Genomic DNA, 115343 nt, shown 5'->3' on the forward strand with positions numbered 1-115343 from the left:
ACCAACAGGAGCAAGCTCCTATTGATTCGCTCGACTTGCATGTATTAGGCACGCCGCCAGCGTTCGTCCTGAGCCAGGATCAAACTCTCCAAGAAGATTGATTAGCTCATTTGTTACGTTGGCTTCATTTCATAAGAAATGAATATTATTGTTTGTTGATGTTTTTGTTTGTTTAGTTTTCAAAGAACTATCCGTCACCCAGAAGCGACTTTATTAATATACCACCGTTGTTTATTTGGGTCAACATATTTTTAATATTTTATTAAATTTTTTTTGGTTTAATTATCTAGATATAAAAAAGAGAAGCAAAGTTTGCTAAAGGGTGAGGGTCGGCTCTTTATCGTTTGGGGGGCGGGTTAAGCACTGGGTTTGATAAATAAGCGGAGAAATTTCTCTTAATTAGAAAATAGTATAGAAAATAACTTAAATAGACGGAGAGATTCCGGCTATTTACACGAAAAACGTAAAAATGGGTAATTTCGCCTTCCGTTAATCGGAAAAACTCCGCTTATATACCCTGAACCGAGCTCTATTCTGCAATCTAACCGGAAAATGTCCGCTTATTTTCCACCCTATGGCTTTACACCAATAAAAAATGAGTGTCAATTTCCATATGAAATCGACACTCATTTTAACTTACATTCCTAATGTTTGTGATAGGAAAAGGAAACCGTTAAAGGTTTGCTCCTTTTTTGTATTACTCTTCGCCATCCGGTTGGTCATTATTTGGACCTTCATTAGTGATTTCCTCATTGTTATCCTCGGAATCACCTTCTAATGCTTCTTCTTGCTCATCTTCCTTTTCTACCTTAGCGACCGTTGCAACAAACTCATTTTCGCTTTCTTTTAAACTAATCAGTTTAACACCTTGTGTATTTCTGCCCATCTGCGAAATCCCGGCAACATCAATTCGAATGAGAACACCGCCAGTGGTAATCAACATCAAGTCTTCTTCACCTGTTACAGCTCTCATTGACACGAGATCACCATTTTTCTCAGTTACATGGCAGGTTTTTATCCCTTTACCGCCACGGCCTTGAAGACGATATTCTGATGACGGTGTACGTTTCCCATAACCATTTTTAGTTACGATTAGGACATCATTATCTTCTTCAAGTACTTCCATTCCAACTACTTCATCATCTTGGTCAAGGGTAATTCCTTTTACTCCCGTTGCCGTACGTCCCATTGATCGAACATCTGTCTCAGGGAAGTGGATGAGCATTCCTTTCTTTGTACCAATAATAATATGTTTGTTTCCATCAGTCAGACGGACAGAGATTAATTCATCTCCTTCACGTAGACTAAGAGCAATCAAACCATTATTTCTGATATTAGCAAAGGAAGACAATGGTGAACGCTTTGAGACCCCTTCTTTTGTCGTAAAGAACAAGTACCAATCGTCAACAAATTCTTCTACTGGAATAATAGCGTTAATCCATTCACCTTTTTCAATACCAAGAAGGTTAATAATTGGGATACCTTTAGCTGTTCGGCTGAACTCAGGTACCTCATAGCCTTTTGAACGATAGACTTTCCCTTTGTTGGTAAAGAAAAGAATCGTATCATGGGTAGAAGTAGTGATTAACTGTTCAACAAAATCATCTTCATTTGTACCCATTCCTTGTATACCGCGTCCGCCTCGTCTTTGCGCACGATATGTGGACACCGGGAGACGTTTAATATAGCCATTATGGGTTAACGAAATAACAATATTTTCACGAGGTATAAGATCCTCATCCTCGATATTCTCAATCCCGCCCATAACAATTTCTGTCCGGCGTTTGTCATTAAAACGTTCTTTAATTTCTAGTAGCTCTTCACGGATAATATCAAGAATCTTCTCTTCGTCTGCTAAAATGGCTTTTAACTCAGCAATTAGCTTCATCAAGCTTTGGAATTCTTCTTCAATCTTTTCTCTTTCCAATCCTGTTAAACGTTGCAGGCGCATATCCAAAATTGCCTGGGCTTGTTTTTCAGAAAGATTAAACTGGGTCATTAAACCTTCACGGGCAATATCGGTTGTGCGGGAGCTGCGAATTAGGGTAATCACGGCATCTAAATTATCTAATGCAATTCTTAACCCCTCTAAAATATGTGCACGTGCTTCAGCTTTGTTTAATTCAAACAATGTTCTGCGGCGAATGACTACTTTTTGATGATCTAGATAGTAGACTAAGCACTGTTTTAGGCTTAATACCTTTGGCTGTCCACCTACAAGAGCCAAGGTGTTAATACCAAAGCTGGTTTGCAGTGCTGTTTGTTTATATAAATTATTTAAAAGGACATTGGCATTGGCATCTTTTCGCACCTCAATGACAATCCGCATACCACGGCGGTCAGATTCATCTCTTAGGTCAGTGATGCCGTCTATCTTTTTATCGCGCGCTAATTCAGCAATTTTTTCAATCAATTTTGCTTTATTTACTTGATATGGTAATTCATTAACAATGATAACTTCTTTACCATTGACTTTTTGTTCAATCTCAACTTTAGCTCGAATGGTAATGGAGCCTCGGCCAGTTTCATATGCTTTTCTGATTCCGCTCCGTCCAATAATGATTCCGCCTGTTGGAAAATCAGGTCCTGGGATAATTTCCATTAATTCTTGGGTAGTGATCTCTGGGTCTCGGCTTACCGCTAAAACCCCATCAATGACTTCGCCCAGTTGGTGAGGCGGGATATTGGTCGCCATCCCTACCGCAATCCCGGTTGTTCCATTAACCAAAAGGTTTGGGAAACGCGCCGGTAAAACAACTGGCTCTCTTTCCTCGCCATCATAGTTATCCTGATAATCAATGGTATCTTTATTAATATCCCTTAATAACTCCATCGAAATTTTGGACATTCTTGATTCTGTGTAACGCATTGCTGCTGCGGCATCTCCGTCAACAGAACCGAAGTTTCCGTGACCATCCACAAGCATATAACGATAGTTGAAGTCCTGTGCCATCCTAACCATTGTCTCATAAACGGCAGAATCACCATGCGGGTGATACTTACCGATTACATCCCCTACGATACGGGCAGACTTTTTATATGGTTTGTCCGCATGGATGCCAAGGTCATGCATTGCGTATAAAATACGACGATGAACTGGTTTTAAGCCATCCCGAACATCTGGGAGGGCACGAGAAACAATAACACTCATTGCATAGTCAAGGAACGAAGATTTCATCTCCTGACTAATATTAATCTCTTGTACTTTAGAACTAGGTGTTTCAGCCATAATTGGTACCTCCTATTGGATCACCCGAAAATCTAGGTAAAAAGAAAAAGGAGGATAGCGGTCAATCCTCTACCCCTTATTCCATGCTAGTTATATATCTAGATTTTTTACATACTGTGCATTTTCTTCAATAAAGTTACGACGTGGTTCTACTTTCTCACCCATTAACATATCAAACGTTTCATCGGCTTCAATGGCGTCTTCTAGACTAACCTGAAGCATGGTTCGAGATGCTGGGTCCATAGTTGTTTCCCATAATTGCTCAGGATTCATTTCTCCTAAACCTTTATAACGCTGAATATTTGGCTTTGGAGCAGCTGGCAGCTCTGCAAAAATCTTCTCAAGTTCTTTATCATTATAGGCATATTCAATCCGTTTTCCTTGTTGAACCTTATAAAGAGGCGGCTGAGCGATATAAATATAACCCGCTTCTAAAATCTTGCGCATATAACGGTAAAAGAAGGTCAAGATAAGTGTTCGAATATGAGCACCGTCAACGTCAGCATCTGTCATGATCACTACTTTGTGGTATCTAGCTTTAGCGATATCAAAATCTTCTCCAATACCTGTTCCAATAGCGGTAATCATTGCCCGAACTTCATTGTTAGATAGGATTTTATCGAGCCTAGCCTTTTCAACGTTAAGAATTTTACCTCTAAGCGGTAAAATTGCTTGGAAATGGCGGTCGCGGCCCTGCTTTGCTGAACCACCCGCAGAGTCACCCTCTACGATGTACAATTCACTTTCTGCAGGATCTTTTGATGAACAATCAGCTAGTTTACCTGGTAAGCTTGACACTTCAAGCGCGCTTTTACGGCGAGTTAACTCCCGAGCTTTTTTAGCCGCGAGTCTTGCCCTTGCTGCCATTAGCCCTTTATCGACGATTTTTCTAGCAACAGTTGGATTTTCCATCATAAATTTATCAAAACTAGAGGCAAAAACAGTATCTGTTATCGCCCGAACCTCTGAGTTACCAAGCTTTGTCTTGGTTTGCCCCTCAAATTGTGGATCTGGATGCTTGATAGATACTATCGCCGTCAATCCTTCACGAACATCCTCACCTGAAAGATTCGTATCATTCTCTTTAATAATACTATTTTTTCTGGCGTAATCATTTATCACCCTTGTTAAGGCCGTTTTGAAGCCTGATTCATGAGTTCCACCCTCATAGGTATGGATATTATTAGCGAAAGAGTAAATGTTATCAGTATAGCCTTCGTTATATTGAAGGGCTACTTCAACACTGATTCCATCACGTTCTCCCTCCATGTAAATGGGCTCTTCGTGAATGACTTCTTTTGTCCGGTTTAAATGTTCAACATATGATTTGATACCACCTTCATAGTGGTATTCATTCTTTTTATTTTCAACTCGTTTATCTTCAATCGTAATCTTTATTCCACGGTTCAGGAAGGCTAGTTCACGTAAACGGGTCGCAAGAATATCATATTCATACACTAATGTTTCTGTAAAAATTTCTCCATCAGGTTTAAAGTGTGTGGTTGTTCCTGTTCGGTCAGTAGTTCCAATCTCAGCTAGTTCTGAGACAACCTGGCCACGCTCAAATTTAATGGAGTAAATTTTACCATCCCGATGAACATATACTTCTAGCTCCGTTGATAGGGCATTTACAACAGAAGCCCCTACACCATGAAGTCCGCCGGAAACCTTATAACCTCCGCCGCCAAACTTACCGCCCGCATGAAGAACGGTCATAATAACTTCAACAGCAGGTCTGCCCATTTTTTCCTGTATATCAACTGGAATTCCACGTCCATTATCTTGTACTGTGATACTGTTATCTTCTTCAATGAAAACATTGATCTCGTCACAGTAGCCTGCGAGTGCTTCGTCGATACTATTATCAACAATCTCCCAAACAAGATGATGGAGGCCTTTTCCACTTGTTGAACCAATGTACATACCAGGTCTTTTTCGAACTGCCTCTAGGCCCTCCAAAACCTGAATTTGATCTGCGCCATATGAACCTTCTACTACTGATTTTTGTTCTAAAGTCATCCTTGTTCACCTGCACCTTCTGACAAAAATATCTCTATATAACCTAAAAAATTTATATTAATATTCGTGTATAATCATTTGATTTGAACGTTTTTTTAAAGTTCCTGAAGCAATAGGGGATAAATAAACCTTTTCTTTTGTAATTATGATTGATTTATAGGGGTTTTTAGACAAGTTAATGACTCGTTCGTTTTGTTGTTTCAAGAATTCTTCCACCAATGGTGAGTGGTTGGCACTTTCTTTATCTAATATAGAAATAATATCTTTTGCCCTAATATTTAAATCTTCCCCGATGTGAATATACATAACCCACCTCAATTAACCTTCTTTAATCGCGCCTGCCTGCACAATATAGGTTGATGCATCTTTTAATGTTTGATGATCGATTCCTTCTACACTTGTCGTGGTTACAAATGTCTGCACTCTCCCTTGAATGGTATTGAGTAAATGGGATTGCCTATAATCATCTAATTCGGATAAAACATCATCAAGTAAAAGAATTGGGTATTCACCAATTTCATTATAAATTAATTCTATCTCGGCAAGTTTAACCGAAAGAGCCGTGGTTCGCTGCTGTCCTTGAGAACCAAAGGTTTGGACGTCTCTACCATTAACGGAAAACAATAAGTCGTCACGATGGGGACCGAACAAGGTGGTACCCCGTTCTATTTCCCTTGCTCTCACCTTAGCAAATTTCTCCTGAAAGCTATCTATCATTTTCGACAAATCTTGTTCTTCTAATACCTCTACTGAAGGTTTATACATAATTTCAAGTGTTTCCAAGCCTCGTGATATTCCTTGATGAATGGGTTTAGCCCAATTTTCGAGTAATCGCAAGAACTCAAATCTCTTCTTCACTACTTTCACAGCCATGTCGATAAATTGCTCGGTTAGAACTTCAAGCATGGTGGGATCGTTTTGTTTTTTGATTTGCATCATTTTCAAATAATGATTGCGTTGTTGAAGTATTTTTTGATACTGACTCATATCATGTAAATAAATTGGCGAAACCTGACCAATTTCCATATCAATAAACCGTCTTCTCACCTGAGGACTGCCTTTGACAATATTCAAATCCTCCGGTGCAAACATAACAACGTTCATATTACCAACATATTGACTTAGCTTCTGCTGTTCAATATGGTTGCTCTTTGCCTTTTTACCCTTTTTTGAAATGACTAGCTCAAGGGGCAGTGAGCTGTGTTGTTTTTGAACCCTACCTTCTATTTTAGCATACTCCTGGTCCCAGCGAATAAGTTCTTTATCATTAGATGTCCGGTGGGACTTAGCCATAGCTAAAACATAAATGGATTCCATGACATTTGTTTTTCCTTGGGCATTTTCGCCTAGAATAACATTTACTTTATTTTCAAACTCAACGAATAACTCGTCATAGTTACGGTAATTTTTAAGAGCTAATTTTTCAATATACATGGTAACAACATCCTTTAGCTATTCGCTAATCACAAATTCGCCAAAGCCGGGTATTCGGATTTTGTCACCCACGCGCAATTTTCTCCCACGTCTTTGGTCTTGCTCTCCATTGATAAAAATCTCATGCTCACTTAAAAACCATTTCGCCATACCGCCTGTTTGAATCACATCGGCAAGCTTTAAAAATTGCCCTAATGTAATATACTCGGTATCCAATTTAATCTTTTCAGGCATTTTTTCATCCTCATTTCTAAAAATGGTCCCAATACTTTATTTTACTAAAAAAATTTGCTGGACACAAAGGAAACTCGAAAAAAAGCAAAAACATTAAGAAAAGCGTAAGCGCCTTGGTCAGCCCCGACAAGCATAAGACGCTCTTTGCCTTCATTTTTGGAGTGGCTGTAGACCATCGAGGGGCTAGGCGCTGGAGCTAGACATCATAAAGAAAAGCCACCAGAAATTTGGTGGCATATAGGAATTTAACTGTGTGATCTAATATGTCCTTACTGGCAGAATAAGCTGCAAAATGGTTTCATCATGATGCGGACGGATGACGAATGGGCGCATCGCACCGGTAAAACTCACTTGAATATCTGTTCCCTCTAATGCTTTGAGCGCATCCATCATATACTTGGCACTAAAGGAGATTTTTAACTCTTCTCCTTCAATAGACTGGCTTTGGATTTCCTCGACTACCTTTCCAATCTCCGGAGTATTGGATGATATTTCAATGGTTCCACCCTCGATAGTGGACAATTTAACGACATTGTTTCTTCCTTCACGTGCTAATAGTGATGCACGATCAATTGCATGGAGGAATTCTTTTGTATTCACCGTTACATCTGTTTTACTCTCGTTTGGAATTAATCTAGACGTATCAGGGTAGTTACCTTCTAATAATCTGGAGAAGAACAATAAATGTTTGGCTTTAAAAAGAATTTGATTCTCCGTAATGACAATTGCCACTAATTCGTTAGAATCATCAATGATTTTATTTAATTCATTTAAGCTCTTACCAGGAATAACCACATTATAAGTTTCTTGGTTTTCCGTTTCAATTTGTGCTTTTCTTAAGGCCAGACGATGGCTATCTGTTGCAATACAGGTTAATTCACCATTTTCGATCTTCCAGTTTACACCTGTCAAGATGGGGCGTGTTTCTGAGGTGGACACTGCAAAATGAGTTTGACGAATCATCGCTTTTAAAAGATCTGTTGCTATATGGAATTTATTATTTTCTTCAATTTGCGGAAGATGTGGATATTCTTCTGCATCAAGACCGTTTAAGTTGAATTCTGATTTTCCAGAGCGAATGACCGTTTGTAATGAACCAAGAACCTCAATTTCAACTGTATCGGTAGGAAGCTTTTTAACAATTTCACTAAAGAATTTTGCTTGGAGGACAATTGCACCAGGTTGTTTGATTTCGACAATTTCATCTCCAGCTTCTTCTTTAGGAATAAAAGATTCAATGGATATATCTGAATCACTTCCGGTTAAGGTAACTCCCTCAGTTGTTGCCACTATTTTGATTCCCGTTAAGATAGGTATAGTCGTTCTGGATGTGACAGCTTTCATTACATCTTGAACACTTTGAACTAATCGGTCCCGCTGGATGATAAATTTCATCGCACTAAATCCTCCGTTTTATGCATATTTTTATGGCTGTTACATATAATAATATTTTTTAAAAAAATAGTAGAAGTACTAGTAGGGCTTGTTAGTATGTGGATAACTCGTATTTTTAATAGAAACACAGCCTATCCACATGTGGACAGACTGTGTATAGCTTCTAAGAAGTTATTCACATTTTAAACAAAAAAAATTTATATTTTTAGAAGTTCGTGCAGTTCCTTCATTTGTTTTTGCAGGGTTGAATCTGTTTGAAGAAGCTTTGAGATTTTTTCATGTGCATGAATAACGGTAGTATGGTCTCTGCCGCCGAATTCCTCTCCTATTTTCGGCAAAGAATAATCGGTTAATTCACGAGATAAGTACATCGCAATTTGCCGAGGAAAAGCAACAGACTTTGTCCGTTTTTTTGCTTTAAAATCTTCTAATTTAATACTAAAATGCTCCCCAACTATCTTTTGAATCTCATGGATCGTAATTACTTTAGGCTTCGAACTTGGGATAATATCCTTTAATGCCTCTGCTGCAAGATCAGCATTTATATCTTTATTAATTAAAGAAGAATAAGCCACCACTCGGATAAGCGCTCCTTCGAGCTCACGAATATTGGAATCAATTTGATTGGCAATATAAAGCATGACTTCATTAGGAATATCTAAACCTTCTGCCTTCGCTTTTTTACGGAGAATCGCAATCCTGGTCTCCAAGTCAGGCGGAGTAATATCGGTAATCAGCCCCCACTCAAACCGTGAACGAAGCCGGTCCTCAAGTGTTGGAATTTCTCTTGGCGGGCGATCACTTGAGATAATAATTTGCTTACTTTCCTCATGAAGAGCATTAAAAGTATGGAAAAATTCTTCCTGGGTTGATTCTTTTCCTGCTAAAAACTGAATATCATCAATAAGTAAGATATCGACATTTCGATATTTATTGCGAAAACTTTCAGCCTTATTGTCGCGGATTGAGTTTATGAACTCGTTCGTGAACTTTTCAGATGATAGATAAACTACCTTTGCAGCAGGATTATGATCTAAAACATAATGACCAATGGCGTGCATTAAGTGCGTTTTTCCGAGTCCAACACCACCATAGATAAATAAGGGATTATAAGCCTTAGCTGGTGCTTCTGCTACCGCAAGCGAAGCGGCGTGGGCAAAGCGGTTGCCTGAGCCAATAACAAACGTATCAAATGTATACTTTTGGTTTAAGATGCCCTGGGGAAATTCAGCATGGTCATCTTCCTTTTTTACCTTTTTAGGCGGCAGCTGCACGTCATTGTCATCTTCATTTTGATTTTGCGGAATGATGAACTTAACAGATAGCTCTTCACCGGTTATTTCATAAAGAATACCCGCGATTAGCTGAGAGTAGCGTTCTTCAAGCCAGTCCCGTGCAAACTCATTTGGAGCTGTAATAACCAGCAGATTACCTTGAAGGGAATGGGCCTTTGTCGATTTAAGCCAGGTATCAAAGCTAGGTTTACTTATCTTTTTCTCGATATTACCCAGCGCTGCATTCCAAAGATCCGCAATATTTTCCAACAAATATCCCTCCTTTTTAGTTTTAATTAAACTATTTATCTTAACTGACACTCACTAATTACTGTCTAACTCCGCACTCATTCTCATAGATGTTCGATGAAAAATGAAATTGTACCGGCAGTACAACCTATTAATTTATAAATATACAAAACAGTGATTGTGGAAAAATATATAATAAGGAAGTAAAGTGGAGTTTCGACAATATCCACCGCTTGTGGACAAGTTTTTACAGAATGCTAGGATAAACTATCCACATGTTATCCACAATTTGTGGATAACGTTAATTTATGATGAAGTTATTCAGAGTGAAAACACAAATATAATAACAAATAATTGCAAGAGGTGCAATGCTTTTTCGTGATTTATCCACAAGTGTAACATTATGTGCATAAAAATTGTCCACAAGCCAATAGTTTGTGTAAAAGCTGTCAATATCGTGTGTGGATAATAAAAAATATGTCGAAAAATTATCCACAACCCAGAAAAGCGGAGGTACCCGGTTAGCGGCGTATGGCCAGGGGCCCGCTTTGACTGAGATAAAGGAAACACAGAGAGCGTCAGCTTTTCCGTGTTGACTTATCGTAGGGAGAAGTGGGATGGCTATTAGCCGCTGGGTACCGGAGCTAGCCAACCCAGAAAAGCGGAGGCGACCGTTAATTAGACGACACCAAAAGCGAAAGATCCTGAACCTATGTTAGAAAATTTTTTAGTAGTATGTGCAAGAATTAAAAGTCCTATTAGTGAAAGATTGCTTAACCGAAAAATATTGGAAATAGGGAATAATCTGTAGAGAGTTGTTGACAATTGCAAGTAGAGGTCTTTATAATAAGTAGGACTGTCAATTAAGTTTAAATTGAGAGCTATTCCTCAGGGAGGTGTCATATATGAAAAGAACATATCAACCAAATAAACGTAAACACAGTAAAGTTCACGGATTCCGCAGTCGCATGAGCTCAGCAAATGGCCGTAAGGTTCTTGCTCGCCGTCGTCAAAAAGGAAGAAAAGTATTATCAGCTTAGACCACTGAAACGTCTCAGTGGTCTTTTTTCTCATTATACTGGAAGCGCTATTAGAAAAGCGGAAGCGCCTTGCCCAGGGGCGCAAGGCTACAGACGAGCAGGCGAGAAGGCTGCACTTTGGCCTTCTTGACGGATTGGCTTAGACCTAAGAGCCCCTAGGTGCTGTACTAGACAATTCTTAAAGAATAAACAAAGATAAAGGAGTTTTTTTTATGAAAAAAGAATTCCGAATAAAGAAAAATAACGATTTTCAAGCTGCCTTTAAGAAGGGCCGATCGTTTGCGAACCGGCAATTTGTGGTCTATTCATTAGAAAAAGGGGATCAAGATTTTTTTAGAATCGGCTTGTCTGTAAGCAAGAAGCTTGGCAATGCTGTTGCCAGAAACAGAATTAAACGGTATGTCCGCCAATCCATCTTTGAATTACAGGACAACCTCACATCCGGAAATGATTATGTCATTATTGCCAGGAAGCCTGTCGCTGAAATGGACTTTTTTGAAGTAAAAAAGAGCCTTACGCATGTCTTAAAGGTTGGAAAAGTACTGAAAAAAAGCTAACTTTTAAAAAAATAGTTAAAATCAACCAGAATAATAAAGACATTCACTCAAAAAAAATGCTAAAATGTTAGCAAAGTGACATGAAACAAACTATTTAGAAAAATGATTATCCTGATACCTATAGAAAAGAAATAATTACATATCAAATAGATTCACATATATAGTAGGGAGGAATTATTGGTTGAAGAAACGAATTCTACTTTCGTTCAGCTTATTATCTGTTTTCTTATTTTTAACGGGATGCAGTGAAATTAAAAAGCCGATTACATCAGAAAGTACAGGTTTATGGAATGAATACATCGTCTATCCTTTATCTTTGCTAATCAAAGAAGGAGCCCATTTACTTGGTGGAAGCTATGGATTATCCCTCATTGTGGTCACAATCGTAGTTCGATTAGCGATTCTGCCGCTTATGATCAAGCAAACGCGGAGTTCTAAAGCGATGCAGGCTTTGCAGCCAGAAATGAAGGCCCTTCGTGAAAAATATAGCTCTAAAGACCAAAAGACACAGCAAAAGCTTCAGCAGGAAACGATGGCACTTTTCCAAAAGCATGGTGTCAATCCAATGGCCGGATGTTTTCCTTTAATTATACAGATGCCGATTTTAATAGGTTTTTATCATGCCATCTCAAGAACGAGTGAAATTGCCTCAGATAGTTTCTTATGGTTCGACCTTGGTGAAAAAGACCCTTATTATATCTTGCCGATTCTTGCTGGGATTACAACCTTTATCCAACAAAAGTTAATGATGGCAGGACAAGAGCAAAACCCACAAATGGCAATGATGCTATGGATGATGCCGATTATGATCGTATTCTTTGCGTTTAATTTCCCTGCAGCTCTTTCATTGTATTGGGTTGTCGGAAATATATTTATGATAGTTCAAACCTATTTTATTAAAGGACCGGATCTCAAAGCGCAAGCTACCGGTAATGCGGGAGGAGCAAAAAAGTGAAACAGGTAACTGCTACAGGACAAACTGTCGAAGAAGCAGTAGAATCAGCTTTAGCTCAATTAAATACCACCAAAGACCGCACAGATGTGGATATAATCGATGAAGGCAAAAAAGGGATATTCGGTATTTTTGGATCAAGGCCTGCCGTTGTCAAAGTAACAGTAATTATCGACCCGCTTGAAGAAGCAAAGAAATTTTTAACACAAGTAAGTGAACAAATGGGAGCACCCGCGGATATTGAAATTAAACGTGACGGTAAACAGGTGACGTTTGTGATGACTGGTGCAAAAATAGCTCTGTTAATTGGAAAAAGAGGCCAAACGCTAAATTCACTGCAATATCTGACCCAGCTTGTCATTAACCGTCATGCTAATCAGTATTTAAATGTGATTTTGGATGCCGAGGATTACCGGAACCGGAGAAATGAAACGTTAATTCAGTTGGCCCACCGGCTAGCAGGCAAGGCCATTAAGACAGGAAAAGATGTGGCCTTAGAGCCAATGCCTTCGTATGAGCGTAAAATTATTCATACTGCTTTATCTGAAAACAGACGCGTTAAAACACTTTCAGACGGATCTGAACCACACCGATTTATCGTCATCACACCAGTGAAGAGATAAACCATAATGATATCAAGACATTCTACTTTTTAGTAGAGTGTCTTTTTTTGTCTTATTTTGTTGATTGAAGTGAGCGCCTGGAGCGTAAATTAACAATTAGTTGAACAGAACCTTTTAAAAGTTAGGCTGTTGATAACTTTCCATTGTGGTCAAAATAAAGGAGGAACTTCATCTTATTGTTATTCACATGTTGATAAGTTAAAATAATAAAAGGACATTATAGATTGTGGATAAGTAGATTATTGAAGTTTGTTCTCTTTTTTAACCGAAAATGATGTGGTATTCTATTTTTTTGGAGATAAATCTGAAAGATATAAAATAGATTCATTTTTTTATTTGTGAGGTGAAGTACATGGAATACGATACAATTGCCGCGATCTCGACACCGATGGGAGAAGGTGCGATTGCGATTGTGCGCCTGAGCGGGGATGAAGCCATCCCAATCGCGGACAAGTTGTTTAAAGGTGTTGGCGGGAAAAGGCTAAAAGAGGCTGCAAGTCATACCATTCACTATGGACACTTATTGGATCCTAAAAAAGGTGAAGTAATTGAAGAAGTAATGGTTTCGGTGATGAAGGGACCAAAGACTTTTACCAAAGAGGATGTAGTGGAGATTAACTGCCATGGTGGAATTGTGTCAGTCAATCGAGTGCTGCAGCATGTCCTAAAGTATGGGGCAAGGCTGGCTGAACCAGGAGAGTTTACAAAACGAGCCTTTTTAAATGGGCGTATAGACTTATCCCAGGCAGAGGCGGTAATGGATTTAATCCGTGCTAAAACTGACCGGGCAATGAATGTAGCCCTTGGTCAAATGGAAGGACGCCTCTCTAACCTGATACGAAGACTACGTCAGGAGATTCTAGAGGTACTGGCCCATGTCGAAGTAAATATTGATTATCCGGAATATGATGATGTTGAAGAAATGACTCACAACCTGCTATTGGAAAAAGCCCATCTAGTACGCGAAGAGATTCAAAAGCTGCTTCAGACGTCTGAGCAGGGGAAAATTTTACGGGAAGGCTTGTCGACGGTCATTGTCGGACGGCCGAATGTGGGGAAATCTTCACTATTAAACAGTCTCGTTCATGAAAATAAAGCAATTGTTACAGATATTCCAGGAACGACTCGAGATGTCATTGAGGAATATGTGAATGTACGTGGCGTTCCGCTTCGATTATTAGATACGGCAGGTATTCGTGAAACTGAGGATATTGTGGAACGGATTGGTGTGGAACGTTCTCGGCAAGTATTAAAAGAAGCCGATTTGATTTTATTAGTCTTGAATTATTCTGATCAGCTGACACATGAGGATGAGAACTTGTTTGAAGTGGTCAAAGGCATGGATGTCATTGTGATTGTAAACAAAACGGACTTACCGCAGCAAATCGATATGGAACGGGTCCAGGAACTGGCTAAAGAACATAAATTGGTTACTACCTCATTATTAGAGGACCAAGGTGTCGATGCTCTTGAGGAAGCTATCTCTTCCTTATTTTTCGCAGGTGCAATTGAAGCAGGTGATATGACCTATGTTTCAAACACAAGACATATTGCCCTTTTAAATCAAAGTCTTCAAACGATTGAAGAGGCGATTGAAGGCGTGGAAATGGGAGTTCCAATTGATATTGTTCAAATTGATATGACCCGGACATGGGAGCTTCTAGGTGAAATTATCGGTGATAGTGTCCATGAGAGTCTAATTGATCAGCTGTTCTCACAATTTTGCTTAGGTAAATAGAAATCTAAGGCAGGCATTCGTTTTACTAATGCCTATTTTCGGATACGATAAATAAAAAGCGTTCTTTTCATTCGAAGTTTGAAGAATGGAGTTAGGAGAAGCAAGATTTCCGCACTGAGTACGGAAAAGGAGGAAACACATGCAATACGAAGCAGGAAATTTTGACGTCGTTGTTGTTGGCGCAGGTCATGCCGGTTGTGAGGCTGGACTTGCAGCGGCAAGACTTGGCGCAAAAACATTAATGATAACAATTAATTTAGATATGGTGGCTTTTATGCCATGTAACCCATCTGTTGGCGGACCAGCAAAGGGGATCGTTGTACGGGAAATCGACGCACTTGGCGGCGAAATGGGTAAGAATATTGATAAAACTTACATCCAGATGAGAATGTTAAATACCGGCAAAGGACCTGCAGTCAGAGCGTTACGGGCGCAAGCAGATAAATTTGCCTATCAGCATGAAATGAAAAAAACACTCGAAGAAGAACCGAATTTAACCTTGCTTCAGGGAATGGTTGAACAATTGATCGTTGAAGACGGAGTTGTCCAAGGGGTCATGACCAAAACGGGTGCCATTTACCGTTCTAAAACCGTTGTTATTACTACCGGTACCTACCTGCGAGGGGAAATTATTTTAGGAGAATTAAAATACTCAAGCGGTCCGAACAATCAACAGCCGTCCATCAAGCTATCTGAACACTTGGAAGAGCTTGGATTTGAATTAATCCGCTTTAAAACCGGAACACCACCTAGGGTAAACAGCAATACGATTGATTACAGCAAGACAGAAATCCAGCCAGGCGATGATGTTCCTAGAGCTTTTTCATATGAAACAACCAAATACATTACCGATCAGCTTCCATGCTGGTTAACCTATACAAATGATCAAACACATCAAATCATTGATAACAATCTGCATCGTTCACCGATGTTTTCCGGCATGATTAAAGGAACTGGTCCAAGGTACTGTCCATCGATTGAAGATAAGGTGGTTCGTTTCAATGACAAGCCGCGCCATCAAATCTTCTTAGAGCCGGAGGGCAGAAATACACAAGAGGTTTATGTGCAGGGAATGTCAACCAGTTTACCTGAAGATGTACAGCTGAAAATGCTTAAATCAGTGCCTGGATTAGAAAATGCCCAAATGATGAGAGCGGGATATGCCATCGAATATGATGCGATTGTTCCGACACAGTTATGGCCTACTTTAGAGACAAAGGTTATTAAAAATCTCTATACGGCCGGACAAATTAATGGAACAAGCGGTTATGAAGAAGCCGCTGGGCAGGGAGTCATGGCTGGAATCAATGCAGGGTTAAATGCATTAGGCAGAGAAGAATTAATTTTGAGCCGTTCAGATGCTTATATTGGTGTATTAATCGATGATTTGATTACAAAAGGAACGAATGAGCCCTACCGCCTGCTAACTTCACGTGCGGAATATCGTCTGCTGCTGCGTCATGATAATGCCGACCTTCGTTTAACTGAGATCGGACACAAAATTGGTCTCATCCGTGATGACCGCTATGAAGCGTTTGTAGTAAAAAAGGCAGCCATTGAAGCAGAAAAGGAACGATTGCAGTCGATTATCTTAAAACCATCTGCAGAAGTGCAAGCATTAATCCGCAGCATCGGCGGCAGTGAACTGAAAGATGGTATTCGTGCCTCTGATTTATTAAAAAGACCGGAAATGACGTATGAGTTATTAGAAAAACTAACCAAGAGCGATATTCCTTTGGAAGATGACATGAAGGAGCAGGTGGAAATCCAAATCAAATATGAGGGTTATATTGATAAATCCTTACAACAAGTAGAGCGTCTTAAGAAAATGGAAAACAAACGGATTCCTGAAAATATTGATTATGATGCGATTAACGGGCTGGCAACAGAAGCCAAGCAAAAGCTTAAGAAAATTAAACCGGTATCGCTTGCCCAAGCTTCAAGGATTTCCGGAGTTAACCCGGCTGATATTTCCATACTACTTGTCTATCTTGAACAAGGAAGAATTGCTAAAGTTTCGAATGAATAAGAAAAGCGTAAGCGCCTTGGGAAGCCCCGACTAGCACAAGACAAGCCGGCCGAAAGGTTGTTCTTTACCTTTTGGACGGATTGATCTAAATGTGGAGGCGACTGTTCTGGGACTCTAGGCTAAGACGACCACTGTAAGAAGGCGCTTTTTGCCTTCTTCAGGGGGTGGCTTAGACTTCGAGTCCCAAAGAGCCGCAACTGGATAAGCTTGTGACCTCGAGGAGCTAGGCGCTGAAGCTGGACAATTCTCAAAGACTAATGAAAATTTTTAAATTAAATGAATAGCTAGCCGCGGGGCTCTAATAAAAGAGTACCACCGCGGCCATGCTGGATAGTTAGCGAGGAAGATTTGTTAATGAATATCGAACAATTTACGGCGAACCTTCAGGAAAAGGGGATTACTCTTTCCGAAAAACAGCTTGACCAATTTGAAACATATTTTACCACCTTGGTTGAGTGGAACGAAAAAATGAACTTAACGGCAATTACAGAAAAAACAGAAGTATATTTAAAGCATTTTTATGACTCAATTACAGCATCCTTTTATTTTGATTTTTCGAATCCTTTCCATTTATGTGATGTTGGTGCCGGGGCTGGTTTCCCAAGTATTCCATTAAAAATTGTCTTCCCGCATATAGAAGTGACGATTGTAGATTCATTAAACAAACGAATTTCCTTTTTAAATCATCTAACCAATGTCCTAAATTTGGAGCATGTCCATTTGGTTCATGACCGTGCCGAAACCTTTGGTATAAACCCTGCCTATCGAGAAAATTTTGATGTGGTGACAGCACGAGCAGTAGCCAGAATGTCTGTTTTGAGTGAATTTTGTTTGCCATTAGCTAGAGTGGGCGGACATTTTCTTGCCATGAAAGCTTTGCATGCAAAGGATGAATTAGAGGCGGCCCAAAAGGCGATTACAACTCTTGGTGGCAAGTTAGAACAGGTCCATACATTTACGCTGCCAATGGAAGATAGTGAAAGATCAATCTTAATTATTAAAAAAGAAAAGCATACGCCAAAGAAGTATCCGCGAAAGCCTGGTACACCGGCCAAATCGCCCATTGAGTAATGCAGGAGGCTATAGGACTAAAGCTTTCTGATGTTTAAAAAGCGGTACATTTTTACAAAAATAGTCTCCTTAGCAGGAAGAAATTATTTGAATCTAGAATAAATAAAAGGGAGTTTCGTAAAGGTGGTGTTGGGGATGAAGAGTTCATTTACACGCTTTTTTGGCCTCGGCGAAAAGGGAGAGCAAGAGGTTGAGCAAGAGATTGAGCAGGATATAGAACGAGGCGAAGAAATCAAGAAGATACCAATAAATCAAATTATTCCGAACCGATTCCAGCCACGGACGGTATTTGATGAAGACAAGATTGAAGAACTATCTCGTACGATTCATATACATGGAATTATTCAGCCCATTGTCGTTCGGGAGTTTGCTGCCGATAAATTCGAAATAATTGCTGGAGAACGGCGCTGGCGGGCGATGAAAAAGCTTGGCTGGGCAGAAGCACCGGCCATTGTGAAAAACCTTTCGGATACAGAAACCGCATCTGTTGCGCTTATTGAGAATTTACAACGGGAGGAATTATCTCCGATTGAGGAAGCCCTTGCTTATGGAAAGTTGCTTGAACTTCATAATTTGACGCAAGAGGCATTAGCACAGCGTCTGGGAAAAGGTCAGTCAACTGTCGCAAACAAGCTGCGTCTTCTTAAACTGCCTCAACCCGTTCAGGATGCCTTATTAAACAAGGTAATTACGGAGCGTCATGCGCGTGCTCTCATTCCGCTTAAGGATCCAGAAAAACAAGTGGCCTTATTAGCTGAAGTGCTGGAACGTAATTTAAATGTGAAGCAAACGGAAGAACGAGTGGTCCGGCTGCTTGAACAAAAGAATCCACAGCCAAAACCAAAGCGTAAAGCTTTTAGTAAAGATATGCGAATTGCTGTCAATACCATTCGTCAATCCCTTTCCATGGTATCGGACAGTGGGATCAACTTGGATGCAGAAGAAGAAGAATTTGACGAATTTTATCAATTCACCATTCGGATTCCAAAGAAAAAATAATAGTTGAAATGTAGAACCAGACATTTGATGATGTTTGGTTCTTTTTTTGCTAGATTACCAATTTACTTTAACTATCTAGAAAAAATAATCTTAAAGCCATGATGGAAATTTTTTAGAAATAAAGCAACTGCAATTAAAATCATGGTAAAATAAAGGAATGGAAATTTTACTTCCTTTTCCTTATAAGAGATAATTAACATATTTGATAGAATGTAAGATTACTATTTTTAAATTTTTAGGGTAGGTGACAACGTGGGGAAAATCCTTTCAATCGCAAATCAAAAAGGTGGAGTCGGAAAAACGACAACCTCTGTCAACCTAGGTGCCTGCTTAGCTTACATTGGAAAACGGGTCTTACTAGTCGATATTGATCCGCAGGGAAATGCAACAAGCGGAGTTGGTATTGAAAAGGCTGAAGTTGAACAGTGTATATATGATGTGTTAGTAGATGATGTGGAAGCAAAGGATGTTATCAAAACAACATCTGTTGAAAATTTGTATGCTTTGCCAGCTACTATTCAATTAGCAGGAGCCGAAATTGAATTGGTTCCAACGATTTCTAGAGAAGTTCGCTTAAAACGCGCTCTGGGAGAAGTGAAGGATCAGTTTGATTATATAATAATTGATTGTCCGCCTTCATTAGGACTGTTAACATTAAACGCATTAACCGCATCAGACGCGGTATTAATTCCCGTACAATGTGAGTACTATGCATTAGAAGGACTTAGTCAATTATTAAATACAGTCCGACTTGTCCAAAAACATTTAAATCAAGATTTAAAAATTGAAGGCGTATTATTAACCATGCTTGATGCAAGGACTAATTTAGGTCTTCAAGTCATTGAAGAAGTAAAAAAATACTTCCAAGATAAAGTATATAAAACCATTATCCCAAGAAATGTCCGTCTAAGTGAAGCACCAAGCCACGGGGAGCCGATTATTACGTATGATGCCAAATCCCGCGGTGCCGAAGTTTATTTAGATTTAGCGAAGGAAGTGGTCTCAAATGGCTAAAGGTTTAGGAAAAGGACTGAATGCTTTTTTTAATGAAGCAAGTAAGGAAGAAACAGTCCAGGAAATTAAGCTAAAGGAACTTCGTCCAAACCCGTATCAGCCACGAAAAACCTTCCAGCAAGAAACCATTGATGAATTAAGAGATTCCATTATAGAGCATGGAATTCTCCAGCCGATAGTTGTTCGCAAAAGTATCAAAGGTTATGAAATTGTGGTCGGTGAACGCCGTTTCCGTGCTGCTAAAGAGGCAAAGCTTGAAACGATACCGGCTGTTGTGCGTGAGCTGACGGAACAGCAAATGATGGAATTAGCTGTACTAGAAAACTTGCAAAGGGAAGATTTAAACCCAATTGAAGAGGGACAAGCCTATCAAACCTTAATTGAAAAGTTGAAGCTTACTCAGGAAGAGGTTGCCAAGCGGTTAGGTAAAAGTCGTCCGCATATTACGAACCATATCCGCCTCCTTTCTCTCCCTCCTAAAATTCAAGAGTTTATTTCCAACGGGAGTATTTCAATGGGGCACGGTCGTGCATTGCTTGGATTGAGACAAAAAGCAAAGTTGACCGTTCTTGTAGAAAAGGTCATAAATGAAGGTCTAAATGTCCGCCAATTAGAAAAGGTAATTCAGCAGCTAAATGAGAATGTTTCACGTGAAACCAAGAAACCAGAAAAGAAAAAAGATGTATTCCTGCAGCAGCACGAGTATTCTCTTCGTGAACGTTTCGGAACCACTGTAAATATCGTTCAGAATAAGAATAAAGGGAAAATCGAAATCGAATTTTTCTCCCAAGAAGACCTAGAGCGGATTTTAGAAATGCTTGATCACGAAAAAGCTAACTTATAACAGACTCGCCTCCATGGCGAGTTTTTTTATGGTAAGGATATGTTAAACAACATTTTCGTTTTTAAATTCTGTTGATTGAAGCGTAAGGCACTCGCTTCCCGGCACGCCCGCGGAAAGCGAGCGCCTGGAGCGAGAATTATAACATAGCTTAATGAAAAATTCTTTTCATCCATTAGGAAACGTGATAGGTTATATCTATTGTTATTTCGTAAGGCGAATAAAGGAGATAAAAACATGTTTTTACTAGGAACACTTGTTAACGGACTGTTAATCATCATCGGTACTCTCCTTGGCAAACTGTTAAATCGAATACCTGAGGGAATGAAAGTAACCGTCATGCATGCCATTGGACTAGCTGTTATGGTATTAGGTCTACAAATGGGCTTAAAGAGTGATAATTTCCTGATTGTGATTCTCAGTTTAGTATTCGGTGCGATTACCGGAGAAATGCTGAAATTAGAGGATAAATTAAATGATTTAGGTGGTTGGCTAGAGCGGAAAGTTGGCTCGAATGGGAAAGGGAGTATTTCTGAAGGGTTTGTCACCGCGACATTAATATTTGTCATTGGTGCAATGGCCATCATTGGTGCACTTGATAGCGGAATTCGTGGCGACCATTCTGTATTGTATACGAAATCAATCATTGATGGATTTACGGCGTTAATCTTAACAACTACCCTTGGAATAGGTGTTATTTTTTCAGCTGTCCCTGTTGTTCTTTATGAAGGGTTGATTGCTTTATTTGCTACGCAAATTGACCAATTTGTTCCCAAAGAATTAATGAACCAGTTTATTGCAGAAATGACAGCTACTGGCGGTGTGATGATTTTTGCGATTGGTTTAAATCTGACAGGGATCATTAAAATTAAAGTCGCTAACCTCCTGCCAGGAATTGTAGTCACAGGGATGATTGTCACCATTCTCTATTACTATCATCATATGAACTAAGTCAAATTCAAAGAGCAATCAACATGATTGCTCTTAATTTGTTTTTTCATTCTCTGCCCAATCCAACTCAGTCCAATTTCCTCTTTGATAGAGCTGGTTTGCTTGGTAAATTCCTAAGGCAATCGTTTTAGCCATTTTCATGACAAGATTTAATCTGGTATTTTGCAAAACAAAGAATTCCATAAATCCGCTGACATTGACGATTCCTGTAATATGGATGTCACCGACAGCAGGAAGATCCTTGTTTACCCCTGCACCAGGTTTAACGGGCCCATTCCCCACTTGAATTATGCCAACACTTTTCACACGTCCTAAGCAAGCATCGATCCCAATAACATATGGATTGGCGTGAATAGCGTTAATTTCCCGCAGCTTGTCAGCAAGATTAACAGCATGGATAGGCTCATCTAACGTTCCGTAGACGAAAAACGAGTGGAGCTTCTTCTCTTCAAGAAGACTGCCGACTAGCGGACCTAATGAATCCCCTGTAGAGCGGTCTGTCCCAATACAAACAAAGACAATTGGGCGCATTGTTACAAAAGGAATATTCAGGAGTAATTCTCTTGCAAGCCGTTCAGCTGCATTCGAATCATCATGAACAATGCTTACCTTCCCCCTCCTGTCAAAAAGGCTAGTCTTCAAATTCATTTACGTCCACTCCCTAAACCATAATCAGTGTATTATAAAAAACGCTAATGGATTGTTTGCAGCTACTTTTTAAATAGTATACGGAAAATTCCGAAAATCTATACATCCTAGTGGTAAAAAATGAAAATTCATAATGCTATTATCTAAGTAGAAAAATTGTTAAAATAGAGTGGGTAATGACGGTTGAGGAAGGTGTTTTATGAGTATTACTCAAAAAGGAATACAGAAATTGATTGAAAAATACCAAAATGAAGATACATGGTTAAGCATGGGCGAAGGCTTGCTTAAAATTATAGTCATTATGGCCATTGCGAATATTTTGATTCGTATCGGCAAAATGGCGATCCATAACGTTTTTAAAATTAGAAACCTCTCTCCATTGAATACATCCGAACGAAGAGAAGCAACGCTCTCAAAACTGCTTGATAATATCCTAACCTATGTCGTTTATTTTATTGCTTTTATGATGGTTCTTTCCGTACTAGGAATTGATGTGAAAGCACTTATTGCTGGAGCTGGGGTGGTTGGCTTGGCAGTTGGTTTTGGTGCCCAGAGCCTGGTAAAAGACGTCATTTCTGGTTTCTTCATTATTTTTGAGGATCAGTTTTCCGTCGGTGACCATGTTCGAATCGGACAGTTTGAAGGGGACGTTCAAGCGATAGGATTACGAACGACTAAACTAAAAAGCGGGACTGGTGAAGTTCATATTTTACCTAACGGAACGATTCAAGAAGTAACGAATTTTTCACTTAATAACAGTTTAGCGATTATAGATGTGGGCATCTCATATGAAGAAGATATTGAAAAGGCTGAGAGGGTAATTAGGGATTTACTTGAAAAAATGCCAGAAAAATATGAGGAATTGGTTCGAGAACCTGATTTTTTAGGGATTCAAAACTTTGGGCCTTCTGAGGTAATATTAAGAATAGTTGCAGAAACGCTGCCAATGCAGCATAATGCGGTATCTAGAAAAATACGTAAGGATATCAAACTTTCATTAGATGAGCATGGAATTGAAATCCCATATCCACGGATGGTTATGTATTCGAAGGATAATGGAAACATAAAAGAATCAAGTGTTTAAGGGGGACAAACAGATGGAAGAAAAAGAATTTGCCCTAAACGACGTTGTGGAAATGAAGAAACAGCATCCATGCGGGACGAACCGCTGGAAAATTATTCGGATGGGAATGGATGTCCGTATTAAATGTGAAGGATGCGGTCATAGCGTCTTAATCCCAAGAAAAGAGTTTTCAAGAAAAATGAAGAAGATTTTAGTTAAGCATGAAGGATAATGTTTCATGCTTCTTTTTTTTAAAAGCAGTGGCTATATGGTCTAATGGGGGTGGACAATTTGGCAGAAATACGAAAGACAGCATGTCCGTTGAATTGCTGGGACAGCTGCGGTTTTAAGGTAACCGTAGAAGATGGTAAGGTAATTAGAGTTGAGGGTGACGAGACACATCCGATTACAAGGGGAAAAATCTGTGGCCGAGGTCGTATGCTCGAGAAAAGGGCTAATTCAAAGCAAAGGTTACTGCATCCGCTGAAAAAGATTAATGAGGAATTTATTCAAATCTCTTGGGAGCAGGCGCTCGATGAAATAGCTGAAAGGTTTCGTGGAATTAAAGAAAAGTACGGATCAACGGCCGTTTTGCATAGCCATGATTATGCCAATAATGGGATCCTCAAAAACTTAGACCAGCGCTTCTTTAATGGTTATGGCGGTGTCACACAAGTTTACGGTTCGCTCTGCTGGGGTGCAGGGATTGAGGCCCAAAAGTGGGACTTTGGCAATGCCTACAGCCATGAACCAGATGATCTTATCAACAGTAAAAATATTATTATCTGGGGACGAAATGTTGCTCGGACCAATATGCATTTATTTGAAAGATTGCTAGAGGCAAAAAGACAAGGGGCAGCCATTTATGTCATTGACCCCTTATATAACCCCATTGCCAAACATGCGGATGAATTCATAACGGTTAAGCCAGGGATGGACGGAATTTTAGCAGCTGGAATTATGAAGGAGATTCTCCGTCTTGGTTTAGAGGATCGGGAGTTTATTGAACATTCCACACATGGCTTTAAAGATTTAGTCGATCTCCTTGAAGGTATTTCCTTGGAAAAGGTTAGTGAAATGACAGAGGTTTCCTGTGAAACTATTACTCACTTAGCTTATGTATACAGCAGCAAACCTACCGCTACCTATATGGGGCTAGGAATGCAACGATATAAAAATGGCGGCAATACCATTCGCCTAATTGATGCTCTAGTGGCGATTAGTGGCAATATTGGGATACCTGGCGGCGGTGCGAACTATGCAAATCTCCAGGTCGGCCAAAGCTTTGCCTTTGCTGAGTTAACTAATGCAGATCGAAAACGGGAAAACCGTCAATTTTCCATGATGAAGCAAGCGGAGGAGATTTTAACAGCCGCGAATCCCGCAATCCAAATGATTGTCGTGACATGTGGTAATCCGCTTACCCAAGTACCGGATACCAACATAGTGAGAAAGGCTTTTTCTTCTGTTCCAACAGTAGTGGTTTTTGAGCAATTTATGACGGATAGTGCATTATTAGCTGATTATGTCCTTCCAATCACCACTGTTTTTGAGGAAGAAGATTTCTATTATTCATCCATGTATCACCATTATATCAACTATGGTCCCCAACTTGTGGATGCACCTGGGGAAGCTCAATCAGACCTTTGGGTTTGGACACAGCTCGCAGAAAGACTTGGCTTTGGCGAAGATTTTGCTTTTACAAGAGATGAATGGTTAAAAATGACCCTAAAACCACTTGAAAGTGCAGGCATAACATTAGAAAAATTAAAAGACCAGCATACGCTTGAACTGCCGGTAGACAAAGTCCCATGGTCTGACCATAAATTTCAAACACCTACAGGTAAATTTGAATTTACTTCCCTGCAAGGGCAGATAAAGGGTTTAAACGGATCATTAACATTAGCTGTGCCAGATGAATCGAAATGGAATAATCCTTCGCTTTTTAAGGAATATCCCTATCAGTTATTGACCATTCATCCGCTGCGGTCAAACCATTCACAGAATTACCATCTATTAGGCGAGCATCTCAAACTAAAAATAGAAATTGCACCAAACATTGCCGAAGAACATGGATTTTCTAATGGTGACTATGTGAGAGTTTGGAATGAACGCGGTGAAGTAAAAGGATATATTTCTGTTTTAGTGAAGGCACATCCTAACACCATTAATATCGATGAAGGGGTTTGGAAGAGATTCGGTGGTTCCGTCAATCAACTGACCCCGAGCGGTGAATCCGATAATGGCCTGGGCAGTACACTTTATGATTGTCTTGTAAACCTTGAAAAAATAATAACAAACTAAATCTCCGTTAGAAAAGCGGCAGTTGTAATTTTTATTATAGTTGCCTTATAATTGTGAGAGGCTTTTGAATATAATTTGATCTAATATTATTAATGATGTCTAGCTCCAGCGTCCAGCGGCTAGTGTACTAGCCCTCTCCTCCTCTACGATAAGTCAACATCGGATCGCTTCCGCTCTCCGTGTTTCCTTTATCTCAGTCGGAGAGTTCTAGTCCATACGCCGCTAAACGGACGCTTGCGCTTTTCTTGATAGGAGTGAACGTGAATGGCTTTAACAGCTGGTATTGTCGGTTTGCCGAACGTTGGTAAATCTACATTATTTAATGCAATTACACAGGCAGGAGCGGAATCAGCGAATTATCCCTTCTGTACAATTGACCCGAACGTAGGGATTGTAGAAGTACCGGACCATCGCCTGCAAAAACTAACTGAACTTGTCCAACCTAAAAAGACAGTTCCAACAGCATTTGAATTTACGGATATTGCTGGGATTGTAAAGGGTGCAAGTAAAGGTGAAGGACTTGGAAACAAGTTTCTATCACATATTCGTCAAGTAGATGCCATTTGTCAGGTTGTCCGCTGTTTTGCAGATGAAAACATTACCCACGTATCAGGTAAGGTCGACCCAATTGATGATATTGAAACCATCAACCTTGAGTTAATTCTGGCTGATATGGAATCAGTCGAAAAGCGTATTAGCCGTGTGGAAAAATTGGCTAAGCAAAAAGATAAAGATGCGGCTGCTGAGTTCGAAGTACTTTCAATGCTTCGCGATGCTTTTGAAGCAGAGAAACCAGCTCGTACAGTTGATTTCACCGACGAACAGATGAAATTAGTTAAGGGGCTGCATCTTTTAACAATTAAGCCAGTTCTTTATGTAGCAAATGTTAGTGAAGATGATGTTGCAGATCCATCAGATAATGAATATGTTCAAAAGGTACGTGAATTCGCTGCCCAGGATAATGCTGAAGTGATTGTGATCTGTGCAAAAATTGAAGAGGAAATCGCTGAACTCGAAGGCGAAGAAAAGGCAATGTTCCTTTCAGAGCTAGGGATTGAAGAGTCAGGTTTGGACCAATTAATTCGTGCAGCATACAGCTTGCTTGGTTTAGCTACTTACTTCACAGCAGGTGTACAGGAAGTTCGTGCTTGGACATTCAGAAAAGGAATGAAAGCCCCGCAATGTGCTGGAGTCATTCACTCTGATTTTGAACGTGGATTTATCCGAGCGGAAACAGTTTCATTTGATGACCTGTTAGCAGCTGGAAGCCACAATGCTGCAAAAGAAGCAGGAAAAGTCCGCCTAGAAGGTAAGGAATACGAAGTAAAAGACGGCGACGTCATCCACTTCCGCTTTAACGTTTAATAACAAAAAAGCTCTGCATACTGCAGAGTTTTATTTATTTTGGTAATTTTAGTTAATTAATTTAGGTGATTGTAGCGGAAATCAACTCAACGATTTCATTATTTCAAAAAGCAAATCAATGAATAAAAATGGCTTTCCTGTGAAGCTCGTTGCATTTTCATTTTGAGTGTGCTATAATTTCAACTTGTGAGTAATTAAATAATTGCTCCTTGCCCATTCGGGCCGTTTAGACCAAAAGGAGGTGACTGTGATGAATAAGTACGAAATCATGTACATCATCCGCCCAAATATTGAAGATGAAGCTAAGAAGGCTCTTGTAGAGCGTTTTAACACAATTCTTCTTGAAAACGGTGCGGAAACTGCTGAAACAAAAGATTGGGGTAAGCGCCGTCTAGCATACGAAATCAACGATTTCCGTGACGGATACTACGAAATCGCTAAAACTACATCTTCAGCTGCTGCAGTACAAGAATTTTCTCGTCTTGCAAAGATCAGCGAAGATATCATTCGCCATATCGTAATTAAAGAAGAAGCTTAAGATTTATATATATTTCTTGGTCAAGTTGTTCCACGTGGAACATATTGCCAAAATAAAAGGAGTTGATTCTGATGATGAATCGTGTCGTTCTTGTTGGCCGATTAACAAAAGATCCAGATTTGCGTTATACACCAAATGGGGTTCCTGTTGCTACTTTTACTCTAGCTGTTAACCGTCCATTTTCTAGCCAGTCAGGTGAGCGTGAAGCAGACTTTATTAACTGTGTTGTTTGGCGTAAACCAGCTGAAAATGTGGCCAATTTCTTGAAAAAAGGTAGTCTAGCAGGTGTTGATGGCCGGATTCAAACGCGCAACTATGAAGGACAAGATGGTAAACGTGTATACGTTACAGAGGTTCAAGCGGAAAGTGTTCAATTTCTAGAGCCTAAGTCGTCTTCTGGTGGTGGCGGTAGAAGCAACAACGATTATTATGGTGCTCCTCCTATGGAACCACAAGGTAACCCATACGGCAGCAGCAATCAGAATCAACGTCCAAACCAAAATCAAAATCAAAATAAAGGTTTTACTCGTATGGATGATGATCCATTTGCCGGATCTGGTCAAATTGACATCTCTGATGATGATCTCCCATTCTAAGATAAAACCTTATGAAATTTACTTTTAACAATAAAGGAGGGAATTTTCATGGCAGGAGGACGTAAAGGCGGTCGCGCAAAGCGTCGTAAAGTGTGCTATTTCACAGCAAATGGCATTACTCGCATCGATTATAAAGATGTAGATTTACTTAAAAAATTCATCTCTGAGCGTGGAAAGATTTTACCACGTCGTGTAACTGGTACTAGCGCTAAATACCAACGTAAACTAACAGTTGCAATCAAACGTGCACGTCAAATGGCATTACTACCATTCGTGGCTGGTGAATAATAAATATGTCTAAAAAGACAGTAAGGACACTCCTTACTGTCTTTTTTCTTACTCCATAAGTTGTATCAAAACAAGTTAGTGGCTAAAATAAAGAGATAGATTTAATTTATGAGGTGTTGAAGTGAAAAATGTCCGCAGTCTAACGGAAGGTGCTATTCTTTTAGCAGCCTTTGCTGTCTTTTTATTAATAACGATCTACATCCCCCCTTTGAGTGTGATTAGTGTCTTTTTCCTGCCGCTCCCATTTATAATGTATTCAGCTAAATACAGCCTGAAAAATATTGCTGTTTTTTTTATTGCAGCCATCATTATTTCATTTATTACTAGTTCCTTGCAGGGACTGGGTTTAATGGCACTTTTTGGAGCTGCTGGTGCAGTTATGGGTTATATGACGCAAAAAACAAAAAGTCGATCTGCTATTTTAATGGGTGGTACGCTCATTTTTATAGCAGGTTTAGTCATTTCATATGTCGTACTCGTGACGTTTATGAACATTAACTTTATTCAAGAATTTAAAACGATGATGGACCAATCAATGCAGCAATCTCAGGATATGTTAAAGGTAATAGGAAACAAAGAGCAGATGAAACTCTTGCAGGAGCAAAATGCCAATTTAATTAAAAACATTCAAGAGCTAGCACCAGCTTATTTAATAACGGTGGCAGTTGTTTATGCTTTAATTACCCAGTGGATTTGTTTTCCAATTGTTAAAAGGTTTGGTATTGGGGTTCCATCTTGGGGGAAGTTTAGAAATCTTAGCTTGCCTAAAAGCCTATTATGGTTCTATTTAGCGGCATTAGGCGGATACTTATTATTTAGACCTGAAGAAGGAACCTATTTATACTTAGTCATCGTTAATGCCAGATTTATTTTAGAATTGTTATTATTGCTTCAGGGATTAGCTTGTTTACTTTATATTCTTCATCAACGCTCGATTGGCAAAGGAGTTGCGGTGTTCGTTGTAATTCTATCTTTCATCCTACCAATTGTTCATTATATAATAAGTGTATTGGGCATAGCAGATTTAGGTTTTGATTTTAGAAAACGGTTTGAAAAAAAAGAGTAAAACGTCAAGGAGCTGAAGACTTTGCCTGCATTTTTTGAAAAGCGGTCAATTCGTTACCCTTTTTATGGGCTAATTGGCGTTACTATGATCCTGCTTGTCATCCTGTATTTGTACAATTGGATATTAAGTGTAGCCGGTCTTTTATTAATGTTAGTACCCCTCTACTTTATGTTTGTCATTGATCGTCGCGAGCGAAAAGAAATGGAGGAGTACATCTCGACACTGTCATACAGGGTCAAGAAGGTGGGCGAAGAAGCCCTGATGGAAATGCCAATCGGGATTATGCTCATCAATGAAGAATATTATATTGAGTGGACCAATCCCTATCTTACTTCTTGTTTTGATGAAGTTAAGTTGGTAGGCCGATCACTTTATGATGTTGCTGATGCGATGATTCCTTTAATTAAACAAGAAGTAGAAACAGAAATTGTCACCCTTCATGGACGGAAGTTTAAGGTAGTTCATAAACGAGAGGAACGGCTGTTATATTTCTTTGATGTAACCGAGCAAACCGAAATCGAGAAAAAGTATCAGGATGATCGAACCGCTATTGCGACTATTTTCCTTGATAATTATGATGATCTTACACAGGGTATGGATGACCAAATGCGCGGGAGCATTAATAATTTAGTGACTTCAATCCTAAATAAATGGGCCCAAGATAATGGAATTTATTTGAAACGGGTTTCCTCAGAGCGCTTTATTGCCGTATTTAGTGAAAGAATCCTTCGTATTTTGGAAAATGGGAAGTTTACTATTCTTGATGAAGTGAGGGAAATGACCCCAAAACAAAATGTTAGCTTTACTTTGAGCATTGGCGTCGGTACAGGTGTATCCTCCCTGCCCGAATTAGGTGCCTTAGCTCAATCTAGCCTTGACCTAGCATTGGGTAGGGGCGGTGATCAGGTAGCAATTAAACTGCCAAACGGGAAAGTAAAATTTTATGGCGGTAAAACGAATCCTGTTGAGAAACGGACCAGAGTAAGAGCCCGGGTCATCTCCCATGCACTAAGGGATTTAATTATAGCCAGTGATAAGGTCATTATTATGGGGCATAAGAACCCTGATATGGATTCAATTGGATCAAGTATTGGTATCTATAAAGTCGCTCAAATGAACCAGAAGGAAGCCTATATTGTCGTTAATATGCAGGGGATAGACAGCGGCGTCAAACGGTTAATGGAGGAAATCAAGCATCAAGAAACCTTGTATTCTTATTTTATTGATCCGGAGCTCGCCCTTGAAATTGCTACAGATAAAACATTATTGGTGATTGTTGACACACATAAGCCTTCAATGGTGATTGAGGAGCGATTATTAAATAAAATAGACCATGTAGTCGTCATTGACCATCACCGCCGTGGAGAAGAATTTATTGCAAGCCCTCTACTTGTCTATATGGAGCCATATGCCTCCTCAACGGCAGAGCTGGTAACAGAATTTTTGGAATATCAGCCTAAACGGAGTAAAATTGAAATGATTGAGGCGACTGCTCTTCTAGCTGGTATCATTGTCGATACAAAAAGCTTTACCTTAAGAACCGGTTCACGGACCTTTGATGCTGCATCTTATTTACGTGCACATGGAGCTGATACCATTCTTGTTCAAAAATTCTTGAAAGAAGACATCGATACCTATATCAAACGGTCCAAGTTAATTGAATCGGTTTCCTTTTACCGTGAAGGGATTGCGATTGGTAAAGGATCAGAACAGGAATTATATGATCAAGTTATTATCGCTCAGGCTGCGGACACCTTATTAGCCATGGATCGGGTCGTAGGTTCCTTTGTTATCGCTAAAAGAGAAGAAGGCGTTATTGCCATTAGTGCTAGGTCACTGGGGAATATCAATGTACAAGTGATTATGGAAAGTTTGAAGGGCGGCGGTCATTTAACAAATGCAGCAACCCAACTGACGGGACTGTCAATTGACGAAACAGAGGTTCAATTGAGGCTTGCCATTGATGAATATTTTGAAGGAGTGAAAAAAGAATGAAAGTTATTTTTTTGAAGGATGTTAAAGGGAAAGGTAAAAAAGGTGAAGTTAAAAATGTAGCCGATGGCTATGCACATAACTTTTTAATTAAACAAGGATTAGCAATTGAAGCTAATAATGCAAACGTGAGTACCCTTGATGCACAAAAGAAAAAGGAAGAAAAATTAGCTGCACAAGAGCTTGAGGAAGCTAAGAAGCTGAAAGAAGTAGTAGATAAAACAACAGTTGAACTAACTGCTAAGGCCGGTGAAGGCGGCAGATTATTTGGTTCCATTACAACAAAGCAAATTGCCGAGGAACTACAAAAGAAACATGGCATTAAAATTGATAAACGTAAAATGGAATTAGCTGATGCCATTCGGACATTAGGGCATACAAAGGTACCAGTAAAACTTCATCATGATGTGACTGCAACGTTAACGGTTTCAGTTACGGAAATTAAATAAGGTGAAAATTTGCCAGTACGAAAGTAACAACAAACATGATAAAATGATTGAGTAGTAATTCATGGTGATCGGTTAAGGCTGGTCACTTTTTTCTTTTAGCGATATGATATTTTTATATAGCTTTTAACTAATCCTTCTAGGCTAGGAGGTTTTTTATAAATGGATAATGTATTAGCGGATCGAATGCCGCCACAAAATATTGAAGCTGAACAAGCCGTACTTGGGGCCATCTTTTTAGAGCCCTCTGCTTTGACTCTAGCATCAGAAATGTTGATTCCCGAAGACTTTTACCGTGCCTCTCACCAGAAAATTTTCAATGTAATGCTGGAGTTAAATGATCAAGGGAAAGCTGTTGACGTTGTGACTGTTACAGCTGAACTTGCAGCTGCTAAATTGATTGAGGATATCGGCGGTGTCAGCTATTTAAATGAATTGTCTAACTCTGCACCGACAGCCGCCAATATAGAGTATTATGCTAAAATAGTAGAAGAAAAGTCCTTACTGAGACGATTAATACGGACCGCCACAAATATCGCGTCAGATGGCTATTCTCGTGAAGATGAAGTAGATGCTCTTTTAAGTGAAGCGGAAAAAAGTATTATGGAAGTGGCACAAAGGAAAAATGCAGGTGCTTTCCATGATATAAAAGATGTCCTTGTCCGTACGTATGACAATATTGAGGAAATGCATAAGCGCGTAGGCGAAATCACAGGAATATCGACAGGATTTGCGGAATTGGATAGAATGACTGCCGGGTTCCAGCGCAATGACTTAATTATTGTTGGTGCACGTCCATCTGTAGGTAAAACAGCCTTTGCCTTAAACATCGCTTCCAATGTTGCGATTAAAACGGGTGAAAATGTTGCGATCTTCAGTCTTGAGATGGGTGCGGAACAACTTGTTATGCGTATGCTCTGTTCGGAGGGGAATATTGATGCTCAAAGGCTTCGTACCGGGAGCTTGACGGATGAAGACTGGGGCAAACTAACAATGGCAATGGGTGCCCTTTCGAATTCAGGTATCTTTATTGACGATACACCTGGGGTAAGAATCAGTGATATTCGTTCAAAATGCCGCCGGCTTCAGCAGGAGCATGGTTTAGGCATGATTCTAATTGATTACTTGCAGCTGATTTTAGGAAGCGGACGTTCAGGTGAAAACCGTCAGCAGGAAGTTTCCGAAATTTCACGTTCCCTTAAACAATTAGCACGTGAATTGAAAGTCCCTGTAATTGCTCTTTCACAGCTTTCCCGTGGTGTGGAGCAGCGTCAAGATAAGCGTCCAATGATGTCAGATATTCGTGAATCGGGTAGTATTGAGCAGGATGCTGATATCGTGGCGTTCTTATATCGTGATGACTACTATGACAAGGAATCAGAGAATAAAAATATTATCGAAATCATTATTGCTAAGCAGCGTAACGGTCCAACCGGTACCGTAGCATTAGCTTTTGTAAAGGAATATAATAAGTTCGTCAACCTTGAGACCCGTTATGAGCCTCCAGGTGCGTAGTTTGTAAAAGGATTAGCCTTATTTGGCTAATCCTTTTACTATTTTAGTAGATTAATATATATACGAACGTATTTTTCTAACATTCTTAGAAATGTTCGTGTTTTATTGACTTTAGTGGGCTAAAATTGATAAACTATGTATAGATTAAATAAGAACCAGAATTTTCGGAGGTGCCATTCATGTCATCAGTAGTGGTTGTTGGAACACAATGGGGAGACGAAGGAAAAGGGAAAATTACCGATTTCCTTTCTGAGAATGCAGAAGTAATTGCCCGTTATCAAGGTGGAAACAATGCTGGACACACCATCAAATTTAACGGAGAAACGTACAAGTTACATTTGATTCCGTCTGGAATTTTTAATAAAGATAAAATTAGTGTTATCGGTAATGGGATGGTTGTTGATCCAAAAGCACTTGTAGCAGAGCTTGCTTATTTACATGAAAAGGGTGTAACTACGGATAATCTCAGGATCAGTAACCGTGCTCATGTCATTCTCCCTTACCATTTAAAATTAGATGAAGTAGAAGAGTTACGTAAGGGTGATAATAAAATTGGTACAACGAAGAAGGGAATCGGCCCAGCCTATATGGATAAAGCTGCCCGCGTAGGTATTCGGATTGCCGATTTGCTTGATCGTGAAATTTTTGAAGAAAAATTAGAACAGAATCTTGCTGAGAAAAATCGCTTATTTGAACGTATTTATGAAACAGAAGGCTTCAAAAAGGAAGATATTCTAGACGAATACTTTGAATACGGACAACAAATTGAGAAATATGTTTGTGATACATCTGTTGTTTTAAATGATGCTCTTGATGAAGGCAAACGTGTCTTATTTGAAGGTGCACAAGGGGTTATGCTTGATATTGACCAAGGTACATATCCATTTGTTACCTCTTCAAACCCTGTTGCAGGCGGAGTAACAATTGGTTCTGGTGTGGGTCCTTCTAAAATTACGCATGTAGTAGGTGTTTGTAAAGCATATACCTCTCGTGTAGGAGATGGTCCATTCCCAACGGAATTAAATAATGAAATTGGAAATCGCATTCGTGAAGTGGGCCGTGAGTACGGTACAACAACAGGCCGTCCTCGTCGTGTAGGCTGGTTTGACAGTGTTGTTGTGCGCCATGCTCGTCGTGTCAGCGGATTAACGGATTTGTCTCTTAACTCAATTGATGTGTTAACAGGGATTGAAACGTTAAAAATTTGTACAGCATATCGTTATAACGATAAAGTTATTACGGAATATCCAGCGAATTTACGAATTTTATCACAGTGTGAGCCAATTTATGAGGAACTTCCTGGCTGGACTGAGGATATTACTGGCGTGAAATCATTGGATGAACTTCCGGTTAATGCCCGTCATTATGTAGAGCGTGTTACACAGCTGACAGGAGTTCCATTAACCACCTTCTCCGTCGGACCAGACCGCGTGCAAACAAATGTTGTCCGCAGCCCTTGGAGACAAATCTAAAGAGTAATTAGAGTCCTCTTTTGAGGGCTCTAAATTTTTTTGAAAAAACTTTTTAAAAAAGTATTGCATTTAAGATTACATCCATGCTATTATAAAAAGCGTCGTCACAATATGACAAAAAAATTGTAAGAAAAATACGAGCCATTAGCTCAGTTGGTAGAGCACGATCGAATAAGCTTCACTGAAACAGCATCAGGGCACACGCCGAGCTGTTGCTTGAATAAGCTTACTGAGGCGTGGGCATCCGGCGAAACGCAAAGTTTAGGGAACATTATTTTTACGAGCCATTAGCTCAGTTGGTAGAGCATCTGACTTTTAATCAGAGGGTCGAAGGTTCGAGTCCTTCATGGCTCACCAAAGTTTTTTGCATCAGCAAAATAACTTTCAATAATATGGCCCCTTGGTCAAGCGGTTAAGACACCTCCCTTTCACGGAGGTAACACGGGTTCGAGTCCCGTAGGGGTCATGGCTTTTGATTGTCAGCAAGTGACTGGCAAGGACGGTTTCCTTGCTGATGATCAATTTAATCTGGTCTGGTAGTTCAGTTGGTTAGAATGCCTGCCTGTCACGCAGGAGGTCGCGGGTTCGAGTCCCGTCCAGACCGCCACTAAGTTGGCTCAGTAGCTCAGTCGGTAGAGCAAAGGACTGAAAATCCTTGTGTCGGCGGTTCGATTCCGTCCTGAGCCATTCAAAAAGAAGCTTGCACATGCAGCTTCTTTTTTTCTTTTTAACACAATAATCAATCCTCGGAGCCACTTCTTATACTACTACCTCCGCCCTAGCGATTCCTTATAAAATAAGGAAGTTTCCCCCATCAAGGCAAAAAATTCGACAAATAGCATATGAAAATATAACCAGTATATGTCGTAAAAATGTAAAAAGTGTCAACCTTTATACATTTATGTTACAGTCTTAAGACTATTAAACTATTTAAATAAAACTATGTTAAATTAGTAGAGGTTTAAAAATAAAGAATACTTTACTAGACATACATACAGCACAAACAGGGTTTACCGGGGGTTAGGAGGAAATAATGTTATTTACAAAGAAAAGCTCTAAGTCAAATAAATTCTTGTTGTTAAAAACAACCGTTATCACGGCGATGGCTGCATCGGTTATAGCCTTTAGTAATGGTCCAATTGCCTTTGCTTTTACACCATCCAAAATCTATCATGTTTATTTAAATGGCACCTATATAGGCAACGTCACAGATAAGACCGTAGTAAATAAGCTAATTGCTGAAAAAGTAGACATGGCTAAGAAATCGTTTACAAATTTAAATTTGAAGATTGAGCCGCAAGTACAGTACATAGCTGAACAGGCTTTTAATTCAACAGCGAATAATAATGAAACAGTGCAAAACTTTAATCAAATCTTCCAGCTAGAAGCGGAATCTACAGCGATCGTCATTGCTGGGTCACCAGTCGTTTATCTGGATAATAAAGACTCTGCCAAGGAAGTTATAAAAAAGCTCAAGCTTCAATATGTATCTGAAGCACAACTAAATGAGCTCGAGGCTAGAAAAGCGCAAAAGGATGCAGCGCTGCCGCCTCTACAAGAAAATCAAACTCGTCTTTTAGATGTACGTTTATCAAAAGACATTTCCATCGAGGAGGAAAATGTAACACCTGAGAAAATAATGACCGCTGATGCCGCTGTAGCTTTTTTACAAAAGGGTACTTTAGAAGAAAAAAAATATAGAGTCGCAGCTGGCGATGCACTTGAAACGATTGCCCACAACTATGGTTTGAAAGAGAATGAGCTAGAAGCCATAAACCCTGGTTTAACAGCTAATAGTGTATTAAATGTTGGTCAAGAAATAAATGTCACGGTACCAAAACCGTTCATTGAGGTAATAGTGGATAAAGAGGTTAAGCAAGAGGAAGTAATTCCTTTTACGAATCAAATTGAGGAAGACTCCTCTCTACCTAAGGATGAAACAAAAGAAAAGCAAGCTGGCAAAAATGGATCTCGTTCCGTTACCTATCAAATTTCCGAACAAAATGGCGTAACCGTTAAAAAAGAACAGTCCAATGAGCAAATCTTATCACAGCCCGTTAATCATATTGTGGTTAAAGGAACAAAGGTAATTCCTTCCCGCGGCGATGGAAGTTTTGCCTGGCCAACAGTCGGAGGCTATATATCTTCCAAACTAGGCATGCGCTGGGGCAAAATGCATAAAGGAATTGATATTGCCAGACCTAGCAATAAGACCATAAAGGCAGCTGATAATGGAGTAGTGGTTTTTGCTGGGTGGAGCAACAGTTATGGAAATAAAATTATCATTGACCACCAAAATGGTTTCCAGACCCTTTACGGTCATATGTCTTCCTTAAATGTCAAAGTAGGACAAACTGTATCAAAAGGTACAGCTATCGGCATTATGGGAGCAACTGGTGATGCTACTGGAGTCCATCTTCATTTCGAAGTATATAAAAATGGAAGTCTGGTCAACCCACTGGATTATATACACCAATAATACTTTGAGTCTCTAGTATACAACTAGAGGCTCTTCTGTTTTGGATTAATTTATAATTATTGTAAAAGAATGTTATACCAAACTTACCAATTGCTGCTTTTAGATGAATTTCCACTGATAAAATGGTAAAGTAAAATAGATTAGGTATGACTTCTAAAGCCTTTTAATTGAATCATTCAATTGAATGAAAAGGAGTAATAATATGGATAATAAGAAAATTCTTGTAGTAGATGATGAAAAACCAATTGCCGATATTTTACAATTTAACTTAAAAAAAGAAGGTTACGCTGTTTATTGTGCCTATGATGGCAACGAGGCACTTCAGTTAGTTGAAGAAATCCAACCGGATTTAATTCTCTTAGATATTATGCTTCCATTACGTGACGGAATGGAAGTGTGCCGGGAAGTCCGTAAGAAATATGAAATGCCAATCATCATGTTAACAGCCAAGGACTCTGAAATTGATAAAGTGTTAGGTCTTGAATTAGGTGCAGATGATTATGTTACCAAGCCTTTTAGTACAAGAGAATTAATAGCACGAGTAAAGGCAAATTTACGCCGTCATAATCAGATTTTGGCACAGTCAGATACGGAAGATGATACCAATGAAATTGAGATTGGATCACTTGTGATACATCCAGATGCCTATGTGGTTTCTAAACGAGGTGAAACAATTGAACTGACACATCGCGAATTTGAATTACTTTATTATTTAGCACAGCATATTGGTCAAGTAATGACAAGAGAACATTTGCTGCAGACCGTATGGGGCTATGATTACTATGGCGACGTTCGGACTGTTGATGTGACGGTAAGACGTCTGCGTGAAAAAATTGAGGATAGCCCAAGTCATCCAACATGGATTGTCACGCGCCGCGGGGTTGGATACTATTTGCGAAATCCTGAACAGGAGTAATTAATTGATGAAAAAGGTTGGTTTCTTTCGCTCGATACATGTAAAGTTTGTTCTAATCTACGTCCTCCTTATCTTGGTAGCGATGCAAATTATCGGCGTTTATTTTGTCAAACAGCTTGAACAAACATTGCGGACAAATTTTCAAACTTCGATTAAGCAGCGAGTAGATTTACTAGCTTATAACGTGGTCGAGGAAATGACAAAGGAAAGAAAGGCAGACGACCCAACACTTGAATCAGATTTAAAGAAAATACTTAAGGACTTTGATGCCGGTGACAGTGATATCACAGAGGTTCAAGTAATTGAAAATCGTTCCTTAAAAATACTCGGTACCTCTCAATCCAGTAACCAGGGACTTGTTGGTCAAAGGACAACCGTCCTACAGGTAAAACAATCTATGGTTTTGGAAGAGGATCAAAGTTCCATTAAGATCGAACAGAAAACCGGACATCGAATCTGGGTCCTCTCTACGCCTATTAAATCAGGAAAAAAAGTAATTGGCGCCATTTATCTTGTTGCAAAAATTGAAAATGTGTTTGAACAAATGAAAACCATTAATAACATTTTTGCTACGGGTACCGCGATTGCTTTATCAATTACAGCTATATTAGGAATCTTGTTAGCCCAGACCATTACCAGACCGATTGCCGATATGAAAAAACAAGCACTTGCGATGGCGAAAGGGAACTTTTCCCGTAAGGTTAAAGTGTATGGTCAGGATGAAATCGGTACGCTGGCGATGACTTTCAACCACTTAACGAAAAAATTGCAGGAAGCCCAGGCGATGACGGAAGGAGAACGAAGAAAGCTATCCTCCGTCCTTTCCTATATGACCGATGGGGTAATTGCGACAGACCGAAAAGGTCGAGTTATTTTAATTAATGATCCGGCAGCAGAAATGCTGAATGTTTCACGTGAAACGGTTTTATCTCAGCCAATTGTTGAGTTATTGGACTTGGATGATACGAACACCTTTGAAGACCTTCTGGAGGAAAATGATTCCTTAATATTAGACTATAGTACAAAAAAAGAGCGCTATATATTAAGAGCTAATTTCTCTATTATTCAAAAAGAAACAGGTTTTGTTAATGGTTTAATTGCCGTTTTACATGATATCACAGACCAAGAAAAGATCGATGCGGAAAGAAGAGAGTTCGTGGCTAATGTTTCACATGAATTAAGGACACCTCTCACTACGATGCGCAGTTATTTAGAGGCACTTGCAGATGGTGCATGGCAAGATCCGGAAATTGCCCCTAACTTCTTAGAGGTAACACGAACCGAGACGGAAAGAATGATCCGTCTTGTTAATGACCTGCTTCAATTATCAAAAATGGATAGCACAGATTACAAGCTGACTAAGGAATGGGTAAACTTTGTTGACTTCTACAACAACATTATTGATCGGTTTGAAATGTCAAAGGAGCAGAATGTTACATTTAAACGTAAGCTTCCGAAGCAGGCCATTTTTGTGGAAGTTGATGAGGATAAAATGACCCAGGTTCTATACAATATTATTTCTAACGCCTTAAAGTATTCACCTGAAGGTGGACAGGTTACTTTTTCTTTAAAAGAAAAAGAGGATAAGATTATTGTAAGTGTATCTGACCAAGGGGTTGGAATTCCAAAAGAGAATATTGGGAAAATATTTGACCGGTTTTACCGCGTCGATAAAGCTAGAACCCGTAAATTAGGCGGTACAGGTTTAGGACTTGCCATTGCGCAGGAAATGGTTAAGGCACATGGCGGGACAATTTGGGCTACAAGTGAGGAAGGGAAAGGAACCAAGATCTCCTTTTCACTGCCCTATGAGCGTTCTGAAGAGGATGAATGGTCATGAGATACGAGAATATTAAGTCAGCAATTTTAACCATATTAGTCTTATTGAGTCTTCTGTTAACTTGGAATCTTTGGACCTATCAGCCCAACTATGACACGATGGAAAATAACAAAACGGTGGCGGAAGTCACCGTTAGTGAAAAACAAGAAGTAAAAAAAATTGTAAGACCTGATTCGGCCATTTTCCATGTGAAAGGATCTCACTATGGAACCAATAACCCGAATGAATTAGACAAGATGATGAAGGAAATGAGCAGTTGGACCATTTCGGATGTTAAAAACTACTCTGATAAAGTGGAAAATGTTGATGATTTAGCACGTGGCAACGGTTATGTTGAATTCATCTTCCCTGGCGATGTTCCAATTGAACTGTATCGCAGTGTGTTAAACATTGAAGGAAAAAAGATACCGGCCTTTAATTTTAACCGCATGATTATTAATGCTAACCAATTGGAAAAAGGCAGTGGAATGGTTTATTTTGCCTCTACTGATACACAGCAGGTCTATATCAGTCATATTTCCGCTGCAAATGTGAGTGAGTTTAACCGTGATTATTATAAAAATGCAGCCCATTATCCAAAGTATTTTGCTTTTAAGGCATCCGAAAAGCGGACCTTTTATCTGCCAGAGGCAAAAACAGAGATGACAACATATAACTATTTGCCTGTTACACTTAACTCTGATGAGTTCAAAGATGCACTTTTTGATGACCCTAGTTTTGTACAAAAAAGCACAGTTCCACATGGCGAGGAATTTACGAATGATTCTAGTAAAATGACAGTTAACTATGATAGTAATATTTTGCAATACATCAATCCGACCGCAACAGATGATAATTATGTTGCCAGTTCCTACGATCTAGTCAAAAGAAGTATTGATTTTGTGAATGAGCATGGCGGCTGGACGGATCCATTTCGTTATGTTTCTAATAGTGAGAACGAACGATCTGTCACCTTCCGTCTGTATAGTACAGAAGGTTTTCCTATTTTTAATGATAATGGCTTATCGCAAATTACTGAAGTATGGGGCAGTGACCAGATTGGTAAATATGTCCGCCCGAATATAACCTTAGATCTTCCGTTAATCACAGAAATGCAAAAAGTGACGTCGCCATCTGGACATGAAGTGTTAGCTCTTTTCCAAAGTACTAAGAACTTTAAGCCTGAGCTTCTCGAGGAACTAGTTCTTGGCTATCAAATGGAGAAGGGGTCAGATGCCAATAAACTGCTTGTCTTAAAACCTGCCTGGTTTTATCGGTATAATAAATCGTGGGGGCAGATTACGTCTGAGGACCTAGAAGGAGGTCTTGTGCATGGATTGGAGTAAAATTAAAACGATCTTTATTATTACGTTTTTAATTTTAGATGTGTATCTCCTCTTTCAATTCATGAAAATGCGTGATGCCAATAAATACGAAGTCATAACGGAAACTTCCTTTCAGGATAAATTAAAGGCTGATGAGATTAAGTATGTGGAGCTTCCAAAGACCCCCATTAAAGACCAGTATCTGAGCGCCAAGCCTAAGACTTTTACGAAAAGTGATATAGCTAAATTAAAAGGGCAGAAAGCCACCTCAACGGAGCCTTCCACTACCCTTGACGTTATGCTTAATGAACCGATTCAGTTAAGCTCTAAATTTGAGCCATCAGACCTTGCTTCATTTTTAAAAGAAAATATTCTTTATGGTGACCATTATCAATTTTGGGAGAAGAATGATAAGAAGCATACGATTACCTATTTTCAGCAAAATGAAAATTATCCATTATACGAAAATGTGAATGGGATGATTACGTTTAATATAAATGAGGAAAATCAAATTACTTCCTATCAGCAAACCTATTTAGACGATATTGAAAAGCTGACCGCAAAGGAAGAAATCCTCGAGCCATTGAAAGCAATTGAAACATTGCATCAAAAAGGCGATTTGCGACCCAAAAGTGAAATTACCAAGGTTGAACTAGGCTATTCAACGCTCATTCAGCTTACCGCATCCCAAGTCTTAGCGCCAACATGGCGCATTGTGGTGAATGGGAAGGAGAATCTGTTTGTTAATGCGTTTGAAGGGCAGATTATTGAGTTTAATAGCGAGGAAAAAAGTAAAGTGGAGTGAAAATGTATGTCGTTACGATATAGCATTCTGGCTAGTGGAAGTACGGGGAACGCCTTGTTTGTCGAGTGCGATGAGCATTCCTTTTTAGTAGATGCCGGCTTCAGCGGGAAACAGATGGAGTCTCTTTTTGCACAAATCGATCGTGATATTAGCAAGCTTTCCGGCATTTTTGTCACACATGAGCACAGTGACCATATTAAGGGAATTGGCGTCCTCGCCCGTAAATATCATTTACCAGTCTATGCAAATGAAAAAACCTGGCGTGCCATGGAAAGCTCTGTAGGCGTGATTCCTACTGAGCAAAAATTTGTTTTTAATATGGAAACCGTTAAGAGTTTTGGTTCAACTGATATTGAATCCTTTGGGGTATCCCATGATGCAGCAGAACCAATGTTTTATGTGTTCCATCATTCAGGAAAAAAACTGGTTCTAATCACAGATACGGGTTATGTAAGTGATCGAATGAAAGGTACCATCTCTAACGCTGATGTGTATATCTTTGAATCGAATCATGATGTACAGATGCTCAGGATGGGAAGATATCCTTGGAATATTAAACGCCGGATTTTAAGTGATGTGGGACATGTTTCCAATGAAGATGCAGCTCTCGCTATGAGTGATTGTTTAGGAGACCGGACAAAGCGGATCTATCTAGCTCATTTAAGTCAGGATAATAATATGAAGGATTTAGCGAAGATGGCGGTAACTCAAACATTGGAGAGCCGTGGCTTCATTGTTGGCGAGCAGTTCGGCGTATACGATACAGATCCCAAAACCCCGACCAGCTTAACAGCTGTATAATCTATAAAAAAATGGAGGTCATTCACAGACCTTTATTTTTTTGTCCTTTATAGGAAATTATATAATTTTCGCTTGTGGAAAACTGTTAATATAAGGACTGTCGACGTCTAGCTCCAGCGCCTAGCCCCTCGATGGTCTACAGCCACTCAGGGAATGAAGGCAAAGAACGCCTTCTTTCCCTGAGCGTCTTATGCTTGTCGGGGCTGTTCAAGGCGCTTGCGCTTTTGTTCCTAAATGGAATGTGATTTTTTAGTAATTTTAGGAAGAATGTTTATAATGGATTATAGAAGTCAAATTAGTGAATAGCACTTTTTCGAAGAAAGGAATGGTGTAGATGGGGTATTATGATGATCATTCACAAGGACGCTATCGGGAGCAGCGAGGTAAGAAAGGCAGTGGATTTCTCGCAAGTCTAGCTGGGGCTATAATTGGGGCAGTTATCGTTATCCTTGCCATCCCAACTCTATCAAAACAAGGTCTATTGCCATACAAACTAGCAACCCAGCAAAATCAAGCTGCAGAAACCACAAACAAGGAAACCCGGCAGAATGTCGTTGAAAAGGTATCCTATGATGTGAATACGAATATAACAAAAGCAGTTGAAAAAACAGGCGAAGCCGTTGTTGGTATTAATAATATTCAATCAACAAGCTTTTGGTCAGGTAATGGAAATTCTTCAGAAGAGGCAGCTGGAACGGGCTCAGGGGTTATTTATAAAAAGGCCGGCAATAAAGCCTATGTGGTGACCAACCACCACGTTGTGGAGGGGGCAACTAAGCTGGAAGTAACCCTTGATGACGGAACCAAGATTGCTGCTAAACTGCTTGGCAGTGATGTGTGGACAGACCTAGCCGTGCTTGAAATTGATGCTAGTAAAATTAAAAAGGTTGCCGAATTTGGCAATTCAGACAGTTTGAAGCTAGGTGAACCGGTCATTGCGATCGGAAACCCACTTGGGGCCACTTTCTCCGGCTCAGTCACTCAAGGAATAATATCGGGACTGAAACGGACCATTCCAGTTGATATTAATGAAGACGGTGTCGTTGACTGGCAATCAGAAGTACTGCAAACAGATGCAGCCATTAATCCTGGTAATAGCGGTGGTGCCTTACTTAATATGGCTGGACAAGTGATTGGGATCAATTCCATGAAAATTTCTCAGGAGGCTGTTGAAGGTATCGGTCTCTCCATCCCGATTAATTCAGCTAAACCCATTATTGATGATTTAGAGCAGTTTGGCACTGTTAAACGTCCATATATGGGGGTTGATTTAAAGTCTGTCAATGAAATTCCTGCTTACTATCAAGAGGGAGCATTAAAATTACCTCGTGATGTCAATTATGGTGTGGCACTTCGCCAAGTAGTAGCAAATTCACCAGCCTCTCGGGCAGGATTGCAAGAGCTAGATGTTATTGTTGAAATGGATGGAGAAAAGATAAATGATGTGATCGACTTTAGAAAACATTTATATCAGAAAAAGAAAGTTGGCGACAAGCTGAAGATTAAGTTCTATCGCGATGGGAAGTTAAAGGAAACGACTCTAACCCTTTCAGGAGAAAAACTCGAATAGTGATGCTAGTTGGGAAAAGTGGATGTCTACTTTTCCTTTTTCTTTTGTATTGGTATGATAGATGAGGTCAAAAGTATGATAGCTGACAGAATGATAAAAAATAAGCCTAATGATTTTTTGAAAGTAGGGAGAAATAATGATTTATAGTTGTGAGGAACATGTTGATATTGCATTAGATGATATTGTGGATAAATATGAGACTTATCCAGTTTTATCACAAATACCTGTGGATAAAGCAGCAGCAAGCTGTGAATATTGCGAAAAACAGGCTGTATATATGGTGGCGAACAAATGATTCCATACAAGATGTGGATAAAAAATGTGTATATGTGGATAACTCCTGTGGATATGTTGTTTGTAAACTGTTTGTAATTAAGTTGTAAAGGGTTGTGGATTGTGAATATCTCGATCATAACGGTTGGTAAGTTAAAAGAAAAATATTTACGGCAGGGAATTGAGGAGTATTTGAAGAGATTGTCTGCTTATGCAAAGGTAGAGGTTGTTGAGGTTGCGGATGAGAAAGCGCCAGAGGAATTAAGTGAACTAGAGATGCTGCAAGTGAAGCAAAAAGAAGGCGAACGGATTTTAGCAAAAATCAGTCAGGATACATATGTAATTGCGTTAGCGATTCAAGGCAAGCTACAATCGTCAGAGGAATTAGCAAATACTCTAGATAAGTTAGCAACCTATGGGAAAAGTAAAATAGCGTTTGTGATAGGCGGCTCATTGGGGCTGAATGAGGAAGTATTAAAGAGGTCGAATGAACAGCTGTCGTTTTCGCGAATGACCTTCCCCCACCAGTTGATGAGACTGATACTGGTAGAACAGATCTATCGGGCTTTTCGGATTAATCGGAATGAACCGTACCATAAATAGAGGTGTTTTTTTCTTTTTTACTTAAGGCCTGTTCAATTTGAAGAAGTTACTGACTTAGAAAAAAATAATATGTATGGATTAATTTATAAAGGAGGCTTTATGCCTCCCTTTTATAATCAATAAAAGCTGATTAAAGGTTCCAATTGGTTTTCCCATATCCATTTCGGGCTGTATCTTTGTCTTGCCAATGTTTTTGCCTGGATTACTGGATTCTCCTGCATCTTATTTACAATAATTTGCCCATGTTCGCTTAAATACGCTTGCTCGGAAGGGTGGTAAGTTTCATGAGTATCAAAGCCAAAATTCCTAGCATCCCATTTCAAAAAATAAGAATTCAAATTTTTACCTAACTCCTCTAATGCAGGTACCCTTTCATTTAGTACTAGGAAATTCCCCTTACTTGCAGCCTCCAAGATTGTCAATCCGAACGACTCTGAATAAGATGGACAAATAAATAGATTAGATAAACTAAATAACTCTAAAACTGACTTTCTAGGAAACCCATTTTTAAACTCCTTAATATCTGAAGTAAAAAACATATCTTCCAATTTCAAACCAAAAGACGATCCCTGGGCTCGTATAAAGCTTTTGTAGTCCTTTGAAGATATGTCACTGCTTGGAAAATCGCAAAAAATGACCTTTACTGATTTTTCACAGGCCTTTTTTATAGCACCGCCCAACATTGCTACCTTATCAAAGCGTTTTCCAGTCGTAAGTCGTCCTGGATAAATGATTAAAATATCTGGTGATTGCAAATCTACTTCATTTGTTAAGGCATGTAATTCATTGCTTGTAAAGCTTAATAAATCTAAACTGTTATTTACCACCCGACAGCGTCCCTCAGGAACATTATACTGTTTGGCAAGAGCTGCGAGTCCCGACTGTGTTGGATAAACATAAATAGTGTTAGGCATTTCAGTATAACGGGCTGAAAAAGGCCATTTTGGATCAAGTGGCCGATTTGCAGGTGCTGAATGGGTAAAGGCGATAAATTTAGTTCGAGGCAATTTTTCCTGAGCCATACGAATAGCGACATTATGAACTAGATGCCACCCCTGATAATGAATATCATGCATGATGCAAACATCCACATCAGCTAATTTTGCGACAAGGTCTTCTGCAATAACATTAGCTTCATCAAAAAAGGTACTGTGTACTTTTCCATCCGGCTGGGAATAGTCCTTCCAATGAATTTGTTTTCCATTTATTGAATTAACAACCTTTTGCCACTTTATTCTTTTATCCTGGAAAACACCATCCACATTATCTAGTGGACAGTGTTCACTAACGAGTAACGTTGGTTCCAGCCTCGCGTCTAGCATCATACGCAACTGTTCCGCTACAACATTTACTAACGAATAAGTACTATCAAGGCCATTGAACATAGTTAGCAAGGCTACCTTCATAAAATTTTGCCTCCCTTTTAAAAAACATAACCATAATAATATATACAAAGAAAAGCTTTTCTTATTCTAAGATTCATAAAGTAGCTTTTTATCATTTCATTCCTGATGTTAAATAAACAGTAATAACAAAATAAAAGAAGTGCAAACCCAGTGGTTTAACACTTCTTTTTAGCGGTATTTTCCGATTTTCCTTCGAATTAAACAATAGTATAAATCTTGATTGTCCCAAAATGCAAGGCAACATGCTTAGCAGCATAAAACAGCATTAATTCCTAAATAAATCTTTAATTTCATTGTTTTTAACTGCTTTTTGGTAGTATTTGTTGTTTTCAATGATAGCTCGATGTTTTTCTGCAAATTTCATAAATTCCTTTGCAAAAATGGCTTTCCAATCGATAAAGATCGAAATGCTTCGGGCAACAGTAAAAACAGCTTCCTCCATATATTTTGGATCAGCTTTCTCAATTACCCTGTCCCAAGCAGAAATAACTTCAAGTGTTCTTTTGTCTTGACTTTTAATAATGGAATCTGGTCTTTGCCTATAATAATATAAGGGAGATTGAACATAAGAGACAGAATTCGAATAGGTCATTAAAATAGGGGTGGTACCAACGTCTTCGTACCAGCCTTTAGGGAACTTAACTTTGTTAAATAACGTTCTATCAAAGAGCTTATTACATGAAAATGCCGGATCAGTGGAGTACATAATTGCTTGTTCCTTGCTTAACCAGTTCCCACTAAAACCGGTAATAACTTGGCCATTTTCTTCGCCATCCTCTACGGCAATACAGTCGCAAATGATTAGGTCATGTCCTTCGATAGCTGCGTTGTATAATGTTTCATACATTTGTGGTTCCACCCAATCATCTGAATCAACAAAGCCGACATATCTGCCTTGGGCTGCTTGTAGACCATGGTTTCTTGCATCACCTAAACCACCGTTTTCTTTTATAATCGATTTAATTTTATTTGGATACTTTTCAATATATTCATTGATGATAATTTGGGAATTATCAGGAGATCCGTCATTTACCACAATAACTTCCAAATCTTTTAATGTTTGGTTAACTAATGAATCTAAACATTTTCTGAGATATCGCTCAGTGTTATAAACAGGGACAATAATTGAAACTTTTGGTAACATAATTTTACCCTTTTTATATTGTAAGTAATCTTCCTTCAACGGATGATTGGAATTCCATGGTTTATTCCCTCCAGTGTAATGAATGATTGCTGGATTTATTTTTACATTGGGGTCGTATATATGATCGGTCTGAAAATTCCATTGGGGGTCTAAAGAAAGCCATTGATCATGAAGAACAGCATTTAGAGCGTCTTGATCGCAATACATAATGTTGTCAGAATAGTTATTAATAAATTGAATAATTTTATTTTTTATATTATCTTCCCGCCACTTTTTTAAGTTGATTAAAAGTACGCCTGCATTAAAATATTTTGAGTCTTTAGGCATGAATAAGTCATTATTTCTTGAATCTTTTACCCAATGGTCCTCAACCGCGCCTAAATAATACTGGCTAATATCTGTATTCCACAGCTCTGTGATGTCCTTTTTAACAATAATGTCACTGTCCAAATAAAGAACTTCATTTATTTTATCAAAGAGATCCGGGATAGATATTCGATAATAGGTTTCGTGTGTCAAATATTCTAATGTCGGAAACTCTCTATACAATGTTGGATCAATTTGTTTAAAATAGATTTTTGCTTTATATTTTCTAGTCGTTCTCGCCAACAGTAATTTATTTTCTACGGAGATATGGCTGTCAATAACATATATTTTAACAGGATTCTTGGATTCTTTATTTTCAAACAATGAATGTAACATAACAGCGAGATGCTGTGCATAGGTATCGTTCGAAACTGCCACAATGTAGATACACTCTTTACTATTCCTTTGTTTGATTTTATCTTTAAAAATAGTTTCTGAACCTGAAATAACCTGGTTCATTTTATCCATGTCATTATTTGCCTGGTAGTATAATTCCCGAATCATCAGATTGTTATTGCCATTTGGATTGCTATTGTATGCAAAGGCTGGATGCCATAAATGATAAATGGTATGATTCAGTCTCTTATATTGACCACACATGGTATTAACCGCGCAACTGAAAGCATCATCTTCTCCTCCCCAGCCCTTAAATCTCTCATCAAAACCTCCGACTGCCATAAAATGATCGCGGGTAATGATGTTTAATCCCCCAACATGGCTGAATTCTGAAGGATAATGGATTTCGAAATCTGTTACCTCCAAAGGCCAGGTTGGATCCGCTTTTATCAGACTTCTTGAATTCTTTTCTGATATTCTGACTATTTTTTTGAAAGGAATTACCCATGGAGCTGCCTTTAAGTGATTAATTGAATCCTTGATAACGTTCGGTTCGTAAAAGATATCCCCATCCGCTATAACGAATATATTTCGGGTCGCTTGTTGTGCTGCTAAGTTAATCGCGCGAGACCTATTAAATAACTCGTCGGTTGAAATCCCGACACAAATTTCAGCATGGGGAAAAAATTTTTTATAATATTTTTTGATCCAATTTAAATTGATATCCCTAATTCCATTATCTGGCTTGTACGGAATTAGAATAGATACATCCTCGAACAATAGTTTACACCACCTAATGCTAATCATTGGAATTATATCCTTTAATCATTTTATTTTTTCATTCAATTGTTGTGCTGGTCGATTGGACTATTTTGACATATAGAGGAGCGTATTTGTTGGGGACGATGTTTCGATATTTTAGTTACTCGCTTTGTTGTTATTGATTTTTTCGTACATTTTTACAAACATTCGTAGAGGAGGATGAAAATGTATGCTTGATTATAAGGGTTTCTCCCATAAGGATGCTTTCAGGTATCTTAGGTACTTGATCTTAAACGGATTCTCAGAATTCCAAGGTTTTTCGGGTCCAGTAAAATGGATAATCGCAGATTTTTCTAACGGCAGCATGGTGGAATGTGCGGTTGTAAAGTTCCATTTATCGTCTAAACGAAGCCATCGATTGTAAAAGACTGCATTTAATGCATCTTGATCTAGTAGTGCAAGCTTTTCAGGATTGGTCTTAATAAATTGTATTAATTCGGAGGAAATTTTTTTCTCCCTCCACCTTTTTAGATTCATTAATAATAAACCTGAATTAAAATAATAAGCTTCCGAAGGTAATGACAGTCTATTCATTCGAATTTGTCTGTCTAGACCTGTCATGACCCGCGATTCGTCTACTGCAGCTAAATCAAACTTGTCTATGTTAGTTTCCCACAATTCCGAGATGTCGGTTCTCACGATCATATCACAATCAAGATACAATGCTTTAGAGATATCTTCACTTAGTAGGTCGGGAATGATAATTCTGTAATAGGCTTCTTTACTAATGTATTTTTGCCCTCCCGTGCTTAACACAAAGCCCTCAAACAACTGTACATCCACTTTAAGGAATGTAACCGTCGCATGAAACTTTTCAGTCACTCTGGCCAGCTTTTTTATGTTAATGTCAGAAAGGTCCCCGTGAAGGATAAAAATATGGATAGAGTTATTGGTTTTGTTATTTTTTAACAGTGAAGTTAACATCACTGCTAAGGGTTGTGCATAATGATCGTTTGTTGCCGACACAATATACAAGGTTACCGCTCCTTTTTTCTTTGTTGGTTCTCCTAGTGTATGTTCAAGAGGACTCTTTAGATTGTATATGTGACTACTGCTGGCATCTTCATGCAAAAAAAATTTCTAATTTATAATAAACTGATGGTGTGGGGTAGGAATCAAACTAGAACATAATACTATTTCTTCACATACATTTAACTTAGAAATCAACTATCTAGGTTTAGACATACATTCATGTTAGTGGAGGGAGGTGGAACATTAAATGAAAATCCTGTTATTTACACCCTCGTACAAACGCCCATACATGCTTCGTCAATGTATTCTCAATATAAAAAACCAGTCTTATACAAATTTTACCCACTCAATAAGCATTATGTATGATGATGAATCTGAGGTTTTAAATTACCAAGTCTTATTTGATGATATACTCGATGATAGATTTATAATCCAATATGAAAAAAATTCCAGCACCCATACGAATGCCATGTCTACAGCATTACAAGATCCACAACCTTATGATTTATATATTAAAATTGATGATGATGATATACACAAAAAAGACTATATCAAAACAATAGTGGAATATTTTAAGACAAATACTTGTGATATTTTAACTTCAAAAATTAGTTTTCAGTTAAATAATTATTTTGTATCAAAAGGTGTTTATAAAAGCCTAGGTGGTCATTTTCCTGATAATAATTTTTTAATGCCTCAGACTTATGCGTTTAATCATAAGGCATTTCAGGTTTTACGTAATATTAAGGATGATAACAATTTTGAGGATTTGCAGTGGAGGACTGCTTGGAGTATCCATGGACTAAAAGATGATAATGTTGATAATTCTCTAAAATATCATTTGGCATATTCACGGTAAAAATATATCAGTAGGGAGTTGGTACCGCCCTCAATAACGCATTTTATAAATTACAAAAAGTAACTAGGGAAATGCCCAATTCAGCAAGGATTTTAGTCATACTGTATATAGTAAATTAAAAATTTTATCTGTAAAAGGAGTGATCCAATAATGGTAGTAAGTCGCATAGATGCCTTTCTTATCAGTGACGAATGTGACCAATGTTTACTAGCAACTGTACGAGTAGTACAGGACCCAGAGTCTCCAAACTGTGTTTTGCTAACGATTAATAACCTGGAAGAAGATGAGTGTGATATTAGTGGGAAGATTGGCTCGTTTTGTTTGCATTTGAATGGCGAACTGAATGTGACTGGTGTACAATCCCTTGATAAAGAGCGAACACTATATATTTCAGATAATGGCTACCCAGCCAATTGCCTTATTGAAGCAAATTTAGTAGTAGGGCTTTCAAATGATCAAGAAATAATTACTCTAGGTGAAAGAGGAGAATTTCGCATTTGCTTCGATCAAGAACCTGATGACTCTGATTTTATTGCCGTTTCAGTCCTTTTCCAAGAAGTTGAATGTTGTACGGGCGTAGATAGTATATGTGTAGATTCAAGATTTAATAATCGCCCAAAAACAACAGCCACAGCCACAGCGACAACCACAGCGACAACCACAGCAACAACCACAGCAACAACCACAGCAACAACCACAGCGACAACCACAGCGACAACCACAGCGACAACCACAGCAACAACCACAGCGACAACTACAGCGACAACCACGGCGACGACCTCAGCAACAACCACATTTACAGCAACAACTACAAGAACAACAACATCTACTACATCCACCACTACAACTGTCACTAAATGTCCTAAACCAAATCCGCCATCCTGTAGTAAATCTGTTGTAGAATTACCTTCTCCTCCGGGACCTAAAGGACCTCCTGGGCCTAAAGGACCTCAGTGGTCTAAAGGACCTCAGGGACCTAAAGGACACCATTGAAGATGACTATAGAATCGTTATTTCAATAAAAGAAGTGTAAACCCAGTGGATTAACAGGTGCATAAGTATCATTCGAAACTGTCACAATGTGGATAGAATTTCTACTATTAATTGTAAAAAACATGGGTACAAGACTTGATAAAAAAAACTGAAAAACTGTAAATGTCTTCTGGAGACTGTCCAGAAGGATTTAGTCAAAGTTAGTATCAAAAAAGCTTAAGTTCTATACTCATACTAACTTAGCATGTTGGGAGGAAATTCGATGGGTTTCCTCCCTATTTAATGATTAATAAACGCTGATTAAAGGCTCCAATTGATTTCCCAAGATCATCATTCAAATTATACTTTGGTGGAAGTCCCTTCCGAAAGCACTTGTTCCGTTTAAAGGAAAGATGAAGCGGTGTCCGAAGTCGAGTGAACATCGGACAAGGGAAGGGCAAAAAGATGAAGCGGTGTCCGAAGTCGGATGAACATCGGACACTGCAATGCCAAAAAGATGAAGTGGTGTCCGAAGTCGAATGAACATTGGACAAGGCGATACCAAAAAGATGAAGTGGTGTCCGAAGTCGGATGAACATAGGATAAGGGAAGGCCGAAAGGATGAAGTGGTGTCCGAAGTCGGATGAACATCGGACAAGGGAAGGCCGAAAGGATGAAGTGGTGTCCGAAGCCGAATGGACATCGGGCAAGGGAAGGCCAAAAAGATGAAGTGGTGTCCGAAGTCGAGTAAAGTTCAGACAAGGTAGTACCAAAAAGATGAGATGGTGACCGAAGTCGAGTGAACATCGGACAAGATAAGGCCAAAAAGATGAGGTGGTGTCCGAAGTCGGATGAACATCGGACAGGGTAAGGCCAAAAAGATGAAGCAGTGTCCGAAGTCGAATGAACATCGGACAAGACGCTACTAAAAAGATGAAGTGGTGTCCGAAGTCGAGTAAACATCGGACAAGGCAATACCAAAAAGATGAAGTGGTGTCCGAAGTCGAGTAAAGTTCGGACAAGGTAAAGCCAAAATGATGAAGCAGTGTCCGAAGTCGAATGAACATTGGACAAGGCGATACCAAAAAGATGAAGTGGTGTCCGAAGTCGGATGAACATCGGACAGGGTAAGGCCAAAAAGATGAAGTGGTGTCCGAAGTCGAGTAAACATCGGACAAGGCAATACCAAAAAGATGAGATGGTGTCCGAAGTCGGATGAACATCGGACAAGGCGATACCAAAAAGATGAAGTGGTGTCCGAAGTCGAGTAAACATCGGACACTGCAATACCAAAAAGATGAAGTGGTGTCCGAAGTCGGTTGAACATCGGACAAGGCAATACCCAAAAGATAAGATGGTGTCCGAAGTCGAGTAAAGTTCGGACAAGGCAGTACCAAAAAGATGAAGCAGTGTCCGAAGTCGAATGAACATCGGACAAGGCAATACCAAAAAGATGAGATGGTGTCCGAAGTCGGATGAACTTCCGACAAGGGCAAGCCAAATAGGTGTGACTTTGTCCGAATAAAGACCAATCCTCCATCAAAACAAAATTTATATAATAGGAATCACTTGTTTTTCCAACCGCGGTAATCTTTAGTACCCTGCAAAATGTCCTTTTGGACAAATCGACATTGCACCATTCATAAGTCGTAATCTTTTGCTCAGGAAATAGCAGCTGAAATTCCTTTACATTCCGGAGAATGGCATCCTCAACCGTTTCATGACCTCCGCTCTTTCCACAAACAAAGATATGATTTTGTAGAGAGACTAAAAAGGAGCTACAAAATTTACAGTACATTTCCCTTTTCATCTGCTTATATTGATAGTTTGGTACCTGCGAGTATGGATTTTTAGCTTGATGTAATGAAAGTAATTGTTTGGCCAGTTTTTTATGGCCATCATTCAATTTAGATGATGTGCTATTTATACTTTTTAAAAACCGGTTAACCTGATTGGGGAGAATAATAGGGTGGTCGACTTGCGCGTTGTATAAAGTGAATTCAGGGTTAATTAAAATGACGGAGGCGGAAGCGGGGTAGTAAAGCTTGAGGTCGTGGAGCAGTTGGCGGAATTGGGATGCGCATTTACTTAATTGAGTGATTGGATTTTTATATTCTCGACCGGATTTTACAGCGTAAAATCTGTCCTTTTCCAGGCAAAAGTCACCTTCAAAGTTTTTCACATCCAGCAGGCGAATGACTTTCTATGAAATAAGCGTTGTATCAATTTGAAAATAGGAATTCTTTATTTTAAGCAGCAAGTCATTGATGATGTAACTTTCCTCTTGAAGACATTCTGCCATTCGGTTAAATTTCAACTCACCCTCATAACCTTTTTCCAGGTTGAAATATTGAAACTTTTCCTCTTGTGTTAATTCCATCCGTGTGTTTAAAGATCACATTTTCAATAATTCTTCTGATTCTGTTCTGTTTTTAAGTTTTCATAGGCCACTTCCTTTCAACATTTCTAAGCTTATTTTATAAAAAAGCCGAGCATATGAGTGTGAATATTCCGTTAAATATTAATTAGTATTTAAAAAAAGACTGCTACTTAAACAGTTACGGTGAACCTTATCATAAACCGAGGCAGTTTTTTGGTTATTTTCTACTTATAGCTATTAAAAGTCCTGCAATATAAATATACTATAATCATGATTTTACAATCATCTTCAATAATGAAGTAGAAGAAATGGTAGGTGAATAAAATGCTGAATGAAATTAAAGGCCGTTTAGTTGTTTCCTGCCAAGCATTGGACGATGAACCCCTTCACAGCTCGTTTATCATGGGGAAAATGGCTCTTGCAGCAAAAGAAGGCGGTGCCTCCGGTATTCGCGCGAATACAAAAGAAGATATTATTGCTATTAAGAAGGAAGTTCCTCTTCCTGTTATCGGTATTGTGAAAAGGGATTACGAAGACAGTGAAATCTATATCACGGCTACAAAAACGGAAATTGACGAATTAATTGAGAGTGGCTGTGAAATGATTGCTCTAGATGCTACCATGAGAAAACGTCCGGGAAATCTTTCTCTTGCAGAGCTTGTTTCCTATACTCGGGGAAAAAGCTCGACCGTGGAGCTTATGGCGGATATTGCATCCATTGAGGATGCCATAAATGCTGAAAAACTAGGGTTTGATTGTTTGGGAACGACCCTTTTAGGCTATACAAAAGAAACAAGTGGCTGTAAGCTATATGATAATGACTTTGCCTTTTTAAAAGATGTTTTAAAAGAAGTGTCGATTCCAGTTATTGCTGAAGGCAATATCATCACCCCTGAAATGCTAAAAAGAACCCTCGAAATAGGGGCATATGCGGTGGTTGTTGGAGGAGCGATTACACGTCCACAGCAAATCACGGCTCGGTTTGCAGCACAAATTTCTGAATAAAAGGACGTTTCACGTGAAACATATAGTGATGAAAGCAAAAGATGTTGCTTTCAGATAAACGAAAGCCGATATCCATTGATATCGGCTTTAAATCATATTGATAAATTACCTAGATAACTCAGCTAATTGTCTCGGTGTGAGTGCTCCGCAATAAACGCGAAGGTTATCCATTTCACCTTTGAATGGTGTATCCCAATAGTTAACGCCTAAGCCAAAGCTTGCATTTTTGTTAGAAAAAGCGTTATGGAAATTGCTTCCTGTGAACTGCTTCTCACCATTTACATAGACATTAATTATCCCATTTGTAGAATTCCAGCATTATTAATAATTCCATCTATGGCGGAAGGTTCCCCAGCATTCTTGTCTAGCAAACTGAGGATAAGCGGACATAAAGTTAATAATTAGTAAAGATTGTTCTAGATTAGGGTATGTGTCGAATAAGAACCTATCACCGTATCGAATAGCTGTTAATGCAAGTGGTAACTCACGTTTAAATATTTCATTGCGTTTTGCAGATACATTTATGTTATATTCACCTTGGTCTATATATAAATAAACATAAAAGTGCAAAAAACCTCCATTTTGTTGCCATACTCCTAATACTTCATCTCTATTAGGATTGATATTTTCCCAGGCATAACGAATTCCAATTGTTAAAAATAGATTTCCAGTAAGATCAGAGTGAGTGAGTGTGTAACATCTTGGTATAACAGGTTCCGTAGCAGTAACGCCGCTGCTGTATGCCACAAATAGTTTTTCTGGATTAAAATTGCTCAAGCAACCAACTCCAATCGACCAGTTTTGAAATAAATATGTTAATTTTTATTTGTTCATTCGTGGATCTGCTGTATTTTGTCATGATGAATAAATTCCAGTCTGGATAATTCATTAAATCCATGAATACCCAATGAAATTTTCTCAAGAATTTGATCAGAGGTAGGTAATTATACTAATGGATAGTGATAATTAACAAAATTATTCTAATATTCAAAAATAAACTCATCTCTCTTCGACTAGTATTTAAAAAAGCTAGGTAAGAAGTGTTTTCCCCAAAAATACATTTGTATTTTTTCCGTTGTGCCATTATAATCGAATAATAATTCAGAAAGATTAGTAGACCACAATTAGTAGGAAGAGGGGGGCCAAAAGTGGAAACGAAAGAATTAAAGAGAGGCTTAAAATCGCGTCATATTCAAATGATTGCGTTGGGCGGTACAATTGGTGTCGGATTATTTATGGGTTCAGCAAGTACAATTCAATGGACAGGTCCGTCTGTATTGCTTGCCTATATCATCGCAGGGATTTTTATCTTTTTTATTATGCGGGCTATGGGAGAAATGTTATACATGGAGCCAAGCACGGGCTCATTCGCAACATTTGGCTATAAATATATTCATCCAATGGCAGGATATTTAACGGCATGGAGCAATTGGTTTCAATGGGTGATTGTGGGGATGTCAGAAATTATTGCTGTAGGGGCATATATGAAATATTGGTTCCCGGATCTCCCCGCTTGGATCCCAGGATTAATTGCTTTTGTGATTCTAGGAACAGCCAACTTAATTTCCGTAAAATCATTTGGTGAATTTGAATTTTGGTTTTCGTTGATAAAAGTCGTCACTATTTTAGTCATGATCGTTGCCGGATTGGGTCTCATTTTCTTTGGAATTGGAAATGGAGGAACTCCAACCGGGTTGACAAACCTTTGGAAACATGGAGGCTTCTTTACAGGCGGATGGTCAGGGTTCCTTTTTGCACTGTCACTTGTTATTGGGGCATACCAGGGTGTCGAATTAATCGGGATTACAGCCGGAGAAGCAAAGGATCCGCAAAAGACGTTAACAAAAGCGACCCAAAGCATTATTTGGAGGATTTTAATTTTTTACATTGGGGCAATCTTTGTGATTGTGACGGTTTACCCATGGAACCAACTACATTCAATTGGCAGTCCGTTTGTAGCAACATTTGCAAAACTCGGAGTTACAGCGGCAGCCGGAATTATTAACTTTGTTGTCATCACTTCGGCAATGTCCGGGTGTAACAGCGGGATTTACAGTGCAGGCCGAATGCTTTACACATTGGGGGTAAATGGACAGGCTCCAAAAATCTTTACGAAACTATCTTCTAATGGGGTCCCCCTTTTAAGTACCTTCGGTGTACTGATTGGTTTGGCAGTGGGTATTATTTTAAGTTATATTGCGCCCAAAAATTTATTCGTCTATGTCTATAGTGCTAGTGTACTTCCGGGGATGATTCCGTGGTTTGTTATTTTAATCAGCCAAATCCAATTCAGAAAAGTGAAAGGTGACAAAATGGACAATCATCCATTCAAAATGCCCTTTACCCCTATATCAAACTACCTGACAATCGCTTTTCTCATTCTAATATTAGTAGCAATGTGGTTTAATAAAGATACTCGTGTATCACTTGTTGTAGGGATTGTTTTTCTGGCGCTTGTTTCAATCAGCTATTTCGCGTTTGGTATCGGAAGGCGTGCAGCAGGAGATGACCATACCAAACGTGTTTCTTAAGGTTTAAAAAATAGTAACAGCATCCTCTAATTTGATGTAGAGGTGCTGTTTTTGTTTATTTTAGTATTCTCCTTTAATAACAAAAAACGAGCCCCTAATGGTTCCAGCTAGTTTAGATTTTTGTCTGGCAAACTTAAACTTCTCTTCTAATTCCTTTGGTATCTCCATCCCTTCGGAAAGCTTAAAACCAACGGCGCGTTTTTTAGGGTTATCAACCGTATACAGGACGTTGACCTCAAGGCCATCCTCATAAAAGACGTAGGTCCATATGATATTTTCCACTTGAAAACGCGATGTTTCTAAAGGTTTGGCTGCAAATTCAATTTCACGTTCTTCTTTTAAAATTCGGTTCACATAATCAAGGGTCTCCGAGGACTCACTAGCTGGTACAACCGTAAATTCATGCTTGTATTTGTTCATAAAGTAACGGGCCTCATGAGCACGTAAACCGGCAAGTGCTTCCACTACAGGTGAAGACTCTAAACCAACCGTAGACACATTATTAAAATCAACGATATAGGACATTTCCATTCCTCCATTTATCTCGTTATTTCCTAACAACAGGAATCCAGAACTCACCAAAAATGAACCCGTTTCGCTGTCCCATCTCAACCATTGTATTTGGTCCGCCAACATAGGCAAAACCTTTTGCTTCTGGCAAGACTTGGCCAAAGGCAATACCCGTAAGCATATTACTTAATGCCTCAGCCGTCTCTGCTTCCCCTTTTACCACCAGGTATTCTCCCTTAGGAAATTGAATCACTCTTGATGCTTCTGGTAATGATGCATTCGTCATGACCCCAGCATAATGCATCATCTTGTTATTCACCGCTTCGTTCACGGCAAAAATGTAGTCATTAGTAGCTACGGCCTTTAAAGTGTCGAGTCTTCCATCTTGTTTGACTGCTTGCCAAAAATCTGACTTTTCCTTGCTTATGCCAGCATAGTCTGTGTAATCGCTCTTAAGCTCCGTTCCAATACCTAATACGATAAAGCTATCCTTTTCTTCCACTGTATAATTTGCCATATTCAATACCATCCCTTTCTTAAATATATCAAATGACTTGTTTTTTCATTTGTTGAGTTTATAATAGCCTTAAACCATGTCAAAAAATGATACTGTTTAGGAGTCCCGATGAAAAAAGTTGAACGGATTAATACCATCATGAGGTATATCAACAACCGCTCCCACTTTACCATTTCTGAAATTATGCAAGAATTTAATATCTCTCGTTCAACAGCTATTAGAGATATTAGAGAAATCGAGTCGATGGGGATGCCTCTTGTTGCTGAAGTTGGGAGGGATGGGGGCTATTTTGTCATGCATAACTCTGTACTGCCCGATGTTCACTTTACCGATAATGAGGTAAAGGCTCTTTTTATCGCCTTTATGGCCACAAGAAATCAACAACTTCCCTATCTAAAGAGTCGTCAGTCTTTAGGTGAAAAGTTACTGGGCCTCATTTCAGAAAATCAGCAAGATGACCTTGTTCTTTTAAATCAAATTTTGCTATTTGAAGGGACTAATCCAAATAATCCTGACCTGCTAGATCTTTCAGATCTTCCCCATCCCCTGTTAGAAAAACTCATCCAAATCCTTCTTTTAGATAGATATTTATTGGTCACCATCAAAGAAGAGGAGATAATCAAGTCGTATGCCATTTATCTCTTGCACCTTTATCGTGAAAAAAGTCTGTGGCTTATTGAAGGCTTTGACTTAAAGGAAGAAAAGAAGCGGATTTTTTATGTAGACAATCTCAACAATGTCAAACCGTACTCAGAGAAAAAAAGATTAAGTGAGAAAAAGATTTTAGAAACACTAAGTAAGCAGGAGGAAGAAATCAATCTTGTCATTGAACTTGGCCCGAAAGCGATTGCTCAGTTTAAAAAATACCACCCCTTAAAGGTTTCACTTTCCTACACAAATCCATACCAAGCAACAGCCATTCTAAAGACTTTTATCAATGTTAATAAGCCAGAAGAAATTACTGAAATAATAAGCTGGCTGCTTTTCCTAGGCAAGGATATCAAGGTCAAGGAGATGCCAGTAGGAGTTTTAAAGAGTTTACAAGAGAGATTACGCATATTCTGTCCATAAAAGGTGCCTGCAGAACAGCTTGAAACTAAGCAGGCACTTTTTTGTTTTTCAAGAATTTCTTTTTGCTTATTGGGATGGAGTCATCGCAAAGTTCGGTATTATGCGTGTCCAAGTTTTTTATAAAAAAGACAAAACCTCAACTGTGAACTTTTGAACCTGCAAAGGCTGCCGTATCTGCAATAATTGTAACATTTGGATGGTTTTTCAAAACTGAAGCAGGAAAGTTTTTATCTATATTCCCGGTCAAAAGTCTATTCAATGCATCTTTCTTTTGTTCCCCCGAAATGAGTAACAGAATTTCCTTACTTTGCATGATGGTGGATATTCCCATTGTGATCGCTTGTGTTGGTACTTCCTCTAAGCTGCTGAAGAACCTCGCATTGGCTTTTCTGGTTGAAGGAGTTAATTGCACCACATGAGTTTCCGAATCAAAAGATGTTCCGGGTTCATTAAATCCAACATGACCGTTATTTCCAATTCCAAGGATTTGTAAATCAATTCCTCCATGTTCTTGAAGCAAATTTTCATAGGTTGTACATTCTCTTTGAATATCATCCACATCTCCAAGAGGAACAAATGTGTTGTTTTTTTGGATATCAATATGATCGAATAGGTTATGGTTCATGTAATAACGGTAACTTTTTGGATGATCTCCTGAAAGCCCGACATACTCATCCAGATTAAAAGTGGTAACCCCTTGATAGGAAGTTCCATTTTTTTGATGATCGGTAATTAAATTTGAATAGATACCAATAGGAGTCCCGCCGGTAGCCAGGCCAAGTTTCAACTCTGGAAAGGTACATACCTTTTTTATAATGTAATCAGCCGCAATTTTACTCAAATCTTGGTAATCCTTTGCTTCAATAATCTTCATTTTGTATGTTCCTCCTTTAAAAAAGCCACTTGCCCGCGGCATAATGTCATATAGACGTCAAGGTTTTCATCCAGAATCACAAGATCAGCGTCTTTTCCCTCGGAAATGGATCCTTTTCGATCAAAAACATTCAATTGTTTTGCTGGATTTACAGCCGCCATCTCAACGGCATCTTCAAGCCGGCAACCTGTAAATGCCATCATATTTTTAACCCCTTGACCTAATTTCAGGATACTTCCTGCAAGGGTTCCGTCGCTGAGGACCGCTTTTCCATTTTGAACCGTTACATCTTGACCGCCCAAATCATAATGTCCGTTCTTTAAACATTTGGCCCGCATCGAATCGGTAATTAAAATGAGGCCTGTTTTCCCTTTTTGCTTGTAAGCCAGCTTCACCATGTCCGGATGACTATGAACGCCATCCACAATTAATTCTGCCTTTAACTCTTCCTTCAAAAAGGCAGCTCCCACAACGCCTGGTTCCCGGTGATGCAAACCCCTCATTTGATTGTATAAATGAGTAACGTGGTTTACTCCGGCTTCAATGGCGTTTAACACTTCTTCATAAGTTGCATCAGTATGGCCGATGGAGGCAATGATCCCATTAGCTTTTAAGTACTGAACCATCTTAAGACCACCCGGTAATTCTGGTGCAAGTGTGACAAGCTTAATGGTTTGTCTTGAAAGTTGTTCCCATTTTTGAAATAGCTCAAGATTTGACCCAATAATATATTGAATCGGCTGTGCGCCAGCCATTTTTGGATTCACAAAGGGACCTTCGAGATGGATTCCCAGTATTTCCGCTTTTCCTGGTGTTTGACCATCTTTGATGTACTCACCTGCATTAACTAAGGCCCTCTCAATTTGTTTTTCTCCCTGTGTTATGGTTGTTGCCAAAAAACTTGTGGTGCCTTCACCCGGAAGTGCTTGTGCTATTGTTTCCAAAGCTTCTTTTGTGGCATCCATTGTATCTGAGCCGTTTGCACCATGGATATGAACGTCAATAAAACCAGGAACAGCTTTATATTGTAATGGAATGTCCAAAACCTCAAAATCTTCCTCCAAGAAGTGATTTTCTGTCCGCCCTACTTCCACTATTTTGTGATCTTTTATTTTTATATAGCCATTTTCAATCCAATTACCATCTGTATATATCTGTATGCCCTTGAGCAAAATAGCCTTAAAATTTGAAGTCATTTGATTACATCCTTTCTAAAACCTTATAAATTGTATCATCTATTATATATAGTTGTCTATACCAATTTTTAATTAGCAATTAAAGTTTAGTCTTGATTTTTTAGGATTAAAACAGGAATTGACCAAATAAATTATTTTTATTGGTATAGACATCCGCAACAATAATTGCTGTAAAAAATGGGATGACGCCCAAGGGCGTTTCAATTAAATGGGTCTATTAATGATAATACAGAAACTTGTCACAAGTATTTGTTGCTTAAAGCGATAAAACGCGTATAATAATTTTTATTCAAAGAAAGAAAGAAATGGAGTAGATCAAATGGTCCAATCAATCAATACAAAAGTCGATTTAGTTATTGATGCCACATCCCATATAGGCGTGGCAGATTATGGTAAGATTATGATCGGAGACAAAGGATTTGAATTCTTCAATAGTCGTGATGCTCATAAGTTTATTCAAATTCCTTGGGAAGAAGTTGATCACGTCATCGCGTCAGTCATGTTCAAAGGGAAGTGGATCCCACGTTTTGCAATCAGAACTAAGCGAAATGGAATGTTTACATTTTCTTCAAAAGATCCGAAAAAAGTATTGCGAGCCATTCGTGTATACGTCGATCCGAATCATATGGTCCAATCATTAAGTTTCTTTAAGGTAATTAAACGCGGTTTGAAAAGTAAATTTAAAAAGTAATAGGTTTGCATACAAGACAGGTTGAAGCTTGTCTTTTTTGTTGAAAAAAATAAATTCTCTCTTGAAAGAGGTATACCGGTATGCTATTATTTCTTTGGAAGCTTATTAAAGTGATTCAGCAAGCACTGGGAAAAATATTTAGGGCAAAATATTCTTATGTTTAGCACTTCATATTAAGCGTTTGCAAAAAAAATCCAAATATACATCGCCATTATTTTTTACGTGTTACTGATTCGATCAGGCATGAGTGAAAAGTATTGATTAAAATGGAGTAGTAGGGGCATTCTATACCCAAATCTTCATTTAATCAACTTTTTGCTCATGCCTTTTTTGTTGTTTTTGTTGAAAACTGTAATCACTTTAAATGGGCTAAAAAGAGCTGCAACAATAATTATAGGAGGTATAAAGATGGTAGGAATTATCATTGCTAGTCACGGTGAATTTGCCAATGGTATCTTGCAATCTGGAGAGATGATCTTTGGAAAACAAGAAAATGTAAAAGCTGTTACATTGATGCCGAGCGAAGGACCTGATGATGTAAAGGCAAAAATGAAAGAAGCAATTGCCTCTTTTGATAACCAAGATGAAGTATTATTCTTAGTCGATCTTTGGGGTGGAACTCCTTTCAATCAGGCCAACAGCTTGTTTGAAGAACATAAAGACAAATGGGCAATCGTTGCTGGTTTGAATTTACCAATGGTCATTGAAGCTTTTGCATCACGCTTCTCAATGAATAAAGCGCGTGATATTGCTGCAAATATTTTGGGCACAGCTAAAGAAGGGGTTAAAGTAAAACCTGAAGAATTAGAACCAGCAGAAGTATCTGCTACACCTGCCGCTAAACCATCAAATGCAGGCGCTCCTGGTAAATTTGAATACGTGTTAGCACGTATCGACTCTCGTTTACTTCATGGACAAGTAGCGACTGCTTGGACTAAAACTACACAGCCTACACGTATCATCGTTGTATCCGATGCAGTAGCTAAGGATGAACTTCGTAGGAAATTAATCCAACAGGCTGCTCCTCCAGGTGTAAAGGCACACGTTGTTCCTATCAATAAAATGATCGAGCTTGCCAAAGATGATCAACATTTCGGCGGCCAGCGTGCGTTGCTTCTTTTCGAAAATCCACAAGATGCGCTTAGAGCGGTTGAGGGTGGCGTTCCATTGAAGACGATCAACGTTGGTTCTATGGCCCACTCACCTGGTAAAGTTCAACCGAATAAGGTGCTGGCATTTAACCAAGCTGATATTGATACTTTTAAAAAGTTAAAAGAACTTGGTTTGAACTTCGATGTACGCAAAGTTCCAAACGATTCAAAAGGTGACATGAACGAAATTATCAAGAAGGCTCAAGAGGAGTTAAACAAACAAAAGTAATCCATTATTAAAGAAAACGGAGGATTAATATCATGGATTTGAATTTGATTCAAATAATATTAGTCATTATCGTAGCATTTTTAGCTGGTATAGAAGGAATTTTAGATGAATTCCAATTCCACCAACCACTCATTGCTTGTACGTTAATCGGCTTAGTTACAGGAAACTTAGTACCATGTCTTATCTTAGGTGGTACGCTTCAACTGATTGCTTTAGGTTGGGCAAATATCGGAGCTGCCGTAGCTCCGGATGCTGCGTTAGCATCAGTTGCATCTGCCATTATTTTAGTCTTAAGTGGACAAGGTAAAGCTGGTGTGGCTTCGGCAATTGCGATTGCTGTTCCGCTTGCAGTTGCTGGCCTTTTATTAACAATCATCGTCCGTACGATTGCAACAGCATTGGTACATTTTATGGATGCTGCAGCTAATGAAGGAAACATCAGAAAAGTTGAATTCTGGCAAATCGTCGCTATCTGCATGCAAGGGTTACGTATTGCAATCCCGGCTGCATTAATTGTAGCGATTGGTGCAGCTCCGGTTAGAGACTTACTTACTGCTATGCCAACTTGGTTGACAGGCGGTTTAGCAATCGGTGGGGGAATGGTCGTAGCCGTTGGTTATGCAATGGTTATTAACATGATGGCTACGAAAGAAGTATGGCCATTCTTCGCAATTGGTTTCGTATTAGCGACTGTTTCACAAATCACACTTATCGGTCTAGGTGCTATCGGTGTGGCTCTTGCACTTATCTATTTAGCGCTTTCTAAACAAGGCGGTTCAGGTAATGGCGGAAACACAAACTCCGGTGACCCACTAGGCGATATTATTGATAGTTACTAAGAAGGAGGGGGCATAAAAATGGCTAATGAATTGAGATTATCAAGAAAAGATCGTATGTCTGTTTGGTGGCGTTCAACCTTCATTCAAGGTTCTTGGAACTATGAACGTATGCAAAACGGTGGTTGGGTATATTCAATGATTCCAGCGATCAAAAAATTATATAAAACAAAAGAAGATCGTGCTGCGGCGCTAAAACGTCACTTAGAGTTCTTTAATACTCACCCATATGTTGCTTCACCTATTATTGGTGTAACACTAGCGCTTGAAGAAGAACGTGCAAATGGTGCACCGGTTGACGATACAGCCATTCAAGGGGTTAAAGTCGGTATGATGGGTCCTTTAGCAGGTATCGGGGATCCGGTTTTCTGGTTCACAGTTAGACCAATCCTTGGTGCATTAGGCGCCTCCCTTGCTTTGACAGGTAACATCCTTGGGCCAATTATCTTCTTCGTTTTATGGAATCTTATTCGTATGGGATTCACGTGGTATACGCAAGAATTTGGTTATAAAGCAGGTTCTAAAATTACTGACGACTTATCTGGCGGAGTACTACAAGATATTACTAAAGGTGCATCAATCCTAGGTATGTTCATCCTTGGTGCTTTAGTTAACCGTTGGGTATCTGTAAAATTCACGCCAGTTGTATCTTCCGTTAAACTTTCCAAAGGTGCCTATATTGACTGGACTAACTTACCTGCCGGTGCACAAGGGATTAAAGCAGCGTTGGAGCAGCAAGCTGCTGGTCTTTCATTAGAACCTGTTAAAGTAACTACTTTACAGGGCAACTTAGACAGCTTAATTCCTGGTTTAGCTGGATTGCTAATCACATTCCTTTGCATGTGGCTGCTTAAGAAGAAAGTTTCTCCAATCGTTATGATTCTTGGTTTGTTTGTGGTTGGTATCGTCTTCCACTTAATAAACTTAATGTAATAAATCTACAAATAGAACAGCACCTCCGGGTTGATAAACCTATCAATTTATGGAGGTGCTTTTTATATTAATAGGTTGAATAGTATGATCAGAAGATATTATTTATAAACATTTTTTAGGGGGCTGCTATGCTTACTATTGGTTATATTGGAAATGGGAAAAGCACTAACAGATATCATTTGCCGTTCGTACTTCAAAGAGAGAATATAAAGGTAAAAACAATTTATCAAAGAAATCCTAAGCATGAAAGTTGGGATCGAATTGCAGGAGTCAATTATACTTCTGATTTAGATGAACTTTTAAATGATAAGGACATTCAACTCATTGTGATTTGCACAAGACATGACAGTCATTTTGAATACGCAAAATTAGTATTAGAACATCATAAACACTGTTTGGTTGAAAAGCCTTTTATGGAAACCTCAGAACAGGCAAAAGAAATATTTGCAATGGCTAGAGAGAAAGGATTAATTATTCAGACGTATCAAAACAGGCGTTTTGACAGTGATTTTTTAACCGTTCAAAAGGTCATTGAAGAAGGGAAAATAGGGGACTTGCTGGAAGTTGAAATGCATTTTGACTATTATCGTCCCGAGGTACCAGAGTCTGTTCATGAATTTGATCCTAATTCGTCCTATTTATATGGACATGGTTGTCATACACTCGATCAGGTCATCAGCTATTTTGGCAAGCCGGATCATATACATTATGATGTAAGGCAATTATTAGGCCAAGGCAGAATGAATGATTATTTCGATTTGGATTTATATTATGGTAAGTTAAAGGTATCTGTAAAATCCAGTTATTTTAGACTTAAAGAAAGACCTAGCTTCGTCGTTTATGGCAAAAAAGGGTGCTTTGTGAAAGAAACGAAAGATCGTCAGGAAGAACATTTAAAGTTATTTTACATGCCTGATAACAAAGATTTTGGTATAGATACCATAAAAGAATATGGTGTACTGACCTATATTGATGAAGAAGGTACAGTCCACGAAGAAAAAGTAAAATCTGTAAATGGTGATTATGGAAGAGTATATGATGATTTATATGAAGCCATCATAAATGGTCAAGATAAAACCATTACAGATGAACAGACACTGCTGCAAATGGAAATATTAGAAACGGGAGTTAAAAACTTAAAGTAAAATTAAAGGCTGATTTTATTGTAGAAATTAATAGAGGGAGTTTTTGAAGAAAAAGGAATGTGTTACCAATAGATTATTGGAACACATTCCTTTTCTCAAATAGAGCATGCACTATTCTTTTAAAAAGTCAGAAGAACCGTTTCCTGGGTTTAATTTGTAGGACCATTGTCAACATTAGCCTCGATGGTACTCTGGATGTTTGCAGGTACCGAGGAAAGGAAATCATAACCAGTCAAAAACTCAATTGTATCTACACTAACCCTGTAATAGCTCCAGGGATGACTGGAAGTTGTTTGATCATTTGGCATCAACACAGCTATCACTCTGGTTGAAGTTGTTATCCGGCTAATATCATTATTACCATTAGGTAATACAACGATCACCTTCCATGTTTTTGCTGGCACGACAACGCCATTCCCTACAGTGGTTTTAAATCCATTTGACCCAGTGCCGCCAGAACCGTAACCTCCGGACATAATATATAATTCGTTGCCGGCTGATACAAGTGTACGGCTGTAAGATTCTAAACTTTCCCAGGTAACCTCGTTGTTATTTGGAGCTTGAGGTATCATATTGGTCATCAAAAACGTTGCGGAGTTGTTGGCAACAGAAGATGTACGGTCACCAGATGGAGTCATGTGCCCTCTGTCAAATCCGCTTCCTTAAAATTCACTAGCAGTAACCTGATACCAACCCGCCGGTAATGTGGTATCAGCACGGAAGTCATCTTGACGCGGAGTGCTTCCAAGGTCAGAAGAACCTAAATGCCAGCCCACCCAGTTAGGCTCGTGTTTGCTATTATTGTAGGATAAATCATATTGAGGTTTAACCATCAAATAATTATTGAAATTGGATGTATCACTTGTAGCACCACTTGGATTCCCTAATCCTAGATTATCATTATCAGTACCTGTTTGTGTTGTAGATTCAGCTGCAGAAGACGCATTTTGCGGAACCAAGCTGCTTGTAATCACCAAGTCGTTAGCATTGTTATTCGTATCCCAACCATTCCCTTGGCCTTGAGCAGTTCCACCGTTATTGTCTTTACGCTCTGCACTTGTTGTGTCAGAAAGAGTACCGATTGGAGTAGTTTCTGAGTCATTAGCAGAACCGAAGCCAACAAAATCCACAACATTTGAATTAGTTGAACCAGATACTGCGGTAGTGACTTTTGCCAATGCAACTTTTCCGCTGCTAGCACTTAAGTTTATCGTACCTGAATCATCAGCAGTTGGCAGATCAACAGTTCCGCCGCCGCCGCTTGCCTCTTTAATTAAATAGTATTGATGTGAGCCAATGCTGCCTGTTAAATTTGTAATGCTGTTGAAAGTACCGGTAGAAGAGGCGTATTGAACAGACCATCCAGACAAGCTTACACTTGAACTTGTGGGATTGTAGAGTTCAATATAATCATTTTTGTAGGAAGAACCACTATTACCTCCTCCACCATAAATTTCACTGATGACAACATGAGATCCCACCGCAGCCTGTGTAGGTTTAATAAATAAATTTCCTAATGAAACGAAGAATATGAGGCACATAAAAACAAGGAAGGCTGTTTTTTTCTTAAAACTTTCCTTGCCCCTTTTTGACAATATTGCTTTTTGTCCTGATTGCCTTTCTAACATCTAACCATAACCTCCTTTTGAATTTTAATAATATGATTTTGCTAGAAAACAGAGTCCCAAAAATGTTATTAAATCAGCCTATATCCTTCCTTATGTACACTTTACATTCTAGATGGCTTGAATATGTATTACGTTTTACTATCTTATTTTCACAATATCATAAGTCTATATTAAAAAGTTTTAATATTCTGTAAATTAATTGTGTTTCTTTTATTAAGTAGATTAACAGAAAAAGATGCCTGACCTACTAGCATTACGCATAGGGGACAGACACCTTTCAAATTCAGATACAAGCTATATATTCACTCATAATATTGTTGATAATTGTTTTAACTGGTAGAATTTCTTTGATTTCATGTACTCTTGACCCAGCAAAAACAAGACCATTCTCGCAATCTCCATTCATAGAAGTGATAAGAGAATCTAGTGTACAAAAACGGTAAGAACAATTTTTTAGGCAATCTAAGCACTTTTTTATTTTGACCTTTTTATTATCAGAGATAAGGTCAATAAACTGGTTCTTAATGGCACGACCCTGGAGTCCAACCGTGGTTTTTACCAAACGGATATCTTCCTGCTCGGCATGTACATATTTTTCTTTAAATGATAATGGTGCATCACACTCATCACTAGCAACGAACCTAGTTCCCATCTGTACCCCAGACGCCCCCATACGTAAAGCTCTTGCAACATCCTCTCCAGTCATAATTCCTCCAGCAGCAATAACGGGAATCTTAACAGCTTCAACCACTTCAGGCAAAATATCAAATAAAGGTCTTTCCGTACCAAGGTGTCCGCCAGCCTCAAAGCCTTCTACAACAACGGCAGAAGCACCAAGACGTTCTGACAATCTAGCTAGCTTTGCGGAAGACACAATTGACAGGACGGGTATGCCTGATTCTTTGCCCCAAGCATACATATCTCTTGAAATTCCAGCGCCTGATATGATGAAATCAACCTTTTCCTCAATGGCTGCTTTCATTTTTTCAGCAAAGTCATTCATAGCGAAAAGAACGTTTACTCCGATATAGCCGGAACCCTTTACACTTTCTTTCGCCTTCCTTATATGTGAGCGCATTTCATCGATGCTAATCCCAGTTCCTGATATAATCCCAATTCCCCCAGCATTTGCAACGGCAGAAGCAAGTCCACTTAAAGAAATGCCTACACCCATACCACCTTGTAAGATTGGAAACTTCGGAATCATATGACCTATTTTCAATTGTGGAATATTCATAAAAAATAACCCCGTTTCATTAGTTTATTAAGTGCTGCTTAATATTCACTAATTCTAACAATTGGGTTTTTAAAGAATAGTGACGTATGTAATGGTTACTCCTAATAGTCAAAAATACGTCTCTTTTTTGCCACATAATGTTCAAATTCATCTGTTTTTTTGTGTACCTCATAAACGCGTTTTCTATTTGGTATTCCTATTTGGAATAGCTGTATATGAATTAAAACTATTTCTTTACCTATTAAATTTTGAGTTAATATTTGATTAAGAGGATTATTCAAGTAATCAATTTAGGGAGAGATATGAAAAATGAGTATTGTGAATGAGTTTGAAAAGATTCCAACAACTTGTCTTTCTGATACAATGCAAGGTCTCAATAATTTGGATCCAGCGATAAAGCCTTTAAAAGATGAATATCGAGTGGCAGGCAGAGCTTTTACGGTTAAAATGCCTGTAGGAGACAATTTGGTTGTATTAAAGGCCATCAGGGAGGCAAATCCAGGAGATGTATTAGTGATCGATGCCAAAGGTGATACTTACCGGGCCATCGCGGGAGACTTTATTGTCGGTTTGGCACAGACATTGGGGATTCGTGGCATCATTGTCGACGGGGCTGTTCGGGATATACAGGGGATAAGAGAGTTGGATTATCCGGTGTTTTGTAAAAGGACGACTGTGGCAGCCAGTGGAAAAGCAGGGATGGGGGAGATTAACATTCCTATTTCATGCGGTGGAACTACTGTCCATCCGGGAGATATCGTTGTGGGGGATGCCGATGGCGTCGTGATCATTCCTCAAGCAGCAGAACAAGAACTTTTAAAGGAATCTTTAGAGAAGCTAGATAAAGACATAAAGCGGGCCGAAAAAGTGTCGGGTAAGAGAGAGGAAGTAATAAAATATTTAGATGATTTTCTCTTAAAGTAAGATTATCCAATATATTTTTGAACTAGATTAGGATTAGGGAGCCATTAACAAAAGGAAAGGCAGATCCTGATAGAACCTGCCTGTTTCTTTTCATGGTTATGTTAAATATATTTTATATGACAAAATTACACAGCTTCCCGATCTTTTCTACTTCTACAGATACCATGTCGCCTGATTTCATTGGGCAACTTCCAGCAGGTGAACCTGTAGCCAAAATATCACCAGGCTCCAATGTCATAATTTGTGAAACCCAGCTGATCAGGAAAGGAATAGACAAAGACATTTGGTTCGTGTTTCCGTCCTGAACAACTTTTCCATTTAAAGTAGTAACGATTCGTAAATTAGTTGGATCTATACCTGTCACAATACACGGACCCAGTGGTCCAAAGGTATCAAATCCTTTACCACGGGTAAACTGGGGATCCTTTTTGGTAAGATCTCTTGCCGTTACATCGTTAAATATCGTACAGCCAAATACATAATCCAATGCGTCTGCTTCTTTTATGTTTTTGCCTCTTTTTCCAATAACAAGTGCCACTTCCCCCTCCAATTCGACCTGATGGGTTAAGTTGCTTGGCGGAAGGACGATTTCCCCTCTATCTGGGATCAGGGAAGTAGTAGGTTTTAAAAATAAAAATGGTTCTTTGAGGTTAGCTGTTCCACCCGTCTCTTGTGCATGTGCAGCATAGGTCCAGCCGAAATTAATTACTTTTGAGGGATTTACAGGCTCTAGTATTTTCACATCATTATATTTAACTCTTAAACCGTCAAATTTAAGTTCATTGTTTGCAATTTCAGTAAAGTTACTGGACAATTGCAAAATTTCATCATCTTCAACCATGCCGTAAAATATTTTGCCGTTACGATTCTGATAACGAACAATCGTTTGAGTTCGCTGCAGCAATTGTAATGCCATTCATAATCACTCCATCAAATAAATTGTAGTACTTTTAAAAAAGAATTAAATCATTACTAATGAGAAAGCTGGTTCAAGGTCAATCAACTCAGTTAGGATCTTGTAACCTTGTATATTTTTAAAAGCTGCTCTAGCTTCATTTTCCGTGTCAAATTCATACATTTTAGTACCGTTTTTATCTGAAAAGGCTGTTATAACCCACATGATTTAGCACCTGTCCTTTTATTTGTCGAATGATTAAAACAAGGCTGTGAATGTCGCACTTCTCAGCCCTGTTTGTCTTTTATATCTGATTTACTTTGCCCACAGACCAAAGAAAAAGCTTGCAAGCACAAGGATGATAGCTCCGCCTAGACGGGTAGCCAGCTGAGCATAGGACATTAAAATCATCCTATTGGATGCACCTAATATTTCAAGATCGCCTGATCCGCCGCGGTTAACGTGACATAGACCGCCGGCGATGGATGCTTCAATTTCATAGAATCCAACCAATTTCGCAAAGATCCAACATCCAGCTACAGCTCCAAAAACTGTAAATAAACAGATAACGGCTGTTTGAAGGGATAAGGCATGGATTAGGGCGCTAAAATCGGTATAAGTGATACCAACACCTGCTAAAAAGACGAATAAAAGTTTTCCCATCATAAATTCATTAACTTTTTTTAATCCATCTTTTGCACGTTGTGGAATGATGTCTAGTGCATTAGCCATGATTAATAGAATGACCATATAGGCATAAGGGTGAATGGAGAATGGACCGATTTTTGGAAGCAAGCCAACTCCAATTAAATTTGCAAGGCCAAAGAAAGCGATTGCAACAAATAAACCAAAAGCAGCATCTTCCATCGTAGCAGTATTTTTCACTTTTGCTTCTTTCTTTTTCTCTGTAACTTGCCCTTTAATTAATTCGCCATTTCCTGTCCATTTCGGCATTTTCTTTCCAAGACCATTTAATAAAGCACCCACCATAATAGCGAAAATGTTAGCAATGGTTAAGATGGTAATGGCAGAAGAGTACCAGATTTTAGGATCCTTGCCAGTCACTTGTCCCCAAATTTGGCTCATAGGAATGGCACCAGCACCATTTCCTCCGCCCATAATTGGAAGAGCATAGTTCATGATGACCTCTTTATAATTGACACCAACAATCAATCCACCAACAATTGCTGCGATAAAGGCGAAAGCTGTACCAACAAGAACTAATGGGATAAATCCACCGATTGCTTTAGCTAGGAACTTTCGATTAATAGATAGAATAGAGCTTGTGATAATGACGGCAATAAAAAAGTCAAGCAAACCCATTTCGTCGAAAAGGGACTTTACTCCATTAGCTACATCCGTCGAAATGACTCCTGTAGATACTAAATAGGAGGCGCCCAAGAAAGCAAGCAGGGAACCGCCGCCAAGATAATCTTTCCAGATTGGAAGAGTATCGCCCACTTTTCCAAAGAAAAAGCCAACAACAAATAAAACAAGAATATCCCCGGCAAAGCTTACAGGGTAAGATTTCGTCAATTGTCCAAAAACAAGAATTAGTACACCGGTAAACCATGCCCATAATGGCAACCCGTACATATTATAATTTAGTAAACCTGTTTTTGATACGACCTCGGGCGCTACTGTTACTGGTACTTCTTTTCTTAATGCCATTGATGTTCCTCCTTATTTTTTAAAATCACTGAATTACGGTTTAACTTATCGAAAACGTTTACAAAAGAGCCCTAAAAAACAATCAAAATAACTGCTTTCTTTCTCCTTTCGTTTTTATGTCTAAATATTGACTAAATTTAAAATACCAATAAAGATATTAAAAATGAATATTACGAGAATAAGAGATAAAAAGATTATTATTGATAATTTTGAACATTTTGTTCACGACAAAAAATAAAAGGATGGTTCTTAAACCATCCTTTCATATAGGCAACCTTATTTTTTTCGATAGATTCTTTCAGGTCTGCCCACTTCTCCATATGACAAATCGGCACTGATTTGTTCCTTTGCCACAAGGTACTCCAAATAACGGCGGGCAGTGGGGCGGCTGATGCCAATTTTCTTTGCAAGCCCTTCTGCGTTCAGGCCCTCGGGTGTTTGATTTAAAACCTCTGTTACTTTTTGAAGGGTAATTTTATCAATTCCTTTGGGAAGATAGGGTGTGAGTTGTTCCTTTTGTCCGACCCTGGCCAATAACTCATCAATTTCTTCCTGATTGACATTATGATTTTCATTTTGTATTTTTCTCAATTTGCTCCGAAACTCTTGATATTTCTCGAGGGAGTTTTTCAAACGTTCAAAGACTAAAGGCTTCACAATAAAATCAAAAACACCACTGCGAAGAGCCTCTTTGACCGAATTGATTTCACGGGATGCTGTTATCATAATAACATTTGTTTCTTGATAATCACTGTTGATCACTTGCAGAAAATCCAATCCGTTCATATCAGGAAAATAAATATCGAGCAAAACTAAATCGGGACTGAGAATAGCCAATTGGTCTTTTGCCTGTTGTTCATCAGTAGCAATGCCGATCACTTGAAATCCGGGGACTTTTTCCACCAGCCGACGGTTAATTTCTGCAATTCGAACGTCATCTTCTATAATCAGTACTGAGATATTATCTTGTTGTTGGATTTTCACCTGGTAATCCTCCTTATAATGGCTAACTTTAAGATTTAGGTATAATGACAGTAAAAATAGACCCGCCCTCTGGGTTTGGTGAATAAGAAATATATCCATTTAATTTCTGGATGATCTTTTGAACCAAAAATAGGCCAATCCCGTGATTTTTCACTCTTTTTGTTGAAAAACCTTTTTCAAATATTTTTTCTTGGTGTTCCGGTGAAATGCCAGTACCGGAATCTTCCACTTCAATGATGAGATCATTTCCATAGTCTGCGAAGAAAATTTTTATATTTTTTGCGTGGACCCCAGGTTTCATTACGGCATCGATGGCATTATCGATCAGATTGCCAATAATGGTTGTCAGACTTTCACGTTCAATTACTGCCGGAATAGCTTTAAAGCAGCTTTCCCGGTCGATATCAAAATGAATTTTTAATTCATTCGCTTGATTTAATTTGCCGATGAGCAATCCGCAGATCATCACATCCGGAATTTCCTGCCTAATAAAATTCAATAGATTTTGTTGAATATCGGATTCACGGGCAATGAAGTCGATGGCTTCTTGGTACGATTTAAGCTGAATGAGCCCAGAAATCATATAGAGCTTGTTCGAATACTCATGAGTTTGAGCCCGTAATGCTTCCGAATATTGTTTTACTTGGGAGAGTTCCTGGGTGATCCGATAAAGTTCCGATTTGCTGCGGAAACTGGAAACCCAGCCGGCAATATTCCCCTTTGCGTCCCTAATGGGCATGTAATTGGCAATAAAGACTTCTTCGTTTATAAAAAATTCCTGATCAAATACGGCCTCCCCTTTTTCGATGATTTCCAGTAAAGGAGAATAGGGTGAAATATCCAGGATGTTTGCTCCAAGAACCTCTTTTTCATTTGACCAGTGGAGCATATGTATGGCTTGTTGATTAACCATGGTAACGGTTCCATCTAAATTTACTGCAACGACCCCTTCTTTGATGGATTCCAATATAGCTTTATTTTTCTGATATAACTGGGTGATTTCTTTCGGTTCCAGTCCAAGGATGGCTCGTTTCATGCTACGGGCGATAAGCATGGCACCCAAAATACCTACGAAAAGAATTCCGAATGAGATGAAAATAATCTTATTACGGTAATTCATTTTAATAGTTTCAATACTTTCTAGTGAAAAACCCACCGCTACAATTCCGATGATTTCCTTATTTTTATTATAAATGGGGACTATGCCTCTCAAGGATGGACCCATAGACCCTTTTTCCTGTGAAATAACAAATTTCCCCTGCAATGCCTTGTCATTATCTTTTCCTACCATTATTCCCCCAATTCTGTCTGGAACAGGATGTGAATACCGCTCTTTCTCCGTATTGCCCACAACCACAAATTGGGCACCGGTTTGCTTGCGGATTTTTTCCGCTATTGGTTGGATGGTGTGCGAGGGGTCTTTTGTAGAAAAGGCTTGTCTGATTTCAGGAATGGATGCCACTGTTTCGGCAATCGACAACACCCGATTCCCAAGTTGGTTCGTTAAGGATTTGGTAATTAACGATTGGGAGTAATACCCAAATACAATAATAATAGATAACAATAAAGATAAAATTAATAGGGTTAATTTCGTTTGTAACCGCATACTTTGCTCCCCCGTTAAGCATGATCATTCATGAACATAATGTACTTAATTCGCTTAAATAATCTTATTGGCGCTTATTTTTAAAATCTATATCTATTAAAACATATGCGTTAGGATAATGGACAGAGGTAAATTTAACATTGTTTGGACTGGTAGAAAAGGAGGCCTATTGAAAGACGCGCCATGTGGTATGACGATTTAAGTGAACAGATTGTAAATCTCCAATCGAAAACGCAAAGAACTCAATTGGAGGAGTTTCTAAAGAGACAGAATTTATCTTTGGATTCAGAGGTTGACTATACCATCGCCTTTTTTAACAGAGGGAAGATGGCAGCAACAGGTTCCCTTGGGGGAAGAATTATCAAATGCATTGCCGTAGATGAGGAATTTCAAAATAGGGGGTTGTCGGCAAGGCTTGTCACCCATCTTTTCCATGTGGCTTACTCGAGGGGAAAGACACATCTCTTTATCTTTACCAAGCCAGAGAACTGGATGATCTTTTCCGATCTGGGCTTTTATCCAATCGCCGAAGTCCCTTCAAAGGTTGTATTGTTGGAGAACAAGTCGGATGGGATGGAAAAATACCTGAATGAAATCAGCCGGGAAACTGGGCGTCAGGTTGGATCGGGGGCTGTGGTCGTCAATTGCAATCCATTTACTTTGGGCCATCAATATCTAATCGAGTACGCAGCGTCCAGATGTCAAACACTCCACATCTTTGTTCTGGAAGAGGACAAGTCAAGTTTCCCTTCTGCGATTCGATATCGGCTTGTCAAAGAAGGAGTGAAACATCTTGGCAATGTGGTTGTTCATTGGGGGAAGGACTATATCATATCGGATGCAACCTTCCCATCCTATTTTATTAAAAAGTCTCAAGATATTGTCGAAACCCATGCGAGGTTAGACTTAGAACTATTCACGCGTCATATTGCTCCAACACTAGGAATTCAAAAGAGATTTGTTGGCGAGGAACCATACTGCCAGGTTACAGCAATTTATAACATGTTTATGCAGGAAATTCTCCCTGATCATGGGATTGAACTGGAGGTGGTTCCGAGGATGCTATGTGAAGGGCAGCCGATTAGCGCCTCCAGAGTGAGGGAACTAATTCATGAAGGAAAGCTCCACGAAGTAAAGAAACTGGTTCCTAAAACAACCTATCAATTTCTTTTGTCACATGAGGCTAAGGGAATTATCCATGAAATACAGGCAAACCATAAACGACATTAATCGGAGTTGATGAAAGTATGTTGATGATGCCAGAAAGAGTGAAGATTTTGGATGCAGGGATTGCCGGAACACTTGAGTCGAGCGATATTACCATCCAAATAGAACAGAATGACAGAAATGGTATTGAACTTGAACTAAAAAGCACAGTGGAAAATCAGTTTGGCAGCCAGATTAGAAAGGTCATTCTCGAGACATTATTAGAGTTAGGGGTAGGGGCAGCCATTGTCCGTGCCAATGATAAAGGAGCTTTGGATTGCACGATCCGAGCCAGAGTCAGGACCGCTGTCAGAAGGGCTACCCATCAAAATTGTTTTCCATGGGAGGTAAAATAAGTGGGCAGGCTAAGAAGAAGTATGTTATACGTTCCAGGTAACAATCCTGGTATGATTAGGGACGCTACTATTTACGGAGCAGACTCCATCATGTTTGACCTGGAAGATTCCGTTTCCCTCCTTGAAAAGGATGCTGCAAGACTTTTAGTTTATGAAGCTTTGAAAACGATTGATTATGGAAGAACGGAAATCCTTGTGCGCGTCAATGGCTTAAATACACCTTATGGCAGAGAAGACTTTGAAGCGATTGTCAGAGCAAAACCGGATGCAATCCGTCTACCCAAAACGGAAACACCAGAAGATGTAGTGGAAGCGGATGAACTTATTTCGCTCATTGAAAAGCAGGCTGGAATGGAACACGGAACGATTAAGCTCATGGCGGCGGTTGAAAGTGCTCTGGGAGTCATTAATGCCTATAAAATTGCAATGGCGAGCACGCGGTTAATCGGGATTGCGATTGGGGCTGAGGATTTTGTAACAGATCTAAAAACGACAAGATCTCCAGACGGCATTGAGTTACTTGCAGCCAGAAGCCAAATCCTCTTTGCTGCACGGGCCGCAGGAATCGATGCTTTGGATACGGTTTTTTCCGATGTGGAGGATGAGGAAGGATTTAGCCGTGAAGTGAAACTTATTAAACAATTGGGGTTTGATGGGAAATCGCTAATTAACCCAAGACAAATTCAAGTTGTTCATGACATCTATTCACCAACCGAAGATGAAATCATGAAAGCCATTCGGGTAATCGAAGCAGCGAAAGAAGCAGAAGTAAAAGGATCGGGTGTCATAAGTCTGAACGGAAAAATGATTGACAAGCCGATCGTCGAAAGAGCACAAAGAGTACTCGAAATAGCTGAGGCTGTAAATATGGTGAGTATGGAGGAGCTGTGGTCATAATGGATAATGCGATTGGACGAAGGATACCGGAAGAAATTTATGGACTTGGAACACTTAGACAGTTTGAATCGGATGGGTTGGTGAAAAATACACAGAAATCCAAAGACCGCCAAAGAAATCCTGAAAGAAATAAAATTCTTGATTCTCTTGAAACCGCAATCCGAGAAACAGGTTTAAAGGATGGAATGACGATTTCCTTCCACCATCATTTCCGAAATGGCGATTATATTGTGAATATGGTGATGGAGACGATTGCCAGAATGGGAATGAAGGACCTTGTCTTGGCAGCAAGTTCTCTCTCAAAAATCCATGCGCCATTGATTCATCATATAAAAAATGGAGTCATTCGGAGGATTGAGACGAGTGGAGTCAGAGGTGAATTGGCTGAGGCCATTTCAGACGGCTTGGTGGATGTTCCCATTGTGATTAATTCCCATGGAGGCAGAGCAAGGGCGATTGCCTCAGGGGAACTATCGATTGACGTTGCTTTTTTAGGCGTCCCATCTTGTGATCCTGCCGGCAATGCCAATGGATACTCAAGGGATAATCAATCTTTATCGGAATGCGGTGCGCTGGGATATGCCAAGGTGGATGCCCAGTATGCTGAAAAGGTCGTCTTAATTACGGATCATTTGGTTGAATATCCTAATACACCTTTTGCTATTCCTGAATCTCATGTTGATTATATTGTCGTTGTCGACTCTATCGGTGATCCAAATGGAATTATGTCAGAAGCCACTCGATATACCAAAAATCCCAAGGACCTGCTCATCGCTCAGCATGCAGCTAATGTAATCGTCGCTTCCGGCTATTTCGAGGACGGGTTTTCGTTGCAGACAGGGTCTGGAGGAAGCTCACTGGCTGCTACAAGATTTCTTAGAGAAAAGATGATTGATAGAAATATTACAGCAAGTTTTGCATTAGGCGGCATAACTGGCCAAATGGTTGAACTCCATGAGGAGGGTCTGATTAAAAAGTTATTGGATGTTCAAGGCTTTGATTTAAAAGCGGTCGCTTCCCTTAAAAACAACCGTTTTCATCAGCAAATTTGTGCGGAGTATTATGCCAGCCCTGATAATCCAGGAAGTGCAGTTAATCAGTTAGATGTAACGGTATTAAGCGCATTAGAAATCGACCTGGATTTTAATGTGAACGTTATCACAGGTTCCGATGGGGTAATTCGTGGAGCTTCCGGCGGACACAGTGATTCAGCTGCTGGGGCGGCCTGCACCATTGTCGTCGCTCCGCTCATCAGGGGCAGAATGCCTTCCATTCTTGATAGAGTACATACAATAGTGACCCCGGGTTGTTCCATTGATGTGTTGGTTACAGACCAGGGAATTGCTGTTAATCCGCGAAGACTGGATTTGTATAGTAACCTTAAAAAAGCGAATCTGCCGGTTTTATCCATTGAAGAGCTCAAAGCAAAAGCCAATCACATTGTTGGAACCCCTGAACCGATTAGGGTCGAAGATAAAATTGTCGGTTTGGTCAAGTATCGAGATGGCTCGGTGATTGATGTGATTCACCAAGTGAAGAGGGGGCCTTGGGCATGATCGCATCCCAAGAAATAACGCTTGAGCAAATATTAGAGGCCCGCGAGCGTCGGGCTGCCTTGCAAAAGCAATTAGTAGAGAAGTACAGGCTGCCTTTAGTATCATTTACAGTCAATATGCCGGGCTCCATCAAGATAACTCCGGAAAGTAGTGCCATCTTTCGTAAGGGTTGTAAGGCATTGGAAGAAAAACTGAAAGAGATAGGTTGCCTTCTGGAGTATAGCAAAGTTGAAGTTCGTCATACCGGTTATGAAGCATACTTTGTTGTGATTACATCCGAACGGACTTTAAAGGGCCATATGTTACAGATTGAGAACGAACATCCGCTTGGCAGGCTGTTTGACCTTGATGTAATAGGAGTAGATGGAAAGCCAATCTCCAGAGAAGACTTGGGTGCTTCCAAACGTAAATGCCTGATTTGCGAGCAGGATGCACATGGCTGCGGACGAAGCAGACAGCACACAAGTGAAGTACTGATGGAAAAAATCAAAAGTATGGTAGATTCATATTTAAAGATTGAATCTTAGTTTAGAACAAATGGCCAAACGTCGCTTACCTTCCCGTCCATTATTTCCCCCCGGGATCATCCCTGCAAAGGGCAACACTGGTTTTTAGCAAGTTTGGCCATTCTTTTTTTGAAGGGAGAAAGACGTAATTTATGACTGAACGGTGGATACAAACGATTTCTCAAAAAGCGCTGCTTTCTTTGCTTTATGAGGTTTCTGCAAGCCCCAAGCCCGGGCTGGTAGATAGATTCAATCAGGGGGCCCATAAGGATATGGACTTTTTTACATTTATGGCAAGCTCTGCTGCACTGAGTAACTATTTCAATGACTGTGCTGCCGAAGGCCTAAAATACGCTGGACAAAATCCGCAAGAACTGTTTCAAGCTCTAAGAAGTCTTGGCATGGATGCTGAAAAGTCAATGTTTGAGGCCACGGATAACGTTAACACCCATAAAGGTCTGGTTTTTTCCTTGGGAATCATCTGTGCGGCAGCTTCTTGCTGTATGACAGAAAATGAAACTAAAATGGTCACCACGGATACTATCTGCGAAAAAGTTTCCTTCATGACGCAGGGTTTATGTTTAAGAGAATTGACTTATATGAACAAGTCGGATGCTCTTACTTATGGAGAGAAATTATATCAGAAATACGGGCTGAGAGGGATACGTGGAGAGGTCGAAAGCGGTTTTCCGACGGTGCGGAAGTACTCTCTCCCTGAGTTAAAAAAATTAAAATCAATGAAAACCTTGCATCTTAATGATATTTTGGTCCAGGTACTCCTCCATCTGATGGCAGTCAATGAAGATACTAATATCGTGGCAAGACATGATTTGGAAACATTGGAATTTGTCCATCATAAAGCCATAAAGGTGCTTGATTTGGGTGGGATCATGACACCAAAGGGTTTACAGATGACCCATGAAATGGATAGGGAATTTATCGACAGAAACATCAGTCCGGGAGGATCAGCTGACTTATTGGCAGTAACTGTTATGTTTGATCTCCTTTCACAATGAGTGATCAGACGAAATAGTTTTTCCTGAACTCCAATTAACCAGATAGAGAAGTTCCACGTGAAACATTTTCTTAAAGTCCATGCTATAATTAACAATAGTCAGTATAGGTCTTAACAAAAAAACTCGGATTAATCTTTCCGAGTTTTACTTTGCTGGACGCCTTCAGCTAGTTCTATTACGCCCCAGTCCATAATGTTCTTTCTTTTTACTTCTTCAAATACTTTTGATTTCTTCGAATTCTCATTTTTTTCTTCATTAGGATTAACTTTTTCCATGATTGAACACCTCTTAAGCTTAGTTTGTTTCAAAAAACAATAAATACCCATAATATCCTAAAAAAGACAGCCTTCCTATTTATTTGGAAGACTGTTTTTAGAAAAGGCATTTACATGGAGGATTGCATTTTATACAGGACATATCCTGTAAAGAGTTGAAATAAGTCGGTAAATTTCTTTGGATTTTTATTTGTTAGAATTTCAAGCCTCTGTAACCGATAAGCTAAACTATTTCGATGGATATGAAGCTCCTTTGAAATAGCATTCATATCACCACTGTTATTAATATAGCAAAGAAGCGTTTCAACAAGCTCTTGTCCTTTAGGATTAGCCTCTAGTTCCTGGAAAAAATGACTAATCTCACCAAGTGATGTATCTTTATTAGTTAAATAATCAATAAATTTTAACTCTTGATAATAGCAGAAAGTAGAGGGAAATTCTAATTTATCAGCTATATCTATCGCTCTTTTTGCTTCATGTACGGATTTTGCAACATGTGTGCTGCTATCACCGATACCAATTCTTGTGCTGTTTTGAGTGATGGTAGATTCCAATCTTTTTAAAATGTCACTATCGTTTGGCACAATCAGTAACAAGGTAGATTTATTCAGTTTGAATGTAAATTCCTGATCACGCAGATAGGGTTCTTTTTTGGTTTCACCCTTGACAATAATCGCTTTTCTTTCCAGTTTTAAATTAATTCCAATGGCTTCCCCACTATTAATAAAGGCATCATCATATGGTTCTAAACGGAAAATCCATTGATATAAAAATTCTTCCTTCATTTGTTCTTGAATTCTGCGCTCTCTAAATAAAAATTCCTGATCAATTAATAATTCAGCAGTAACACGGACTAATTCAGCAAAAGGTTCAACAATCTTAGGTTCCCCGCTTATGCCAATGACTCCTATAATATCCTTCTTAAAATGAATAGGGATATTGACACCGGGCTTTGAGGAAGTATCTGATTCATAAACGGAAACGATTTTTCCTAGATTAATAGCTGATAAGGCACCTTCATGAAAGGTACCGATTCGATTTGCTTCCCCACTTCCAATAATAGTCCCCACTTCGTCCATAATATTTACATTATACGGAATCACCTTCATGACTTTATCTGCAATCTCTTGAGCTAAAACTTTATGTATTTTCAAAACAATAGCCTCCTTGCAGTGTAAACTGTTTATTATCCCCATTTGTAATTTTTGGTTATTTGACCAAAAAAAGTAAGAGAATATTAGTGAATTGAATGATGATTTATTTGTAAGACAATTATACAATAAAAATGTAAACGGTTACTAAAAATTTAATAAAGTTAAAGATATTTTTGAATTATTGTAATAAAACAGACATTTTATGATTATTGACTATTTTAGCTTTCCATGAAACTTAAAATCTAGTTGTTCACTTGCCTAAAAATGTATAGATAAACTTTAGCAAATTGAATAAAGATATTTTCACCAAAACCGTTTACAATAGATATGTGAACAGTTTCACAAACTTTCAAAGATCACATATTTATAAATTGGAAAAATGAATAAGCTGGGAGGAGTCACGATGTTTAAGCCAAAAGGGGTCATTCCCACATTAGTCACACCATTAGATAAGAATGGCCAACTGATGGAAGATGAACTGCGAAAAGTCATTGATTACACCATTGCAGATGGTGTTCACGAATTATTTGTCTTAGGAAGCAGTGGCTAAATTTACGGGCTTACGCCAGAATAAAAACGCTGTGTTGTGGAAGTAACAGTGGATCACACTGCTGGAAGGGTTCCTGTTTATTGTGGGGCTAGTGAGAGCACGACTAAAGACTGTATTTAAACAGCTCAGATGGTCGAAGAAATTGGCGTTGTTGCAGCACTTTCTGTCTTAACTCCATATTTTATGACACCAACACAAACGGAGTTAGCTGATCATTTTAAAGCGATTGCGAAGTCAACAAATTTACCAATTATTCTTTATGGGAATGAAGCTCGAACTCAGGTGAAAGAATGGTAGGAATTGATGTGGGTTATGCTTTTGGACCTGCAGCCGAGATGAATCCAGAAAGCAAGACAATCTTAGAAAATGTTTTAAAAGATTTAGAACTCTACCAAATTTATTAATTTCCTAAGGGAAGGAAGAAATAACATGCCATTATTGTATGTTGCCTTAGCTGTTGTCCTTTTACTTGTTTTAATGATTCCTCTAAAAATGAATGGTTTCATAGCCCTACTCTTAACTTCATTATTTGTTGGTTTCCTCGTAGGAATGCCTTTGGATAAAATTTGGGATACCATTGGTGCTGGTCTTGGTGGACAGCTGAGCGGCACGGCTCTTATTGTTGGACTTGGCGCTATGCTTGGAACGGTGATGGCTGATGCGGGAGCTGCACAGAAAATTGCTAATAGTTTAGTAGATAAAATGGGAATTAAAAGAGTCCAACTTGCTATATTAATCGCTTCATTTGTACTTGGCATTACCATGTTTTATGAAGTAGCTTTTGTGTTATTAATTCCACTTGTATTTGTCATTGTTCGTCAAACAAAGTTAAATCTTTTATGGGTTGCTTTACCAATGTCAATCGGGTTATCAACTTGTCATAGTTTTCTCCCGCCGCATCCAGGGCCTGCAGCCGTTGTTGGCGTCTTCCATGCGGATATGGGACTAACTCTTTTATACGGTTTAATTATTGCTATACCTGTAGCTGCTTTTATTGCACTTACTTGGCCTAGACTTCCATTTGTTAAAAAGATTAATCCAATCATTCCTGATGGACTTATTACGAACAAAACATTTAAAGAAGAAGAAATGCCATCCTTTGGATCAAGTATTTTCGTTGCGCTTATTCCAGTAGTACTTATGGCCCTTGATGCTATTTCCACTATATTTTTACCAGAAGGTAATGGTTTTAGGCACGTAATGGATTTCATCGGTGAATCAAATATGGCATTGTTAATCGCTTTGTTAATTTCTATGTGGCTTTTAGGACCAAGAATCGGCCGTCCACTAAAAGATGTCATGCAGTCTTGTTCGAATGCAGTTAAGCCAATGGCAATGATCATTTTGGTAATTGGTGCGGGAGGTGCATTTAAGCAAGTCCTTGTTGATGGTGGAATTGCCGATTACATCAAAGATATCACAGCGGGCTGGCATATGTCTCCAATCATCCTTGCTTGGATCATCGCTGCTCTCTTACGTATTGCTCTTGGTTCAGCAACCGTTGCAGTTATGACGGCTGCTGGAGTGGTACTACCTATCGCTCAAAGCTCAGGAATAAGCATGGAATTAATGACACTTGCCGTTACATGCGGAAGTATAGCTTTCTCCCACGTAACGGATCCAGGATTCTGGATGTTTAAGGAATACCTAAATTTATCGGTTGGTGAGGCAATTAAAATAAGAACCACTTATACAACTGCACTTTCCATCCTTGGTTTAATCGGTGTATTAATCCTGAATATGTTTATTGGATAATATCTTCTTTTGAGTCAACCGGGCAGTAAATGATAGGGAAGTACAACCTTGTACCTCTTTTAATAAAAAAATTTGTAGGAGTGAAGTTAATGATGAAGAAAATCGGATTTATTGGATTAGGAATTATGGGTAAGCCAATGAGCAAAAACTTGATCAAAGCTGGATTTCAGTTAATCGTTAGTGATTTTAATAAAGATGCCGTAAGTGAACTTGCACAATTAGGTGCAGAAGTAGAAACAACGCCAAAAGCGATTGCGGAAAAAGCAGATATCGTTATTACGATGCTACCAAACTCTCCAAACGTTAAAGCTGTTGCACTAGGAGAAAACGGACTAATTGAAGGTGCACGTGAAGGATTAATTTATGTGGACATGAGTTCAATTGCTCCAGCTGCTTCTCAAGAAGTATATGGTGCTTTAATTGAAAAGGGTGTTGAAATGTTAGACGCGCCTGTAAGCGGCGGCGAGCCAAAGGCTATTGATGGCACGATCTCCGTTATGGTCGGTGGTAAGAAAGAAGTATTTGCAGAAGTGCAAGATGTTTTAGCAGCAATGGCTGGATCTGTTGTACACGTTGGTGAGATTGGTGCAGGTAACGTAACAAAGCTTGCGAACCAAATAATCGTGGCTTTAAACATTGCAGCTGTGTCTGAAGCATTTGTTTTAGCACAAAAAGCTGGTGTAAATCCAGAGGCTGTCTATCAAGCAATCCGCGGCGGTTTAGCTGGAAGTACTGTTTTAGATGCCAAAGCACCAATGATGTTAGACCGCAACTTCAACCCTGGCTTCCGTATTAACTTACACATTAAAGACTTAACAAATGCGATGGAAACTAGTCATGAGTTCGGTTCTCCAGCTCCCTTAACAGCAGCTGTTTTAGAAATGATGTATACCTTAAAGGGTGATGGTCATGAGTTTGATGACCACAGCAGCCTATTAAAATACTATGAAAAATTAGCTAACGTAGAAATCTCACGTTAATGGTTTGATAGATTGATAAACATCATAGGGAACGTGGCAATTTGTAGTTCTGCGTTCTCTCTTTTTACAAAACGAAACCATTTTGATTGGAGACATACCCATGAATACAGTTGAAAAAGTGATTAACGCTACTCCAGTTGTAACTGAAATGGATGTATATCCGGTTGCAGGCCGGGATAGTATGTTATTAAACCTTAGTGGTGCTCACGGAGCATACTTTACTAGAAACATTGTCATTTTAAAAGATAGTAATGGAAATGTTGGCGTTGGTGAAGTACCAGGCGGTGAAGGAATCCGTAAAACACTTGAAGATGCAAAAGCAATTGTCGTCGGATCTTCCATTGGTAACTATAACAATATACTAAATAAAGTACGAAGCGAATTTGCCGGTCGTGATTCAGCAGGCCGTGGTTTACAAACGTTTGATTTACGGATTACCATCCATGCTGTTACAGCGATTGAAGCAGCCTTACTTGACCTGTTAGGAAAGCATCTAAATGTTCCGGTTGCCGCTCTTCTAGGTGAAGGCCAGCAACGTGATAAAGTTAAAACACTTGGTTACTTGTTCTATGTTGGCGACCGCAACAGGACTGACCTTCCATATTATAGAAATCCTGATTCTGAAGTGGAATGGTACCGTATCCGCCACGAAGAAGCGTTAACACCGGAAGCAGTTGTTCGCCTTGCTGAAGCTTCACAAGCACTTTATGGATTTAAAGACTTTAAGCTAAAAGGCGGCGTTTTAGAAGGGAAAGAAGAAATCAAAGCGATTAAGGCATTAAAGGAACGATTCCCTGATGCAAGAATTACCCTAGATCCAAACGGCGCTTGGTCTTTAAAAGAAGCAGTTGAGCTTTGCAAAGACATGCATGGAATTCTAACTTATGCTGAGGATCCATGTGGTGCAGAAAATGGATACTCTGGCCGTGAAGTCATGGCTGAGTTCAGAAGACAAACTGGTCTTCCAACAGCCACTAATATGATCGCGACTGATTGGCGTCAAATGGGCCACACCATTTCCCTACAATCTGTAGATATTCCGCTTGCGGATCCGCACTTCTGGACCATGCAAGGTTCTGTGCGCGTAGCCCAAATGTGTAATGATTGGGGTTTAACTTGGGGTTCTCACTCCAATAACCACTTTGATATTTCCCTTGCGATGTTTACACATGTGGCTGCGGCTGCTCCAGGTGAGATTACGGCAATCGATACGCACTGGATATGGCAGGAAGGCGTTGAGCGGTTAACGAAGGATCCATTCCAAATTGTTGATGGTCACTTAGCCATTCCTGATAAGCCAGGTTTAGGTGTGGAAGTTGATATGGACCAAATCAAGATGGCGCATGAGTTATATAACAACATGGGACTAAATTCTCGTGATGATTCAGTCGGAATGCAGTTCTATATCCCAGGCTGGAAGTTTGATAACAAACGTCCGTGTTTAGTAAGATAATAGGAAAAGCGGAAGTGACTGATCAGGGAAAAAAGTAGTTCATTTTTTCCTAGGGGCGCAAGGCTACAGACGAGCCTTCTTGACGGATTGGCTGTAGACCTTCGAGCCCCCAGGCGCTGCAGCTAGACAATCCTACAAATAGGGTGACTTCTTGGTCATCCTTCTCTTTTAAAAAGCCGATATACTAAATTGACGATAAAAGGACCGATTATTATGAAGTTTGTATTAGCCCCTGATTCATTTAAGGAAAGTATGTCGTCCAAGAGGGCTGCTCTTGCGATGGAAAAGGGAATAAAAGCAGTATTTCCTAATGCAGAATGTGTGATTGTTCCCATGGCTGACGGTGGAGAAGGAACGGTCGAATCTCTAGTGAGTGTGTCAAACGGGGAAATGATTAAGACAGAAGTAATTGGACCATTAGGCGAAAAAGTGATAGCTGAATATGGTCTACTAGGACAAGGGAAAACGGCCGTTATAGAGATGGCCTCAGCAAGTGGACTTGAATTGATCAAGCAAGGGGATCGAAATCCATTACTAACCACAACCTATGGGACAGGTCAATTAATTATTCATGCTCTAAATAAGGGCGTGACACGGTTGTTGATTGGAATAGGCGGTAGTGCTACTAATGATGGCGGCATGGGAATGTTACAAGCGTTAGGCGTTTCTTTCAAAGACCAAAGTGGAGATGAACTGCCATTTGGTGGAGGGGCATTGCATCGCTTACATTCAATTGATATGAGTGGATTGGATGAACGGATCAATAGGGTAAAAATTGATGTTGCCTGCGATGTCACCAATCCTTTAATCGGTGAAAATGGAGCATCTGCCATTTTTGGTCCTCAAAAAGGAGCAACTCCCGAAATGATAACAGTTCTTGACCAAAATCTAGCGCACTTTGCCGAAGTGACGAAGAAGCAGCTTGGTCAAGATATTGCCCATATGGATGGTGCCGGTGCTGCCGGCGGCCTTGGTGCAGGGTTAATGGCTTTCTTAAATGCTCAGCTCAAAAAAGGTATCGACCTTGTGATTGAATATACTGGCCTTGAAGAACGAATCAAGGGAGCAGATTATGTATTTACTGGAGAGGGCAGCATTGATGGCCAGACATTGTTTGGCAAAACACCGTACGGAGTTGCTAATATAGCCAAAAAATACTCAGTTCCTGTAATTGCTTTTACTGGTCGAGTGGGCAATGGCGTAGAATCTCTATACGATAACGGATTTAATGCGATTATCGGGATCTTAAAAGGGGTTGCTACATTAGAGGAAGCACTCGCATCAGGAGAAGCAAATTTAACGTTCGCTGCAGAAAATATTTGCCGCATCTTAAAAATTTAGACATAAAGTAAACGCTGCTAAGTTCTGCAGCGTTTTTTATTTTATTCGCTGGTGATAAAGAACGTTAATATATTATAATAGGCTTACAAAAATGGTAAAACAAGGAGCCTAAGTATGGATGAAAGTCCGAAAAAGATACATGTTGAGTCAGTAAACCGTAATACCTTATCTAAACAGGTAGTGAAAAGTATTATTCAACTCCTGGTTAGTGGTCAGATGAAACCAGGAGATAAGCTCCCAACGGAAATGGAATTAATGGAGAAAATTAGTGTGAGCCGGCCTGTGTTACGTGAGGCACTTAGTTCTCTTGAGTCCCTAGGTGTTATCAGCCGTAAAACACGTGAAGGTACTTTTTTTAATAATAAAATTAGCAGTCATCCCTTTTCCATTATGTTATCCCTGGCACATGATAATCTGCAGGCCATAATTGAAGCAAGAATGGCATTAGAATTGGGCTTAATTACAATTGCAGCTGAGAAAATCAGCGATGAAGAACTTAGTCGACTTAAAAGTACGATTGATGTGATTGCAAACAGTAACGGAAGTGACTATGGAGAAGCGGACATTGAATTTCATCGGATCATTGCCTTAAGTGCAAATAACCAGATTGTGGAAGGGATGGTTGATTCATTAATCGTTACCCTTGTCAAAACGAACAGTGAAATAAAAGTTCGCGAACCAGAACGAACCGTTCAACATCATCTGGCTATCTATAAGGCATTGGAAAAACGGGATCCTTTTGAGGCATTTCATCAAATGTATTTACATCTAGATTACGTACGACAAAAGGTGTTAAAAGATCATACCTAAGCATTAAAAAGGTGATTTCTAAGAAGTTAAACCAAAAGAGTCTGTCCCTTTTAAAGGACAGACTCTTCATTTTACTGCTATTTTTTTGCATGTTAATTTTGTATGGTTACCTTTACTTGTTTTACGCCAAAATTGATGGCATCATGTTCAGAAGGAATAAAGATATCAATTCGATTTCCTTTAATGGCTCCACCAGTATCTCCTGCGACAGCCTCACCATAGCCTTCTACATAAACTTTACTGCCCAGCGGTATTACGGATGGATCAACTGCAATGACTTTTGTCTCAGGGTTTGCTTTAAGGTTAATTCCAGTAGCCGTAGTACCAGAACATCCCTCACACGACGCCGTATATGCGGTTGCTTTTACTGTGATTTCCTTTGAGCCTGTATCCTCCGTTGGTGCGGCGGGTGCCGCAGGTGCACTTTTCTCAGGGCTTGTATTACTCGTTGGTGCGGCGGGTGCCGCAGGTGTGCTTTTCTCAGCACTTGTATTACTTGTGGATGCAGCTGGTGCCGCAGGTGTGCTTTTCTCAGCACTTGTATTACTTGTAGGTGCGGCGGGTGCCGCAGGTGTACTTGTCTCAGCACTTGTATTACTTGTGGATGCAGCCGGTACTGCAGGTGCACTATCCGTTTGTGCTTGTGCAGCAGGCATAGCCTGTTCCTTGGTATTAATAGCATTAAAGATTAGTAGATTTAATCCAGGCTGAATAAGATCGCTATGTAATTCGTTCCACTCTTTAAGTTGCGAAACAGTTATATCATTATTCATAGAGATGTCCCATAATGTGTCACCTTGTTTAACAATATGTTGTTTATCCGGTGAAATATTTAGAATATCCCCGGGATGGATTAGGTCCGTATGCAGTTGATTCCAACTTTGGATACTTTCTAAAGATATATTATTTGCACGTGAGAGATCCCACAGGGTATCCCCTTTTTGTACTGTTAATGTTGCAGCTTGTACATTAGCACTTACCGTTACCGAGAGTACAGTAACTGCTAAAATGGTTATGATTCTTTTAAGCATTTCTTTTACCCCCATGTTCTTTAGTTGCCAACTTTTCATTATCGTAACATAGATATTTCTGAAACAAAGAACAGAGGGATGTTAAATCGTTTACATTCGTGGCAATAATATTGCAGTAATATTTCCAAAACAAATAAATATTCAAAAAATAATGCCAAAAGTATCCTTCATTCGAATCGTAAACTTCGCTATAATGATAAATTAAAGGGGGTGCTTACAGATGGAGAATCACATAAGATTGTCTGGTACTTCTTCCACTCATGCAAGGCCTATTATTGGAAAGGCGATACTTTGCGTGGGGCGAAACATATAAATTTATCGCTGAAAGAGCTTTTCTAATATTTTGGCTTTGCACCTTATTTTCTTTCAAAATTAAAATAAGGAGCGGGCAAAGGTGAAGTATATTAATGCAAATAAGGTTTTACCTGAAAACCTAATCGTGGAAATCCAAAAGTATGTCCAGGGAGAAACCCTTTATATTCCTAAGCCGGAAACAGAGCGCCGGAAATGGGGAACTTCAAGTGGGGGAAGACGGATGCTTGATCGCCGTAATGAAGCCATAAGAAATTCTTTTATGAATGGAAGCAGTATCCAGCAATTAGCTGAAGAATATTACCTCTCTACCGAGACGATTAAGAAAATAGCGTATTCACATAAACAATAGAAGAACAGCACTGGTGAAATCCTTCATCAGTGCTGTTTTATTTAAGGGCTCTGTTAAACGAAATTGTTGTTTTTAATACCCTGTTTATTGGAGCGGAAGGCGCTCGACTCCTCGAAAATGCTATCGCATTTTCTTCGTGCGTGGGCGGATTCGAGGGAGAATTTCAATGTCCTGCGGGAGTACGGGGCTGGGGAGACCCCACAGGCGCTGTCTTCGCCGAGGAGGCTCCCCGCACGCCCGCGGGTTTGCTAAGCGCCTGCAGTGGAAATAAACAGCCAAGTATAACAGAGCCTTATGTAAAAAACGTTTCTAAGTTATTTTCTCCATTTTAAAATTTTGCTGCTCTTTTTATAATAAGTGTAAAGAGACGGCAGCAAAATGACTGGAGATGTACATGATGACAGAAAAATTCATTAAAAATGAACAGTTAAATTTTATAAAAACGCAGATTACTTTGATTAAGGACAGTGTCAGAAAGAATTTACCCCCAACCGTTTTGGCTGCTGTGATCGACTTAGCTAATGCTAAGATCCTAGATCTTATTCCAAATGCATCTTTGGATCAACAAAAAATGCTGGACCTTTCAAAACTAAAATCAGATGACGAGTACGAGCAGTATGTCCAACGGCTATCGGACTTTTTGCGGCCATTCCCAAGAGTTACTGAGCAGCAACTGAAAAAAATGTTTCCGAAGAATAAAAAATTAAAGCTGCCTGATTTATCACAAATAGACCACAGCCAACTGACCTATTTAAGCTGGAACGATTTAGGATCCAATAAAAAGTTCATTGTCTATGAGCTAGAGGGAACAATGGCGGGCATTGAATGCAAATTGACACCAACTAGTAAAAAGAATATTTGTTCTTTCTGTAATGGCTTTGGGGAGGTTGCTTATTTTTCCACTGTCACAAAAGCGAAAAAATCCAAAAATCCGGATTATTACAAGGCCATCGGCAACCTTATTTGCACGGATAGCAGCGAATGTAATAAAAAAATAACTAATGTCGAATATTTAACAACTTTTCTAAAAGATTCACTAGGAATGTAAAACCCTCACATAGGACAGTGATGGCTCTATTAAAAAGTAAAGCCCTGCAACATAATACCAACGGTAAATGGAGGTTTTATGTTACAGGTTCTTCTTTTTTTATAAAAGTCTAAGGATCATCGTTACAGCTAGTTCGCCTGTACCCTTTGTTACAGTGCTATTCACTGGCTCTATTTTGCCTTTAGAAAAGTGACAACGGGAGCATCTGACTTTAACAACTTTTGTTTTTTCATTCCTGAAAAATACAATAAAACTAATATAAGGGAGGTTAAACCTAACGTAATGAACAACTGGAAGGACATTTTTCCAAGGAACACACTATTGTAAAAGAAGCCACCAAGAACTCCCCCAAGAATAGGTCCAATAACCGGTATCCAAGCATAGCGCCAGTTTGATTTCCCTTTAGAAGGGATTGGTAAAAGGAAATGCATGATTCGGGGTCCTAAATCACGAGCTGGATTCAGCGCTGCACCAGTCGTTCCAGCTAATGCTAAGCTGAGAGTCATAATTAAAAAACCGACAGCTATTGGGTGAAGGCCATCTGTAAACTTGTTGGCACCAATCGAAAGAATCCCAAGTACCAGAATAAAGGTTGCGATGATTTCACTTAAAAGATTGGAAAACGTATGCTGAATGGCTGGACCTGTTGAAAAAACACCTAAAATGACGTTTGGATCCTTTGTTTCTTTCCAATGAGGAAAATACTGTAAATATACCCCAGCTGCACCAATCATGGCACCTAAGAACTGAGCAGCGATGTATCCGGGAACCTGTTCCCAAGGAAAATTACCTGTAAAGGCTAAAGCTAAGGTGATAACCGGATTTAAATGGGCTCCGCTTATGTCTCCTACAGTAAAAATGGCGATGGTGACGGCCATCCCCCATGCAAATTGAATCGTAAACCATCCGGCGTTATAAGCAAAAGACTTTTTGAGAGAGGCGCCCGCACATACACTTCCCCCTATAAAAAGTAAAATGGCAGTACCAACGACCTCTCCCCAGAAGGCTGTCATGGTTTTACCCCTTCCTATTATTGTTTAGTTGTTTTATCAGAACTGGCTATTTGCTTGGATAAAGAATTGGGATTGTTCATAGTTATAGGTGACTTTGGAAAAGTCAAATGGCTGACCATTCGTTAAATGAAAAATAGTTTCTACGTTAAGTTTGGGTGAGTCCACCTTTAGGCCTAAATACATAGCTTCCTCTTCATTCAGCTTACCTACTTGAAGAAACATATCTGAAAAGCCAACCTTTAATCCCAAACCTTCTCTAATGTAATTAAAGATTGATTCCGAGACAATTTCTCTATTTAAATACGTAATAATGGCTTTATTATAATAGGATTCTTCAAAGCACAAGGTTTGTCCATTGATATACCGTACCCTCTTAACATAATAGACATCGTCACTAAGTCCAATATTTAAGCTATCGGCTGCCTCTTGCGTTGGTTTTCTTACGTCTAATTCTATGAGCTTTGAAGTAACTTGAAAATCTTCAAGATCTTTTTTAAAGCCTTGGTTAGAAAGTAGGCTAATGTAACCTTCCCTTTTATGCCTTCTAACAAAAATCCCGCTGCCCCTTACTTGAAAGACGACTCCCTTTCTCTCCAAAAGATCTAAAGATTTAGTAATCGTACTCTTACTCACATCAAATTGAGCCATCAGTGTTTCTAGTACGGGTAGCTTATCCCCCTGTTGAAGGGCATTTTGCTCAATATATTGTTCAATTTCTGTTGCAATTTGTTGGTATTTTAACATATCAATTCCTCATTAGTTATGAACTTTCTTAATAGTAGAAGTATAACATAAACATACTAAAATTATTATACAGTTACAAAAAAATTATTTATTACTTGAAAAATTATACCGGTACAATTATATTATTAATGTGAAGATCATAAATGAAGAATACTAAAGACGTATATTGATTATTATCTGGGAGGATTAGTATAATGGGAAATTTACCAAAGGATTTTCTATGGGGCGGTGCGTTAGCTGCTCACCAATTTGAAGGTGGCTGGAATCAAGATGGTAAAGGGCCAAGCGTTGTAGATGTTATGACTGCTGGTGCACACGGTGTAGCGAGAAAAATCACAGATACAATCGAAGAAAATGAATTCTACCCAAACCATGAAGCGATTGATTTCTATAATAGATATAAAGAAGATATCGCTTTGTTTGCGGAAATGGGATTAAAATGCTTAAGGACTTCAATCGGCTGGAGCAGAATTTTTCCAAACGGAGATGAAGCGGAGCCAAACGAAGGCGGTTTGCAATTCTATGATAATGTATTTGATGAATTACTAAAGTATGGAATTGAACCTGTTATTACGTTTTCTCACTTTGAAATGCCATTACATCTAGCAAGAGAGTACGGCGGTTTCCGAAATCGTAAAGTAGTAGATTTCTTCGCAAAATTCGCTGAAGTGTGCTTCAATCGTTACAAAGACAAAGTAAAATACTGGATGACTTTCAACGAAATCAACAACCAAATGGACGTAAATAATCCAATCTTCTTATGGACAAATTCAGGTGTTTTGGTGGAAGAAAACGAAGATGCGAAAGAAGTTATGTATCAAGTAGCACACCATGAATTAGTTGCCAGTGCATTAGCGGTAGCAAAAGGAAAAGAAATTAACCCTGAGTTCCAAATTGGAGCCATGGTGTCACATGTTCCGATCTATCCTTTCTCATGTAATCCAGAAGATGTTATGTTAGCAGAAGAAGAAATGAGACAACGCTACTTCTTCCCTGATGTTCAGGTTCGTGGATATTATCCAAAATACGCCTTAAAAGAATTCGAACGTGCGGGCTATAACATCAAGTTTGAAGATGGGGACGATGAAATCCTAAGAAATGGTATAGTTGATTATCTTGGATTCAGCTATTATATGTCTACAACGGTTAAAAGTGATGTCGTTAGAGAAAATCTCGGGGATATCGTGAATGGCGGATTACCTAACGGTGTTGATAATCCATACATTAAAGCAAGTGATTGGGGCTGGTCCATCGACCCAACTGGTCTTCGTTATACATTAAATCGTTTTTATGATCGATACCAGATTCCATTATTCATCGTAGAGAACGGCTTTGGTGCGATTGATACGGTAGAAGAAGATGGCTCTATCCATGACCCAGAACGTATTCAATATTTAAAATCTCATATCGAGGCGTTAGAAAAAGCAGTTAATTACGATGGTGTGGATTTAATTGGCTATACACCTTGGGGAATCATCGATATTGTGTCATTTACAACAGGTGAAATGAAAAAACGGTATGGTATGATTTATGTGGATCGCGATAATGAAGGAAACGGATCCATGAAGCGATTAAAGAAAGATTCATTTGAATGGTATAAAACGGTAATTGCAACAAATGGTGAAGAATTATAAAAGATAGAAACTGCCTTGATTGGCGGTTTGATTGAAACCCGAATAAGGGACACTTAAAAAGTTCCCTTTTTGGGTTTTTTATATGGTGATTTATGTATGAAATGATTTAGTATTTCCAATAATGGTGCTGTGCATGAAAATCGTTACGGTGAGTTTTAGATATGGTTTTTTCTAGTGCTTTGTAACAGGACCTTGAATTTTTACCATATTTTAAATGGTTTATTTCCTATCAAAATACTAGATGATATTTTAATATTTTAAATATTTGTGATAAAATATTAAGAGGGAATAATTTGATCCAGAAAAGGTGTGTTACTAGGTCGCGCCCTGGTTTGCTGTGACGTTTAAGAGGAGCGCCTACACCGATTCTGCGAATCTTAGATAAGGGACGGTTAATATGAGCAACGGACAAACTAAAACAGACGTGATCTTAATTGGTGCAGGAATCATGAGTGCGACTTTGGGAACAATGCTGAAGGAATTAGTACCGGACTGGAATATGACAGTGTTTGAGAAGCTCGAAAACGCAGGAGAAGAAAGCTCTAACGAGTGGAATAATGCGGGAACTGGACATGCTGCACTGTGCGAGCTTAACTACACCGTCGAAAAACCAGACGGATCCATAGATATTAACAAAGCAATCAAAATTAATGAACAATTTCAAGATTCAATGCAGTTTTGGTCCTATTTAGTAAACAGCAAATTGATACGCAATCCGCAAAACTTTATTATGCCATTGCCCCATATGAGTTTAGTACAAGGGGAAAAGAATGTATCCTTTTTGAAAAAGCGCTTTAAAGCGATGGCAACCAATCCTTTATTCCAAGGGATGGAATTCTCCGATGACCCGAAAAAATTGAAGGAATGGATTCCGCTTATTATGAAAGGCCGTACGGAGGATGAACCTATAGCGGCAACAAAAATCGACTCTGGAACAGATGTCAACTTTGGCGCTTTAACACGCATGTTATTTGATCATTTAGAGAGTAATAATGTCAAAATAAACTACAAACATAGTGTTGATGATATTAAACGTACTAGCGATGGCATGTGGGAATTGAAAGTGCGCAATCTTGAGAGCAATACGGTCGAACGCCATACGGCAAAGTTTGTCTTTATCGGTGGCGGTGGAGGAAGCCTGCATTTACTACAAAAATCAGGTATACCTGAAGGAAAACATATTGGGGGATTCCCTGTAAGTGGACTATTTATGGTGTGTAAGAATCCGGAAGTGGTGGCCGAGCACCATGCAAAAGTGTACGGCAAGGCGAAGGTTGGTGCTCCGCCAATGTCTGTTCCACATCTTGACACAAGATTTATTGATAATAAGAAATCGCTATTATTTGGACCATTTGCTGGCTTCTCACCAAGGTTCTTAAAAACAGGTTCCATGTTTGACTTGGTCACTTCCGTAAAACCGAATAATGTCTTAACAATGTTGGCGGCGGGCGCAAAAGAGATGTCCTTGACGAAATATCTGATTCAACAAGTGATGTTGTCGAAAGAGCAGCGCATGGAAGAGTTACGTGAGTTTATCCCGAACGCTAAAAGTGAGGATTGGGATTTAGTCGTAGCGGGTCAGCGTGTACAAGTAATCAAAGATACGGTTACAGGAGGCAAAGGAACGCTTCAATTTGGTACGGAAGTGGTTAGTGCATCTGATGGGTCCATCGCAGCATTACTGGGCGCTTCTCCAGGTGCCTCTACGGCAGTTTCTGTTATGCTTGAGGTAATAAAGAAATGTTTCCCACAACATATCAAAGCATGGGAACCGAAAATAAAAGAAATGATTCCATCATATGGCGTATCACTTCTAGACAAACCAGAACTCATCAACGAAATTCATACATCAACAGCACAAACGCTTGGTTTAAGCAAACACGCGAAGCGAGAAAAAGGCCGAAGCGTATCATAGAGTCCACAAATTTATGAGTAAAAAGGGTGTTGAAGCAATGTTTGGAATTGCTTGACACCCTTTCTTCGTTTTTAATATCCCTTATACCATTTTTAAACAATCCCTATAACAAGAGTTTGAAGCTGTTCTCTAGTATTTATATTTTTGGCTGTGTTAACCTTGGAAGTTGATTTCCATCCAGGCGCGAGCGGTTCGTGGGAGTGCCTGGTGGCCGAATGCAAGGGTGGTTAGGACAGGTAAAGCCGGAAAAAGCCAAGGGTTGTCCGAATGCAAGGATGATTCGGACAGAGCGAGCCGGAAAAAGCCAAGGGCTGTCCGAATGCAAGGATGATTCGGACAGAGCGAGCCGGAAAAAGCCAAGGGCTGTCCGAATGCAAGGATGATTCGGACAGAGCGAGCTGGAAAAGGCCAAGGGCTGTCCGAATACAAGGGTGATTCGGACAGAGCGAGCTGGAAAAGGCCAAGGGCTGTCCGAATACAAGGGAGATTCGGACAGAGCGAGCTGGAAAAGGCCAAGGGCTGTCCGAATACAAGGGTAATTCGGACAGAGCGAGCCGAAAGAAGCCAAGAGCTGTCCGAATACAAGGATGATTCGGACAGAGCGAGCGGAAAAAAGCCAAGGGTTGTCCGAATACAAGGGTGATTCGGACAGAGCGAGCCGAAAGAAGCCAAGAGCTGTCCGAATACAAGGATGATTCGGACAGAGCGAGCTGGAAAAGGCCAAGGGCTGTCCGAATACAAGGGTAATTCGGACAGCTTGAGCTCAAAAAAGCCAAGGGCTGTCCGAATACAACGGTAATTCGGACAAACTGAGCCCAAAGAGGCCAAGGGCTGTCCGAATACAACGGTAATTCAGACAGCTTGAGCTCAAAAAAGTCAAGGGCTGTCCGAATACAACGGTAATTCGGACAAACTGAGCCCAAAGAAGCCAAGGGCTGTCCGCGAATACAAGTGTGATTCGGACAGAGCGAGCTGGAAAAGGCCAAGGGCTGTCCAAATACAAGGGTAATTCGGACAGAGCGAGCTGGAAAAGGCCAAGGGCTGTCCGAATGCAAGGGGAATTCGGACAGTTCCAGCTGGAAACATCCAAGGGCTGTCCTCAGCGCTATTACGCCTGCGGGTCTCCCCTGCCCCGTACCCGCTGAAGTCTCGCACCTTTCACTTCAATCAACAATGACTTTTAACTTTTAACACAGCCATGTTTTTAAAATGGTTTAGCCCTTTTTTATTCATCTGGGACTGATAATAATGGAGGTGAATTTTGTAATAGTTATTCTATGAGTTTTCCCAGAGGTCTATATATCCAATCTACTAATTCAGTAGGGCCCGGTATATCAGGGAAAAATAGCAATAAATTTGCCATAATCCATCCGAGAGCCGATAGGATAATGAGTGCTGCCTTTTCTTTTTTTTGATCCTGGTTTAATTTAGGCCATTGAAAAAGAATGATTAAAATAATTAATGCGGTACATCCTAGCAGAGGTCCCCATTTCATTCCTTATTCACCCCATTCATAGAGAATTTAGGATTGGTGGTAATCATTCCTTCCCGGCGGACATGGGTTTTTATATCAAAAGAGACTTCTACATTTGGATAAATAGTACCCCAATCATTTTTTTCTCTTTTCCATACCTTGGGATATTTTCGGTGAAAAGCATCGGCAAACCCTAAAATATCTACTTTCTTATCCTTTTGAACAGCACTAAGAGCTAATTGAACCCTTTTTTCGATCCTCTTTTCCAAGAGTTTTTCCAGTTTTTTTGCGACCTTGGGATCTGAGGTATCTAGGGATGTTGAGTTTTGCACAATATCGTTTTCAGATGTAGCTTTAAATATGATTTTCCACTTTCCATTTTCTATTTTAGGGACTAACTTTGTCTTTGCTTTAATTAATTTCACTGAGATATATCCATCTGTATTCCATGGTTTTAAAGAAATAATCGACATTTCAATTTCATTTCTGAACCACAATACCCCTCTTGTCACTTGGGAGTTAATGTGACCAATCATTTTGTCCTTATTAAAGAGAGCAGTTCCAGTAATGTAAGCAATGGTTTGTTTTCCTTTCTCATTTTCCGAATGGAGGATATTAATCCAGGGAATCCCGAGGTCGCCAGAGTCACTGATCAACATTTCTGCTAAATCTTTTGTCGATACATCCATTCCAATTTTAAGAGCGGCTAGTTCTCGAAGCACTTCTGAAATATCCCGCTCAAGCGGGGGCAAGAGGCTGAGAATCTTTGTCACCTTTTGCCCACTGATAAAAATATTCGTACTTTCTCGTATCTGCGGATATCGCATAATAAAGTCAATATGCGCTGCAATTCCTTCTTTAGCAAGCTCCTCATCAATAATGAAAACTTTGCAGATCCCCCAGAAAATTTGCCGCGGGAGTATTCCCTGCAGTTTGGACATGGCTTCTGCCAGTGTTTTTCCGGTTGCCTTTCGTACGAATGTTTTTACACTGCTGCTGCCCCCGTTTCCCTGCTGTCCTATCTCACCTTTTGGAACATTGATGAGAACGGAAAGTTCAATCATATCTTTTGATTTTTTATCGATTCCTGCAGCAGTTACCATTGCCAAGTCGTTAAGTTCATGCCTATCCCAGCATCCACTTAGAAAAACAGATGATACGATCAAATGGATTAGAACCAAATGCTTTCCTTTACTTTTTTGAAAAAGGCTGAGGTTCATTCTGCTATTTTCCTTTCATTTGCTTTGATCTATTTTTGATTAATGCAATGAGTAACAAAATGATAGGTAAACCTAGCTGAAAAGATAGAACATAAAAAGTGGCAGTTGAACTAAGAAATTGAGATAATTCCTGCAGACTAGACGCCGACCACTGCCCTATGATTACTAACAAAACACCTGTTGGTAGAACCAATGGACGGAAATCCTTGAGTTTGAGCCATTGTGCCATCCCAAGGACGAGGACATAATAAAAGACCGTAATTTTAACAAATGCTCCCGCTACCCAAATAGCCATGACGACCGCTTCCAAGTGTTCAAAGAAGTCAGCAATACTTATATAACGAGCTGCAATCATAACAGGATAGGTGACCACTGAATTTAATTTTCCCAGGAGTAAAAGTGTCATGATATTCGTAATAACCATAATCAACATTACGCTAAATACGGAGATCATTCCCCATTTAAGGCCTTTTTCTTGATCAGTTAAATATGGAAGGAAAAATGAAATAAGGAAATATTCGCTAAACCAGCATTGCGGTACAATCGATCCGAATAAAGAAGGTGCTAGGCCATTTTCTAAAATGGGGAACATATGGCTCATATCTAAATCCTTAAAGAGTAAGACAAAAATGGTGAGATAAAGAAGGGTAACAACTGGCACGATGATTTCGGCACACCTTCCAATCACCTCAAGTCCTCCATATACTGCAAAGGCGGAAACCATCACCATTGAGCCTAAAACTACCACCATTGGCGTAAGGTGGAGAAATGTACCTGAGACAAACTCACCATACTCCCGGGTAATAATGCCCGTTATGTGCATATAAAACAGCAAATAACTAGCTGCAATGATTTTTCCAATTACTTTTCCAAGAATTAGTTCGCTGAATTGTATTAACGTTTCTTTCGGATAGAGCTTATGGAACCGATAGGCAATATAAACAATGATAAAACCTGTGACAGAGGCCCAAATAGGGGATAGCCAAAGGTCTTGTTTTGCATGTTTAGCGGTGATAGCTGGAACAAGCATTAGGACTGTTGCTAAAATGGTAGGATTCATCATTACGGCCATTTGAATGGAAGAAATCTTCCCGCGTTCAATCATAAATATTACTCACCTCCTAATCATTTCCATCGGCAGGGCTGGGCTTTTGCCCTTTTGACTGGCGATACTTGTTATAATTTCCTGTCAGATGCGGACGCTTCCGAATAGACCACCAAGGTGCTCTCAGCAAAACATCTTTCACCTCGGCTCCTTCTAATGGGGCCATCGGCGATAGATATGGTACTCCAAATGATCGTAAGGTGCATAAATGAACAATAATTAATAGAATTCCAAGCATAATCCCAAGCAGTCCGAGTGTCCCGGCAAAAAAAATCATGGGGAAACGGAGCACCCTGATCGCAATGGAGGCATTGTAGCGCGGGATCGCAAAGGAAGCAATCCCGGTAATGGCAACGACCATTACCATGGGGGCTGATACAAGTCCTGCAGAAACCGCCGCATCACCAATCACGAGTGCCCCGACAATACTGACCGCAGAACCCACTTGTTTTGGCAGTCGAATCCCGGCCTCCCGTAATGCCTCGAAAGTAATTTCCATTAATAAGGCCTCAATAAGAGCAGGGAATGGCACTTTTTCTCGTGACTCTGCCACACTAAGCAAAAGAGTGGTTGGAATCATTTCTTGATGAAACGTCAGAATCGCTACATAGGAAGAAGGAAGAAGCAAAGCAATTAATAAAAAGCTGTACCGCAGCCAACGAATTAATGTTCCAATCATAAACCGTTGGTAATAATCTTCAGGTGACTGCAGCAAGGAATAAAACGTAACAGGTCCAATAAGGGCAAAGGGTGTACCGTCCGTTAATATCACGACCCGACCTTCGAGCAGATGCGCAGCAGCTGAATCTGGACGCTCCGTACTAATCATTTGTGGAAAGGGAGAATAAGGATCGTCCTCCAAATACTCTTCAATATAGCCACTTTCCAAAATACCGTCAATATCAATTCGGTTTAATCTGTTATGGACTTCTTCCACTAAAGTATCATCGGCAATTCCTTTCATATACATATAGACGATCTGGGTTTGGCTGTACTTTCCCAGTGTGGTTTTTTTCCATTTTAAATCTGGGCTTTTGAGTTTACGGCGCAAAAGTGAGATGTTCACCCCTAGTGTTTCAGTGAACCCGTCCCTTGGACCGCGGACAACGGATTCAGCAATGGGTTCCTCAACAGCACGTTTTTCCCATTTAGCTAACCCAACTGAAACAGCTTGTATTTGTCCATCAATTAGAATCACCGGGTTCCCTATAGAGACCTGTTCAATGATTTCAGCTAAAGTATTTAATGGGTTCACTTTTGAAACGGTTAATTTTTGATTGAGCATATCAGGAGTGACTGCTTGTTCTAAATCACCAGGCCTCATAAGTGGTTGAAGTACACTGTGATCAATTTCTTCAATATTTGCCAATCCTTCTAGATAAATAATAACGGCCGCTGTAATTTCACCTAAAAGAAAATTACGAAAGATTACATCTGGACAATCTGTGTAAACAGATTTTAAACATTCTACATTTATCGATAAGTTTCTAGAAAGAATATCACCCTCTACTAGTTTTTCCGGATCAGCCTTTTGTTGTTTTGGTTCTAATAGATCTATTTTTTTGTATTTTTTCTTTCGTAAATTTCTTATTAAATGCATCGCAACTTCCCCACTGTCTGTTGAAAATTAACCTAGAAGGAATTTATCATCCATCCTATTTTGATACCTGAATGGTTTTTTTATCCAACAATTATTTCTGGAGGTTTTAAGAAACATAAAAAGCCTAATTCCAAGTTCAAAGAACAAGGAATTAGGCTTATTTAAAAATAAATATAGTATTGTTAACATTGTTTAGAAACACTGTACGATTGCTAAAGTGGTATTATTCTATTAATTGAATCCTCATCTTATTTCGCTGTATATCCACCATCAACAAGGATCGTTGTCCCCGTAACAAAGTCATTTTCCGCTAAGAAAACAACTGCATGTGCGATTTCCTCTGGCTTGCCTAAGCGGCCAATTGGATGTTTAGCAACTAAGCCATCGTAAAAATCACCAAGGGCTTCTTTATTAACCATACCTGATTCAATAAAACCAGGAGCCACCGCATTTACTCGAATATTACGGTCAGCATATTCCAATGCAACCGATTTTGTAATTAAATTAACAGCCCCTTTACTTGCTGCATATGGAATAGAGGTTGGTTCACCAACACTTCCTAAGATAGATGAAGTGTTAATAATAGAACCGCCACCAGTTTTAAGCATTTCGCGAAGCGCATATTTAATCCCATAAAACACACCATCTTGGTTAATCGAAATAACACGCTTATAATCTTCATCCGTTAATTCGTGTGTTGGTTTTTGGATGCCAGTTCCTGCATTATTAAAGATGACATCTAATTGTCCAAAATGTTTTACTGTTTCAGCAACAAGATTTTCAACGGATTGCTCATCTGCCACATTTACAGAGGCAAATAATACGTTTTCATATTTCTTTTTTAACTCTTGTTCGACTCTAACGCCAGCCTCATTATTGTAATCACCAATAACCACTTTAGCCCCTTTGTCTAGGAATGCCTTAACAGTTGCTAATCCTATCCCAGATGCACCGCCAGTTACAATGGCAACCTTATTATTTAAATTTGTCATGATTAATTCCTCCCCAATATTAATTCAACACACTATTAACAGTAAGAACCAAATCGCCTTACGTTTCCCCTTTGTGTGTTTTACACTATAAAAATAGTACAAAAATATCATAGCAAATCATTTGTCGATTGTCGACAAAAACGTATTAGAATCATGGGGACGGTTCTGTTGATTCGGAATCAGTAGAACCGTCCCCGTGATTCTTGAAATGTCAATAATGCTCACTTTTTGCATGATGAAATTGGTTTAAATTTCTGACTAGTCTGATTATAATAGGGACGAATACCTATAAGCTTAAAAGGAGGAACTAGTTATGAAGTTTAGGCGTTTTTCTTTTATCTTAGTGTTCATCTTGCTATTGAACACATTCGTAGCTCCGTTAGCGTTTGCCAAATCTTCGCCAGATCCAAAACCCAAGCTTAATATTGTCGCGCTAGGAGATTCGATTACCTTTGGATATCCACCACCCTCAACAACAGCCTTTCCTGATTTAATTTCAGGCGCAACTAATGTCGTAAAGTTTGGCGGGAGCGGTGCCACTTCGGCAGATTTATTAGCTGCAATTAACGCTAATCCAAAGGCATTTAAGGATGCCCTTAGGGAAGCCGATGTAGTAACGATCAATATCGGAAGTAATGATTTCATTCAGGCGACAGGATTGGCAACTCTTTTTGGCCAAATACAGCAGTTATTGCCGATTGATAATCAGACTAAACTTGGACAATTGGCTCAGCTATTGAGTTCTGCACCATCCACACTCAAACCTCTTACACAAGATCAAATTAATGTATATACAAATAATTTAACAAAAATAGTTAAAATGGTTAAGGCACATTCAGATGCTCCAATCATTTTATATAACCTATATAACCCTATCGTTATAGGCACTATTCCTGGTTTTGAACCATACCTTACACCGCTACATAACTTTGTAGAAAGTAATTTAACAATCGTAAATGGAGCAATTCAAAAAGCAGGAAATATAAAAGGAACCTATGTAGCAGATGCATACACTACATTTAGTCAAAATGCAGCAGCCTTCATTCTTCCTTTTGATATCCATCCAACACTAGCAGGACATCAGGCTCTAGCGTCATTAGCTGATGCCCAAATTCAATCACTATTCCAGCAAAAAAAAGACGACGACCATCACGACTGCCATTAAAATAATTGGAAGGAATATAGAGATGCAGTGCGGTTCCCTATTGGACCGCAGCTGCATCTTTTTTTGCATATTCCAAATTAGGTTGTCAATCGAAGTAAAGGTTTATTTTTCCTTTTATTAGGTATATAATACCAAAAGCCAGAGTTTTAATTAACGTAAGAATTGTATCAGATAGATTAGTTTAAAGTGTGGAGTGAAAAAATGTCAAAAAATCTACCCCTTCTAACCATTGTCGTTCCTTGTTACAATGAAGAGCCTACCTTGGATGAAACGACTAAAGAACTTACACGAATTATGGACAAGTTAGTTTCAAATAAAAAAATTAACAATGAGAGTATTATTTTATATGTGGATGATGGAAGTAAAGATCAGACATGGGACAAAATTGAAGAAAAAATTGCATCTAGTCGATATGTGCATGGATTAAAACTAAGTAGAAATTTTGGCCATCAAGGAGCCTTAATTGCTGGCTTAGAAACAGCAAGAGAATTTTCCGATTGTGTCATTTCCATTGATGCAGACCTTCAAGATGATGTTGAAGCAATCATAGAATTTATTGATAAATATCAGGAAGGCTATGAAATTGTTTATGGAGTTAGGGATAAACGGGACACCGATACCCCCTTTAAAAGAAATACTGCCTTGTGGTTTTACAGTTTAATGAACAAAATGGGCGTAAAATTAGTCCCCAATCATGCTGATTATCGATTAATGAGTAAAAGAGCCTTAGACGAATTTGTAAAATATCAGGAAGAAAATTTATTTATTCGCGGCATTATCCCACTTTTGGGCTTTAAATCGACAAAGGTCTTCTATAATCGTAAAGAAAGATTTGCAGGTGAATCCAAGTACCCCTTAAAGAAAATGATTGCCTTCGCTTTAGAGGGAATGACCTCATTCAGCGTTGCGCCTATCCGGCTTGTTTCTGCTCTAGGATATTTAATGGTGCTAATCGGGATTGGAATTGCAATTTACGCATTATTTGCGAAGATTTTTTCCTATACGGTAAGCGGCTGGACATCCTTAATGTTATCGATTTGGATTGTAGGAGGCGTACAGTTAGTCGCACTTGGAATTATTGGTGAATATGTAGGGAAGGTATTTAAGGAAACAAAAGGGCGTCCTAGGTATACCATTGAGCAAAATAGCTATTTAGAAAAACATCAAGAAAAGTATCCAGATCTTATGAAAAATCGATAATAAATGCAAGTGGAGGATTTCTAAAGGAAGGTAAAAAAATGAATCGTAAACCGTTTGAAAAATCCTATCTTTTTTTCTTTATTTATTCTTTTTTTATCATGTTATTTTTTACACAGTCTTCCCCGCTCGTTGTCACCAATGAATGGGTAGATGCTAACGCCTTTTTGACAGTCGGGAAAGGGATGGCAAACGGACTTGTCCCTTATAAGGATCTGTTTGAGCAAAAGGGCCCCTTATTATATGGATTGCATGCGTTAGCTTACTTTATTTCTCATACGACTTTTTTGGGTGTGTATATTTTAGAAGCAATCGCCATGTTCATCAATCTCTTGCTTGCTTTTAAAATATCGAGGCTCTATCTAAATTGGATGCCTGCAATGGTCATCCCCCTTTTCTTACCGCTGTTCCTTTTAAATGAACGGGCATTTGGATTTGGGGATAGTGCCGAAGAACTGTCGATGCCTTTTTTATTCACGTTGTTATATTTTCTCTTAAAGCATTTTAAGTATCATGGGGATTCCCCCTTCAAATGGTCATTCTACCTCTTAAACGGTTTTCTAGTAGGCTGTGTCTTATGGATCAAGTATACCCTTGTAGGTGCCTGGATTGGCTTTTACCTTGCGATTTTAATTATTTTTATTGGAAAAAGGGCATGGAGGCCATTAGGTAGTGCCATTGTTTTTACCTTTATGGGACTCTTGATTTCAAGCATTCCTTGGCTCATCTATTTTGCGGTACACCATGCATTAAAAGACTTATTTGATGTCTATTTTAAATTTAATCTAGTGACCTATTCTTCACAAATATCTTTACCAGTTAAACTAGTGAATACGGCCATTATCTTTGGCAGGGCGTTAAATGGTATTTTGGAAATTAAAGTAATGTTCATTATCGGGATGCTTGATTTTATGTTTACTTGGAAATACCTCCAAAACAAGCATCAAAAATGGATCTTGTTTAGTACGGCTGTATTTCTCATATTTGGAGTTTATTTTGGGGGAAGGGATTATATCTATTATTATCTGATTATTACTCCCTTTAGCTTATTTGGGTTAATCTCACTAGGACGTCTTTTTCAGCATTCGCTTAAGGTACAAGCGGAAACAGTTAACGAAAGGAAATGGTTTACAGCTGCCGTAATTGCGCTGACTGCTTTTGTCCTATGCTTTGGTTATAACACCAATATAAGATTTTCAAGATTACTCTATAAAGATCCGCTTCCGCAGCAAACCTTTGCGAAAATCATGAATCAGGAGCCCCATCCCACGATGTTAAATTACGGGGCATTAGATGGCGGCTTTTACTTAGCAGCGAATATTGTCCCAAATGTCCGTTACTTTGAAAGCCAGAATATTGACTATAAACTTTATCCTGAAAATATGGATGAGCAAAATCGCTATATAAAAGAAGGCAAAGTCCAATTTGTAGTTGTGAGATTGTTATCACCAATGCCTATAGAGAAAGTCAATATCCCTCATATATCGGATCATTATCGTCTCGTAACTTATCAAGACCAAAGGTTAGGTTCCACAACCGTTTATCGATACTTGCTTTATAAAAAGGTAAAATAAAAGAGGCAGGAAATCATTTAAGAAGATTTCCTGCCTTTTCTGATTTTAGTAAACCACAACGGGTTCATTTTTACTAAGATTGTCATAGACCGTTTTAATAGCACTTAATGGAGTGTTGACACAGCCGCCTGAACCTGCGGTCAGATAGGCAGTACTTGACCAGTTACTCCGCCAGCTGGCATCATGGAACCCACACCCGCTAAGGGTAAAGGGTGCCCAGTATTGGACTTTAACTGAATAATCCCCATGACCTACTGAACGACCCTCGAGTACGGATGGTGTTTCTTTATACATGATATACCATACCCCTTTTGGAGTGTCCTCACTGGTGTCATGCCGACCTGTTACCACATTAGTTGTCACCACTAATTTCCCATCCTTATAAATCCAAATCCTTTGTTCGGCAATGGATACTTCTGCATAGGTGTCCCCAATCCCATTATTGGTTGTCACAGTATAGCCGGTTCCGTACGTACTCCAGCCAGTTCCGTAAATTGACTCGGCTTCAAGCGATTTTGCCCCTTTTTCAAAGGCTTCCTGAACTCGCTTTGTTTCCTTGCTAACATTAATGGCCCAGCCGTAGGACTGTCCTTTTACGGTTACAACCGATCCGGAATGAGTGGTAAATTGAAAATCCTTCTTTAATGTCGATTGTGAGTTATTAATCTCACTAATCTTATTAGTTATTGCTTGTGGTTCAATGGTTATTTGCATATCTTTTGTCACAGTTGCATTTTGAATGAGTTCACTGCCTTGTAATGTATAAACCTTGTTCTGAACTTTATAATCCATGCTTTTTTGCACCAGTTCCTGCAGGACTTGCTCTTCTTTTTTGACAATTGGACTGTCTGCTTTGACAGGCTGAATGTATACAGGCTCCAGATGGAGTTCACTGGTATACTCCTGCTTTTGATAAGCTTTTAAAAGTGTCGTCACATCATATTGCTTTCCATCAACGCTTTTGGTGACAGTGATCTTGCCGTCTACTAAATGGGCTTCTGCATCTTTTGCTGCTAAGCGGCTTTTATTCATGGAAACAAGCTTGTCCTCTATCAGTTTTTTCATGGTATGGTTCCGATACTGGTCCATTTTAGCAGGTTCAAGTGAATAATTATTTTCCTTTGAGGAGGGCCAAAATGATTGCTGACTTTTTAGTAATTTCTTCACACTAGACAGGTCAGAGTTTATAAACTCCATTTTTGTATCTTTTCCATCATAAATGAGATCCTGTCCTACATAGACGTCATTCTTTAATACCGTTGATTTTAACTTTTTTAATGCTTGGTCAGCCGTCAAACCGCCAACCTTTGTGTGATTGATTGTGATATTCGAATGGAACCGAGTGGATTGATAATAGTACATACCTGCCATTCCTAACACAATGATACCAATAAGACTGCTTACCATGATGACTTTCATTTTACGCAAGACTTTCACCTCTAAGGTAACTCAAAAATTTTTAATATTAAAACAATTTAAATGGTAACTCTAGCTAAAATATTGTGTAATTTTGACTATTCCTATTATACCAGAATAATACCAAAATCCCATTTAAATAAATCTACTATTTTTTCTGTTTTCACATAAAAAAGGGACATTCCGATGGAGGATGTCCCTTTTCTAGTCCTTAATTTTAAAGGCTTAAAGTTGTCTAGTTGCACTCTTTGTTGTCCATGTTTTTTGCCATGCGAACTTGGCTATTGTTATGACGACCAGACCAGCTAACCCAATCCCGGCATAGACTAAAAAGCCTGGTGCATAAGAGCCGGTTATTTGTTTAAGTGTTCCAAGGACATTCGGTACAAAGAATCCTCCAATCCCCCCTGCAGCTCCAACGATGCCGGTAATCATCCCAATTTCCTTTTGGAACCGTTGTGGAATTAACTGAAAGACGGCTCCATTGCCCATCCCAAGAAACAGCATGCCGAAGAACAAAAGAGCTGTTACGAGTGCAAGAGGCGGCAGCAAACTTACACCTAACATACATAAAGCCACGGCAATAAATAAGAAAGTCAAAAGGCGTGTTCCGCCAATTTTATCAGCAATGGCCCCGCCAACAGGACGGAAAAAACTGCCTGCTGCCACACAAAGTGTTACAAAATCGCCAGCAGTAACCAGGGATAATTGATATTGATCGACAAAAAAGATACTCAAAAAGCTGGATAATCCAACAAATCCACCGAAAGTAACGCTGTAGAGGAGACAGAAAAACCATGTATCCCTCTGTTTAAAAATAGTAAAATATTCGGAAGCTGTTTTGGCTGAAGGCTGTACAGGTGCGTCTTTCGCCATGATAATGTAAAGAATAAATACAATTGAAAGAGGAATGAGTGCTAACCCAATCACATTATGCCAGCCGATATTTTCTGCAAGACGAGGGCCGAATAATGTGGCAAATAATGTTCCGCTGTTACCGGCACCTGCAATCCCCATCGCTAATCCTTGTAAATGAGGAGGATACCAGCTGCTTGCCATTGGAATAGCGGCAGCAAAGCTTGCCCCAGCGACACCAAGTAGGATTCCGATTAAATAAAGCTCTGTTAAGGACGTACCACCCAACCATCCCCAAAGGAGCGGAACCATGGTAACAAGCATCCCAATAATCGCTGTTTTCCGCGGTCCTATTTTGTCTGTTAAGATGCCAAGAATAATCCGGAAAAAGGAACCACTTAAAATCGGAACCGCTACAATGAAGCCTTTTTGTGCGGGAGATAGACCGAAATCCTTCGTAATAAAAACCCCAAGTGCTCCTAATATAACCCAAATCATAAAACTAACATCAAAGTATAAGAATGACGCAACTAATGATGGTGCATGACCACTTTTTTTAAGTTCTGCTAACTTCATAACTACTATTTCCCCCTGATCTTTAAATGATTTTTGATACCCCTTGTTTGTGCACTAGTTCCATTCTTACCAGCCAATATTAGGCTTCTTTGAAAAAATTACTTTCCCTAATAGCAGCAAGAATACGAAAAAATTCACCCCATTGACCATTTTTTATTCCTCCACCTTTTTTGATTTTTTTAAGATAAGAATAAAGAATTTCCACTTCGAGAATTGTCCAGCTCTAGGCGTCATCGGGTTGTGCTTTTCGCGATGAGCAGAAAGCCTTGCGCTTTTCTCTGTTGTTAGAATAGTCTGTCACTATTTTTTTGTCATGAATGCTGTAAGGTCTTCTGACATGGAATTTTCAGTGTTAGGAAATATAACATGAATGAATATTAATTACGTAACTTATGAAATAATTAACATTATTCATGGCTATGGCAGGAACTTTAACAATGCTGGAGGTTTGTTATGAGGAAACAAAAACTGGTATTAGTCGGCAACGGGATGGCTGGCGTACGTTGTATTGAAGAAATAGTAGCAATCGATCCTGATGCTTTTGATATTACGATTTTTGGCAGTGAGCCGCATGTGAACTATAATCGAATTCTTTTGTCGACGGTGCTGCAAGGCGGCATGACGATGGATGCCATAACAATTAATGATGGTAATTGGTATAAAGAGCACCAGATTCAACTATATACAGGAGAAACAGTCGTAACGATTGATAAAGAGAGACAAGTGGTCATGACCGATAAGAACCGCGAAGTTTCTTATGATCGACTAATAATAGCTACTGGAAGCTCCCCCTTTCTCCTTCCGGTCCCTGGTGCAGATAAAGACGGGGTTACAGCATTTCGAACGATTGAAGACTGTAATACGATCATCGATAAAGCAAAGCGCCATAAAAAAGCAGCTGTTATTGGCGGAGGGCTATTAGGATTGGAGGTGGCAAGGGGACTTATTAACCGTGGCATGGATGTAAGTGTTGTTCATAATGGCAGCTTTTTATTAGAAAGGCAATTAGACCAGACGGCTGCCAAAATGCTTCAAGAGCAGTTAGAAAATCAAGGGATGCAGTTTCTCTTTGAAAAACAAACAGATGAAATTACCGGGAACAGTCATGTGGAAGGCCTTGTTTTTAAAGACGGAACCAAAATCGATGTCGATTTAGTTGTCATGGCTGTGGGAGTTCGCCCTAATATTCATTTAGCCAAACAAAGCGGGCTTGAAGTGAATCGTGCTATCTTGGTAAACGATTATTTACAAACAAGTGAACAGAATATTTATGCCATTGGAGAGTGTGTGGAACATCGCGGTACCGTATATGGATTGGTAAAGCCTCTTTATGAACAAGGGAAGATATTAGCAAGACATATTTGCGGGATGGAGGTTCAAGGCTATGAGGGTTCCCTTCTTTCGACGCAATTAAAAATTTCAGGTGTAGAGGTTTTTTCTATAGGACAATTCCATGAGGATGCAGCATCAAAGGCGATTAAACTACATGATGAGGTTAACGGAATCTATAAAAAAATAGTTTTTCAGGATGATAAAATGATCGGCGCCGTTCTGTTTGGGGATACAAGAGATCGTACGAGATTACTAGATATGATTCTAAAACAAAAAGCGGTGTTAAACCACGAAAAAACCGCACTACTGTATCCCTCAATGGAGAATGGAAATTCAGTGGCTGCTATGCCTCCAAGTGAAATGATTTGTAACTGTAATGGTGTGACCAAAGGGGCCATCATGGAAGCTGTTCAAAAGGAAGGATTGACCACTGTTGAACAAGTTAAGAAATGCACGAAAGCATCAGGCTCTTGCGGCGGCTGTAAGCCTCTAGTTACCGAACTTCTAACGTATATTAACAGTGCTGAATGTAATGAAAACATATCACAAAAATCCATGTGCCCTTGTACTGCCCTAACAGAAGATGAGGTCGTAAAAGAGATGCAGGTGCTCGGCTTGACGACTGTTCAAGAGGTAATGGAGGAACTCAATTGGAAAATTTCGAATGGCTGCAGTAGCTGCCGTCCTGCAATCGAGTATTACTTAGGAATGATTTACCCCGAGTTTGAAAGCAAACAAGAAATCGACCTAGAAAATGAACAAATGAATGCAATCGGCCAAGCAAATGGGAGGTATACGTTAATCCCGCAAATGTACGGCGGAATCACTTCGGCGGAACAGTTAAGTAAAATTGCAGATGTTGCGGTGAAGTATGATATCCAACAGATTGCCATTACAAGTGAACAAAGAATTCATTTAATGGATGTAAAAAAAGAAGTTCTTTCAGCTGTTAGTGCGGACTTAAATATGCCCCTAAGCTTGACCTATGGAAATATGGTACAAAATGTAAAAACGTGCATCGGTGAACATATTTGCCAGTGTGATAAACAGCCATCCCTAAGGTTAGCCGTCGCGCTTGAACGAAACTTAGAATTTATAAAAACCCCTTATCGTCTCAAATTAGGTGTTTCTGCTTGTATGCATAATGGGGCAGGTTCCACAACGAAAGATATTGGTGTGATTGGCATGAGCAGAGGTTGGGAAATTTATGTGGGCGGATCTAGTGGAAGAATCGCCCGGTCCGGAGAATTATTAACGGTTGCTCCAACGGATGAGGAAGCTGCTGAAATGATTAGGGGGCTGGTTCAATATTATCGAGAATCGGCCAATTATCTGGAGCGTACCTGGCAGTGGATTGAACGATTGGGTTTAATCCATATAAGAGAAGTTTTGTTTGATCCAGAGCTTCGTCAGGAATTGTTAAAACGCCTGGATGAGGATTTAGCATTGAGAAAAAAGATTTTAGTGGAAAGTGACTCACAGTAATATCGGTGACAGCTTTGGTATGTAAGAAGGCGAGCGATAAGTTGAAGAAGAAAAGGTGAGGAATCTTGACAGAACTAATGTTAAAGTATTTCCGTACTAAGCAGAAGGAAGTACAATCGGAAAAAATATATGATACCCAATGTCCTTTTTGCAGTATGCAATGTAAGCTGCAATTAATTGAACAGTCGGTAGTTTCACGAAAACAATATAAAACGGTTGGAAAGGAGAATCCAACCACCCAGGGTCGTCTTTGTATTAAAGGCATGAATGCCTACCAGCATGCTTTTAATAGGGAGCGATTAAAATATCCCCTGTTAAAGGTCAATGGAGAATTTGTCCGAATTACTTGGGATCAAGCATTAGAACAGATTAAAGCTCATTTTACGAGAATACAAGAGGAAGACGGACAAAATGCCTTAGCAGTATATGGGAGTGCGTCGATCACCAATGAAGAAGCGTATTTGCTTGGAAAATTTGCCCGAGTGGCATTACAAACGAAATATATCGATTATAATGGTCGATTATGTATGTCAGCAGCAGCATCTGCAGCCAGCCAAACTTTTGGAATGGATAGAGGGTTCACAAATAGCTTAAGTGAAGTCCCATTGACGCGCTGTATCATTTTGGCGGGAACCAATATCGCTGAATGCCAGCCGACGATGATGCCGTATTTTGAAAAGGCAAAGGAAAATGGTGCTTTCATCATCGCGATAGACCCTCGTGAGACAGCCACAACGAAGCTGGCGGACCTCCATTTAAAGTTGAAGCCGGGAACAGACGCCGCATTAGCAAATGGGCTTTTAAAGGTTATCATGGAGGAAAATTATCTAGATGAGGCATTTATTCAAGATCGTGCCCATGGCTTTAACGAGGTCAAAGATTATGTCTTGTCATTGAAGTTAGAAGATATAGAAAAAATAACAGGAGTCTCCATGGATCAAATCCGAAAAGCGGCGATTATTTTTGGGAAAGAAGCGACAGGAATGATTTTTACAGCAAGAGGTGTCGAGCAGCAAACAGATGG

Annotated in this window: 102 protein-coding genes, 4 tRNA genes, 1 rRNA gene and 2 pseudogenes (1 of these 109 running past the window's edge); 70 read left to right on the forward strand and 39 right to left on the reverse strand. The window is 39.3% G+C overall.

Annotated features, from left to right (window positions below):
- The 8 genes from JOC76_RS15570 to dnaA form a co-directional block, all read right to left on the reverse strand.
- Positions 1-95, reverse strand: a 16S ribosomal RNA gene (locus JOC76_RS15570); the annotation flags it as partial.
- A 602-nt stretch (positions 96-697) separates the two neighbouring features.
- A complete protein-coding gene (gyrA, locus tag JOC76_RS15575) occupies positions 698-3229 on the reverse strand; it encodes a DNA gyrase subunit A (RefSeq protein ID WP_205178945.1) in 2532 nt (843 codons plus the stop codon).
- 90 nt (positions 3230-3319) lie between these two features.
- Positions 3320-5248, reverse strand: a complete 1929-nt coding sequence (gene gyrB / locus JOC76_RS15580) for a DNA topoisomerase (ATP-hydrolyzing) subunit B (RefSeq protein ID WP_205178947.1) — start codon at positions 5246-5248, stop codon at positions 3320-3322.
- Positions 5249-5305: 57 nt separating this feature from the next.
- Complete coding sequence (gene remB, locus JOC76_RS15585; protein ID WP_205178949.1) at positions 5306-5554, reverse strand: extracellular matrix regulator RemB; 249 nt, start codon at positions 5552-5554, stop codon at positions 5306-5308.
- 12 nt (positions 5555-5566) lie between these two features.
- Complete coding sequence (gene recF / locus JOC76_RS15590; RefSeq protein ID WP_205178951.1) at positions 5567-6682, reverse strand: DNA replication/repair protein RecF; 1116 nt, start codon at positions 6680-6682, stop codon at positions 5567-5569.
- An 18-nt stretch (positions 6683-6700) separates the two neighbouring features.
- On the reverse strand, positions 6701-6916 hold the full coding sequence (gene yaaA / locus JOC76_RS15595) for a S4 domain-containing protein YaaA (RefSeq protein ID WP_205178953.1): 216 nt from the start codon (positions 6914-6916) through the stop codon (positions 6701-6703).
- Positions 6917-7174: 258 nt separating this feature from the next.
- The gene (gene dnaN / locus JOC76_RS15600; RefSeq protein ID WP_205178955.1) at positions 7175-8311 is read right to left on the reverse strand and encodes a DNA polymerase III subunit beta; all 1137 of its coding nucleotides are present in this window, start codon (positions 8309-8311) and stop codon (positions 7175-7177) included.
- Positions 8312-8508: 197 nt separating this feature from the next.
- A complete protein-coding gene (dnaA, locus tag JOC76_RS15605) occupies positions 8509-9855 on the reverse strand; it encodes a chromosomal replication initiator protein DnaA (protein WP_205178957.1) in 1347 nt (448 codons plus the stop codon).
- A gap of 884 nt (positions 9856-10739) precedes the next feature.
- Between dnaA and rpmH the strand changes: the two genes are divergently transcribed.
- From rpmH to JOC76_RS15660, 11 genes are all read left to right on the forward strand, one after another.
- Complete coding sequence (rpmH, locus tag JOC76_RS15610; protein WP_063255153.1) at positions 10740-10874, forward strand: 50S ribosomal protein L34; 135 nt, start codon at positions 10740-10742, stop codon at positions 10872-10874.
- A gap of 212 nt (positions 10875-11086) precedes the next feature.
- On the forward strand, positions 11087-11431 hold the full coding sequence (gene rnpA / locus JOC76_RS15615; protein ID WP_205178959.1) for a ribonuclease P protein component: 345 nt from the start codon (positions 11087-11089) through the stop codon (positions 11429-11431).
- A gap of 181 nt (positions 11432-11612) precedes the next feature.
- Complete coding sequence (gene spoIIIJ / locus JOC76_RS15620; RefSeq protein WP_205178961.1) at positions 11613-12386, forward strand: YidC family membrane integrase SpoIIIJ; 774 nt, start codon at positions 11613-11615, stop codon at positions 12384-12386.
- Positions 12383-13006 (forward strand): RNA-binding cell elongation regulator Jag/EloR, encoded by a 624-nt coding sequence (gene jag / locus JOC76_RS15625; protein WP_205178964.1) that lies wholly within the window; start codon positions 12383-12385, stop codon positions 13004-13006. The genes spoIIIJ and jag overlap by 4 nt, the downstream gene beginning before the upstream one ends.
- Positions 13007-13358: 352 nt before the next feature.
- Entirely contained in the window at positions 13359-14744 is a 1386-nt protein-coding gene (gene mnmE, locus JOC76_RS15630) for a tRNA uridine-5-carboxymethylaminomethyl(34) synthesis GTPase MnmE (RefSeq protein ID WP_205178966.1), read from the forward strand.
- A gap of 139 nt (positions 14745-14883) precedes the next feature.
- Positions 14884-16773, forward strand: a complete 1890-nt coding sequence (mnmG, locus tag JOC76_RS15635) for a tRNA uridine-5-carboxymethylaminomethyl(34) synthesis enzyme MnmG (protein ID WP_205178968.1) — start codon at positions 14884-14886, stop codon at positions 16771-16773.
- A 354-nt stretch (positions 16774-17127) separates the two neighbouring features.
- Positions 17128-17844, forward strand: coding sequence for a 16S rRNA (guanine(527)-N(7))-methyltransferase RsmG (gene rsmG, locus JOC76_RS15640; RefSeq protein ID WP_205178969.1), 717 nt, complete (start codon positions 17128-17130; stop codon positions 17842-17844).
- A 135-nt stretch (positions 17845-17979) separates the two neighbouring features.
- Positions 17980-18843 (forward strand): nucleoid occlusion protein, encoded by an 864-nt coding sequence (gene noc, locus JOC76_RS15645; RefSeq protein ID WP_205178971.1) that lies wholly within the window; start codon positions 17980-17982, stop codon positions 18841-18843.
- A gap of 252 nt (positions 18844-19095) precedes the next feature.
- Positions 19096-19857: a ParA family protein gene (locus JOC76_RS15650; RefSeq protein WP_205178973.1), complete on the forward strand. Its 762-nt coding sequence runs from the start codon at positions 19096-19098 to the stop codon at positions 19855-19857.
- The gene (locus JOC76_RS15655; protein WP_205178975.1) at positions 19850-20701 is read left to right on the forward strand and encodes a ParB/RepB/Spo0J family partition protein; all 852 of its coding nucleotides are present in this window, start codon (positions 19850-19852) and stop codon (positions 20699-20701) included. Before JOC76_RS15650 ends, JOC76_RS15655 begins: the two co-directional genes overlap by 8 nt.
- Before the next feature lie 234 nt (positions 20702-20935).
- Positions 20936-21649, forward strand: a complete 714-nt coding sequence (locus JOC76_RS15660; RefSeq protein WP_205178977.1) for a DUF554 domain-containing protein — start codon at positions 20936-20938, stop codon at positions 21647-21649.
- Between the two features lie 33 nt (positions 21650-21682).
- Here the strand turns inward: JOC76_RS15660 and yyaC are convergent, their stop codons facing one another.
- Positions 21683-22297 (reverse strand): spore protease YyaC, encoded by a 615-nt coding sequence (gene yyaC / locus JOC76_RS15665; protein ID WP_205178979.1) that lies wholly within the window; start codon positions 22295-22297, stop codon positions 21683-21685.
- Between the two features lie 199 nt (positions 22298-22496).
- Between yyaC and JOC76_RS15670 the strand changes: the two genes are divergently transcribed.
- The 25 genes from JOC76_RS15670 to rlmH all read left to right on the forward strand — a co-directional run bounded on the left by JOC76_RS15670 (position 22497) and on the right by rlmH (position 45533).
- Positions 22497-23381 carry a mechanosensitive ion channel family protein gene (locus JOC76_RS15670; RefSeq protein ID WP_205178981.1) on the forward strand — a complete coding sequence of 295 codons (885 nt, stop codon included), beginning with the start codon at positions 22497-22499 and terminating at the stop codon, positions 23379-23381.
- Positions 23382-23394: 13 nt separating this feature from the next.
- The gene (locus JOC76_RS15675) at positions 23395-23592 is read left to right on the forward strand and encodes a DUF951 domain-containing protein (RefSeq protein WP_101650097.1); all 198 of its coding nucleotides are present in this window, start codon (positions 23395-23397) and stop codon (positions 23590-23592) included.
- A gap of 59 nt (positions 23593-23651) precedes the next feature.
- Positions 23652-25664: a molybdopterin-dependent oxidoreductase gene (locus JOC76_RS15680; protein ID WP_239557753.1), complete on the forward strand. Its 2013-nt coding sequence runs from the start codon at positions 23652-23654 to the stop codon at positions 25662-25664.
- Positions 25665-25928: 264 nt separating this feature from the next.
- Positions 25929-27029 (forward strand): redox-regulated ATPase YchF, encoded by a 1101-nt coding sequence (ychF, locus tag JOC76_RS15685; RefSeq protein WP_205178985.1) that lies wholly within the window; start codon positions 25929-25931, stop codon positions 27027-27029.
- Positions 27030-27279: 250 nt separating this feature from the next.
- The gene (gene rpsF, locus JOC76_RS15690; RefSeq protein ID WP_098530221.1) at positions 27280-27567 is read left to right on the forward strand and encodes a 30S ribosomal protein S6; all 288 of its coding nucleotides are present in this window, start codon (positions 27280-27282) and stop codon (positions 27565-27567) included.
- A gap of 71 nt (positions 27568-27638) precedes the next feature.
- Complete coding sequence (gene ssb / locus JOC76_RS15695; RefSeq protein ID WP_205178987.1) at positions 27639-28163, forward strand: single-stranded DNA-binding protein; 525 nt, start codon at positions 27639-27641, stop codon at positions 28161-28163.
- Positions 28164-28211: 48 nt separating this feature from the next.
- Positions 28212-28451 carry a 30S ribosomal protein S18 gene (rpsR, locus tag JOC76_RS15700; protein WP_007088219.1) on the forward strand — a complete coding sequence of 80 codons (240 nt, stop codon included), beginning with the start codon at positions 28212-28214 and terminating at the stop codon, positions 28449-28451.
- Between the two features lie 121 nt (positions 28452-28572).
- Entirely contained in the window at positions 28573-29517 is a 945-nt protein-coding gene (locus tag JOC76_RS15705) for a YybS family protein (protein WP_205178989.1), read from the forward strand.
- Positions 29518-29538: 21 nt separating this feature from the next.
- The gene (locus JOC76_RS15710; protein WP_205178991.1) at positions 29539-31512 is read left to right on the forward strand and encodes a DHH family phosphoesterase; all 1974 of its coding nucleotides are present in this window, start codon (positions 29539-29541) and stop codon (positions 31510-31512) included.
- Positions 31509-31958: a 50S ribosomal protein L9 gene (gene rplI / locus JOC76_RS15715; protein ID WP_205178992.1), complete on the forward strand. Its 450-nt coding sequence runs from the start codon at positions 31509-31511 to the stop codon at positions 31956-31958. Before JOC76_RS15710 ends, rplI begins: the two co-directional genes overlap by 4 nt.
- Before the next feature lie 159 nt (positions 31959-32117).
- Positions 32118-33470 (forward strand): replicative DNA helicase, encoded by a 1353-nt coding sequence (dnaB, locus tag JOC76_RS15720; protein ID WP_205178994.1) that lies wholly within the window; start codon positions 32118-32120, stop codon positions 33468-33470.
- A 179-nt stretch (positions 33471-33649) separates the two neighbouring features.
- On the forward strand, positions 33650-34942 hold the full coding sequence (locus JOC76_RS15725; protein ID WP_205178996.1) for an adenylosuccinate synthase: 1293 nt from the start codon (positions 33650-33652) through the stop codon (positions 34940-34942).
- 281 nt (positions 34943-35223) lie between these two features.
- Positions 35224-35299: transfer RNA gene (locus JOC76_RS15730), tRNA-Lys, on the forward strand.
- Between the two features lie 37 nt (positions 35300-35336).
- A tRNA-Glu gene (locus JOC76_RS15735) sits at positions 35337-35408 on the forward strand.
- A 64-nt stretch (positions 35409-35472) separates the two neighbouring features.
- Positions 35473-35549, forward strand: a tRNA-Asp gene (locus tag JOC76_RS15740).
- A gap of 7 nt (positions 35550-35556) precedes the next feature.
- Positions 35557-35629 (forward strand) — tRNA-Phe (locus JOC76_RS15745).
- A gap of 346 nt (positions 35630-35975) precedes the next feature.
- Positions 35976-37421, forward strand: coding sequence for a M23 family metallopeptidase (locus tag JOC76_RS15750; protein WP_205178998.1), 1446 nt, complete (start codon positions 35976-35978; stop codon positions 37419-37421).
- 202 nt (positions 37422-37623) lie between these two features.
- Positions 37624-38337: a response regulator YycF gene (gene yycF / locus JOC76_RS15755; RefSeq protein WP_205179000.1), complete on the forward strand. Its 714-nt coding sequence runs from the start codon at positions 37624-37626 to the stop codon at positions 38335-38337.
- A 7-nt stretch (positions 38338-38344) separates the two neighbouring features.
- Positions 38345-40177, forward strand: a complete 1833-nt coding sequence (walK, locus tag JOC76_RS15760) for a cell wall metabolism sensor histidine kinase WalK (RefSeq protein ID WP_205179001.1) — start codon at positions 38345-38347, stop codon at positions 40175-40177.
- A complete protein-coding gene (locus tag JOC76_RS15765; RefSeq protein WP_205179002.1) occupies positions 40174-41502 on the forward strand; it encodes a YycH family regulatory protein in 1329 nt (442 codons plus the stop codon). Before walK ends, JOC76_RS15765 begins: the two co-directional genes overlap by 4 nt.
- The gene (locus JOC76_RS15770) at positions 41489-42286 is read left to right on the forward strand and encodes a two-component system regulatory protein YycI (protein WP_205179003.1); all 798 of its coding nucleotides are present in this window, start codon (positions 41489-41491) and stop codon (positions 42284-42286) included. The genes JOC76_RS15765 and JOC76_RS15770 overlap by 14 nt, the downstream gene beginning before the upstream one ends.
- Before the next feature lie 6 nt (positions 42287-42292).
- Complete coding sequence (locus JOC76_RS15775) at positions 42293-43087, forward strand: MBL fold metallo-hydrolase (RefSeq protein WP_205179004.1); 795 nt, start codon at positions 42293-42295, stop codon at positions 43085-43087.
- 334 nt (positions 43088-43421) lie between these two features.
- A complete protein-coding gene (locus tag JOC76_RS15780; protein ID WP_205179005.1) occupies positions 43422-44657 on the forward strand; it encodes a S1C family serine protease in 1236 nt (411 codons plus the stop codon).
- Positions 44658-44793: 136 nt separating this feature from the next.
- A complete protein-coding gene (locus tag JOC76_RS15785) occupies positions 44794-44952 on the forward strand; it encodes a CxxH/CxxC protein (protein ID WP_205179006.1) in 159 nt (52 codons plus the stop codon).
- Between the two features lie 101 nt (positions 44953-45053).
- A complete protein-coding gene (gene rlmH / locus JOC76_RS15790; protein WP_205179008.1) occupies positions 45054-45533 on the forward strand; it encodes a 23S rRNA (pseudouridine(1915)-N(3))-methyltransferase RlmH in 480 nt (159 codons plus the stop codon).
- 116 nt (positions 45534-45649) lie between these two features.
- Here rlmH and JOC76_RS15795 read toward each other — a convergent pair whose 3' ends face one another.
- The 3 genes from JOC76_RS15795 to JOC76_RS15805 all read right to left on the reverse strand — a co-directional run bounded on the left by JOC76_RS15795 (position 45650) and on the right by JOC76_RS15805 (position 50573).
- Positions 45650-46939, reverse strand: a complete 1290-nt coding sequence (locus JOC76_RS15795) for a glycosyltransferase (RefSeq protein WP_239557755.1) — start codon at positions 46937-46939, stop codon at positions 45650-45652.
- Positions 46940-47204: 265 nt separating this feature from the next.
- Positions 47205-49565 carry a glycosyltransferase gene (locus JOC76_RS15800; protein WP_205179010.1) on the reverse strand — a complete coding sequence of 787 codons (2361 nt, stop codon included), beginning with the start codon at positions 49563-49565 and terminating at the stop codon, positions 47205-47207.
- A gap of 219 nt (positions 49566-49784) precedes the next feature.
- Positions 49785-50573 (reverse strand): glycosyltransferase family 8 protein, encoded by a 789-nt coding sequence (locus JOC76_RS15805; protein ID WP_307784736.1) that lies wholly within the window; start codon positions 50571-50573, stop codon positions 49785-49787.
- Between the two features lie 253 nt (positions 50574-50826).
- Between JOC76_RS15805 and JOC76_RS15810 the strand changes: the two genes are divergently transcribed.
- Both JOC76_RS15810 and JOC76_RS15815 read left to right on the forward strand, forming a co-directional pair.
- The gene (locus JOC76_RS15810; protein ID WP_205179014.1) at positions 50827-51438 is read left to right on the forward strand and encodes a glycosyltransferase; all 612 of its coding nucleotides are present in this window, start codon (positions 50827-50829) and stop codon (positions 51436-51438) included.
- A 150-nt stretch (positions 51439-51588) separates the two neighbouring features.
- Positions 51589-52431, forward strand: coding sequence for a hypothetical protein (locus JOC76_RS15815; RefSeq protein WP_205179016.1), 843 nt, complete (start codon positions 51589-51591; stop codon positions 52429-52431).
- A 904-nt stretch (positions 52432-53335) separates the two neighbouring features.
- On the opposite strand, the gene JOC76_RS30045 is transcribed toward JOC76_RS15815, so the two are convergent.
- Positions 53336-54592: a hypothetical protein gene (locus JOC76_RS30045; protein WP_239557756.1), complete on the reverse strand. Its 1257-nt coding sequence runs from the start codon at positions 54590-54592 to the stop codon at positions 53336-53338.
- Positions 54593-54613: 21 nt separating this feature from the next.
- On the reverse strand, positions 54614-54790 hold the full coding sequence (locus JOC76_RS30050) for an NERD domain-containing protein (protein ID WP_239557757.1): 177 nt from the start codon (positions 54788-54790) through the stop codon (positions 54614-54616).
- Between the two features lie 324 nt (positions 54791-55114).
- Here JOC76_RS30050 and JOC76_RS15825 point away from each other — a divergent pair, with 324 nt between their 5' ends.
- The gene (locus tag JOC76_RS15825; RefSeq protein WP_205179018.1) at positions 55115-55795 is read left to right on the forward strand and encodes an N-acetylmannosamine-6-phosphate 2-epimerase; all 681 of its coding nucleotides are present in this window, start codon (positions 55115-55117) and stop codon (positions 55793-55795) included.
- Between the two features lie 105 nt (positions 55796-55900).
- On the opposite strand, the gene JOC76_RS15830 is transcribed toward JOC76_RS15825, so the two are convergent.
- Entirely contained in the window at positions 55901-56092 is a 192-nt protein-coding gene (locus tag JOC76_RS15830; protein WP_205179245.1) for a LamG-like jellyroll fold domain-containing protein, read from the reverse strand.
- 24 nt (positions 56093-56116) lie between these two features.
- Positions 56117-56572: a staygreen family protein gene (locus tag JOC76_RS15835; RefSeq protein WP_205179020.1), complete on the reverse strand. Its 456-nt coding sequence runs from the start codon at positions 56570-56572 to the stop codon at positions 56117-56119.
- Between the two features lie 371 nt (positions 56573-56943).
- Between JOC76_RS15835 and JOC76_RS15840 the strand changes: the two genes are divergently transcribed.
- Entirely contained in the window at positions 56944-58326 is a 1383-nt protein-coding gene (locus JOC76_RS15840) for an amino acid permease (protein WP_205179022.1), read from the forward strand.
- Positions 58327-58386: 60 nt separating this feature from the next.
- Here JOC76_RS15840 and JOC76_RS15845 read toward each other — a convergent pair whose 3' ends face one another.
- Together JOC76_RS15845 and JOC76_RS15850 are read right to left on the reverse strand one after the other, a co-directional pair.
- Positions 58387-58851: a DUF8821 family protein gene (locus JOC76_RS15845; protein ID WP_372441959.1), complete on the reverse strand. Its 465-nt coding sequence runs from the start codon at positions 58849-58851 to the stop codon at positions 58387-58389.
- A 22-nt stretch (positions 58852-58873) separates the two neighbouring features.
- The gene (locus tag JOC76_RS15850; protein WP_205179024.1) at positions 58874-59353 is read right to left on the reverse strand and encodes a GyrI-like domain-containing protein; all 480 of its coding nucleotides are present in this window, start codon (positions 59351-59353) and stop codon (positions 58874-58876) included.
- 108 nt (positions 59354-59461) lie between these two features.
- On the opposite strand from JOC76_RS15850, the gene JOC76_RS15855 reads away from it, so the two are divergent.
- On the forward strand, positions 59462-60424 hold the full coding sequence (locus tag JOC76_RS15855) for a helix-turn-helix transcriptional regulator (protein WP_205179025.1): 963 nt from the start codon (positions 59462-59464) through the stop codon (positions 60422-60424).
- A gap of 136 nt (positions 60425-60560) precedes the next feature.
- Here the strand turns inward: JOC76_RS15855 and nagB are convergent, their stop codons facing one another.
- Together nagB and nagA are read right to left on the reverse strand one after the other, a co-directional pair.
- Positions 60561-61298 carry a glucosamine-6-phosphate deaminase gene (gene nagB, locus JOC76_RS15860; RefSeq protein ID WP_205179026.1) on the reverse strand — a complete coding sequence of 246 codons (738 nt, stop codon included), beginning with the start codon at positions 61296-61298 and terminating at the stop codon, positions 60561-60563.
- Positions 61295-62494 (reverse strand): N-acetylglucosamine-6-phosphate deacetylase, encoded by a 1200-nt coding sequence (gene nagA, locus JOC76_RS15865; protein WP_205179027.1) that lies wholly within the window; start codon positions 62492-62494, stop codon positions 61295-61297. Before nagA ends, nagB begins: the two co-directional genes overlap by 4 nt.
- Positions 62495-62813: 319 nt before the next feature.
- Between nagA and JOC76_RS15870 the strand changes: the two genes are divergently transcribed.
- The 5 genes from JOC76_RS15870 (at position 62814) to JOC76_RS15890 (ending at position 67479) form a co-directional block, all read left to right on the forward strand.
- On the forward strand, positions 62814-63185 hold the full coding sequence (locus JOC76_RS15870) for a DUF956 family protein (protein WP_205179028.1): 372 nt from the start codon (positions 62814-62816) through the stop codon (positions 63183-63185).
- A 408-nt stretch (positions 63186-63593) separates the two neighbouring features.
- On the forward strand, positions 63594-64565 hold the full coding sequence (locus JOC76_RS15875; protein ID WP_205179029.1) for a mannose/fructose/sorbose PTS transporter subunit IIA: 972 nt from the start codon (positions 63594-63596) through the stop codon (positions 64563-64565).
- A 32-nt stretch (positions 64566-64597) separates the two neighbouring features.
- The gene (locus JOC76_RS15880; protein ID WP_205179030.1) at positions 64598-65404 is read left to right on the forward strand and encodes a PTS mannose/fructose/sorbose transporter subunit IIC; all 807 of its coding nucleotides are present in this window, start codon (positions 64598-64600) and stop codon (positions 65402-65404) included.
- A gap of 18 nt (positions 65405-65422) precedes the next feature.
- Positions 65423-66334 (forward strand): PTS system mannose/fructose/sorbose family transporter subunit IID, encoded by a 912-nt coding sequence (locus tag JOC76_RS15885; RefSeq protein WP_205179031.1) that lies wholly within the window; start codon positions 65423-65425, stop codon positions 66332-66334.
- Positions 66335-66462: 128 nt separating this feature from the next.
- On the forward strand, positions 66463-67479 hold the full coding sequence (locus JOC76_RS15890) for an oxidoreductase (RefSeq protein ID WP_205179033.1): 1017 nt from the start codon (positions 66463-66465) through the stop codon (positions 67477-67479).
- 149 nt (positions 67480-67628) lie between these two features.
- On the opposite strand, the pseudogene JOC76_RS30055 reads toward JOC76_RS15890, so the two are convergent.
- A pseudogene (locus tag JOC76_RS30055) lies at positions 67629-69107 on the reverse strand (DNA/RNA non-specific endonuclease).
- 283 nt (positions 69108-69390) lie between these two features.
- On the reverse strand, positions 69391-70344 hold the full coding sequence (locus tag JOC76_RS15905; RefSeq protein ID WP_205179038.1) for an NAD(P)H-dependent flavin oxidoreductase: 954 nt from the start codon (positions 70342-70344) through the stop codon (positions 69391-69393).
- Between the two features lie 309 nt (positions 70345-70653).
- Here JOC76_RS15905 and JOC76_RS15910 point away from each other — a divergent pair, with 309 nt between their 5' ends.
- On the forward strand, positions 70654-71268 hold the full coding sequence (locus JOC76_RS15910; protein WP_205179039.1) for an RraA family protein: 615 nt from the start codon (positions 70654-70656) through the stop codon (positions 71266-71268).
- Between the two features lie 112 nt (positions 71269-71380).
- Here the strand turns inward: JOC76_RS15910 and JOC76_RS15915 are convergent, their stop codons facing one another.
- The 5 genes from JOC76_RS15915 to JOC76_RS15935 all read right to left on the reverse strand — a co-directional run bounded on the left by JOC76_RS15915 (position 71381) and on the right by JOC76_RS15935 (position 76424).
- Complete coding sequence (locus JOC76_RS15915; RefSeq protein ID WP_205179040.1) at positions 71381-72184, reverse strand: fumarylacetoacetate hydrolase family protein; 804 nt, start codon at positions 72182-72184, stop codon at positions 71381-71383.
- Positions 72185-72229: 45 nt separating this feature from the next.
- Positions 72230-72388, reverse strand: coding sequence for a hypothetical protein (locus JOC76_RS15920; protein WP_205179041.1), 159 nt, complete (start codon positions 72386-72388; stop codon positions 72230-72232).
- A 90-nt stretch (positions 72389-72478) separates the two neighbouring features.
- On the reverse strand, positions 72479-73834 hold the full coding sequence (locus tag JOC76_RS15925; protein ID WP_205179042.1) for a 2-hydroxycarboxylate transporter family protein: 1356 nt from the start codon (positions 73832-73834) through the stop codon (positions 72479-72481).
- Positions 73835-74110: 276 nt separating this feature from the next.
- Positions 74111-74818 (reverse strand): response regulator, encoded by a 708-nt coding sequence (locus JOC76_RS15930; RefSeq protein WP_307784733.1) that lies wholly within the window; start codon positions 74816-74818, stop codon positions 74111-74113.
- A 28-nt stretch (positions 74819-74846) separates the two neighbouring features.
- Positions 74847-76424 carry an ATP-binding protein gene (locus tag JOC76_RS15935; RefSeq protein WP_205179044.1) on the reverse strand — a complete coding sequence of 526 codons (1578 nt, stop codon included), beginning with the start codon at positions 76422-76424 and terminating at the stop codon, positions 74847-74849.
- A 183-nt stretch (positions 76425-76607) separates the two neighbouring features.
- Here JOC76_RS15935 and citC point away from each other — a divergent pair, with 183 nt between their 5' ends.
- The 6 genes from citC (at position 76608) to citG (ending at position 81961) form a co-directional block, all read left to right on the forward strand.
- Complete coding sequence (gene citC, locus JOC76_RS15940) at positions 76608-77654, forward strand: [citrate (pro-3S)-lyase] ligase (protein ID WP_205179047.1); 1047 nt, start codon at positions 76608-76610, stop codon at positions 77652-77654.
- Between the two features lie 17 nt (positions 77655-77671).
- Positions 77672-77986, forward strand: coding sequence for a citrate lyase acyl carrier protein (citD, locus tag JOC76_RS15945; RefSeq protein WP_205179049.1), 315 nt, complete (start codon positions 77672-77674; stop codon positions 77984-77986).
- Positions 77987-78883, forward strand: coding sequence for a citrate (pro-3S)-lyase subunit beta (citE, locus tag JOC76_RS15950; protein WP_205179051.1), 897 nt, complete (start codon positions 77987-77989; stop codon positions 78881-78883).
- Positions 78883-80439, forward strand: coding sequence for a citrate lyase subunit alpha (gene citF / locus JOC76_RS15955; RefSeq protein WP_205179053.1), 1557 nt, complete (start codon positions 78883-78885; stop codon positions 80437-80439). Before citE ends, citF begins: the two co-directional genes overlap by 1 nt.
- On the forward strand, positions 80436-80966 hold the full coding sequence (citX, locus tag JOC76_RS15960; protein ID WP_205179054.1) for a citrate lyase holo-[acyl-carrier protein] synthase: 531 nt from the start codon (positions 80436-80438) through the stop codon (positions 80964-80966). Before citF ends, citX begins: the two co-directional genes overlap by 4 nt.
- A gap of 131 nt (positions 80967-81097) precedes the next feature.
- On the forward strand, positions 81098-81961 hold the full coding sequence (gene citG, locus JOC76_RS15965; protein ID WP_205179055.1) for a triphosphoribosyl-dephospho-CoA synthase CitG: 864 nt from the start codon (positions 81098-81100) through the stop codon (positions 81959-81961).
- Positions 81962-82089: 128 nt separating this feature from the next.
- On the opposite strand, the gene JOC76_RS15970 is transcribed toward citG, so the two are convergent.
- Entirely contained in the window at positions 82090-82236 is a 147-nt protein-coding gene (locus tag JOC76_RS15970) for a hypothetical protein (RefSeq protein WP_205179056.1), read from the reverse strand.
- A 110-nt stretch (positions 82237-82346) separates the two neighbouring features.
- Positions 82347-83390, reverse strand: a complete 1044-nt coding sequence (locus tag JOC76_RS15975; protein ID WP_205179057.1) for a CdaR family transcriptional regulator — start codon at positions 83388-83390, stop codon at positions 82347-82349.
- Positions 83391-83793: 403 nt separating this feature from the next.
- On the opposite strand from JOC76_RS15975, the pseudogene JOC76_RS30060 reads away from it, so the two are divergent.
- From JOC76_RS30060 to JOC76_RS16010, 6 genes and pseudogenes are all read left to right on the forward strand, one after another.
- A pseudogene (locus JOC76_RS30060) lies at positions 83794-84237 on the forward strand (dihydrodipicolinate synthase family protein).
- 132 nt (positions 84238-84369) lie between these two features.
- Complete coding sequence (locus tag JOC76_RS15990) at positions 84370-85695, forward strand: gluconate:H+ symporter (RefSeq protein WP_205179062.1); 1326 nt, start codon at positions 84370-84372, stop codon at positions 85693-85695.
- Positions 85696-85724: 29 nt separating this feature from the next.
- On the forward strand, positions 85725-86675 hold the full coding sequence (garR, locus tag JOC76_RS15995) for a 2-hydroxy-3-oxopropionate reductase (protein WP_205179063.1): 951 nt from the start codon (positions 85725-85727) through the stop codon (positions 86673-86675).
- 100 nt (positions 86676-86775) lie between these two features.
- Positions 86776-88128 carry a glucarate dehydratase gene (gene gudD / locus JOC76_RS16000; protein WP_205179064.1) on the forward strand — a complete coding sequence of 451 codons (1353 nt, stop codon included), beginning with the start codon at positions 86776-86778 and terminating at the stop codon, positions 88126-88128.
- A gap of 213 nt (positions 88129-88341) precedes the next feature.
- Positions 88342-89469, forward strand: coding sequence for a glycerate kinase (locus JOC76_RS16005; protein WP_205179065.1), 1128 nt, complete (start codon positions 88342-88344; stop codon positions 89467-89469).
- A gap of 114 nt (positions 89470-89583) precedes the next feature.
- Entirely contained in the window at positions 89584-90279 is a 696-nt protein-coding gene (locus JOC76_RS16010; RefSeq protein WP_205179066.1) for a FadR/GntR family transcriptional regulator, read from the forward strand.
- Between the two features lie 92 nt (positions 90280-90371).
- Here the strand turns inward: JOC76_RS16010 and JOC76_RS16015 are convergent, their stop codons facing one another.
- The gene (locus JOC76_RS16015) at positions 90372-91310 is read right to left on the reverse strand and encodes a LysM peptidoglycan-binding and 3D domain-containing protein (RefSeq protein WP_205179067.1); all 939 of its coding nucleotides are present in this window, start codon (positions 91308-91310) and stop codon (positions 90372-90374) included.
- A 394-nt stretch (positions 91311-91704) separates the two neighbouring features.
- Between JOC76_RS16015 and JOC76_RS16020 the strand changes: the two genes are divergently transcribed.
- On the forward strand, positions 91705-91974 hold the full coding sequence (locus JOC76_RS16020; RefSeq protein ID WP_205179068.1) for a CD3324 family protein: 270 nt from the start codon (positions 91705-91707) through the stop codon (positions 91972-91974).
- Positions 91975-92371: 397 nt separating this feature from the next.
- Complete coding sequence (locus JOC76_RS16025) at positions 92372-93022, forward strand: FusB/FusC family EF-G-binding protein (protein WP_205179069.1); 651 nt, start codon at positions 92372-92374, stop codon at positions 93020-93022.
- Positions 93023-93192: 170 nt separating this feature from the next.
- Here the strand turns inward: JOC76_RS16025 and JOC76_RS16030 are convergent, their stop codons facing one another.
- Together JOC76_RS16030 and JOC76_RS16035 are read right to left on the reverse strand one after the other, a co-directional pair.
- On the reverse strand, positions 93193-94035 hold the full coding sequence (locus tag JOC76_RS16030; protein WP_205179071.1) for an MIP/aquaporin family protein: 843 nt from the start codon (positions 94033-94035) through the stop codon (positions 93193-93195).
- A gap of 36 nt (positions 94036-94071) precedes the next feature.
- Positions 94072-94779: a GntR family transcriptional regulator gene (locus JOC76_RS16035; protein WP_205179073.1), complete on the reverse strand. Its 708-nt coding sequence runs from the start codon at positions 94777-94779 to the stop codon at positions 94072-94074.
- Between the two features lie 194 nt (positions 94780-94973).
- Here JOC76_RS16035 and bglA point away from each other — a divergent pair, with 194 nt between their 5' ends.
- The 4 genes from bglA (at position 94974) to JOC76_RS16055 (ending at position 98971) form a co-directional block, all read left to right on the forward strand.
- The gene (gene bglA, locus JOC76_RS16040; RefSeq protein WP_205179075.1) at positions 94974-96413 is read left to right on the forward strand and encodes a 6-phospho-beta-glucosidase BglA; all 1440 of its coding nucleotides are present in this window, start codon (positions 94974-94976) and stop codon (positions 96411-96413) included.
- Positions 96414-96810: 397 nt separating this feature from the next.
- The gene (locus tag JOC76_RS16045) at positions 96811-98328 is read left to right on the forward strand and encodes a malate:quinone oxidoreductase (protein WP_205179076.1); all 1518 of its coding nucleotides are present in this window, start codon (positions 96811-96813) and stop codon (positions 98326-98328) included.
- A gap of 215 nt (positions 98329-98543) precedes the next feature.
- Positions 98544-98711, forward strand: coding sequence for a hypothetical protein (locus JOC76_RS16050; protein ID WP_205179077.1), 168 nt, complete (start codon positions 98544-98546; stop codon positions 98709-98711).
- On the forward strand, positions 98708-98971 hold the full coding sequence (locus tag JOC76_RS16055) for a hypothetical protein (protein ID WP_205179078.1): 264 nt from the start codon (positions 98708-98710) through the stop codon (positions 98969-98971). Before JOC76_RS16050 ends, JOC76_RS16055 begins: the two co-directional genes overlap by 4 nt.
- A 627-nt stretch (positions 98972-99598) precedes the next feature.
- Here JOC76_RS16055 and JOC76_RS16060 read toward each other — a convergent pair.
- The 5 genes from JOC76_RS16060 to JOC76_RS16080 form a co-directional block, all read right to left on the reverse strand.
- The gene (locus JOC76_RS16060; RefSeq protein ID WP_205179079.1) at positions 99599-99823 is read right to left on the reverse strand and encodes a hypothetical protein; all 225 of its coding nucleotides are present in this window, start codon (positions 99821-99823) and stop codon (positions 99599-99601) included.
- Positions 99820-101022: a Ger(x)C family spore germination protein gene (locus JOC76_RS16065; protein WP_205179080.1), complete on the reverse strand. Its 1203-nt coding sequence runs from the start codon at positions 101020-101022 to the stop codon at positions 99820-99822. The genes JOC76_RS16060 and JOC76_RS16065 overlap by 4 nt, the downstream gene beginning before the upstream one ends.
- 4 nt (positions 101023-101026) lie before the next feature.
- Positions 101027-102127 (reverse strand): GerAB/ArcD/ProY family transporter, encoded by a 1101-nt coding sequence (locus tag JOC76_RS16070; protein WP_205179081.1) that lies wholly within the window; start codon positions 102125-102127, stop codon positions 101027-101029.
- A 16-nt stretch (positions 102128-102143) separates the two neighbouring features.
- Positions 102144-103727, reverse strand: a complete 1584-nt coding sequence (locus JOC76_RS16075; RefSeq protein WP_205179083.1) for a spore germination protein — start codon at positions 103725-103727, stop codon at positions 102144-102146.
- 248 nt (positions 103728-103975) lie between these two features.
- The gene (locus JOC76_RS16080) at positions 103976-104719 is read right to left on the reverse strand and encodes an SDR family NAD(P)-dependent oxidoreductase (RefSeq protein WP_205179084.1); all 744 of its coding nucleotides are present in this window, start codon (positions 104717-104719) and stop codon (positions 103976-103978) included.
- 313 nt (positions 104720-105032) lie between these two features.
- Here JOC76_RS16080 and JOC76_RS16085 point away from each other — a divergent pair, with 313 nt between their 5' ends.
- From JOC76_RS16085 to JOC76_RS16095, 3 genes are all read left to right on the forward strand, one after another.
- A complete protein-coding gene (locus JOC76_RS16085) occupies positions 105033-105884 on the forward strand; it encodes an SGNH/GDSL hydrolase family protein (protein ID WP_205179086.1) in 852 nt (283 codons plus the stop codon).
- Between the two features lie 201 nt (positions 105885-106085).
- Complete coding sequence (locus JOC76_RS16090) at positions 106086-107084, forward strand: glycosyltransferase family 2 protein (RefSeq protein ID WP_205179088.1); 999 nt, start codon at positions 106086-106088, stop codon at positions 107082-107084.
- A 38-nt stretch (positions 107085-107122) separates the two neighbouring features.
- A complete protein-coding gene (locus JOC76_RS16095; protein WP_205179090.1) occupies positions 107123-108655 on the forward strand; it encodes a hypothetical protein in 1533 nt (510 codons plus the stop codon).
- A gap of 45 nt (positions 108656-108700) precedes the next feature.
- On the opposite strand, the gene JOC76_RS16100 is transcribed toward JOC76_RS16095, so the two are convergent.
- Both JOC76_RS16100 and JOC76_RS16105 read right to left on the reverse strand, forming a co-directional pair.
- On the reverse strand, positions 108701-110092 hold the full coding sequence (locus JOC76_RS16100; protein WP_372441961.1) for a L,D-transpeptidase family protein: 1392 nt from the start codon (positions 110090-110092) through the stop codon (positions 108701-108703).
- Positions 110093-110296: 204 nt separating this feature from the next.
- Positions 110297-111502, reverse strand: coding sequence for an MFS transporter (locus JOC76_RS16105; RefSeq protein ID WP_205179092.1), 1206 nt, complete (start codon positions 111500-111502; stop codon positions 110297-110299).
- Between the two features lie 453 nt (positions 111503-111955).
- On the opposite strand from JOC76_RS16105, the gene nirB reads away from it, so the two are divergent.
- Positions 111956-114319: a nitrite reductase large subunit NirB gene (nirB, locus tag JOC76_RS16110; protein WP_205179094.1), complete on the forward strand. Its 2364-nt coding sequence runs from the start codon at positions 111956-111958 to the stop codon at positions 114317-114319.
- Positions 114320-114384: 65 nt separating this feature from the next.
- A protein-coding gene (gene nasC / locus JOC76_RS16115) for an assimilatory nitrate reductase catalytic subunit NasC (protein ID WP_205179096.1) crosses the window boundary here: on the forward strand, positions 114385-115343 show its beginning. Its footprint extends 1177 nt past the window's final position; the window shows 959 of its 2136 coding nt (coding positions 1-959); the start codon lies at positions 114385-114387; its stop codon lies off the right edge, out of view.

Origin of the sequence: Neobacillus cucumis (assembly GCF_016908975.1) — a bacterium.
GTDB lineage: Bacteria > Bacillota > Bacilli > Bacillales > Cytobacillaceae > Neobacillus > Neobacillus cucumis.

Bases quoted from the DNA above. Each gene is read 5' to 3' on its own strand.
- gyrA (WP_205178945.1), bottom strand. From the start codon at position 3,229: ATGGCTGAAACACCTAGTTCTAAAGTACAAGAGATTAATATTAGTCAG.
- gyrB (WP_205178947.1), bottom strand. From the start codon at position 5,248: ATGACTTTAGAACAAAAATCAGTAGTAGAAGGTTCATATGGCGCAGAT.
- remB (WP_205178949.1), bottom strand. From the start codon at position 5,554: ATGTATATTCACATCGGGGAAGATTTAAATATTAGGGCAAAAGATATT.
- recF (WP_205178951.1), bottom strand. From the start codon at position 6,682: ATGTATATTGAAAAATTAGCTCTTAAAAATTACCGTAACTATGACGAG.
- yaaA (WP_205178953.1), bottom strand. From the start codon at position 6,916: ATGCCTGAAAAGATTAAATTGGATACCGAGTATATTACATTAGGGCAA.
- dnaN (WP_205178955.1), bottom strand. From the start codon at position 8,311: ATGAAATTTATCATCCAGCGGGACCGATTAGTTCAAAGTGTTCAAGAT.
- rpmH (WP_063255153.1), top strand. From the start codon at position 10,740: ATGAAAAGAACATATCAACCAAATAAACGTAAACACAGTAAAGTTCAC.
- rnpA (WP_205178959.1), top strand. From the start codon at position 11,087: ATGAAAAAAGAATTCCGAATAAAGAAAAATAACGATTTTCAAGCTGCC.
- mnmE (WP_205178966.1), top strand. From the start codon at position 13,359: ATGGAATACGATACAATTGCCGCGATCTCGACACCGATGGGAGAAGGT.
- mnmG (WP_205178968.1), top strand. From the start codon at position 14,884: ATGCAATACGAAGCAGGAAATTTTGACGTCGTTGTTGTTGGCGCAGGT.
- rsmG (WP_205178969.1), top strand. From the start codon at position 17,128: ATGAATATCGAACAATTTACGGCGAACCTTCAGGAAAAGGGGATTACT.
- noc (WP_205178971.1), top strand. From the start codon at position 17,980: ATGAAGAGTTCATTTACACGCTTTTTTGGCCTCGGCGAAAAGGGAGAG.
- JOC76_RS15655 (WP_205178975.1), top strand. From the start codon at position 19,850: ATGGCTAAAGGTTTAGGAAAAGGACTGAATGCTTTTTTTAATGAAGCA.
- JOC76_RS15660 (WP_205178977.1), top strand. From the start codon at position 20,936: ATGTTTTTACTAGGAACACTTGTTAACGGACTGTTAATCATCATCGGT.
- yyaC (WP_205178979.1), bottom strand. From the start codon at position 22,297: ATGAATTTGAAGACTAGCCTTTTTGACAGGAGGGGGAAGGTAAGCATT.
- JOC76_RS15670 (WP_205178981.1), top strand. From the start codon at position 22,497: ATGAGTATTACTCAAAAAGGAATACAGAAATTGATTGAAAAATACCAA.
- JOC76_RS15675 (WP_101650097.1), top strand. From the start codon at position 23,395: ATGGAAGAAAAAGAATTTGCCCTAAACGACGTTGTGGAAATGAAGAAA.
- ychF (WP_205178985.1), top strand. From the start codon at position 25,929: ATGGCTTTAACAGCTGGTATTGTCGGTTTGCCGAACGTTGGTAAATCT.
- rpsF (WP_098530221.1), top strand. From the start codon at position 27,280: ATGAATAAGTACGAAATCATGTACATCATCCGCCCAAATATTGAAGAT.
- ssb (WP_205178987.1), top strand. From the start codon at position 27,639: ATGATGAATCGTGTCGTTCTTGTTGGCCGATTAACAAAAGATCCAGAT.
- rpsR (WP_007088219.1), top strand. From the start codon at position 28,212: ATGGCAGGAGGACGTAAAGGCGGTCGCGCAAAGCGTCGTAAAGTGTGC.
- rplI (WP_205178992.1), top strand. From the start codon at position 31,509: ATGAAAGTTATTTTTTTGAAGGATGTTAAAGGGAAAGGTAAAAAAGGT.
- dnaB (WP_205178994.1), top strand. From the start codon at position 32,118: ATGGATAATGTATTAGCGGATCGAATGCCGCCACAAAATATTGAAGCT.
- JOC76_RS15725 (WP_205178996.1), top strand. From the start codon at position 33,650: ATGTCATCAGTAGTGGTTGTTGGAACACAATGGGGAGACGAAGGAAAA.
- JOC76_RS15750 (WP_205178998.1), top strand. From the start codon at position 35,976: ATGTTATTTACAAAGAAAAGCTCTAAGTCAAATAAATTCTTGTTGTTA.
- yycF (WP_205179000.1), top strand. From the start codon at position 37,624: ATGGATAATAAGAAAATTCTTGTAGTAGATGATGAAAAACCAATTGCC.
- walK (WP_205179001.1), top strand. From the start codon at position 38,345: ATGAAAAAGGTTGGTTTCTTTCGCTCGATACATGTAAAGTTTGTTCTA.
- JOC76_RS15765 (WP_205179002.1), top strand. From the start codon at position 40,174: ATGAGATACGAGAATATTAAGTCAGCAATTTTAACCATATTAGTCTTA.
- JOC76_RS15770 (WP_205179003.1), top strand. From the start codon at position 41,489: ATGGATTGGAGTAAAATTAAAACGATCTTTATTATTACGTTTTTAATT.
- JOC76_RS15775 (WP_205179004.1), top strand. From the start codon at position 42,293: ATGTCGTTACGATATAGCATTCTGGCTAGTGGAAGTACGGGGAACGCC.
- JOC76_RS15780 (WP_205179005.1), top strand. From the start codon at position 43,422: ATGGGGTATTATGATGATCATTCACAAGGACGCTATCGGGAGCAGCGA.
- JOC76_RS15785 (WP_205179006.1), top strand. From the start codon at position 44,794: ATGATTTATAGTTGTGAGGAACATGTTGATATTGCATTAGATGATATT.
- JOC76_RS15795 (WP_239557755.1), bottom strand. From the start codon at position 46,939: ATGAAGGTAGCCTTGCTAACTATGTTCAATGGCCTTGATAGTACTTAT.
- JOC76_RS15810 (WP_205179014.1), top strand. From the start codon at position 50,827: ATGAAAATCCTGTTATTTACACCCTCGTACAAACGCCCATACATGCTT.
- JOC76_RS15815 (WP_205179016.1), top strand. From the start codon at position 51,589: ATGGTAGTAAGTCGCATAGATGCCTTTCTTATCAGTGACGAATGTGAC.
- JOC76_RS30050 (WP_239557757.1), bottom strand. From the start codon at position 54,790: ATGGAATTAACACAAGAGGAAAAGTTTCAATATTTCAACCTGGAAAAA.
- JOC76_RS15825 (WP_205179018.1), top strand. From the start codon at position 55,115: ATGCTGAATGAAATTAAAGGCCGTTTAGTTGTTTCCTGCCAAGCATTG.
- JOC76_RS15845 (WP_372441959.1), bottom strand. From the start codon at position 58,851: ATGTCCTATATCGTTGATTTTAATAATGTGTCTACGGTTGGTTTAGAG.
- JOC76_RS15850 (WP_205179024.1), bottom strand. From the start codon at position 59,353: ATGGCAAATTATACAGTGGAAGAAAAGGATAGCTTTATCGTATTAGGT.
- JOC76_RS15855 (WP_205179025.1), top strand. From the start codon at position 59,462: ATGAAAAAAGTTGAACGGATTAATACCATCATGAGGTATATCAACAAC.
- nagB (WP_205179026.1), bottom strand. From the start codon at position 61,298: ATGAAGATTATTGAAGCAAAGGATTACCAAGATTTGAGTAAAATTGCG.
- nagA (WP_205179027.1), bottom strand. From the start codon at position 62,494: ATGACTTCAAATTTTAAGGCTATTTTGCTCAAGGGCATACAGATATAT.
- JOC76_RS15870 (WP_205179028.1), top strand. From the start codon at position 62,814: ATGGTCCAATCAATCAATACAAAAGTCGATTTAGTTATTGATGCCACA.
- JOC76_RS15875 (WP_205179029.1), top strand. From the start codon at position 63,594: ATGGTAGGAATTATCATTGCTAGTCACGGTGAATTTGCCAATGGTATC.
- JOC76_RS15880 (WP_205179030.1), top strand. From the start codon at position 64,598: ATGGATTTGAATTTGATTCAAATAATATTAGTCATTATCGTAGCATTT.
- JOC76_RS15885 (WP_205179031.1), top strand. From the start codon at position 65,423: ATGGCTAATGAATTGAGATTATCAAGAAAAGATCGTATGTCTGTTTGG.
- JOC76_RS15890 (WP_205179033.1), top strand. From the start codon at position 66,463: ATGCTTACTATTGGTTATATTGGAAATGGGAAAAGCACTAACAGATAT.
- JOC76_RS15905 (WP_205179038.1), bottom strand. From the start codon at position 70,344: ATGAATATTCCACAATTGAAAATAGGTCATATGATTCCGAAGTTTCCA.
- JOC76_RS15910 (WP_205179039.1), top strand. From the start codon at position 70,654: ATGAGTATTGTGAATGAGTTTGAAAAGATTCCAACAACTTGTCTTTCT.
- JOC76_RS15915 (WP_205179040.1), bottom strand. From the start codon at position 72,184: ATGGCATTACAATTGCTGCAGCGAACTCAAACGATTGTTCGTTATCAG.
- JOC76_RS15920 (WP_205179041.1), bottom strand. From the start codon at position 72,388: ATGTGGGTTATAACAGCCTTTTCAGATAAAAACGGTACTAAAATGTAT.
- JOC76_RS15925 (WP_205179042.1), bottom strand. From the start codon at position 73,834: ATGGCATTAAGAAAAGAAGTACCAGTAACAGTAGCGCCCGAGGTCGTA.
- JOC76_RS15935 (WP_205179044.1), bottom strand. From the start codon at position 76,424: ATGCGGTTACAAACGAAATTAACCCTATTAATTTTATCTTTATTGTTA.
- citC (WP_205179047.1), top strand. From the start codon at position 76,608: ATGTGGTATGACGATTTAAGTGAACAGATTGTAAATCTCCAATCGAAA.
- citD (WP_205179049.1), top strand. From the start codon at position 77,672: ATGTTGATGATGCCAGAAAGAGTGAAGATTTTGGATGCAGGGATTGCC.
- citF (WP_205179053.1), top strand. From the start codon at position 78,883: ATGGATAATGCGATTGGACGAAGGATACCGGAAGAAATTTATGGACTT.
- citX (WP_205179054.1), top strand. From the start codon at position 80,436: ATGATCGCATCCCAAGAAATAACGCTTGAGCAAATATTAGAGGCCCGC.
- citG (WP_205179055.1), top strand. From the start codon at position 81,098: ATGACTGAACGGTGGATACAAACGATTTCTCAAAAAGCGCTGCTTTCT.
- JOC76_RS15970 (WP_205179056.1), bottom strand. From the start codon at position 82,236: ATGGAAAAAGTTAATCCTAATGAAGAAAAAAATGAGAATTCGAAGAAA.
- JOC76_RS15990 (WP_205179062.1), top strand. From the start codon at position 84,370: ATGCCATTATTGTATGTTGCCTTAGCTGTTGTCCTTTTACTTGTTTTA.
- garR (WP_205179063.1), top strand. From the start codon at position 85,725: ATGATAGGGAAGTACAACCTTGTACCTCTTTTAATAAAAAAATTTGTA.
- gudD (WP_205179064.1), top strand. From the start codon at position 86,776: ATGAATACAGTTGAAAAAGTGATTAACGCTACTCCAGTTGTAACTGAA.
- JOC76_RS16005 (WP_205179065.1), top strand. From the start codon at position 88,342: ATGAAGTTTGTATTAGCCCCTGATTCATTTAAGGAAAGTATGTCGTCC.
- JOC76_RS16010 (WP_205179066.1), top strand. From the start codon at position 89,584: ATGGATGAAAGTCCGAAAAAGATACATGTTGAGTCAGTAAACCGTAAT.
- JOC76_RS16015 (WP_205179067.1), bottom strand. From the start codon at position 91,310: ATGCTTAAAAGAATCATAACCATTTTAGCAGTTACTGTACTCTCGGTA.
- JOC76_RS16025 (WP_205179069.1), top strand. From the start codon at position 92,372: ATGACAGAAAAATTCATTAAAAATGAACAGTTAAATTTTATAAAAACG.
- JOC76_RS16030 (WP_205179071.1), bottom strand. From the start codon at position 94,035: ATGACAGCCTTCTGGGGAGAGGTCGTTGGTACTGCCATTTTACTTTTT.
- JOC76_RS16035 (WP_205179073.1), bottom strand. From the start codon at position 94,779: ATGTTAAAATACCAACAAATTGCAACAGAAATTGAACAATATATTGAG.
- bglA (WP_205179075.1), top strand. From the start codon at position 94,974: ATGGGAAATTTACCAAAGGATTTTCTATGGGGCGGTGCGTTAGCTGCT.
- JOC76_RS16045 (WP_205179076.1), top strand. From the start codon at position 96,811: ATGAGCAACGGACAAACTAAAACAGACGTGATCTTAATTGGTGCAGGA.
- JOC76_RS16050 (WP_205179077.1), top strand. From the start codon at position 98,544: ATGCAAGGGTGGTTAGGACAGGTAAAGCCGGAAAAAGCCAAGGGTTGT.
- JOC76_RS16055 (WP_205179078.1), top strand. From the start codon at position 98,708: ATGATTCGGACAGAGCGAGCTGGAAAAGGCCAAGGGCTGTCCGAATAC.
- JOC76_RS16060 (WP_205179079.1), bottom strand. From the start codon at position 99,823: ATGAAATGGGGACCTCTGCTAGGATGTACCGCATTAATTATTTTAATC.
- JOC76_RS16065 (WP_205179080.1), bottom strand. From the start codon at position 101,022: ATGAACCTCAGCCTTTTTCAAAAAAGTAAAGGAAAGCATTTGGTTCTA.
- JOC76_RS16070 (WP_205179081.1), bottom strand. From the start codon at position 102,127: ATGATTGAACGCGGGAAGATTTCTTCCATTCAAATGGCCGTAATGATG.
- JOC76_RS16075 (WP_205179083.1), bottom strand. From the start codon at position 103,727: ATGCATTTAATAAGAAATTTACGAAAGAAAAAATACAAAAAAATAGAT.
- JOC76_RS16080 (WP_205179084.1), bottom strand. From the start codon at position 104,719: ATGACAAATTTAAATAATAAGGTTGCCATTGTAACTGGCGGTGCATCT.
- JOC76_RS16085 (WP_205179086.1), top strand. From the start codon at position 105,033: ATGAAGTTTAGGCGTTTTTCTTTTATCTTAGTGTTCATCTTGCTATTG.
- JOC76_RS16090 (WP_205179088.1), top strand. From the start codon at position 106,086: ATGTCAAAAAATCTACCCCTTCTAACCATTGTCGTTCCTTGTTACAAT.
- JOC76_RS16095 (WP_205179090.1), top strand. From the start codon at position 107,123: ATGAATCGTAAACCGTTTGAAAAATCCTATCTTTTTTTCTTTATTTAT.
- JOC76_RS16105 (WP_205179092.1), bottom strand. From the start codon at position 111,502: ATGAAGTTAGCAGAACTTAAAAAAAGTGGTCATGCACCATCATTAGTT.
- nirB (WP_205179094.1), top strand. From the start codon at position 111,956: ATGAGGAAACAAAAACTGGTATTAGTCGGCAACGGGATGGCTGGCGTA.